The organism is Nocardiopsis xinjiangensis YIM 90004 (assembly GCF_000341145.1).
GTDB classification, from domain to species: Bacteria; Actinomycetota; Actinomycetes; order Streptosporangiales; family Streptosporangiaceae; genus Nocardiopsis; species Nocardiopsis xinjiangensis.
The window spans coordinates 1-89,495 of sequence record NZ_ANBE01000045.1; the positions used below are offsets into that span (position 1 = coordinate 1).

Genomic DNA, 89,495 nt, shown 5'->3' on the forward strand with positions numbered 1-89,495 from the left:
GGAGAGTAGGTTGCTGCCACGGTTTTTTGTTGGGGAGGGGTCGCTCTTGTGGGGGTGGCTCCTCCCTTTTTTTGCGCCCAGGCTTGTGAACATGTGAAAACTGAACATGGGCGTGGTGCGGGATCGAAGCAGGGCCGACGAACGGCAGGACGATCTTCGGTGGGAGAATCGTTCCATGACGAACACCATTCCCTCGGAGCTTCTCGCCGCGGCCGAATCGGCCCAGGGCTTCATGCCCACGGACGAAGGAACCGTCCTCTTCGAGGCCGTGTTGGATCACGCGCACCTCGGTCCGGTCGTGGAGATCGGAACCTATTGCGGTAAGTCCACCATCTTCCTGGGCGCCGCTGCACGTGAGGCCGGAACCAAGATCGTGACCGTCGATCATCACCGCGGTTCGGAAGAGCACCAGGAGGGCTGGGAGTTCCACGACGCCGGCCTGGTCGATCCCGAGACAGGACGTTTCGACACCCTCCCGCACTTCCGCAGAACCCTCACCCGGGCCGGCCTCGAGGGAGAGGTCATCGCCGTCGTCGGTGCTTCCGTCGACGTCGCGTCGGTCTGGGGCAAACCCTTGGGGATGTTGTTCATCGACGGCGGCCACAGCGAGGAAGCGGCTCAGAACGACTACACGCACTGGAGCCCCCACGTGGCCGACGGGGGTGTGCTCGTCATCCACGACGTCTTCCCCGACCCAGCGGACGGCGGGCGCCCCCCGTACAACATCTATTGCCGTGCGCTCGAATCAGGAGAGTTCGAGGAGGTCCGAGCGGTCGGTTCCATGAGGGTCCTGCGCCGCGGTACTCGTGTGTGAGGACCCTCTCCACGAACCGTGTGCGGAGGCCGGGCTCCGCACACGGTTTCCTTATGTGGCGGCGGCTATTCTTGGATGGTTATGTGAGTGCTGGGCCACGTCGACCAGTGAATGTGTCAACACTCGACCAAGAACACGCATGTTCTGGGTAAGCCTTCGGTAAGAAGGTCATGGGTGGTCAGGGATCCGGCCGCGTTGCGGTTACGGGCGGGTATCGTAGCGGTGAGGGTGCAGCGATGGCGGCGTTATTCCCCGAAATACCGCTTCGGTACTGATTCGAACTGAACCGATCAGGGGCACTCGCGCGTCGAACACCAAGACGGCATGGTGCCGTACATGACTTGATCATGGGGGCGGGGAGCTGAGCAAGAGCGAATACGGCGACGGCGGGGCGGATGGGCAGCGTCCCGACACGAACGCGCCGGAGACGGACGAAACCTCTGCTGAAGAGCTGCCCACGGAACCCACGACCGAGGGTGAGGCGCCCGAGACCGACAGCGGCCGGAGCGAGTCCGCCGAGGACGGGGGCCGAGAGGATCGCGGGCCCGGGGACGAGCTCTCCGGTGGGGACAGCGACGACGATGCCGATGACGGACCCGAACCCGAGTTCGTCCCCGGTGGGGCGGTCGCCTTCAAGACCAGCGGGACCTTCCTGAGGGAACGTGTGGCCCGCAACCTCGCCGAACAGGGGTACGGGGCCGACGGCGCATCCTCCGATGACGAGGAGGAGAGCCCCTCCGGGACCGGCGAGGAGCCGGGTGAGGGTGTCGCCCCAGGAGCCGCTGAGGACGACGGGGCCATCGTCTCGGAGGGCACCGAGGACACGCCCGACAAGGTTGCCGGCGGAGCCGGCCACACGGACGAGGCCGGGACCTCCTCCCTCCCCTCCGGCGAGGAGAAGGGCGCCGACGCTTCCGGCAGTGGGTCCCTGGGTGGCGGGACCGATGACGCGGACGCCACCATCGACACCTCCTCCGGAGGGGCCGGTGCCGCAGCTGCTGCGGCGGCCGGCGCGGGTACCGCGGCCTCGGCGGCGACCGGTGATGACGACACGTCCGCCGAGGACACCCCCGAGGGTGACCCCGCGGAGGAGAGCTCCGCCTCCGGCGGGTGGTCGGAGGAGCAGGAAGGGACGGCCCCCGGGAGTGTGTCCGAGGAGGAGACCGCCACCCCCGGCGCGTCCGATGACTCCCCGGCGACCGAGGCCATCCCGATCGCGCTCCCCGAGGACGGGACCACCTCCGAGGACAAGGGCGTTTCCGAGGCCGATTCCGGCGGTGAGGCCGAGAGCGGCACCGCGGACGAGGACACTTCGCCCGCCACGGAGGCCTTCGTGGTACCCGGGACGGGTGGGGAGACCGAGGCCCCTGCCGAGAGCGCCGGCACCGGAACCACGCCCGCCGAGGACGGCGAGAAGACCACCGCGCTCCAGGACCCCGCCGAGGACGACGAGCCCGGCGACCAGGACGACGAGAGCTTCGCGGCCGCCGAGCCGCCGTCCACCGCACCGTTCCCCGCCCCCGCCCCGGCAGGGACGGACGCGGCCGAGAGCGAGGGGATCGCCGATACCGGGGAGCCCGCCGGCGCCGACAGAGAGGACAGCTCCGAGGAGGAGACCGGTGGTGACAGTACCGCTGATGCCGAGACCTCGTTCTGGCCTGCCCCTCAGCGGTTCTCGGAGTACTCCGGGGAGACCGCCGGATCCGAGTCGGTCGGCGAGGCCGCCGGAAACAAGGACGAGGCTGAGGAGGAGCCGTCCGGTGCCGGTGCAGCAGTAGGTGCCGGTGCGGCAGCCGCGGGCACAGCTGCCGCCACCGGCGCTGCTCAGGCTTCCGAAGGGCAGGAAGCCGGCGCGGAGGCCGGGTCGGGTGGTTCCGGCGGCCCCGGGAAGCCCGGTGGCAAGGCCGCGAAGAAGAAGCGGCCGATGTGGTGGCGCATCCTGCGTCCCGTGCTCATCGTCATGGGTGTCTTCCTGGTCCTGGGCATCGCCGGGTTCGCCTACCTGTACACCACGGTCGAGGTGCCCGACGCCGCCAAGGCCGAGGCCACCGACCAGGGATCCACTTTCTACTTCGCCGACGGGGAGACCGAGTTCGCCGAGCGGGGCACCAATCGCGAGCCGATCTCCTACGACGGGATGACTGCGGGCGGCGACCACGTCGTCGATGCGATGACCTCCGCCGAGGACCGCGGATTCTGGGAAGAACCCGGCGTGTCCATCAGCGGTACGGCCCGCGCCGTGTGGTCCACGATCACCGGTGAACAGGTCCAGGGCGGGTCCACCATCACCCAGCAGATGGTCCGCAACTACTACGAGGGTGTCTCCCGCGAACAGACGGTCGCTCGGAAGATCCAGGAGATCATCATCTCCATCAAGGTCGACCAGAACGAGTCGAAGGAGTGGGTGATGGAGCAGTACCTCAACACCATCTACTTCGGGCGGCAGGCATACGGGATCCAGTCGGCTGCTGAGGTCTACTACCACAAGAGCGTCGACGAGCTCACGCCCGAGGAGGCCGCTTTGCTTTCCTGGCGGCCGCCATCCAGCAGCCGCACTACTACGGTGAGGCGGACGTGCTGGAGTCGACCGACTCCCTGGAACGCCGTTGGCAGTACGTCATCGACGGCATGGTCTCCACGGGTGCGATCACCGCGGACGAAGCCGCCGAGATGGAGTTCCCGGTGCCCGAGGCCGAGCGGCCCACCGACGGCACCGACGTCAGCGGCTACAGGGGGTACATGCTCCAGGAAGCCATGAACGAGCTCGATCGGCTCGGCTTCACGGAGGACATGATCCAGCGGCACGGCTACGAGATCGTCACGACCTTCGACGAGGACATGATGGAGGCCGCGCACGAGGCGGTCGAGGAGACCGTCCCGCACGAGAGCATCCCCGAGGGTGTCAACCTCGGGATGAGCACCGTGGATCCGGCCACAGGCGAGGTCGTGGCCTTCTACGGGGGCAACGACTACCTCGAGAACCAGTACGACACGAGTTTCCACGGGGCCGCGCAGGCCGGGTCGGCCTTCAAGCCGTACGTACTGGCGACCGCGTTGGAGGAGGGCTACAGCCTCCAGTCGACCGTGGACGGACGTGGGCCGCGCAATGTACAGGGCTCCCGGGTGCAGAACGCCGGTAACGACCCCGGCGGTGTGATGAGCCTGATCCAGGCCACGCAGGAGTCCAACAACCTCGGGTACGTCGAGCTGGCCGAGCAGCTCGGGTACGAGAACATCCGGGACACCGCCTACGCCACGGGCTTCCCCGAAGGCAGCATCGCCGACAACCAGCTCGTCCCGGTCATGCCGCTGGGAGCGGTCAGTGTGCGTCCGGTCGACCAGGCCAGCGGGTTCGGTACCTTCGCGAACGAAGGCGTGCACGTCGAGCCGCACGTGATCAGAGAGGTCAACAACACCGACGGCGAGAACGAACGCCCTGAGGTGGAGAGCAACCAGGCCCTGCAGGACACGACCGCCGCGGACGTCACGCACGCCCTGCAACAGGTCGTCAGCGGGGGCACGGGCACGGCTGCGCGGCTGGCCCATCACCCGACGGCGGGCAAGACCGGTACCACCGACGGCAGTGTGGCCGCATGGTTCGTGGGTTACACCCCGCAGTTGTCGACGTCGGTGGGTGTCTACAGCGGGGACAACGAGAGCTTCTCGATCCCCGGGCACAGCATTTCCGGTGGTGGTCTGCCCGCGACACTGTGGAACAACTACATGACGCGGGCCATGGAGGGTTACGAGCGGGAGTCGTTCCCGCAGCCGGCCAACGAGGGCACGACGGAGAACTGGGCGCCGGACACGGCCACCCAGGAACCGCAGGAACCCCAGGAGCCGCGGGAACCTCAGGAGCCGCAGGAACCCCAGGAGCCGCCGCAGGAGGAGCCCCCGCCGGAGGAACCGCCCTCGGAGGAGCCCCCGCCGGAGGAGCCGCCGGAACCGCCGGAGTCGCCGGAGGAACCGGGCACCCCCGAGGAGCCGCTCGATCCGGGTGACCAGATGGCACGCAGCAACGACGAGGACTGACTCCGAGCCGCCTACGAAGGAAGGGCGCCCCCGCCGTATGACGGGGGCGCCCTTCCTGTTTTCCGCGGGCCGTGGGCGGGGCTCAGGCGAGGGGGACCTGCTCCGAGGTGTGCAGGAAGACACGGGATCCCTCGGTGGTGCGCGTGAGGGCGTCCACGGCCAGGATCACGGCCGCCGACGTCCACGTACTGCGTTCCACGGGCCACCGGACCTGCTCGGCGAATTGGTATCCCGTCCAGTACACGCCGTCGTCGGGGTCGCGCAGGTGTTGGATCTCCCGCAGGATCCGGACCGCCGTGTCGGTCTCACCCATGGCGGCCAGAGCGATCACCAGTTCCGACGACTCGGCGGCGGTCACCCATGGCTGATCGCTCACACACCGCACACCCAGACCGGGCAGGACGAAGGTGTCCCAGCGCTCGTCGAGGCGCTCCTTCGCGGCGGGCCCGCGCACCGCTCCGCCCAGGACCGGGTAGAACCAGTCCATCGAGAACCGGCTGCGGTCGGCGAACAGGTCCTCGTGGTCGTTGATGAGCACGGCCAGCCGGTCGGCCGCCGCAGACCACGCGGGCCTGGGCTCGCCCAGATGTTCGGCCAGCGCGGCACCGCACCGCAGCGCGTGGTGCACGCTCGCGCACACCGTCAACAGCGAATGGTCGCCCGGGGAACCGTCCTCCGAACGTGCCCACAGGATCTCTCCGTGCTCCCCGCGCAGCGCCAGAACGAACTCCAAACCGTTCTCCACGGTCGGCCACAGGCGCCGGGCGAACGCGGTGTCGCCGGTGGTGAGCAGGTGGTGGAGGGCACCAACGGCCGGGTACGCGGCGTGATTGGCCTCCCGCAGCGCCGTGGCGGGTCTTCCTTGACGGAACTTGGCCGGCCACCCGCCCTCGGGGTGGCAGGCGGACTCCACCCACAGGTAGGCACGGCGGGCGGCCTCGGCGTGTTCGGGGACCTCCAGACCGGTCACCGTCAGTGCCATCGCGCACTCGATGTGGTCCCACACGTCGGTGTGGCCGCCGGGGAACCAGGGGATCGCGCCGTCGGGTTCCTGGCTGCGCACGAGGTAATGCGCCGACCGTTGGAGTTCGTGGGCGCTGAGCACGCCCGGCAGGCGCAGAGCGCGGGGGAGGGCCGGTTCCGGGTCGGGGGCGCTCATCTGCGGCCTCACGCGGTACCGAGCGGCTTGCGCACGTACACGATGACGCTCTTGCCGAGGAAGGGGTTGAGGAGCTTCTCGGCGACCCTGGTGACCTTGGGGGCCTGGAGCATGTCCCACACGAGCATCTCGTGGTAGGCCTTCGCGGCCGGATGGTCGTCGTTGTCGGTGCCCACGGCGCACTTGATCCACCAGTAAGGGGCGTGCAGGGCGTGCGCGTGGTGGTGCGGACCGATCTCGAACCCGGTGGCCTTGAGCTTGGACTCCAGCTCGGCGCGGGTGTAGATGCGGATGTGCCCGCCCTCGTTGGTGTGGTAGTCCTCCGACAGGGCCCAGCACACGCGCTCGGGCAGGAAACTGGGCACGGTCACGGCCGCGATACCGCCCGGACGCAGCACCCGGTACAGCTCCTTCATGGCGGCGGTGTCGTGGGGCAGGTGCTCGAAGATCTCCGAGGCCACGACCCGGTCGAAACCGCTGTCCTCGAAGGGCATGTCGAGGGCGTCACCCTTGACGGTCTCGGCCGTGGCGGCCCCGGGCGCCTCGCCCTCGGCCTTCATCGCACCGAACATGGTCTCGACCTCGGCGAGGTCGGCGACGTTCTGGTCGAAGGCGACCACGTCCGCGCCGCGACGGTAGACCTCGAAGGCGTGGCGGCCGCCGCCGCAGCCCATGTCGAGGACGCGGTTGCCCGGGCCGACAGGGAACAGGGAGAAGTCGACGGTGATCAGTTGAGGCTCCTAGAACGGTTCGGGTGGGTGCTGGTCGGACGCGGGGCGGACCCGTCAATGGTGGCGGCGTAGCGCCGGGCGGTCAGCTCCGCGACGGCACGCCAGGTGAAGCGTTCCTGGACCCGTTCCCAGGCGGCGTCGCCCATGCGGGCACGTTCGTCGGGGTCGTCCATGAGCGCGCCGATCTCCTTGGCGAGCAGTTCGTCGTCGCCGGGGGTGATGAGGCGGCCGGCGGCGCCGTCGGTGCCCACGACCTCGGGAAGGGCGCCGGCGTGGCTGGCGATGAGGGGGGTACCGCAGGCCATGGCTTCCACGGCGGGCAGGGAGAACCCTTCGTAGAAGGAGGGGACGACGGCCACTTCGGCGGAGGCGATGAGGTCGCCCAAGGCGGTGTCGTCGATGCCGCTGACGAAGTCGACGCGGTCGCGCAACCCGAGACGGTCCACGAGGAGGTCGGTGGGGCCGCCGGGTCTGGGCCTGCTCACGATGGTGAGGGAGACCTCGCGTTCCTCGGCCAGGCGGGCGGCGGCGCGCAGGAGCACGGCCACACCCTTGAGGGGGCTGTCGGCGCTGGCGGTGCACACGATGCGGCCGGGTTCGCGCGGGGTGTCGGAGCGGGGATGGAAGTGGCGGGTGTCCACACCCAGCGGGGTGACCTCCATGCGTTCGGGGAGCACACCGAATTCGCGGGCGATGTCGTCGGCGGAGGACTGGGAGGGAACCAGGATCGGGTCGAGTTCGCGGGCCACTCGCGCCTGCATCCGCACGAAGGAGTACCAGCGGCGTTTGGTGAGCTTCTGCAGCCCCTTGGCCTCTTGCAGTTCGATGCGGCGGTCGACGCTGATGGGGTGGTGGATGGTGGTGACCAGGGGCAGGCCGGCAGCACGGATGCCGAGCAGGCCCCGGCCGAGGGTCTGGTTGTCGTGGACCACGTCGAAGTCGGCCAGCCGTCGGCGCAGCTCGCGGTGGGCGCGCAGGGAGAAGGTGAGGGGTTCGGGGAAACCGGCCGTCCACATGGTGGCGACCTCGAGGACGTCGATCCAGTCGCGCCACTCGCGCAGGGGCGGTGCCACGAAGGGGCGGGCGTCGTTGTAGAGGTCGAGGGAGGGGATCTTTTCCAGGGCCACGCCCTCGTCGAGTTCGGGATAGGGCTGACCGGAGAGGACGGTGACTTCGTGGCCGAGCGCGGCGAGTTCGCGTGAGAGGTGCCGGACGTAGACACCTTGCCCGCCCACGTGCTGCTTGCTCCGGTAGGAGAGCAGGGCCACACGTAGGGAACGTGTGTGGGAGGGCCGCGGGCTCGGTCCCGTGTTGTTGCCCGGCAGGGTCAAGAGTCCACCTCTTCGTCGGTTCGCTGGCCCGTCCCGCCCGTCGCCCGTCGGCGACCTTCCGGGAGCCGCCGACGCTGTTCGTTCCCGACCTGCGCCACCGGGCCGCCCGGGCTGCGGTGGTCGACGGCATGGGGCGAGTCCGCCGCTGAACAGGCGTGGGCGCCCTTATGTTACTCGGCAGTTGGGGCCGGGGCTGTGGGAGGGCGGGGGTGTTGGACGGATCTTACGCGGGGGTGCGGGCGACGCTGGTGGCGGCCCAGAGGGGGAGGTCGGCGGTCCCGGTGCGGCTCGCTCGGCCGCGCTCCTCGAGCAGCCGCAGGTGGGCAACGGTCTCGGCAGCGGCCATGTGGCGGGCGCGTACACGCATCTCGGCCCAGGGACGGCGCCAGGAGAGGCCGGAGGTCACTTGCCACAGTGTCGCCCGGCCCTCTCGGTCCAGGAGCCGGACCATCTCGTGGAGGCGCTCCTCGTGGTGGGCGACGATCGCCTCGGTGCGTTCGGTGAGGCCGGTGAAGCGGTGCTCGTGTGAGGGAAGGCACAGCAGCCGGTCGGCTCCGGGGAGGCGGCCGACGTCGGCCTGCGCGGTGAGGAAGGCGCCGAGGGGGTCGTCGTCGGTCGACAGGAGGGGGAACTGGCCCACGTGCGGGGTGATGCGGGGCAGGACGTGGTCGCCGGTGAAGAACACGTCGGTGTCGTCCAGGTGGAGGCACAGGTGCCCGGGGCTGTGGCCCGGGGTCCACATCGCACGCATGCGGCGGCCGGGCAGGTCGACGGTGTCGCCGTCCGCGAGGGGCCGGTCGGGCGCGGCCGAGGGTGCGGAGAGGTCGGTCTGGTCGGCGAAGGCGGCGAGGTCCTCCTCGGGGAAACCGGCACGGCGGAGCTGCTCGGTCATGGCGGTCAGACGTTCCGGTGCGGAGCTCGCGGACAGGTGTTCGGTGACCGCGATGTCGGCCGGGTGCATGGCGATCCAGGCCCCGGAGGCCGCGCGCAGGCGCCCGGCCAGGCCGGCGTGGTCGGGGTGGAAATGGGTGAGGACGGCGCCGCGTATGTCCTCGATGCCGTGGCCGGTCCGTTCGACGGCGCGGGTGAGGGCCTCCCAGGACTCGTCGTGGTTCCAGCCGGTGTCGACCAGGACCGCGCCGTCGTCGCCGGAGACGAGATAGACGTAGGTGAAGCCGAGGGGGCTGCCGGGGATGGGCACGGGCAGACTCCAGACACCGTGGCCGAGCTCCTCGACGCGGGGCATCTCGCGCATCCTGACACCTCTCCAATCGAAACCGAATCGGATTCGATGTTACTGGGCTGGCCGGAAGGCAGATAGAACATATTCTATTAAGCTCGGACGGAAGGGGTGAAAACTGACTGCGGCTCCTCGGGAACCCGCCATCACGTCGGGCTATGAGGCCTGGATCATGGGTTCGATCAGCTGCGCCGGGGGGAAGGCCTCGGATAACGTGTTCTCATCGAGGCGTTCGCGCGGAGGGCGCGGCGCCGGTGAGCTGGCTTCCAGGGCCGCGGCGGAGGGGTAGCGCGCGGACCGACGAGGAATGGGAGAGATCCTGTGGCCGTGCAGGCGCCGACCGGAACGCTGTCGCGAAGTCAGACCCAGCGTCGCAAGCGCATCGTGCAGACCGCCGCGGCACTGGCCGTGCGCGGTGGCGTCGATGCCATGCAGATGCGCTCGGTCGCCGAACGGGCCGGGGTCGCCCTGGGCACCCTCTACCGCTATTTTCCGTCCAAGATGGACCTCGTGGTCGCCGTGGTCACCGAGGAGCTCGATCTGCTCGAGGGCGGGATCATGCGCCGCCCACCCACGGCCCAGAGCCCCGCGGGCCGCGCTGTCGACGTGTTGCTGCGCGCCACCCGCGGGCTCATGCGCGAACCCGAGCTGGCCGATGCGCTCGTCCGCTCGCTCATCATGGCCGAGGTCAAGATCGAACTGGACGTGCGGATCACCGAACTGGTCTGGCGTGTGGTCACCGGCACCCTGCACACCGACGAGGGCGGGGATCCGGACGGGCCGGCTGACCAGCGCGACCCCGATTACGTACTCGTGGGTTCCCTGACCAGCGTGTGGATCTTCGAGCTGGTGGAGATCCTCAAGGGCCGCCGCAGTGTCGACGAGGCCGAGGAGCGTCTGCACGTGACCGCCGAGCGCCTGCTCGCCGGCTTCTGACGGAGGGCTCGAAGGCGAACGGCTCGAGCACGCCCGGAGGCGGGGCGTGCCGTGCGCCCCGCTGCGCGGGAGGGCCCGCGCGTCTGCATGCGTGAGCACCCGCCCGCCGATCCGGTCTGCGGCGCGGGCCGATGACCCGTCCGCCCGGGGCGTGTGGCCACGCCCGTTGAAGACATCGGGGCCGTGGAACGGGGCCGCCCGGGCACGTGGGTCAGTCCGTGCGCAGGAAAAGGTCCAGCAGGCCGTCGAGGACCCTGTTGCGGCCCTGGTCCTCCTCGGGGATCTCCTCCTCGGGCCTCTCGGGTGTCTCGGGTTTCTCCGGCTCCGGTCCGGGGCTGATCGGGGCCCCCTCCTGCGGCGGCTCCGGTGCGTCCGTGCCCGGAGGCCGCTCCGGTGCCTCTTCACCTCCGTCCCCGCCCTGGGGCGGACGCGGGGGCCGCTGTTCGGTGTCGTCCCCGCCCCCGCCCCCTTCCCCGGTGTCCTCGGAGGGGGTCTCTTCCCCGCTGTTCGGGTCGGCGGAAGGGCCGGTCTCGGGTTCCTCCCGCAGCACCGGGCCCGGTGCGTCGTCCGACGCGTGCGTGGAGGCCCCTGAGGAGGGCGGCCCCGTGGGCGCGGCCGCCTCGGGGCCCACGACGGTGACGGGCCCGCCGAGAGCGCTCGCCCACAGCCACAGGGCGACCGCCGCGGCCACTGTGACCAGGCCGGACACGACCGGCAACACGCGGCGCGGCCGTTCCTGCTCGACGGGCGCGGGGGACTCCCCGGGTGCTGCCAGTGATGCGGTGTGCTCGTTGCGCACCGGATGGTCGGCCGTGGTCAGACGGTCCTCCGGCAGGGGACGCGGCAGGGGCGCGGCTGCCCCGGCGGCCCTGCCGCTCTCCGGCGGAGCCGGGGCGGCGCCGGCGCCCTCCTGGGGCGCGGCAGGGGCACGGACCCGGTGGGCCGGGTAGCCGTCCTCGTCGAGCGGGCGCATCGCGGCCACGATCCGGTCGCGGACGACGGTGAGCCCGGGGGCGGTGGCGGTCGCGAGGACCTCGCCCCGCAGCCCCGGGGGAGGGCCGGGCGGGCGCAGCAGGTCCAGGGCGGCTCCGACGCGCCGGGCCCGGTGGCGCCGCAGGGTCGCGGGGGCCTGTTCGTCGTTCTGGTCCTCTCCGCTCGGGTCGGGACCGTTCCGGAGCCCGTGCAGGTTGTCGGCGGCCCGGCGTGTCGCGGAGCGGGTGAGCTCGACGCACATACCGGGGGACAGGCCCAGGATCCGGGCCACCGCGGCGGGCGGGAGCCCGTGGCGCAGATCGAGTTCGACGAGTTCGCGGTGGCCGGAGGGCAGGTGCGCGAACATGCGCGCGACGGGTTCCTCGGCCGGGACGGTGGCCAGGTTGGTGTAGGGGCAGGTGGCGGCCAGGCCCCGCTGCTGGCAGGCGGTACGGGTGAGGGCGTAGAGCCAGGGTGCGCGTTCGGTGTGCGAGGCGCGTTCGCCGTCCAGCGCCACGCCGGCCACGAGTGCGTCATGGACCGCCTCCGTGGCCCGCTCTCCGTCCCCGCCCAGCAGTGACCAGGCGTAGCGGTAAAGCGGCGCGGCGAAGGTGTCGTGGAGTGCGCGTGCGTCGATGGCGACCGGTTCGCCGGATTCGGTGTCTCTGGTCACGATTCTCCCCCCGCTCTTTCCGTGACGCTAGTGACGCGTTCTCGGCAGCGTGGGGGAATCGATGAACTGTGTCCTGAAGGTAAGAATTCTGTTATCCCTGCCTGTAGGCAAGAATGGGGGCCGTCCCGGGCGGGACGGCCCCTGTGGCCCTCGTGGCCGTGTTCCTCGTGGGGGGTCACTCGCCGCCGCGTGAGGGCTGACCGATGGCCACCATGCGCTCCACCGAACGGCGGGCCCGCTCGGAGGTCGTGTCGTCCACGGTGATCTCGGCGGTGCCGTGCCGCAGCGAATTCAGCAGCTTCTCGGCGTCGATCATCTTCATGTAGTGGCACTCGGCCCGGCTGTTGACCGCCTCGAACTGCGTGGTGTCGTTGGTGTTGCGCAGCTGGTGCAGCATGCCGGTCTCGGTGGCGATGAGGACCTTCTTCGCGTCGGTCTTCTCCGCGGCGTCGAGCATGCCGCCGGTGGAGAGCACCTTGACGCGGTCCTCGGGCACCGCGCCACTGCCCACCAGGTACAGAGCCGACGTCGCGCAGCCGCACTCGGGATGCACGTAGACCTCGGCGTCGGGTTCGGAGGCCACCCGCTCGCGCAGGGTGTGCCCGTCGATGCCGGCGTGCACGTGGCACTCGCCCATCCACACGTGGATGTTCTCGCGGCCGGTGACCCGCTTGACGTGGGCGCCCAGGAACTGGTCGGGCAGGAACAGGATCTCCCGGTCCTCGGGGATCGACCGGATGACGTCGGCCGCGTTGGAGGAGGTGCAGCAGATGTCGGTCTCGGCCTTCACCGCAGCCGTGGTGTTGACGTAGGCGACCACGACCGCGCCGGGGTGTTCGGCCTTCCACGCGCGCACGTCCTCGGCGGTGATGGTGTCGGCCAGGGAGCACCCCGCGTTCGGGTCGGGCAGCAGGACCGTCTTCTGCGGGGCCAGGATCTTCGCGGTCTCGGCCATGAAGTGGACGCCGCAGAAGACGATGGTCTCGGCCTCGACCTGGGCGGCCAACCGGGACAGTGCCAGGGAATCGCCCGTGTGGTGGGCCACGTCCTGGATCTCGGGGCGCTGGTAGTTGTGCGCGAGGACGACGGCGTTGCGCTCCTCGGCCAGGCGGTGGACCTCCTCGGCCCATTCCTGACTGGTCATGCTGTCGGCGGTGGCGGTGACCGGTGCCATGTCGAACTACTTCCTCGAGGCTGGGGGTGTGCACGGCGCCGGACGCCGTGCGGGGGATGGTCCGTGTCCCGACCCGGGTTTTTGTCTGTCAGGCACAAACTCGACGAAGCTTAACATGGTGAAGAACGGAAGGGACAGGGTGGATATCCCGCACGCGAACGGACGAACCGTACCCATCGGTGAGGACGGCCTCCCGGATCCTCCGCACCCCCGGAGGTTCGGCCACGAGGCACTCGCCGTCGTACTCCAGATCCGCGGGGGCGAACTGTGCGTCCTGCTGTGGCGCAGGGCCCTGCCCCCATGGGAGGGGGCCTGGTCCCTGCCCGGGGGCAGGCTCGGCACCGGGGAGGATCTGGGCGCGTCCATCCGCGGACAGCTCGCCCAGAAGGTCGACGTACGGGACCTGGCCCACCTCGAGCAGCTCGAGACCCGCAGCGACCCCGAACGCGACCCCCGGCACCGAACCCTGGCCACCGCCTACCTCGGTCTCGTGCCCGCCGATGTCGACCCGATCGTGCCCGTGGACACCGGCTGGCACTCCACGGCCGCCCTGCCCGCAATGGCCTTCGACCACGCCTCCATCGTCCGGTCCGGGCGCCGGAGGCTGCGCGCCAAACTCGGTTACACCAACGTCGGTTTCGCCTTGGCTCCGCCGGAGTTCACCATGTCGCAGCTCTCCGGCTATTACCGTTCCGCTCTCGGCCACGATGTGGCCGCCACCAACCTGCGGCGGGTCCTGCTGCGCCGGGGACAGATCGAGGAGACCGGGCGTTCGGTGCCCTCGGGGCGCTCGGGCGGACGGCCCGCCGCGCTCTTCCGGTTCCGCGAGCGGAGCCTGCAGATCACCGACGAGTTCGCGGTCCTGCGCCCGCCGAACGTGCCCTGAGGCGGCGTGTACACTCCCAGACCGTGACCATTCGTACCGTGGTGTTCGACGTCGGCGAGACGCTGATCGACGAGACCGCAATCTTCGCCCGCTGGGCCGACCGCCTCGGCGTTCCGCACATGACCTTCTTCGGCACCATCGGCGGGGTCATCGCCTCCGGCGGCAGCCACCTGGAGGCCTTCCGCCTCTTCTCGCCCGGGTTCGACCTGGCGACCGAGAGCGCCCTCTGGCGGGACGAGGACCCCGACGGTCCCCGGGAGAACTTCGGCCCCGCGGACCTCTACCCCGACGTGCGCCCCGGCTTCGCCGCCCTACGCGCCCAGGGCCTCACCCTCCTCATCGCCGGCAACCAGCCCCCGGAGGCCGGGCCCTCACTGGAAGCGATGGACCTCGGCGTGGCCGGGATCGGGATCTCCGACGTCTGGGGCGCGGCCAAGCCCGACCCCGCCTTCTTCGACCACACCCTCGACCTCGTGCGTGGGGCCCGGCCCGGAACGGAGCCCCGCGAGATCCTCTACGTCGGCGACCGCACCGACAACGACGTGCTCCCCGCCCGTGCCGCCGGGATGCGCACCGCGCTGCTGCGCCGCGGGCTCTACGGATACCGCCATGCCGAGCGCCCCGAGGCCGCCCGCGCCGACGTCGTCGTGGACGACCTGTTCGGTCTCGACGCCTGGATCGCCGAGCACGGCCGCGCCTGAGCCCTTCCGCGTTCCCGGTCTCCCGGTGCTCGCGCTCGCCGGGCGGTCCTCGCAGGGCCTACGTCCCTCCCCTGGTGCATCGAAGGGTGCGCTGCCGCGTGCCCCGAGCCGCTGCGCGCGTGGCGTGGGCCCCATTGTGTCGGACTTGTGTGCACTGCGGCGTGTCACCCGTTTGATCCTCCAGGAGATGGGTACCGTGCGAACCTGCGTACGGGCCCGACCTCACGGGGCGCACCCCACCACCGTCCCCCGAATGGAGACCACCCAACGATGATCACGTTCGAGGGAGCCGCCAAGCACTATCCGGACGGCACCGTCGCCGTGGCGGGCCTCGACCTCACCGTCGAGAGCGGCCGCACCACCGTCTTCGTCGGGCCCTCCGGCAGCGGCAAGACCACCTCCCTGCGCATGGTCAACCGCATGGTCGAACCCACCTCCGGGGCGGTCCTGATCGACGGCGAGGACGTACGTTCCCAGGACCCCGCCCGGCTGCGGCGCTCCATCGGCTACGTCATCCAGCAGGCGGGCCTGTTCCCGCACCGCACGGTCCGCGACAACATCGCCACCGTCCCGCTCCTCCTCGGCTGGGGCCGCAGCAGGGCACGGTCCCGGGCCGCCGAACTCATGGAGCTGGTCGGGCTCGAACCCTCCCAAGGCAAGCGCTACCCCCACCAGCTCTCCGGCGGGCAACAACAACGTGTGGGCGTGGCACGCGCCCTGGCCGCCGACCCCCCGGTCCTGCTCATGGACGAACCCTTCAGCGCCGTCGACCCGGTGGTCCGCACCGGCCTGCAGGACGAACTCCTCCGCTTGCAGGCCGAACTGCACAAGACCGTCCTCTTCGTCACCCACGACATCGACGAGGCCATCCGGATCGGCGACCGGATCGCGGTTTTCCGGCCCGGTGGCGAACTCGCCCAGTACGACACCCCCGAACGCCTGCTCACACACCCCGTCGACGACTTCGTGGAGTCCTTCATCGGCTACGACCGCGGGGTGCGGCGTCTGGCCTTCTTCTCCGCGAGCGAGCTCGCCCTGCGCGAGGACGTGCTCCTGGAGGACCGGGACACCGTCGAACGCGCGCGCAACACCGTCGACACCGCCGGCCAACCGTGGGCGCTCGTGGTCGACGCCCGGCGCATGCCGCTCGGGTGGGTGGACGCCGACCGGCTCCGCCACGAACCCTCCGGCCTGGAACTGGGCCGGCTCGACCTGACCGCCTTCGGGCACACCTTCGACGTCGAACGCGATTCCCTGCGGGCCGCTCTGGACGCCGCGGTGCTCTCACCGGCCGGACGTGCCGTGGGTGTGGACCCCGACGGCAGGGTGCTCGGCGTCGTCTCCCAGGCCGACCTCGGCGGCGCCATCTGGTCGGTGTCCGGTTGAGCGCCGCGTGGGACTGGGCCTCCGGTGCCGTCGACTGGACGATCGCCAACTGGAGCCGGCCCGGTGACCACGACCGCGGTGTGGGGCCGCGGCTGGTCGAGCACGCACGCCTGGCCTACCTGTCGATCCTCATCGGGCTGGCGGCGGCGCTCCCGCTCGGGGTGGCCTGCGTGCGCTGGACCCGCCTCTACCCACCCGTGCTGACCGGCGTGAACGTGCTCTACGCGGTGCCCTCCATCGCGCTGTTCTTCCTCATGCTGCCCTACACCGGCTTCAGCGACTGGACGGCGATCGTGCCGCTGGCGCTGTACACCCTGGTCATCCTGCTGCCCAACGTGGTCGACGGACTGCGCCAGGTCCCCGACCACGTCCGGCAGGCCGCCGTCGCGATGGGCTTCAGCCCGTTGCGGCGGCTGTTGACCGTGGAGACACCGGTGGCCGTTCCGGTGATCATCGCGGGGCTACGGGTGGCCTCGGTCGCCACCATCAGCATGGTCAGCGTCGCCTCACTCGTGGGCCTCGGCGGGCTCGGACAGCTCATCCTCAGCGAGGGGTTCCGCCGCCAGTTCGACGCACCCATCGTCGTGGGCATCGTCCTGACCGTCCTGCTGGCCTTCGCCACCGACGCCCTGCTCGTCCTCGCCCAACGCCTGCTCACCCCCTGGGCCCGCCGCGACGGCCGTCGCGGCAAGCGCAAGCAGCGGGCCGCCGTGCCCGCGGGTGAGGCCGCCGCCGTCGACGCGGGGGCCGAGACGACCCAGACCGCCGACACCGGGAACGGGGCACATCCATGGACGTCCTGACCGACCTGGTGGCCTGGTTCGCCGACCCCGGCCAGTGGAGCGGGCCCGGCGGCATCCCCGCGCGCACCGCCGAGCACCTCCGGTACTCCCTGCTCGGGCTGCTGATCTCCGCAGCTCTCGCGGTTCCGATCGGTCTCGTCACCGGGCACACCGGCATCGGCGGGTTCGCGACCGCGAGCCTGGCCAACTTCGCCCGCGCCCTGCCCACCATCGGGGTGCTCTTCCTCATCGTGCTGCTGGCCGGTATCGGACTGGTGCCCGTGGTCATCGCGCTGGTCGCCCTCGCCGTGCCCCCGATCCTGGTCAACACCCATGAAGGGGTGCGCCAGGTCGAGCCCGCCCTCAAGGACGCCGCGCTCGGCATGGGCATGCGCGGGCACGAGGTGCTGATGCGCCTGGAGCTGCCCGTGGCCGTCCCGCTCGTCATCAACGGCATGCGCACAGCGGCCGTGCAGGTCGTGGCAACCGCCACCATCGCCGCCTACGTCGGTGTGGGCGGACTGGGCCGATACATCGTCGACGGCCAGGCCCGCCAGGACCTCACCATGATGCTCGGCGGATCCCTCCTGGTGGTGTTCCTGGCCGTGCTCACCACCCTGCTGTTCGCCGGTCTGAGCCGACTCCTGGTCGCCCCCGGACTGCGATCCCTCGCCGCCGCCGGACGGTAGGCGGCCCGACCCGGTTCCCACGAGTGTTAGGACCAACGACATGCGCAACAGGCTCACCCTGGCCGTACTGCCCCTCTCGGTACTCATGCTGAGCGCATGCGGTGCCGACGACCCCTACGAGGAGGAAGACGGTGGGGGCGGGGAGGGTTCCGGTGACGGGACGGTCGTCATCGGCTCCGCGGACTTTCCCGAGAGCACCGTGCTCGCCGAGGTCTACGGCCGGGCCATGGAGGCCCGGGGCGTGGACGTGGAGTACCAGCTCAACATCGGCAGCCGCGAGGTCTACTACTCCCAGGTGGAGGAAGGCAACCTCTCGGTCTTCCCCGAGTACAACGGCGCGATCCTGGCCTACCTGGACGACGACGCGCCCAGCGGCAGCCCCGAAGAGACGAACGCGGCCGTGGAGGAGGCCCTGCCCGAAGGGCTGGAGACCCTCGAGTCCTCCGAGGCCGAGAACAAGGACTCGGTCACCGTCACCGAGGAGGTCGCCCGGGAGCACGATCTGGAGACCCTCGCCGACCTGGAGGGCGTCGCGGAGGACCTCGTCCTCGGCGGCCCGCCCGAGTTCGAGACCCGCCACCAGGGCGTCGTGGGCCTGGAAGAGGTCTACGGCGTGGAGTTCGGCGAGTTCCGTTCCCTGGAGGTCGCGCTCCTGGCACAGGCGTTGCAGGACGGCGACATCCAGGCCGCGAACCTGTTCACCACCGACCCCCAGGTCGCGGTCGAGGGCTTCGTGGCCCTGGAGGACCCCGAGAACGTCTTCGGCGCCCAGAACATCACGCCTCTGGTCAACTCCGAACAGGTCGACGACACCGCCCGAGAGGCCCTGAACGCAGTCTCGGCGGAGCTGACCACCGAGGACGTCACCGCGCTCAACGAGCGGGTGGTCATCGACAACGAGAACGCCGCCGACGTCGCCCAGGACTGGCTCGCCGAGGCCGGTCTGGACTGACCCCGCACCCCCGGAACACGGATCGGGGCCCGGTACGAACGCTCGAACCCGCCGAGCGGACCGGGCCCCGACGCACGAGTGCGTCTAATCCATCGACTGGTACCGGCCCGCGCGGCGCACCAGCGCGGAGCCGTGGCCGTTGACCCCGGGCAGGCCGATCACGTCGGCGAAGAAGACCATGTGGTCGCCGACCTCCACCGTGTGCCGCACCCGGCACTCCAACGCCACCAGCGCCTCCTCCAGTACCAGCGCGCCCGTCCGCTCGCCGCGGGTGTGGGGCTGGTTGGCGACCAACAGGCGGGCGCTGGGGCGGCCCGCGGCCGCGAAACGCCCCGCCAGCGCTTTCTGCGACGAACCGAGCACGTTCACCGCGAAGGCCCCCACCTCCTCCAAGACCTCGGCCATGTAACCGGAGGAGTCCACGTTCACCGAGATCACCGCCGGCTCCGCGGAGACGGACCCGAAGGCGGTCACGGTCGCACCGATGTCGTCGCGTCCGTCGGCCACGGTCACGACGGTCACCCCCGTCGCGACCGCGGACAACGCGTCCAAGTACTGATTGCTCACTGTCGTGGTGTCCCCCGTGTCGAAGGTCGTGCGGTCCTGGTCAGCGCAGGTCCCAGTGGCCGGGCATGGTCAGCGGCCCCGTCTCGGGCAGCCCCAGGTGCGCAGCGGCGTCGGCCAGCGCACCCCACGGGCTGAGGGTGGTCTCCGGGTCGGCGGCCGACAGGTCCTCGCTCGACTCGTGCCGGCGCAGGCGGTCCAGCGGGTGTGCACGAGGGAACCCCCGCACGGGCAGCGCCCCCGCGCCGGCCCGGTCGCGCACCAGGCGGATCGCGGTCTCCAGACCGCCGAGCTCGTCCACCAGGCCGCGCTCACGGGCGTCGGCACCGGTCCAGATACGGCCCTTGGCGACCTCGTGGATCTCGTCCCGGGTGCGCCCGCGGGCACGTGCGACCTTGGCGACGAAGTCGTCGTAGATGCTGTCCAGGAGCGCGTTGATCCGCTCCCACTCCGACTCGGTGAAGCGCCGCTCGGGGGTGAACATCCCGGCGTGCTCGCCCCGGGTCACCGAGTCCGTGGTCACGCCCAGGCGCTCCAGGAGCCGGCTGTAGACGGCCTTGCCGGTGATCACGCCGATGGAGCCGGTGATGGTGCCGGGCTGGGCGACGATCGCGTCCGAACCCAGCGCCACGTAGTAACCGCCGGAGCCGGCCACACCTCCCATCGTGGTGACGACAGGCTTGCCCGCCTGCCTGGTCAGTTCGCTCTCACGCCGGATGAGGTCCGAGGCCACGGCCGAACCGCCCCCGCTGTCGACCCGGAAGACCACACCCTTGACCTGCGGGTCCTGGCGGGCGGCACGGAAGGCCGCCCCGACGGTGTCCGAGCCCATGACGGTGCCGCCCGACAGTGCGGACCTGCGGGACTTGCCCAACATGATGGCGCCGCCGGCCGAGATCATCGCGATGTAGCCGGTGCTCCCGGCGGTACGCAGGCGGGGCTGCGGGGCGTGCCGGCGGTGGTAGCGGGTGACGAACTGCAGGTGCGGTTCGGCGCCGTGCTCGCGCTCGACCTCGCCCAGCAGGTCGGCGTAGACCTGGTCGCGGTAGCCGAGGCGGTCCACGAGCCCGGACTCCAGAGCTTCCTCGGCCAGGATCGGGCCGCGGTCGACGAGCTCGCGCACCCGTTCCTCGGTCAGCCCGCGCGTCTGCGAGATCGCCCCCACCAGCTGGTCGTTCACCGACTCCAGGATCGTGTCCACGGCCTCGCGGTGCGCGTCGGTGAACCCGGTCTCGGTGTAGGTGTCCATCGCGCTCTTGTACTCGTGGCGCCGACCGACCTCGAACTCCACGTCGAGCTTGTCGACGGCGCCCTTGACGAAGACCTGTTGCCATTGCAACCCGGTGAGCCCGAGGATCCCGGTGGGTGCCATGATCACCCGGGAGAAGGCGGTGGCGATGTAGTAGGGCAGGTTGCCGTTGCCCGCTTCACCGAAGGTGTCGGCCCAGGCCACGGCGGTTTTTCCTGTGGACCGGAAGTCGGCGATGCAGTCCCGCAGCTCCTGGGCGCGTGCCGTGTGGAAGGAGCGCGCGTCCACCCGCACCACGAGCGCGGCCACGTTCGGGTCGCGCGCGCCGCGGCGTACGCCTTCGACCACCTCGAGGTAGTGCTGTTTGCGCCGGTTGAGCAGCTGCCCGAGAGGATCTCCGGGGTTCTCGTCCACCACCCCTTCGGTCAGGTCGAGTTCGAGCACCACGGGGGCCTTGGGGCCGGGCACGAATCGCTTCAGGGGCAGGGGTTCCGTGATCTTCGCGAGGTCCACCATGGGGTCAGCCTAATCCCCGTTGTCCAGGGTGGGACGGGTTCCGTGCACAACCGGACGGCCGGCAGCCGGCCGGTCCCCGTCCGGGCTCCGTCGCGGATCCGCCCTCCTGGCCCTGACCGGGGCGGGGCGGCCGTGCCGGCCTCCTCCGTTCCGTTCCGGTGCGCGTGGTGTGCCGGATCGGCGCTAGGGTCTGGTCTGCACCTGGGACACGAGGCTTGAGAGGGACGACATGGCGGGCACGACGGGTGGGGCTGCCCACGGCAGGTTGCGCGGGCGCCTCGGCTGGGGAGCGGGGGCCGCGGCCGTGGTGCTCGCGCTCAGCGCCTGTGGCGGGGACGGCGGTGGATCCCTGGAGGACGTCGAGCTCCAGGCGGGTGAGGGCGGGATGATGCCGCCGGTCGCCCCCGCCGACGAGGAAGGGACCACCACCGTCGACGCCGACGGTGTGAGCATGGAGGTCCCCGAGGAGTGGGAGGTCCAGAACGAGGGCGGGAACCTGTGCCTGACCCCTCCCGGCCAGCCCGCCTGCGCCTACGGGTCGCTCCAGCTCCTCACCGGTGCCGCCGACCAGCACCCGCAGGACTGGCCGCTGGAGGGGGAGGCCTACGCCGCGGACGACGGGTGGGCCGACAACACCGACAGCTGCCGCAGCCTCAACACCGCCGCTTCCGGCAACATCGACGTGGAAGGTGCGGAGCTGACCAACCCGGCCGAGTTCTTCGTGCACGCCGACGACCTGAAGTCGCATCACGCCGTGTGGGACGTCTCCTGCGTCAACGGTGACAGCTTCGAGGTGCGCATGTGGTTCCTGCCGGTCTCGGACGTGCTCCTGTACGTGTGGTCGGCCGACCCGCAGCACGACCAGGTCTACGAGCGGGCCGCCGAGTCCATGGACACCACCGCCCACGGGGACTGATCGGCCCTGCGGATTCTGCGATCGGGTGTCGGTGCGGTCCTCGGAGGCCATAGGGTCGTAGGCATCACGAACAGCTCAGCTACGGCGCAGATGCGGGGTGCAGCCTGGTGACCACCATGGGATCGGCGGAACGGATCGGACAGTTCACACTGGACAACGGGCTCCGGCTGGTGACGGCGCCCGCCTCCACCGGCCAGGTCGCCGCCGTGAACCTCTGGTACGGGGTCGGATCCCGCCACGAGGTCCCCGGCCGCACCGGGTTCGCCCACCTGTTCGAGCACTTGATGTTCCAGGGCAGCGGAAACGTGGCCAAGGCCGAGCACTTCGACGTGGTGGAGCGCCTGGGCGGTGACATCAACGCCTCGACCTCCACCGACCGCACCAACTACTTCGAGACGGTGCCCACCCATTCCCTGGACCTCATCCTGTGGCTGGAGGCCGACCGTCTGGCGAGTCTGCGCGAGGGCATGACCCAGGAGGTGCTGGACAACCAGCGCGACGTGGTCAAGAACGAGCGCCGCCAGCGCTACGACAACCAGCCCTACGGCACGGCCCTGGAACGCATCCTGGGCCTGGCCTACCCGGAGGGCCACCCCTACCACCACCCCACGATCGGTTCGATGGCCGACCTGGACGCCGCGGACCTGGACTACGTCAAGTCCTTCCACAAGGCCCACTACGGTCCCGACAACTGTGTCCTGACGGTCGTCAGCGACCTGGACCCCGAGGACGTCCTGGCGCGGGTGGAGGAGTTCTTCGGCCCCGTCCCGGCCCGGGAGAAGCTGCCGGAGACCCCCGACGCCGCACTGAGTTCGTCCCTGGGCGGGCCCGTGCGCGACGCGGTCGTGGAGACCGTGCCCGCCCCCGGCGTCTTCATCGGGTTCCGGGCCCCCTCCTACGGTGAGCGCGAGTTCGACGTGCTGCACCTGGCCTCGGCCGTGCTGGGCCAGGGGCAGGGCAGCCGGCTGTACCGCGACCTGGTCGTGGACCACCCCATCGCCGCCGACGACGGCGGCGGGGCCGCCGACATCCTGCCCTTCCGCTACACCGACAGTCTGCTGCTGGTGAACATGCTCGCCCGTGAGGGTGTGAGCGGTGACGTGCTGGAGCAGGCCGTGCGCGAGACCGTCGCCACGCTGGCCGAGGGCGTGACCGAGGAGGAACTGGACCGCGCCCGCGCGGTCCTGGAGCTCGACCACCTCCAGAACATTTCCGGCCCCTCCGGTCTCGCCGACAACCTCAGCTCCTGCACCCAGCTGTTCGACGACCCGACGCTGGCCTACACCTGGCCCAGCCGCTGGAGCGACATCACCGCCGAAGAGGTGCGTGCCGCCGCTGAGCGCCTGCTCGTCGACGACAACATGCTCGTGGTCCGCTTCGACCCCGAGCATACGGAGGCCCCCGCTTCCTGACCGCGCGGCGGTGCGGCCCCGGTCCACACCGGAAGGGCCGCCCGCCCGGGTTCCCACCGCCAAGCCGTTCGCAGCAGAAAGAGCCGCACAGCATGTCGCAGACCCGCCCGGAACTCGGGGCCCCGGCTTCGTTCACCTTCCCCCGGCCCCAGCGCGTCGACGTGGGGGCCGGCGTGGTCGTCGCCATCGACGTCCCCGGCCAGCTCTTGGTCTCTCTCCGCCTCGTCCACCAGCACGGCGCCGCGCTCGAGCCGCTGGACGCCATGGGTGTGGGCCTCCTGACCAGCGAGGTCCTGGAGGACGGCCCCGACGGCAACAGCTCCCTGGCCCCGGCCCTGGAGCGCCACGGTGCCGAGTGGACCTCCCGTGTCTCTTGGGACGCCTTCGTCACCGGGCTCGACGCGCCGGCCAACCGCCTCGACCAGGCGGTGGGCCTGTTCGCCGACGCCGTGCGCCGCCCCGCCCTGAACCCCGACGACGTCCTGCGCCGCCGTGAGCAGCTCGTGGAACGCTTCTGGCTGGAGACCGCTTCCGCCGGGACCCTGGCGATGCGCAGCGTCGGCAGGCAGCTGTTCACGGGCCGTTACGGCACTCCGCTGGCCGGCGGTCCCGGTAACCTCGGCACGGTCACCCCCGAGCAGGTCGCGGCCTTCCACGGCGACTCCCTGGCCTCCACGGCCGGCACGCTCGTGGTCGTGGGCGACCTGACCGGTGTGGACCTGACCGAGCTCGGCAAGACCGTCTTCGGCGACACCGCCGCCGCCCGTGAGCGCGACCTGAGCACGCCCGCGGCTCCGCCCGGTGAGCTGCCGCGCGTGGTCGTCATGGACCGTCCCGGCTCGGTGCAGTCGGCACTGGTCCTCGCGCACCGCGTGCCCTCCCGCAAGGAGGTCGACCTGCCGCGCGCGGAGGGGGTCAGCGAGGTCCTCGGGGGCATGTTCACCTCCCGCCTCAACATGGAGCTGCGCGAGCGCCTGGGTTACACCTACGGCGCCGGTTCCGGCTTCGATCTGCGCCGCGACGCCGGTGTGTTCCTCATGAGCACCCAGGTGGAGGCCGACACCACTGCGCATTCGATCACTTCCTCGATGGAGCAGGTGAACAAGCTGCGCGAGGAGGGCGTCACCGAGCAGGAGCTGGACACGGTGCGCGAGTCCAACACCGTGGGGCTCCCGGTTTCCTACTCCACGGCCCGCTCGATGGCGGGCGCGCTCGTGGACATGGTCGTGCACGACCTTCCGGACGACCACGTCGACCGTCAGCGGGCCGGGTACGAGAAGCTCACCCGCGAGAGCCTGGACTCGGCGGCCCGGGAGTACCTGCACCCCGAGCAGGCGGTCGTGGTCGTGGCCGGTGACGCCGAGCGCCTGCGTGAACCCCTGGCCGAGACCGGTATCGGCCCGGTCGAGGTCCTGGACCCCGAGGCCCTCTGGGCGTGATCCCCGGCCGCCGGGCCTGATCCTTCCGGCGGAGCGGATCCGAGTTGTGACCAGGGACATGTGTAGGTGCATGGACGCCTGCACATGCCCCTGACACGGGTGTTGCGGCTCTTTGCCCGGCGAAGACGCACATCAGGGTGGCACAGGTCACAGCATGTCGGCGCCCAGCTCGGACATAACGAAAGCGAACCTTTGTACCGGTCTTCCGGTAACCGTCGGCATGATCCCCGTGCCAGGCTGGTATAACGATGGATCCGACCACCTGAGCGGTGGCGGCGACAGTAACGCTCCGCAGGAGGCCACCATGGCCGGTGAATGGACCCGTGGATAACCGTGTCCTCCCTAGACAACCCTCACACCCAGAGGTCAGAGGCGTCAGCCGCCCCCGAAGAGCCGGAGGCGGCCATCAGCGCTGACGAGACCGCGGGCGGGCCCCAGGCCCCCGAACCCCGCCTGCTCAAGGGCCGCTACCAGCTCGTCTCCGAGATCGCCCGCGGCGGCGTCGGTACCGTTTGGCGCGCCATCGATCTGATCATCGACCGCGAGGTAGCGGTCAAAGAGCTGCGTATCCCCGCAGACATGGGGCGCAACGAGCGCGAGTCCCTGCTGCGGCGCACCACGCGCGAGGCCCGTGTGGCCGGGCGGCTCACCCACCCCAGCCTCGTGACCGTCCTCGACGTCGTCGACGAGGACGAGCGCCCGTGGATCGTCATGGAGCTCGTCGAGGCCTCCACCTTGGAGGAGCTGATCACGCTCGGCGGACCGCTGCCCTACCAGCGGGTGGCCGAGATCGGCCTGCAGCTCATCGACGCGCTCAAGGTCGCCCACAACGAGGGCATCGTCCACCGCGACGTCAAGCCCGAGAACGTCATGATCAGCGCCGAGGGGCGCGTCGTGCTCACCGACTTCGGCCTGGCCGCCTGGAACGGTGAGTCCGCGCTCAGCTCCTCGGGCCGCATCATCGGTTCGCCGGCCTACATCTCGCCGGAGCGGGCCAAGGCCGGTCCCCTGGGACCCGAGACCGACCTGTGGTCCCTGGGCGCGACCCTCTACACCGCGGTGCAGGGCCAGCCGCCCTACGACCGCAAGGGCTACATCAAGATCCTGCGCCAGGCCGAACTGGACGAGCCCGCGGAAGCCACCAACGCGGGTCCCCTGGCCCCGGTGCTGGCCGGCCTGCTCAAGGTCGAGCCGTCCGAGCGCCTGACTGCGGAGAACGCCACGAAGATGCTGCGGATCGCCGCGCTGGCCCCGTGGGCGCCCCAGACCGACGAGAAGAGCGCCGAGCACGCCCCGGCCCCGGCCGAGCCGCGTCCGGCCGGGCCCCAGGCCGAGGAGCACGAGTCCGCCCGTGAGCAGGCCAAGGAACACTTCCGGGCCGGTGCGCACGTGCTCGCGGAGTCCATCAACGAACGGTTGCGGCACAGCCCCGAGGCGATGAACTCGATCATGACCTCGATCCGGGAGTCCACCGACACCCTGGGATTGACCAGCTCGGGACGGCACGCCGACCATCGGAGCAAACTCCCGGTCGTGCTCGCCGTCGCCCTCGGGGTGGTCGTGTTGCTCGCGATCGTGCTGTGGGCGTTGCTGGGGCGCTGACCGGGTCCGAGAGCACAGGTCCCGGAAACGGGTCAGGCGCGCGAGGTGCTCGCGCGCCTGTGCGGCCGTGGTGGGGCCGGCGGGATTCGAACCCGCACTGTACAGCACCTAAAGCTGCCGTCTCCTGCCGGTTGGACTACGGCCCCGTCGGCACAACTGTACCCCTCCGCAGGGCCTCGGGGAGCGCCCCGTCCCACCGTTGAGCGGGTCCAGGACAGTGGGTCCGAGGCCCCGCGGGGACCGGATCACAGACCCAGGTCGCGCTTGAGGCGGTCGACGTGGCCGGTGGCCTTCACGTTGTAGAAGGCCTTCTCGACCTTGCCGTCGGTGCCGACGACGACCGTGGAGCGGATGACGCCCTGGACGAGGCGGCCGTAGTTCTTCTTCTCCCCGAAGGCCCCGTAGGCGCTCAGCGTCTCCTTGCCGGGGTCGCCCAGGAGGGTGAAGGTCAGCCCTTCCTTGTCGCGGAACTCCTCGAGCTTGCCCGTCTTGTCGGGGGAGATGCCGAGGACGGTCGTCCCCGCGGACTCGAACTCACGCAGGTTGTCGCGGAAGTCGCAGGCCTGTGTGGTGCACCCGGGGGTCATGGCGGCCGGGTAGAAGTAGAGCACGACGCGTTTGCCGGTCTCGGCCAGGACCTGGCTGAGGGTGACGGGCTTGCCGTCGGCGTCGTTCAGCGTGAAGTCCGGGGCCTGGTCGCCGGGCTGGAGGCGGATCGGACCGCTCATGTGTGTTCCCCTCTGCTCTGGTCGGGTGGCCCCCGCCACCCGCGTGTCACGGGGCCAAGCCTAGGAGGTCGGCCGCGGCCCGGTGCGCGGGGGCGGGGAGAGAACGGCCGCGCCCCCGGGAGGGCCGGTCCGGGTTGCGATTGCGGTTCGGTTCCCTGACCGGGGAGATGACCGTTCGCGGGATCACCTATCGTTGACCGGACCCGTACTTTCGGTCGACCCGTTCCTGACCCGACGCGGTGCGGGTGCGGGGTCCGGCCGGGCGGCAGCTCTCTTCCGGCGGCGTGCGGCCGCCGGACCGAACACATCCGCTTCGCATTGGGAGTAGTTGGCGACGATGCCTGGACACACACTCGACGAGGTGAGGGAACGTACCCTCAAGGAGCGCGACTCCTGGTGGACGGTGCACCTCGCGGACCCGATCGCGGTGCGGACCGTGCGCCTGCTCGCCAACCGGACCTCGGTCACACCGAACCAGGTGACGGTGGCCGCGCTCTTCCTGGGGCTCGGTGCGGCGGTGTGCTTCGCACTCGGTTACTGGTACTTCCTGGTGCTGGGTGCCCTCCTGTACTACCTGTGTTTCCTCCTGGACTGCGTCGACGGCAAACTCGCCCGTATCACCGGCACCGAGACACTGTTCGGCTCCTGGATGGACTACGTCTCCGACCGGTTCCGGGTCCTGGTCTGCGCGGTCGCGCTCATGGGCGGACAGTACGTCGTCGCTTCCCAGCAGGAACCGGGTGCTCCACCCGTGTGGTTCGTGTGGTTGGCGCTGGCGGTGGTCTTCCTCGACATGCTGCGCTACCTCAACGCGCTGCAGGTCTACAAGGTGCGCCGGGAGATGCGTTCACACCTGGCCGCCGCTCTGGAGCGGGCGCGCGCCACCCTGTCGATGCTGGAGCCGCCCGAGAGCGAGAGCGGGCGCGAGGCCGAGCAGGAGACCGCCGAGGCCACCGGGAGCGGCGACCGCACGATGAGCGACGGTGGCGAGCAGGCGGTCCTGCGGCACGGCATCGCGGTTCTGGAGCAGATCCTGCGCAGCCACAGCGAGCGCGAGACCCGCAACAGCCGCCGGGCCGGCAAGCAGCCCGACATGACGCTGCCCAAGGTCGACCTGCATCAGGAGTTCCGCGACCGTTTCCCCTGGTACCAGCGGTTCTGGGCCGCCCTCAACGCCCGCCGGGTGCGCACCCACCTCTTCGGGGGCATCGAGTTCCAGATGGCGGTCTTCGTGTTCGCGCCCTTGGCCGCGGGTCTGTTCGGTCCGTCCTCCATCGTGTGGATCACTGCTGTATCGGGCGTTTTGCTCCTCGCGTTCGAGATCGCCATCATCTATAAACTGTGGTTGTCCACGCGGGACTTCTTCCGTGTGGTCGACGGAATCGACGGCGCGCTGAGATTCTCCGGTCCGTCCGACGGCGCGGAGGAGGAAGGCCGGGAGACCGGCTCGGACTCGGACTCTCAGGCATCCCTGCGCTAGAGGAAGTAGAGGGAAACCCCATGTCGTCAAGCGAGACCATCGAGCCGCGCCAGACCCCTGCCGAGATCCAGGCGGAGATCGACCGCGAACAACGCCAGTTCGCCGAGACCCTGGACGCGTTGGAGGAAGCGGCCCGTCCGGGCAACATCGCCCGCCGCCAGCTCGGCAAGGCACGGGAGCGCGGTGCTCGGCTGGTCGACGAGGCCCGGGCCCTGGTCCTGGGCGGCGGGGCGGTCCGGTTGGAGAGCCGCCTGGTCGAGCCGGAGGAGGGCTCCATCGTCGTCAAGGGCGACGAGGAGGTCATCACCACCTACCAGTCGCGTGGCCGGCTTCCCCCCGAGGCGGTCATCCTCGCGGCCGGCGTCGGTACGGTCGTCGCCGTCGGCGTAGTGGCCTGGGCCGTGCGCCGCAAGCGCAAGTGATCCGTTCCGGGCCGGTCGCAGGCGGGCCCGCCCGGTCACGGCCACGAGGGCGCCGGATCCCGTGCGGATCCGGCGCCCTCGTGGTGTGCGGACCTCAGAGGAACGTTTGGCCCTCGCCCCGGTAGGTGGGGGCCGAGCGCACGTAGGTCCCGGTGTCGGCGTCGATGAGGTGCAGGCGGTCGAAGCGCTCGCACAGTTCACCGGCCTTGGCGTGGCGCAGCCACACCCGGTCGCCGACGGCCAGGTCCCGGGCTGCCGCCCCCTTCAGCGGGGTCTGGACCTCGCCGGCGCCCTCGTCGGCGGAGAGGGACAGCCCGGCGGGCAGGTGCGGTACGGGCGCGCGGTGCCGGTCCGAGGGGCCGGAGGCGGGGTAACCGCCCCCCAGCGCGGTGGCCACACCCGGTGCGGGGCGGCGGACCACGGGCAGTGCGAAGAGCGCGGCGGGGCGACCGTTGAAGGCCCGGTAGTGGTCGAACAGGTGGGGCTGGTACAGGCCGGAGCCGGCGGCGAGCTCGGTGACGGCCTTCTCGCGGCCGGTCGAGTGCAGGCTTCCGGTCCCACCTCCGTTGACGAAGCGCACGTCGGCGACCCGGCGGACGGCGTCCACGACGGCCGCGCGGCGCTTGGCCAGCTCCACCGCGGATCTTCGCTGCACGGCTCTGAGCAGGCGCGCGTACAGGGGGCGGCCCGGGGGAGCGTCGCCCACACCCGCGATCTGGGCCTCGTAGGCCATGATGCCGTCGAGCTCGAGCTCGGGGCGGGCCACGACGGCGCGGGCGAGCGCGGCGGCCTGGGCGGGGGTGCGTACGGGGGAGCGGTAGCTGCCGATGCGCAGGGCCGGTCCGAGGGGCTGCCAGCTGGTGTCGATGTCCAGGCACACACGAAGGGGTGGGACCTCGACGCCCTCGCCACGGGCCTCGGCGGCTGCTGCGGAGATCAGATCGAGGTGGGCGGTGTCGTCGACCATGAGGGTGACGGAGCGGGCCGCCTCGGGACAGCGGGCGAGCTCGGCCAGGGCGCGGCGGTCGGCCGTGGGGTAGGCGATCAGGACGTCGTCGCTGACGGGGCCGCGGCCGCTGTCGTCGTCGGTGGCCAACCACAGGGCCTCGGGCAGGGTGAAGGCCATGACGCCCTGGTAGCCGGGCAGGCCGAGGACGGTACGCAGCAGGTCACGGCAGCGCACGGACTTGCTGGCCACGCGGATGGGACGTCCGTGGGAGCGGCGGGTCAGGTCGGCGGCGTTGGCGCGGAAGGCGGCCAGGTCCACCGCGGCGAAGGGAGGGTCGAGGTCGCGCGTGGCGCTCTCGTAGCTCTGACGCGGACTTGTCATGACTCGAGCATGCCAGAACATGAATTGCCTTCACATTTCCCGGAGTTCCGGTTCCGGGGCCGGGGGTGCGGTGTGGCCGGTCGAACGCTGCTGACCACCCCGGTGGGGCCTTGCAGGCCGATACCCTGGGAAGTCTTGGCTGTTCGGCCGTCCCTTACCTGGAGTGGTGCTTTCCGTTGAGTGAGTGTGAATACGTCCTGACCCTCGCTTGCCCCGACAGCCGGGGCATCGTGGCCGCCGTGGCCAATCTGCTCTCCGATCACGGGTGCAACATCACCGAGAGCCAGCAGTACGGCGACCACTACACCGGCCGGTTCTTCCTGCGGATGCAGTTCGTCGCCGAGGCGCGCGAGGGGGAAGCCACCGACGGGGACACCCTGCGCGGTGCCTTCGCGGGCCTGGCCGGAGACTTCGGGGGCCGGAACGGTTCGGTCGTCGAGTGGGCCCTGAGCCCGCGCGAGACCCGCCCGAAGGTGATCGTCATGGTCTCCAGGTTCGGGCACTGCCTCAACGACCTGCTCTACCGGCACCGCAGCGGCCTGCTGGACGTGGACATCGTCGCGGTGGTCTCCAACCACCCGGACCTGGAGTTCCTCGCCGAGTCCTACGGGGTGGACTTCCACCACCTGCCGATCTCACCTGAGAACAAGCGCGAGCAGGAGACACGCCTGCTGGAGCTGGTCGAGAGCTACGACGTGGACCTGGTGGTCCTGGCCCGGTACATGCAGGTCCTGTCCGAGCAGCTGTGCACGAAGATGTCGGGCCGCATCATCAACATCCACCACTCCTTCCTCCCGAGCTTCAAGGGCGCCCGTCCGTACCATCAGGCGCACACGCGCGGGGTCAAGCTCATCGGTGCCACGGCCCACTACGTCACCGCCGACCTGGACGAGGGGCCCATCATCGAGCAGGAGGTCTCCCGGGTCGACCACACCCACAGCCCCGAGCAGCTCACTGCCATCGGACGCGACCTGGAGTCGGTCGCACTGGCACGGGCGGTGAATTGGCATGCGCAGCGCCGCGTGCTCTTGAACGGGGAGAAGACGGTCGTGTTCGACTGAGCCGCGCCGAACCGGGTTGATCGGGTTTCGGACACGTTGAGGGGCACCCATGGGTGCCCCTTTCGTTTTCGGGGCCAACGGGGGTTCCCGGCGCACTTTTGGGGCAAGGATGGTACTGCCGTTACCTGCTTTGACCAGGAAAACCTCTCTCGAAGTGCCTTGTCGGCTACATAGAGTATGTATATGGTGTGATCTGACCGTTGTTTTCGACCTGCTCCAAAGGTCGGGATACCGGTTTTCGGTCCACACCCACGGACATAGGTCCGGGAGGGGGAACTCATGGGCAAGGACTTCGACGAGGCCGCCGGCAAGGGCAAGGAAGCTCTCGGGAAGGTCTCCGGGGATCACGGCAAGGAGGCCGAGGGCAAGGCCGACCAGGCCAAGTCCGGGGCCAAGGAGAAGGCGGAACAGGCCAAGGAGAAGGTCGAGGAAGCCGCCGACAACGTTGCCGAGAAGGCCCGCGACGCCTTCAAGAAGCGCTGAATGTTCGGATCCGTGTGAGAGGGGGTGGCGGGGCCCCGGTCCCGTCACCACACACTGTCGAGGGGGAGCCAGTGTCGGACGTCAAGAGCGAAGGCAAGGTGCCCACTGCCCGTGAGGGCACACGCGGAGGCGGCCGCGAGGAGGGCGGCCAGACCAACATCGCCGACGGGGTGGTCGCCAAGATCACCGGGATGGCCGCCCGTGAGATCGGCGGGGTCCACGCCATGGGCGGCGGTACTGCGCGTGCGGTCGGAGCCGTGCGTGACGCCGTCACCCGCAGCAGCGACGCCGGAGCCGTCTCCAGAGGTGTCTCCGTGGAGGTCGGCGAACGCCAAGCCGCCGTCGACATCGACCTCGTCGTCGAGTACGGCGCCGCCATCCAGGACCTGGCCTCGGCCGTGCGCCGCAACGTCAGCCAGGCGGTCGAGCGCATGACGGGCCTGGAGGTCACCGAGATCAACATCAACGTCGACGACATCCACCTTCCCGACGACGACGAAGAACCCGAGTCCGAGCCGAGGGTCCAGTAGTCGTGCGCGACGACGAGACCCCGGAGAACATCGCCCGGCGCGTCGCCGACGCCGTCGCGGGCCATCCCGACGTCGTGGAACTGTCCGTCGGCGGCTTCTCGACCCTGGCCACACCCGTCCCGGGCGGGATCGTGGGGGGCGTGGCCGTCCGGCCGACGGAGATCGAGGTCGGGGTGGTCGTCCGCTACGGCAGGGCATTGCTGGAGATCTCCGCCGAACTCCGCAGGCGACTCGCCCCGCTCGCCGGCGACCGCATCGTCCACGTGTCGGTGGAGGACGTGGTCGTCGGCCCCGGCGGCGCCCGGTCCGGCGGCTGAGGAGCCGGACACCAACACTGCAAGAGGGGGAGCCATGTGGCCCATCGTCGGACTGGCCTTCGGGACGGTGCTCGGGCTGGCCGGGGCGTTCGGGGGATTCGTCGCCTTCGCCCTGGTCCTTGTGCTCGGGGTGATCGGCTTCGTTGCCGGGCGCGCCATGGAGGGCGAGGTCGACCTCGCCGAACTCTTCAGCCGGCGCTCGGCCTAGGTGGGTGTGGCCGTGGCGCACGTACAGACCGAGACCGTGCCCCTGCAGCGGCGGGGGGAGGAACGGGAACTGACCCAGGGTCGGCACGCACGCCCGCCGGAGGGACGCGACCCCGGCGGGCGTGTGGACATCGTGCCGACCGTCATCGAGAAGGCGGCGGCCTGCGCGGCGCGCGAGGTCGCAGGGGTCACCACACCCCGGCACCGCGCGTCCCGTGTCCGCGTCAGCGGTCAGGCCGTCCTCCTACGACTGCGGATCGGCGTCCGCTATCCCGAACCGGTCCGCGAGACCGCGGCACGGGTGCGCGAGCGCGTCCGTGACCGTGTCGAGCATCTGACCGGTTCGCGGGTCCACCACATCGACATCGAGATCGTGGAGATGGTGCGCTGACATGACCACCGTTGAAGAGGCCCTGGGCCGCCCCGATCAGAGCGCCGACGCACGCCGTGCGCGGCGCGTCGCAGTGCACACCTTCCGGCCGCGCCGCTCCTGGCCGGCCGTCATCACCGGGACCGTCGTCCTGGTGCTCGCCGTGGTGTCGGCGGCCGAGGTCATCGCGGCCCTGGCCGGCACCCCACTGCGCCTGATCCCGGTGGGCGGCGCCACGGGGTACGCCGGGACCACGACCTGGTCCGAGCCCTCGGTGCAGATCGCCTCGGCGGTCCTGTCGCTGATCGGGCTCATGCTCATCGTGCTCGCCCTCGCTCCGGGAAGCGGGCACTGGACCGCGCTGCGGACCGACGATCCCGCCCTGGTGGTCGGCCTGACCCGGCCGGCCCTGCGCCGTGCCGTCGCCGCGGCCGCCCAGGGCGTGAGCGGGGTCGACGGTGCGGACGTGACCGTGCGCGGCAACCGGCTGCGTGTCCACGTCCGGACCGGGCTGCGAGACTCCGCGGACCTGCCCGCCCGGGTGACCGAGGCCGTGGAACACCGGCTGGCCGAACTCGCTCCTTTGCGCAACATGCGGATCAACACCGACGTCCGTTACACGGAGGGGTGACCATGGCCAGGGACAGATACCGCCGCTCGGCACGCGGCAACCGGTGGGGGCTGGCCGTGGTCGGCGCCGTGCTCCTGGTGGCCGGCCTGGCTGCTCTGGCTGCCGGCCAGGGGTTCTTCGGGGCCGGACCGGCGGGGCAGGCCCTGCTCGGCGAGACGGCGCAGGAGGTGCTCACGCAGCAGTGGGTTCCCTACGTGGCCGTGGCGGTCGCCTTCGTGGCGGCCTTCCTCGCACTGCGCTGGCTCATGTCGCAGGGCATCCACGACACGGTACGGCGCCTGTCCCTGGAAGGCGGGGGCCAGGGCCGGGTCCTGGTCGACGAGGGCGTGGTCAGCGACGTGGTCGAGAGCGAGGTCGCAGACTATCCGGGGGTGCGCCGGGCCCGTGCCCATCTGACCGAGTCGGCGCACCATCCGCACCTGCGCCTGGCCCTGACGCTGGACGAGGACGCCGACGTCGCCCAGGTCTGGCACCGGGTGCGCGGCAACGCGCTGGCGGACCTGCGCCGGTCCCTGGGGCTGGAGGAGGTCCCGGCCGTGGTGCGGATGTCGATGACGGCCCCGACCCGCCACACACGGCGCAGTCTGGCCTGAGGCGTCCGGACCGGTACCGGCCCCGGGGCTCTCGCCTCGGGGCTTTTCCCGTCCCGGGCGCGCTCAGCACTCGATGACGTTCACGGCCAGGCCCCCGCGCGAGGTCTCCTTGTACTTGTCGTGCATGTCCCGGCCGGTGTCGCGCATCACCCTGATGACCTTGTCCAGTGACACGAAATGGCTCCCGTCGCCGCGCAATGCGATCCGGGCGGCGCTGATCGCCTTCACCGACGCCAGCGCGTTGCGTTCGATGCACGGCACCTGCACCAGACCGCCGATGGGGTCGCAGGTCAGCCCGAGGTTGTGCTCCATGGCGATCTCCGCCGCGTTCTCCACCTGCGCGGGGGTGCCGCCCAGGACCTCGGCGAGGCCGGCCGCTGCCATGGAGGAGGCCGAACCCACCTCGCCCTGGCAACCGACCTCCGCGCCGGAGATCGAGGCGTTCTGCTTGAACAGGATGCCGATCGCCGCCGCGGTCAACAGGAACCGGACCGCGCCCTCGTCGTCCCCACCGGGGCTGAAGTGCAGGTAGTAGTGGAGCACCGCCGGGACGATCCCGGCCGCTCCGTTGGTCGGCGCGGTCACCACACGGCCCCCGGCGGCGTTCTCCTCGTTGACCGCCAGCGCGTACAGGGTGATCCAGTCGCTGCCGCGCATCGGGTCGGGGTCGGGGGCCGTGGGCGCCAGCAGTCCGTCCTTGTCGCACTGGCCGCCCAGTTGCCGGTAGAGGCGGTGGGCGCGCCGTGCAACCTTGAGCCCGCCCGGCAGGCTGCCCTCGGTGGTGACCCCGCGCCGCACGCACAGGCGCATGGCGGTCCAGATCTCCAGGAGTTCGGTACGGATCTGCTCGGGGGTGCGCCCGAAGGCCTGCTCGTTGGCGAGCATGATCGAGCTGATGGACATGCCCGTCGCCGAGCAGAGCTCCAGCAGCTGTGCCGCCGTGTCGAAGGGGTACGGCACCACCGTGTCGTCGGGTTTGATGCGGTCGGCGCCGGCCTCGCGCTGGTCCACGACGAACCCGCCGCCCACGGAGTAGTAGACCTTCGCGGTGACCTCGGTGCCGTGCTCGTCCCATGCCACGAACCGCATCCCGTTGGGATGCTCGGGCAGGCTCTCCTTGCGGCGGAATTCCACGTCCACGGCCGGGTCGAAGCCGGCCTCCGGTCCCTGCGGGCCGCCCAGACGCACCCGGCGTTCCTCACGGGCGCGTGCCACCAGGTCGGGGACGGCGTCCACGTCGACCTGTTCGGGGGTGTGCCCCATCAGACCCAGTACGACGGCGGTGTCGCTGCCGTGGCCCTTGCCGGTCTGGGCCAGGGAACCGTACAGCTCGGCCCGCACGTGCCGCACCCGACCGGCCTGCTCACTCTCGGCGAGTGCGGCGGCGAAGGTGCGGGCGGCCCGCATGGGGCCGACCGTGTGCGAACTCGAGGGGCCGATCCCGATCGTGAACAGGTCGAACGCGCTGATCGCCATGGCCGTCCTCCTCATTGAGCACAGTGGCGTCGGGCCGTGCGGGATCGGCGGACCCCGCACGGCGGGAGAGTGTTCGGCGGACGCCTTCGGCCGGTGTCCGCCGAACACACCCGGAGCTCTACAGGTTGGGGTAGAGCGGGCGCTTGATGGTGAGCGCCTCGACGCGGGCCCGCAGCCCCTTGGCGTCGAACTCGGGCTTGAGGGCTTCGGCGATGACGTCGGAGACCTCGGCGAAGTCCTCGTCGTCGAAGCCGCGGGTGGCCAACGCCGGGGTACCGATACGCAGCCCGGAGGTGACCATGGGCGGGCGCGGGTCGTTGGGCACCGCGTTGCGGTTGACCGTCACGCCGACCTCGTGCAGGCGGTCCTCGGCTTCCTGGCCGTTGATCTCGGAGCCGACCAGGTCGACCAGCGCCAAGTGGACGTCGGTTCCTCCGGTCAGGACCTTGACGCCCACCTCGGCCATGTCCGGGCGCGTCAGGCGCTCGGACAGGATGCGGGCACCCGAGACGGTACGGCGCTGGCGCTCGGCGAAGGCCTCGCTCGCAGCGACCTTGAAGGAGACGGCCTTGGCGGCGATGACGTGCTCCAGCGGTCCGCCCTGCATCCCCGGGAAGACAGCGGAGTTGAGCTTCTTGCCCAGGTCGGCCTTGGCCAGGATCATGCCGCCGCGCGGGCCGCCGAGCGTCTTGTGCGTGGTGGTGGTGACCACGTCGGCGTAGGGCACCGGGTTGGGGTGCAGCCCTGCGGCGACCAGGCCGGCGAAGTGGGCCATGTCGACCATGAGCAGCGCACCGACGCTGTCGGCGATCTCCCGGAACCGCGCGAAGTCCAGCTGGCGGGGATAGGCGGACCAACCGGCCACGATCATCTTCGGCCGGTGCTCCTCGGCCAGGCGGGCGACCTCGTCGTAGTCGACGGTGCCGTCCTCCTCGCGCACGTGGTAGGCCACGGGGTCGAGGATCTTACCGGAGTAGTTGATCTTCATCCCGTGGGTCAGGTGACCGCCGTGCGCCAGGTCCAGCCCCAGGATGGTGTCGCCGGGGGAGAGCAGCTTGAAGTAGACGGCCGTGTTGGCCTGTGCTCCCGAGTGGGGCTGCACGTTGGCGTACTCGGCGCCGAACAGCTCCTTGGCGCGGTCGATCGCGAGCTGCTCGACGACGTCGACGTTCTCGCAGCCGCCGTAGTAGCGCTTGCCGGGGTAACCCTCGGCGTACTTGTTGGTCAGGACGGTGCCCTGTGCCTCCAGGACCGCCTGGGGAGCGAAGTTCTCCGACGCGATCATCTCCAGGGTGTCGCGCTGGCGCGCCAGCTCGGCGTCCACCGCTGCGGAGATCTCGGGGTCGAGCTCGCTCAACGACTGATCGAGTGTGTTGTCGCTAGCCATACTCGGCTTATTCCTCACCTTCGGTCAGCTTCGTGTACTCCTCGGCGGAGAGCAGTCCGGTGGGGTCCTCCGAAATGCGGACCCGGAACAGCCACCCGTCCCCGAAGGGGGCGGAGTTGATCGTCTCGGGGGAGTCCTCCAGGGTCTCGTTGATCTCCACGACCTCACCCTTGACGGGCGAATAGATGTCGCTGACGGATTTGGTGGACTCCACCTCGCCCGCGGGGTCGTCGAGCGTGACCTCGGTGCCGACCTCGGGCACCTCGACGAAGACGATGTCCCCGAGGGACTCGGTGGCGAACGAGGTGATGCCGACGGTGGCGACCCCGTCCTGCACGAGGACCCACTCGTGTTTGGCGGTGTAACCCAGCTCCGTGGGAACGCTCACTTCAACTCTCCTTGGAGTGCTTTCTGACTTCTGCCGTGCTCCGTGTGCCGCGATCCCGGTCAGGTATCGCGACGGTAGAACGGCAGCTCGACCACGTCGACGGCCTCACCGCGGCCGCGTACGTCCACGGTGAACGTGCCGGTCGCCGTGTCGAGTTCACTGTCCACGTAGGCCATGGCGATGGGACGGCCCAGGGTGGGGGAGGGCGCGCCGCTGGTGAGGGCGCCCACGGGTTCGCCGTCGCGCAGGACCTGCTGGTCCCTGCGCAGGGGACGGCGTCCGCGGGAGACCAGACCGATGAGGCGGCGGGGACGGGTGTTGCGGGAGGCCTCCTCCAGAGCGGACCGTCCCACGAACTCGTCCTTCTCCAGCTTCACGAGCCGGCCGAGACCGGCGTCGTAGGGGGTCAGTTCCGGGGAGAGTTCCTGCCCGTACAGAGGCATGCCGGCTTCCAGCCGCAGGGTGTCGCGGGCCGAGAGCCCGGCGGGCACCAGGCCCTGGTCGGCACCCTGCTCCACGAGCGCGGCCCAGATGCCGGTGGCGTGCTCGGCGGGCTTCACGAAGATCTCGAACCCGTCCTCACCGGTGTAGCCGGTGCGGGCGAGCAGGACCGGCACACCCGCGACGGTGTGCTCGTACCCGGCGTAGTAGCGGATCTGCTCGAGGTCTGCGTCGGTGAGGGGCGCCAGGATCTCGGCGGCGCGCGGACCCTGGACCGCGATGAGGGAGTACTGGGAGGACTCGTCCTCGACCAGGGCGTCGAAACCCTCGGCACGTTCGGCGAGGGCGGAGGCGACCACGTCTGCGTTGACGGCGTTGGCCACGGCGAGGTACTCCTCCTCGCCGAGGCGGTAGACGATGAGGTCGTCCAGGACCCCGCCGTCGGTGCCGGTGAGCATCGTGTACCGGGCCCGGCCGATCTTGGTCTTGGACAGGAAACCGACGAACGCGTGGTCCATCACCGCGGCCGCCTGCGGTCCGCTCACACGGATCTCACCCATGTGGGAGAGGTCGAACAGGCCGGCGGCCTCGCGTACGGCCTTGTGCTCGGCGGTCTCGCTCCCGTAGCGCAGGGGCATCAGCCAGCCTGCGAAGTCGACGAGGGTGGCGCCCGCGCTCTCGTGCACGTCGTGCAGGACCGTGGTGCGCGGTTCGTCCGGAGACTCTGACATGGGCACTCCCGAGAGGATGGGCGTCTGGCGTGTGTGGCGTTGCCATCCTCCCCCTCTGTCATCGGTGCCTGAGAGCTTCGCCCGCGCGCGGCGTGGACTTGCACCTTCGGCGAGGGCCCGATCTCGGCCCCTGCTTTCCAGAGTGGTCTCGCCCGCACGGTCCGGTGTGCCTGAGAGGTTGTCAGTCGGGGAGGATTGCTCCTTCGGCGGCCCGAGCTGGGTGCTCGGACACTCTCCCGTACGGGGTCAGCAACGTGGTTCAGCGTAGCAGCGGCGCCTTGGCGGCCCAAGGCCGACCACCGCTGATCGAGGCACCTCGGGAACACGCCCGGGAGGAACGGTTCCGGTCGTGGGTGACACGCAGATAGCGACAGGAATCCACCCCTGCGGGAGGGGGAGAGCGGTTAGCGTGTCCCGAGGACAGAGCCCATCGATTCGAAGGGGTGGCCTGTGCGTACCGAGACCGGGAGCCGGGGACCGACGGTTGTCCGCCGACCGATCGCCCGCATGCGCGGGGGACTGGCCGCGGCCGGTGCCCTCACCGTCATGGCCGCGATGGCATGCTCCGCGGACGGGTCGGAGCCCGACGAGAGGGAGAACTCCGCCGACGTGAGCCAGACGGGCCGCGGCGACGTACCCACCGAGAAGCGCGACGATCTGGAGACGGTCTTCGACGAGGCCGGTGTGGAGGGCACTTTCGTCCTGCACGACGCCCACAACGGGACGTCCACGGTCGTGGGTTCGGACCTGGCCCGCGAACGTTCGGTTCCCGGCCCGACCTTCGAGCTGGTCAACAGTCTCGTGGCTCTGGAGACAGGTGAGGTCGCCGACGTCGACGAGGAGGTCGAGCACGGCGGCTCCGGCGGTGCCACGAGCCTGCGCGAGGCCCTGCCCGGCTCCGAGGTGGCCGTGCAGCGCGAGCTCGCCGAACGGATGGGCTCCCAGGACCTGCACACGTGGGTGGACCGGTTCGACTACGGCAACCGTGCCATGGACGACGAGAACGGGGACGGCCAGGACTGGTTGGAGGGCCCGCTGGAGATCTCGCCGCTGGAACAGACGGTGTTCCTCGCCGGGTTGGCGCGCGCCGAACTGCCGGTGCAGGCCGAGCACCAGCAGGCCCTGCACGAGGTCGTGCTGCGCGAACAGGACCAGGGCCGCTCCCTGTACGCCACCGAGGGCTGGAACGCCGAGACCGACCGGTCCCCGGGCTGGTGGGTCGGTTGGATCGAGGGCCAGGAGAGCCTGCACACCTTCGCGCTGCGCCTGGAGGACGGCGGGCAGGAACAGATGGAGCTGCGCGAACCCCTCGGGCGTGAACTCCTCGCCGAACTGGACGTGCTCCCGGCCTGACGGTCGCGCGGCCCGACCCGACATGGAGCCATGGCCAAATACGCGTGGATGTACCGTCTCGGCCTCACCCCGTGGGAGCGCCCCGGTGCCACGAGCGGGGCGCAACTCGACGCCTTGCTCGCCCGCGAGGTGCGAGAGCTCTCGGCCGGTCCCGGGCGGGCGTTGGACCTCGGCTGCGGACGCGGGCAGTTCACCCCCGAACTGGTCCGGAACGGGTGGGAAGCGGTGGGCGTCGACATCGTTCCGGAGGCCGTCGAGGCCGCTCGGCGCAAGGGCCCGGCAGAGATCACCTACGTCGTGGGGGACGTGACCGACCTCGAGTCGGCCGGCCTGGGCACATTCGATTTCTTTCTCGACATCGGCTGTTTCCAGGGGCTCGGCCGCGAACAACGGGCCGCGGAGGGGCGGGGGGTGAGGGCGCTGGCCGAGCGGGGCGCCGGCCTGTTGATGCTCGCCTTCGGGCCGTCGCGGTACCAGTGGATGGTCGAGGGCGCCTCCCGGGCGGAGATCGAGGCCGCGCTCCCGGGATGGGAGCTCCTCTCGGCCGAGGACGCGGAAACCTCCGGCATGGGATGGCCGATGAACAGGACCTCGCCGAAGTGGTACCGGTTCCGCCGCATCGCTGATTGATGCATGGTGGTCCCCGGCCCGCTCCGGGTCCGGCCGCCGACACCCACCCGAAGGAGGAGCTGTCCATGACCGCCACCAGGACCCTCTACCGCGACCTCACCCTCATCGACGGGACCGGGGCCGCGCCCGTGGCCGACGCGGTGATCGTGGTCGAGGGCGGCACCATCGTCCACGCGGGACCGCGCGCGCAGGGCCCGCAGGCCCGACCCGGCGACCTCGAGATCCCCCTCGGCGGGCGCACCGTGCTGCCCGGGTTCGTGGACACCCACGTGCACATCGGGTTCGAGAGCGGTAAGGACCTGGCGGCCAACAACGCGTCGGTCCCACGCAGCCTGCACGCGTTCGAGTCGGGCGACCGCATGCGCCGCACCCTGGAGGCCGGGGTGACCTCGGTGCGCGACCTCGGCGGTGCCGACGCCGGGTTCAGGACGGCCCAGGAACACGGCCTCGTGCGGGGGCCGCGCATGAACATGGCGCTGCGCCTGATGAGCCACACCGGCGGGCACGCCGACTTCACCCTGCCCTCCGGCCAGAACCCGCACGACTGCGACCACACCTGCGTGGAGATCGCCGACTCCCCGCAGGAAGCCGTGGTCGCCACCCGCAGACTGGTGCGCGAGGGTGCCGACGTCATCAAGGTCTGCGCCACCGGTGGCCTGACCAGCCCCTCCGACGGTCCCACCGACGAAGGCCTCACGGAGGAGGAGATCGCCGCGATCGTCGCCGAGACCGCCGGACACGGCGGGGGGCGCGGGNTCCGCAACGCCGTGCGCGGCGGGGCGGCCAGCATCGAGCACGGTTACCTCATCGATGACGAGGGCATCGACCTGATGTTGGAGCGCGGGACGTTCCTCGTGCCCACCCTCAGCACGTTCTACTTCGAGGACCGTCTCCACCTCATGTCGCAGAAGGCCGTCGACACCAAGCGCGCGCTGACCGAGGAGACCTACCGCCGTGTCTCCCATGCCGTCGAGCGCGGTGTGCGCGTGGCCCTGGGTACGGACGCGGGGATCTCCGAGCACGGCCGCAACCTGCGCGAACTCACCCAGCTCGTCTCGGTCGGGCTCTCCCCGATGGCCGCGATCGTGGCGGGCACCCGAGACGCAGCGGAACTGGTCGGTGCCGCCGACCGTGTCGGAACCGTGGAGGCCGGAAAACTCGCAGACCTGGTCGTGTGCGACGGCGACCCGTTGGCCGACGTCTCGCTCCTGGGCGACCCGGACCGTGTGAAGCTCGTGCTGCAGGGCGGGGAGACCGTCAAGGACACCCGTTGACCGTTCGTCCGCACCGTGGGCCCGGACCCGCACGTGAGGGCGCTCCGGGCGGCCCCGGGTTCTGATGGTGGCCGCAACACCCCGGGTTCCGGGAGGTTGCGGCCACCGTGTCGGCCGGTCAGGCCTTGCGGCGCCGGCGCACCGACTCGGCCAGGTCCGAGAGCACGCTCTCGGTGGTGTCCCAACCCATGCACTTGTCGGTAATGGACTGGCCGTAGGCCAGCTCAGCGGGGTCGCCGAGCTTCTGGCTGCCCTCCTCGATGAAGCTCTCCAGCATCACACCGACGATGCCGTTCTCACCCCCGGCGAGCTGCTCACCGATGGTGGCCGCCACACCCGGCTGGCGCTTGTGGTCCTTGCCGCTGTTGGCGTGGCTGGCGTCGATCATCAGACGGCGGGCCAGTCCGGCGCCCTCGATGACGTCCAGGGCCTGGCCCACGGACTCGGGACCGTAGTTGGGGCCGCCGCGGCCGCCGCGCAGGATCACGTGGCCGTCCGGGTTCCCGTCGGTGACCACGACCGAACCGGCGCCGCGCGGGTCCACACCGAAGAACGTGTGCGAGGCCGCAGCCGCACCCACGGCGTCCACGGCCACCTGCACGTCGCCGTCGGTGCCGTTCTTGAACCCGACCGGGGTGCTCAGGCCGCTGCTCAGCTGGCGGTGCACCTGGCTCTCCGTGGTGCGCGCACCGATCGCGCCCCAGGAGACGACGTCGGCGATGTACTGCGGGGTGATCGGGTCGAGGAACTCGGTGCCCGCGGGCAGGCCCAGCTCGTTGATGTCCAGCAGCAACTTGCGGGCGGTGCGCAGGCCGCGGTGCACGTCGTAGGTGTCGTCCAGGGCCGGGTCGTTGATCAGGCCCTTCCACCCCACGGTCGTGCGGGGCTTCTCGAAGTAGACCCGCATGACCACGCACAGCTCGTCGCGCACCGACGACACGAAGGCCTTCAGCCGCCGGGCGTAGTCCATCGCCGAGGCGGGGTCGTGCACCGAGCACGGGCCCACCACCACCAGGAGACGGTCGTCCTCGCCGTCCAGCACCCGCTTGATCTCGGTGCGGGAATCGGCCACCAGGGCACTGCTCTCGGCGCCCAGGGGGAGCTCGGCCAGCAGGTCCTTGGGGGCGATGAGCGGCTGGTAGCTGGCCACCCTGGTGTCGTTCGTGCTCGGCATGCTGCCTTCCCCTCGGTACGCGTGTCACGGGGGGTCCGTACCGGGCCACGGCGCACCGGCAGGACCTCCCGCACTCATTGGAATGACGCTGTCTGGAGTGGACGCTGTGAAGGCGCTGCCGATTCCGGCCGGGCGACCGGGACCCCGCGTTTCACAGAGTGAGACGTTCGGGGCGTCCGTTCATCGGGGGGAGCCGATCGGTCAGTCCGCGAGATCCTCTTCCCAGAACTCGTGGCGGTTGCGGGACCCGTCGACGACGTGCCCGCGGTCGGCCTCCGCGCGCCGTAGTTCCACCCGCCGGATCTTACCCGAGACCGTCTTGGGCAGTTCGGTGAACTCCAGACGTCGTACCCGCTTGTACGGGGACAACCGCTCCCACGAGTACTCCAGGACGGAGCGTGCGGTCGCCTCGTCCGCGGCCACACCGTCGGCCGGGACCACGAAAGCCTTGACCACCGACAAACGCAGCGGATCGGGGGAAGGAACCACCGCCACCTCCGCCACGGCCGGGTGCTCCGACAGCGCACGCTCCAGCTCAGATGGTGAGATTCGGTAGTCGGAGGCCTTGAACATGTCGTCCGTGCGACCCACGTATGTGAGGTACCCCTCCTCGCCCCGGACCGCGATGTCGCCCGTGCGGAAGATCCCGCCCCGGGTGGCCCGGTGCGAGAGCACCATGTCGTCGACGTAGCTCTGCATCACCCCGGTCGGTCCCCGTTCGAGGTCGATGCACAGTTCACCCGGTTCCCCGTCCCCGGCCGGTTCCCCGGTCTCCTGGTCCAGGAGCACCACGTCGTAACCGGGCAGGGCGTGACCCATCGAACCCGGCACCACGACCTGGCCGGGAGCGTTGCCGACCAGCATCGTCGTCTCCGTCTGGCCGAGCCCGTCGCGCACCGTCAGATGCCATGCCGCGCGCACCTTCTCCACGACCTCTGCGGTCAGCGGCTCGCCCGCGGAGAGGACCTCGCGCAGCTGCACGTCGCGGGAGGCCATGTCCTGGTCCGCGAGCATGCGCCACACCGTCGGGGGTGCGCACAGGGTGTCCACCCCGCGGTCGACGAGCTCGTCCAGCAGGCGCACGGGGTCGAACCTGAGGTGGTTGAGGACCATCACCGTCGCCTCTGCGTTCCAGGGCGCGAACACACTGCTGTAGGCGTGCTTGGACCACCCGGGTACCGAGATGTTCAGGTGCACGTCACCGGGCCGAACCCCCAGCCAGTACATCGTCGACAGGTGCCCGACCGGGTACGAGACGCGGCTGTGCATGACCAGCTTCGGCAGCGCCGTGGTCCCCGAGGTGAAGTAGATGAGGAACGGGTCGTCGGGTTCCACGCGCTCGGGGGGATGGAACTCCAGCCCCGCGTACTCGGAGTCGGCGTAACTGAGCCAGCCCTCCATGTAACCCACGCAGATGCGGGTCCAGTGGCCGTTCAGCCCGGCGAACTTCTCCGTCTCGGGCGGACCGCAGATCACGTGGGAGATCTCCCCGCGGTCGAGGCGGTCCACGAGGTCGGTTTCGGTGAGGGCGACCGGTGTCGGGCACAGGACCGCGCCGAGCTTGAGGGCGGCGAGCACACACTCCCACAGCTCCACCTGGTTGCCGAGCATGAGCATGATCCGGTCGCCTGCGTGCACCCCCTGCGAGTGCAGCCAGTTCGCGACCTGGTTGGAACGCTCCGACATGTGCCTGTACGTGTAGCGCTCGTGGGAGCCGTCCTCCTCGAGGATCCACAGCGCGGTGCGGTCGGGGCGGCGTTCGGCGACCTCGTCGAAATGGTCGATCGCCCAGTTGAACTCGTCGGTCCGGGGCCAGGTGAATCGGTGGTGCGCGGTGGCCTGCTCCAGACGCAGTTCCAGGAGCAGGTCACGCGCGGCGCGGAACTCCGCCGCACTCGCGGAGGTTTCGTTCGACATCGCTTCGCCCTCCGGATCACTGGGACGGGGCGCCGTGGACGTGCATGACCGTGCCCCGCCCGGACGGACCGTGCGGGTGTTCCTACCCGGGAACGGAACCGGTGACGCTTGCCGCAGGAGGCGACGGCCGGGGCGCCGGGCCCGGGGATGTGGGGTCCGCCCGCTCGCCGTAGGATGTCGCCCATGGAGGAGCTGCGCGGACGACACGGAACCTGGCGGCTGGGCCCGGAGGAGGTCCGGTTGACCTTTTCCGGTGGACGCCGCGTGCCCGCCCTCCTCAAGGCCCTGGGCTCGTGCACGGTGCCCCTGGCGGCGGTCGCGGACGTCGACTTCGACCGCGGCGACCGCAAGCAGGGCTGGCGTATGCGTCTGCGCCTCGCCGACGGCGCCGACCCCTACGCGGCTCTGGGCGCCCCCGAGAGCGAAGACCTCACCCCGCTGCTGCTCACCGGCGCCCACGACAAGGAACTGATCGCGGAGTACTTCGCCGATCAGATCTCCGCCTCCGCACGGATGGAACGGGAGACGGCGGAGCGCCCCGACACCGCTGCGGTCTCCCGAGGGCTGGTCGCGCGTTTGCCGTTCCACGCCCGCGCGGGGGAGGGGCGCGCGGTCTTCGACGGTTCCCGTGTGCGCCTGACCTGGGACGGTTTCTTCGCCAGTACCGCCAAACAGACCGAGGAGTACCGCGAGTACCCGCTGTCGGAGATCGAGCGGGCCGCCTGGTATCCGCCCGTGGACCTCAGCGAGGGGTGGCTGCGGATCGTGCTGCGCGGGGTCACCATCCCCGAGGCCACCGACATCAGCCACGACTTCTTCACCCTCGCGACCCACGGCGCCAAGGGCAACGAGGAGGCCCTCCTCATGGCCGCCACCGTCAACGCCCACCTGGCCGGGGACGGGGCCGCGGAGGGCCACGTGCCCGAACTGCCCGAGGCCGCCGAGACCGCCGGCGGTGACAACGGGGAGGCGGTCTTCGCCAAGATCCGCGAGCTCGGACGGCTGCGCGACGAGGGGCTGGTCACCGACGAGGAGTTCGCCGCCAAGAAGGCCGAGCTCCTCGCCCGCATCTGAGCATCCGGGGCCGCACGGCCGAACCGGCGCGGGCCCGCGCCCGCACATCCTGCGCCGCCGGCGGCGCACCACAACGAACAGTCACGGAAAGGCCCGCACCTTGCGCACCTTGTACCCGCACATCGAGCCCTACGACTCCGGCATGCTCGACGTCGGCGACGGCAACAGCCTCTACTGGGAACTGAGCGGCAACCCCGACGGCAAGCCCGTCGTGTTCCTGCACGGCGGCCCCGGCGGCGGAACGAACCCGAACCAGCGGCGCCTGTTCGATCCGGAGAAGTACCGCATCCTCCTGTTCGACCAGCGCAACTGCGGCCGCTCCGTCCCGCACGCGAGCGGTATGGACACCGACCTGGCACGCAACACCACCTGGACCATGGTCGAGGACATCGAACGCCTGCGCGCGATGGTCGGGGTGGAGGCCTGGCAGGTCTTCGGCGGTTCCTGGGGCAGCTGCCTGGCGCTGGCCTACGCGCAGACCCACCCCGAACGGGTCACCGAGCTGGTGCTGCGCGGCATCTTCACCCTGCGCGAGGAGGAGATCGCCTGGTTCTACCAGCACGGTGCCTCCATGCTCTTCCCCGACCTGTGGGAGGACTACCTCGCTCCCATCCCCGAGGAGGAGCGCGGCGACCTCGTGGCCGCCTACGCGAGCCGCCTCGAGGCCCCCGACCGGGAGACCCGCCTGGCGGCCGCACGGGCCTGGAGCGTGTGGGAGGGGTCCACGGTCAAGCTGCGGCTCGACCCCGATCTGCGAGAGCACCACGCCGACGCCGATTACGCCCTCGCGTTCGCGCGGATCGAGAACCACTACTTCCGCAACCTCGGATTCTTCACCCCCGGTCAGCTCATCGCCGGGGCCGATCGGATCCGCCACATCCCCGGCGTGATCGTGCAGGGCCGCTACGACGTGTGCACCCCGATGCGCACCGCTTGGGACCTGCACAAGGCGTGGCCCGAGGCGGAGTTCCACGTCGCCGACGTCGCCGGGCACGCCTTCACCGAGCCGGAGATCCTGGACCGGCTGCTGGAGGCCACCGACCGTTTCGCGCAGGAGTGACGGCGACGGGAACCCCCGCTCCGAGGGGTTTCCGTTGGATCTCCTGTGGTGCCCGCCGACCGCGTCACCAACCTCACCGAACAACACAGCTAGTGGCCGCCCCCGTCGAGGAGCGGAAGGGGACAGCCGTCGCGGTATCCGGCGGACCCGGTTCCGGCCTCCGAGGTGTCGACCTCGAAGGGGCCGTGCTCCTGGAGCAGGGTGTGGGCGCGGTGCCGGGACAGGTTCCAGGACGCCCAGCCGTCCGGCTCCTCGAATCGGTTCTGCATGCTCTGGACCGCGCAGGAGCGGTCGACCCCCTCGAGCTCCAGGAGCGCCGGCAGGGCGTCGGCGGACAGGTTGCGCAGGTAGCCGGTGTCGACCGTGTCCAGCTCGAGGTCCTGATGGCTCTCGGCGATCCGTGCGTCGGGGTCACTGGCGGCGAAGGCGAGCAGTCCCGCCGCCGCGAGGGCGACGGTGACGCGCGGCAGCCACTGGGCGCGGCGGCCGAGCGTGTTGAGCGCGCCCGCGGCCAGGATCAGGGCGAACACGGCCGCACTCAGCAGGATCCAGGCCTCCGCGCTCGCCCGCATCGGCGTCAGCCCGAACGTGTCGGTGTAGAGGCGCAGCCGGGCCATGGCCGAGGCGAGGATGACCAGGGTCAGTAGGCACAGCGCCCCGAGCAGAGCGTTGCGGAGCATACGTCCCCGGCCCGGCCGTTTCGGGACCAGGCGTACGGACGCGGCGACCACACCCATGACCAGGAAACTGACCGCCACGAGCTGGAAGAAGCCCTGGCGTGCGTACTCGGCGTAGGTGACCCCGGCGACCCGTTGGACGTAGGCGTCGCCGCCGAAGAGTGTCACCGCCTGCACCGCGAGGAACATCGCGAACAGCAGCACCACCGCGCCCAGGGGGACCGTCCACGTCCATGTGGGGCGGGCGGGCTCCGCGCGTTCCTTCCTCTGCACCCTGCCGGGCGACGGCAGGCGCCTGCGGGCGGCCAGGACGGCGCCCGCGGTGGCCAGCATCGACAAGAGCCCGCCGATGATCGAGCTCATCGAGCCGCCGCCCCAGCTCACGGACCGGAACGGGCGGGACGCGAACTCGGCGAAGACCGGATCGGCCAATACCAGCAGTGTTCCGAACCCGAGCAGGAGTAGCGCCGTGATCACGATGGTGGCCAGGACCGGTGCCGCCTTCGTGTTCGCGGAGGCCCGGCGGACGGGGCGCGCCAGGAACCCGGGGACCGCCCCCACGTTGCGCACGACCGCGAACCCACCGGCGCGGAGCCCCGCGGCGCTCTCCCGGGCGGCGGGGTTGCGGGTGGCGAACGCCAACGACGCCAGGAGGAAGGACGCCGGAAGGGTCCACGCCAGGACCCAGGAGGCGTCCAGGAACAGCGCAGTGCTCAGCAGCAGTACCGACATCACCCCGTACACCGCCGCCCACGCGCGTGAGCGTGCGAGGTCGGTACGGCCGTTGCCGACGGCGGGGCCGGTTTCCCGGATCCGGTCGGTGCTCTCGGAGGAGCCGGCAGCGCTGTGGACAGCGGACCTGTCCGGCGTCCCGGCGGGAGCCCCGGCGCGGGCGGGGACCGAGGGCGCCTCGCCGCCCTCGGGAACACCGGGCCGCACCAGGAGAACCACGAACGCGGCCAGCCCGCACACCGTGCCGGCCGCGACCAGGCCCAGGCCCGGCGGGTCCAGTGTCGCGGCCGAGGCGGTGAACACACCGGCGCCGAGCACGACCGCTGCCAGCCAGGGCGGTGCTTCGGGGACCGGTGGCGACGGGACCGGTGGCGGCCGATGGCCGTAGGGCGGCATCGGGCTCCCGGGCACCGGACTCCCCGGTTCCGCATTCCCGGACCACGTGTGCGCCGGCTCCGCACTCCCGGGGGCCGCCTGCCCGTACGTCTGTGGAGCGCTCTGCCCGTCCTGGCCCGAGTCCATGGCTCTGCCCTTCGATCTACATTCCGACGAAGGATGGGACCCCCGCCTCTCGGCGCGGGTTCTCCCGTGGCCGGGAGCGGCCACCATGGGAACCCGGAGGCCGCGCGGGCGGTGCGCGGTCGGGCCAGGGCCGCCGGAGGACGCCACAGAACCCCGATGTGTGTGGAACGTGGGCGTTCTCTAGGCTCGTGGAACATCCGCGCGAAGGAGAGGAACACGAACGTGCGAGTCGAGGTCGACTACGACCAGTGCGAGAGCAACGCCCTGTGCATGGGTCAGGCCCCCGAGGTGTTCGAGGTCCGTGACGACGACTTCCTGTACCTGCTCACGGAGGAGCCCTCACCCGAACTGCACGAGAAGGTCCGCCAGGCCGAGCGGCTCTGCCCGAAGCGGGCCGTCACCGTCCACGACTGAAATGCCCCGGGGAGGGGCCGTGGTCCCTTCCCGCCACGGAACCTCTCCCGCCACGGACACGGCGGCACGTGCGGTCGCGCTCCCGGTCAGCGGGCGCCGACGGCGGCCAGCGCCTGCTCCCACGTGGTGGGCTCCTCCAGGAGCCGGCGGTAGCGCATGGTCCGGGGCGTCGAACGCAGACCGACCACGCCCGTGAGCATCCCGTCGCGTCCGAGGAAGGCCACGAACTTTCGGTCGTCGGGTGAACCGTGTACGAAGGAGACCCGATCAGCCGGGGCGCCCTGGCCCAGCAGCTGGATCTTCATCTTGTATTGGTCCGACCAGAAGTAGGGCACCGGTGTGAAGGGTGTGGGCTCCTCGTCCGCGGCCCAGGCGAGCAGATTGCGGGCGGCGATCTCACCCTGTTCACCGGCGTTGGTCCAGTGCTCCAGGCGGATGCGGCCGCCGAAACGCGGGTGCGGCCAGTTCGCCAGGTCCCCCACGGCGTAGACCCCCGGGGCCGAGGCCGCCGAGTACTCGTCGCAGGCCACGGAACCGTCCTCCAGCAGTTCCACGCCCGAGTCCCGGAGCCACTCGGTGTTGAGGTGCACCCCGATCCCTGCGACCACCAGCGTGGCCGGGACCGTGGTGCCGTCGGACAGGCGTACCCGTTCCACACGGTCCCCGCCCTCGTACCCGGTCACGCTCACCCCGAGGCGCACGTCCACGCCGTTCTCGCGGTGCAGGTCGGTGAGGACCTCACCCACGTCCGGGTGCACGACCCGGGTCAGCGGGGTCCGCTCGGCCTCCACCAGGGTCACGTCCATGCCCACGGCCCGGGCGCTCGCGGTCACCTCGGCGCCGACGAACCCGCCGCCCACGACCACCAGTCGGCCCCCGGAATCGAATTCCGAACGCACCGCCTCGGCGTCGTCGAGGGTGCGCAGTACGTGCACACCCGCCAGATCGGTCTCCGGTCTCCGGGCGCGGGCCCCCGTGGCGATGACCAGACCGTCGTAGGTCAGCGATTCCTCACCGTCGGGACCCTGGACCCGCACGCGCCGGGCGTCGGTGTCCAGGCCCACGGCACGCCGCCCGAGCCGGAAATCGGCCCCGATAGCCTCCACCACGGTCTCGTCACGCAGCTGCAGCGCCCGGTGCCCGGCCAACCAACCCGGGTCCCCGCCCGAGGGGGCCAGCCCCGCTCCGGTCAGGACCTCCTTGGACAGCGGAGGGCGGGAGTAGGGGCGGTGCTCCTCCTCACCCACGATCGTCAGGCCCCCCAGGTACCCCTGGGCCCGCAGTGCCTCGGCCGTGTGCAGCCCGGCCATCCCCGCGCCGACGACGACGATCCGGTCCATGCTCTCCTGCACCGTGTGCCACTTCCCTTCGTGTCCATTGGTCTGCCGTGGGCCGGTCGCCGAGGATCCGTTCGGTCGATGCCTTCGACGGGGCTCTGCCGAGCGGGACCTAGAGCGGCCGGACCTCGCCCACGGGCTCCCCGCCGCCCGGGACGGCCACACGCAGCCGATCTGCCACGGCGGACACGTCCACCCCGAGTGCACGCAGGGCGTCGAGCCCGACCAGCGTACGGGCCCTGAGCTGCGCATCGCCGTCGCTGATCTTGACCGCGACCGTCTCTCCGGCGGGTGCACCGAGCACCAGGACACCGTCCGCGCCGATCTTGGAGACCAGACCCGGCATCCGCCGCATGAGGTCGGTGTCGATCCGGTCGGTGCCCGAGACGTACTCGGGGTGCTCGGTCATCGCGTCGAGCACGGCACGTTCCCGGCTCCCGGCGGGGGCGGTACGCATCGAGTGCAGGCCCCGCGCGAGCCCGGCCGTGGTGACGGCCAGTTGCGGGGCCCCGCAGCCGTCCACGGCGGTGTGGGCGACCGGTTCACCGCACAACTCCTCGATCACCTCACGTACCAGTACCTGCAGGGGGTGGCCGTTGCCGAGGTAGTCGTGGGTGCTCCATCCGCTGCGCACACACGCGGTCAGGAACCCGGCGTGTTTGCCCGAACAGTTCATCAGCACCGGGTCGGGTCCGTGGCCCGCCCGGATGTGGTCGGCCCGCGCCTCGGCTGCCCCGGGGATGTCGGCCGGGCACTGGAGCGCCTCGGGGGCCAGCCCCGCCTTGGCCAGCATCCGCCCGACCTCGGCGGCATGGAACTCCTCCCCGCCGTGGCTGCCCGCGGCGATCGCCAGGGACTCGCCCTCCAGGTCCGCCCCGGCTCGCAGCATCGCAACGGCCTGGAACGGTTTGGCCGAGGAACGCGGGAACATCGGCTGGTGCACGGGGCCGCGGGCGTACCCGATGCTCCCGTCGGCCTGCAGACCGATCACGGCCCCGTAGTGGACGCTCTCCCGCATCCCTGATCGGACGGCCTCCGCGAGCGGTACGTACTCGGGGATCGGGTTCTGGGACATGGGAGGTGCTCTCCTGCTCGTTGCGGCCCCGGCGGCGCGGACGGCGCAGCGCGGGGGATCCGGGGCGTGCCACCGGACACACCCTTGGGCTCGTGCACCCGGGGGGATGCACCGGCACAGAACGCTGCACAGGGGCATTTTCTTCCAGGAACGCCGCTTTCCGGGGACGGTGCTCTCCGGGGACGGCGCTCCTCGCGCATCGGCCGGAAAAGCCTGTCCGAGGCGGGCAGTAGGCTCGGATGCCGTACCCGGGCGCTGACCGGGGCGAACGACGGCCAGGAGGGTGGACACGACGATGGGAACGCTGCGAACGGGTGCGCTGACCCGCCGAAGGGCCGGTGTACGGGCGGCGGACCTGGAGTATGCGGTGCTCGACATGGAGACCACGGGCCTGGACCCGGGCGCGGGTGCCCGCGTGGTCGAGGTCGCGGTGGTGCGCGTGCGCGGAGACGGCAAGGTCGTGGAGGAGTTCAACAGCCTGGTCGACCCGCGCGCCGAGGTCTCCGGGCAGGAGTTCCACGGCATCGGTGACAGCGACGTGGTGGGCGCGCCCACGGTCGCCGACCTCGTACCGCATCTGACCCGCTTGTTCTCGGGCGCGGTCGTGGTCAGCCACAACCTCGACTTCGAGCAGCGTTTCCTCAGCTCGGAACTGGTCCCCGCCGGCCTCCCCGAAGGGCAGGCGGGCCTGTGCACGCTGCGTGCGCTGCGCTCCCAGATCGAGCTGGAACGCTACTCCCTGCCCCGGGCCTCACACGCGCTCAGCGGCCACTGGCCCACGGGCCAGCACACGGCGCTGGGTGATGCCCGTGCCTGCGCGATGCTTCTGGTGGAGCTCATCGCCAACGCACCGGGCGCCCTGCGTTACCGGGGCGCGCCGCCGCGTGTGCTCTCCGCCCCGCGTGCGAACGGTTCCGAGCCGGCCCGTCGGAAGCCGCGCACCGTCCCGCTTCCGGGCGGTCCGGAGGCACCGCGCTCCTGGGAGAGGCCGTGGCGTTCGGTCGAGCTGGACCCGCTGCTGTGCGGGGGCGTCTTCGGGGAGGACGAGCGGATGATCGCCGAGCGCGCCGCCTACCACGGCACCAGGTCCCGCCGCCGCATGGCGGCCGCCGCCGCGGTGGCCGGGGGTGTGGCCGCGACCGCCGCGGGCGGCATGTTGGTGCGCCTGGCCGGCCTCAGAAACCGGACAGGGTGAGGAAGAAGGCGATGATCAGGGCGCTGCCGCCGATCGTGGTGAGCAGTGCCCGGGCCTGCTCGGTCAGGTGGGCCGAAGCGAGCCGCACACGCGGGTACTCGACCCGTTCGGAGGCGGCCACGGCCCCCTGCCGGGACGGTGCGCGCGAAGGTACGACCCGTCCGGGGACGAACTGCGGCACCTTGTTGAACATGGCGGCCGCGACCATCGCGGCGCCGAGGAGGATCAGAACCAGGGGCACGTCAGGGGGTCCTCACGACTCGATTGTTCGGTCTGGGACCCCTGATTCTCACGGACGTCTCTGTCCGGTAGCGACTCGGTTTCCGACCGGTCAACGCGACAGGGCGGGTTACGGGCCCGCCCTTATCGCGCTCGGTCAGCCCTGACCACGCTCCGCTGCCGGTTTCGGTACGACGGTGTCCACCGTTTCGGTGGGAACCCCCAGGCCGCGCAGGGTGAACCGGGTGATGAGTGCGTGGGCGAGGTCGGGGTCGGCCTCGCCCCGCACGAGCGGGATGCGCTGGGACCCGACCATGGACAGCGTGAGCCCGGCGGTGGCGTGTGCCGGCAGGGGATCGAACTCCCCGGAGGCCGTGCCCTGTTCCAGGATCTCGGCGAGCAACCGTTGCATCGGGGCCACGTGGTCGGCCAGGCGTTGGTAGGCGTCCGGCCCCAGGCTCGCACCGAGCTCGGCAGCCGGCGGGTGCGGGTGCTTGACGATGCCTTCCAGTTGCAGCCGTACGAAGGCCGCCAGGCGACGCGCGCACGAGACCCCCGAGGGCAGTTCCCGGCGGTAGCGCTCCACGAAGGCGTTGTTGATCTGTTCGGTGAAGGCCAGCAGCAGTGCGGGTTTGTCGGGGAAATAGTTGTACAGGGCCGTGCGGGTGATGCCGGCGGTGTTGGCCACGTCGGTCATGGAGATCCGGTCGATGCCCTGGGCCTGGATGAGTGCGTCGACCGCCTCCATGATGCGCTCGCGTGTGCGGGCACGGTGCGCGGCGATGGTGGGGGCGGTGATCTTGGGCATGTCCCCATGGTGGCACGGCCCGCGCCCCGGGTGGTCAGGGTGTGTACACGCGTCCCAGGTCGGCCAGGACCTCGGTGTTGAGTTGGTAGGCCAGACGTGTCTCCCGCAACAGGGAGTGCTCCTCGGCCTCCGACAGGCCCAGGGCGTCCAGGCGCTCCCGGTAACGCGCACGGAACTTCGGCAGGCTCCCCAGCGCGCGGAAATCGTAGAAACGCACCCCCGCGCCGTCGTCCAACCCGTAGGTGCGGCGGGCGGTCTCGGAGATGAACTGCCCTCCGGACACGTCACCGAGATAGCGCGTGTAGTGGTGTGCGACGAACCCCGCGGGGTGGTCGGCCATCTGGTGCAGTCGGGCCACATAGGTGCGCGTGGGGGCGCTGGGGCAGATGCGATTCTGCCACCCGCCACCGAGCAGGTGGGCCAGGTCCTGTTCCAGGGCCGGGACCCTTTCGAGCTCGGGCTGGAGGAAGGGTGCGGCGACGGGGTGGTCGCTCAGCGCACGGCCGACCTCTTCCAGGGCGAGGTAGGCGAAGTAGTGCTGGGCGACCATGGCGGTGTATCCGTCCAGGTGCAGGCTGCCGTCGAGCAGGGCTCGGGTGAACCCGTGCTGTTCGGCGGCCTCGTGTTCGCCCCAGGTGGCGGACTTGAGTCGCTCGGAGAAGGGGGAGGGGCCCTGCTGGGTCGGGGGTGCCGCGGTCGTGGCGTTCAACGTGGTCTTCCGCTCTTTCCGTCGGCGTTTTCGTGACATGATGTCACTTCCCGGGGGAGCGCTGTCAAGAGGTATACGACAAACTGTCACCAAAAATCGGAGCCCACGGCCGTGCTGCTCCGCGCGCCCGTGGCCTGCCCGGCCACGGGCGCAATGACCCGTCAGGGGCGTGATCACGTGCACAATGGGAAACGGTTCCAGCCGCCGGCGTCGGATGTCTCTCGCGGCACTCGCTGGTCAAGCGACCGAAATGGCGATTATCGTTTGGGTGTCGTGCGGTCGGAACCGACCGGAGGAACCCGAGCTGTCCGGCTCGGCCCGGTCTGTGTGATCAGCGTCGACACATCCGGCCCGACCGGAGGCGATGAGTGGAAATCAGGAGCCCGGGACACGACCCCGTGTCCGTGAACGGCCAGGGAGCGGCGGGTGCCGCCCCCGGCGTCAGCGCTGCTCACAACGGCGGGTCGCACCGACCCGTCTCCCCGGGTGGTGACGACGTCCTGAACAAGCGGGTGGAGGCTACCGTCGAATCGGTTGACGTACTGCTGGTCGAGGACGACCCCGGTGATGCCATGCTGGCCGAGGAGTTGCTCACCGACACGGTCCTGACCACCCGCATCACCTGGGTCGAGACGCTCACGGACGCCAGGCCGAAACTCCGCAACTTCCGCGGCTGTGTCCTGTTGGACCTCAATCTGCCCGACGCGCACGGCCTGGACCTGCTGCGACAGATCCTGGACGCGGCACCCTCGGCGGCGGTCGTGGTCCTGACCGGGCTCGACGACGAACACGAGGGCCTGGCCGCGGTCGCCGCCGGCGCTCAGGACTACCTCGTCAAGGGCCAGGTCGACGGCTCCCTGCTGGCGCGCAGCCTGCGCTACTCGGTCGAACGCAAACGCGCCGACGAGAACGTGCGCAAGCTCCGCGAGGCCCGTATGCGCGCCCGGGAGAACATGCGTCTGGAACGGGGCCTGCTGCCGCAGGTGCTGTTGGAGCGTTCACCCCTCAGCCACCGTGCCTACTACCGTCCCGGCCGCAAACGCGCGCTCGTGGGCGGCGACTTCTACGACGCCGTCGAGAAGGACGGCACCACCCACGTGATCATCGGCGACGTGAGCGGCCACGGCCCCGACGAGGCCGCCCTCGGCGTCAGCCTGCGCATCGCCTGGCGGGCCCTCATCATGGGCGGGGTCGCCGAGCACGAGGTGCTGTTCCATCTCGAGGACATCCTGGTCAGCGAACGTGCCCAGGAAGAGATGTACGCGACGCTGTGCATGTCCAGTATGGACACCGGCGCCGACCGGATGCGGGTGCGCGTGCTCGGCCACCCGCCGCCCATGATCCTGCGCAACGGCGTGGTCGAGGAGATCCCGGCCTCGCCCCAGCCCCCGCTCGGGGTCTTTCCCGTGGAGACCGAGGCCGAGCCCGACGTCTTCTCCCTGCCGGAGGGCTCCAGTGTGCTCTTCTACACCGACGGGCTCGTCGACGCCTACGACGACGGACCGCCCGAGCGCCTCGAGGTCGGGGGCCTGCGCAACCTCGTGGCCCGCGTCCTGGACCAGGGCGTGTCCCTGAACCATCTGCCCGAGTACGTGGTCGACGAGGCCGAGCGCAGCAACGGCGGCCCCCTCCAGGACGACGTGGCCATGCTCCTGGTCAAGCACGGTGATCCGCAGTGAGCGTCGGAGGCGGCACCGACTCCGACGATCCCGAGAGCACACGAGGACACCGAGGAGCGGAGGACGGCGTTCCCGCCGGCCCGGGGGAGGGCACCCCCGCGGACAGCGGCGCCGACCCGGGCGAGGACCCCGGGGGCGCGGCGAGCCGGCAGGGGCGGCCCGACGCCGGGACCCGTTTCGTGTACGCCGCCCCCCGCCCGCGTGTGCGCTCCACCCACGAGTCCTGGAGCCTGCGGCGCCGTGTCACCAGCCTGCTCACCGTCGTGGCGGTCGTCCTGACCGTGGCGGTCTCGGTGATCACCCTGGCCGCGTTCCAGGCCCGCGACTCCCTGACCATGCAGGTCGACTCCCTCACGCCCGCCTTGAGCGCCGTCGAACAGACCCGTGCCTCTTACCTGAGCCAGGACCACGCCCTGCGCGGCTACATCCTGACCCAGGACCGCGACTTCCTCCAGCCCTACGTCGAGGCCCGTGTCAACCTGTTGGAGCACCAGGCCGAGCTCACCCAGCTCGCCGAGGAGAACCCCGAGGTCGCAGACAACGTCAACGAACTCCTGGAGGCCGGCGAGGTCTGGTCCGACGAGTTCGCCGCACCCGCCCTCGAGCAGGTCGGCAACGGTGAGACCCCCTCCCAGGCCGACCTGCAGCACGGCCGGGTCCTGTTCCTGGAACTCAACCGGGTCAGCGACGCCACGAGTCAGCAGCTCGAGGAGGAGATCGAGGAGGCCCGCACCGGGCTGACCCTGGCCACCCAGCAGGTCGTCGCCCTGCTCGTCCTGGTCGGGCTGGTCGTGGTGTTCCTGTCGGTGTTCCTGTGGGTCATGCTCCAGCAGTGGGTCCTGCGGCCCCTGGAGGAACTGGCCGGGCACATGCGCCAGGTCTCGGAGGGCTACTACGCCCACCGGATCGCCCTGCACGGGCCGCCCGAGATCGTGCGTCTGGGCAAGGACGTGGACTCCATGCGCGAACGCATCGTCCAGGACCTCGACGAAGTCGCCTTCGCCCGGCGCAAACTCCAGGAACAGTCCACGCTTCTGGAGACCCAGACCGAGGAACTGCGCCGCTCCAACCTCGAGCTCGAACAATTCGCCTACGTGGCCTCCCACGACCTGCAGGAGCCCCTGCGCAAGATCGCCAGCTTCGTGCAGCTCCTGCAACGGCGCTACCAGGGGCAACTCGACGACCGCGCCGACTCCTACATCGACTTCGCGGTCGAGGGCGCCAAACGCATGCAGACCCTCATCAACGACCTGCTGGCCTTCTCCCGGGTCGGGCGTACCAAGAACTTCGCGCCCGTGGACCTGGACAGGGCCTTCACCGACGCCCTCACCAGCCTCTCCGCCCGTCTGGAGGACGCGGAGGCCGAGGTCACCGGGGAGATCATGCCCACCATCGAGGGGGACCGGACCCTGCTCACCCAGGTCTTCTTCAACCTCGTGGGCAACGCAGTGAAGTTCCGCGGTGAGGAACCGCCCCGCGTGCACGTCGACGTGCGCAAGGAGGGCGACGAGTGGATCTTCTGCTGCACCGACAACGGGATCGGGATCGAACCGCAGTACGCGGACCGCATCTTCGTGATCTTCCAGCGGTTGCATACCAGGGACAAGTACTCCGGTACCGGTATCGGCCTGTCCATGTGCAAGAAGATCGTGGAGTTCCACGGCGGCCGGATCTGGCTGGACACCACGGAACGTGAACCCGGCTCGAGCGGAACCCGCATATGCTGGTCATTGCCCGTGGCATCCGAGGAGGAGGGCAACGAGCACGCCGAGGACGGCCGGGGCTCCGAACCCACCGGCACCAGCACGGGTCCCTCCAGGGGATCCGACAGCGGTACGGTTTCCTCCGGCGATTAGGGGTCCTCTCCCGGCCACCGGGGGTCTGCAAGCGTGAGCGAGGTCATGTTGGTGCATCCGATCGAGGTGCTGCTGGTCGAGGACGACCCCGGTGACGTCCTGATGACCAAGGAAGCGTTCGAGGAACACAAGGTGGGCAACCGCCTCCACGTGGTCTCCGACGGTGTCGAAGCCCTGCGGTTCCTCCGCCGCGAGGAGGAGTACGCCGAGGCACCCCGGCCCCATCTGATCCTGCTCGACCTCAATCTTCCCCGGAAGGACGGGCGCGAGGTCCTGGAGGAGGTCAAGGGCGATGAGGCCCTCGCGCACATCCCCGTGGTCGTGCTCACCACCTCCGAGGCCGAGGAGGACGTGTTGCGCAGCTACCGCCTGCATGCCAACGCCTACGTGCCCAAGCCCGTGGACTTCGACCAGTTCATCCAGGTCGTCCGCAAGATCGACGACTTCTTCGTCACCATCGTGCGCCTGCCCCAGTCCTAGAGGCCGTGCTCGCCGGTCCCCGCTCCGTTTCGACCCGGTTCCTGCCCGGGGCGGGGAGGCCTTGCGCGACCTGCCCCCGGACCCGCGGCCCAGAGACAGGCCGCCCGGGCCGTTCTCCGTTACGGTGAGGGCATGAGCTTGCCGAAGCAGCGGAACCTCGAGGGCCCTTATCGCATCGTCGTGGTGTGTCTGGGCAACATCTGTCGCTCACCCATGGCCGAGCAGGTGTTGCGCGCCGACCTCGAACGCGCCGGCCTCGGCGACCGGGTCGAGGTCACCAGTTCCGGAACCGGCGACTGGCACGTCGGCGGCACCATGGACGTCCGTGCCGCCTCCACCCTGCGAGTGCACGGGTACCCCGTCGACCACACCGCCCGCCAGTTCCGGCCCGCCGACCTGGCCGACGCCGACCTCGTACTGGTGATGGACCTCGACAACCACGACGAGGTCTCCACCGCGGTCACAGGCCACGGGGCCGAGCACGGGTTCGACCCTTCCCGTCTGCGCCTGTTCCGTTCCTTCGCGCCGGGGGCCGGCCCCAACCCCGAGGTGCCCGACCCCTACTACGGCGGAGACGACGGGTTCACCGCGGTACTCAACATGGTCGAGGCCGCCGCCAAGGGGCTCACCGACCAGCTCGACGAGCACCTGAACCCCGGGGGCTGACGGTGGAGGGCGACCCGATCGCGCGCGGCATCCAGGGACGGGGAGGGGACCAGGCCGTCCCCGAACGGGGAGAGCACCCCCGCGACCCCGTCACCGGCACCATGGCCGAACGCTTGAGTGTGATCATGGACCGGCCCGTGCGTCGCGCCGCCCTGGCCGGCAGCAGCCACGGCTGGGAGATCACCTACGCCGAACTCGACGACGGCACCCGCTTGTTCGTCAAGGCCCTGCCCCGGCGGGCACCCGCAAGCGGGGTGCTCAACGCCGAGGCCCGCGGGCTCACGTGGCTCGGGCAGGCGTTCGGTTCACCCGCTCTGCGTCCCCTGGCCTGGGACGAACGCATCGTCGTGCTTCCGTGGGTGGTCGAGGACGAACCCACCCCGGCCGCCGCCGAACGCTTCGGCCGCCAGTTGGCCGGACTCCACCTGAGCGGCGCCGCGCACTACGGCGCCCCGTGGGACGGCTACATCGGTCCGTTGCCCATGGACAACACCCCCTCCGGCCACTGGCCCGCCTTCTTCGCCGAGCAGCGGCTGCGCCCCTACCTGCGTCGCGCCCTCGACCAGGGATCCCTCACACCCGCCGACGGCCGTCTCGTCGAACGCGCCGTCGACTCGGTCGCCGAGCTCGCCGGCCCCACCGAACCACCGGCCCGGGTCCACGGAGACCTGTGGAGCGGCAACGTGCTCTGGCGCGGCTCGGACGCCGTCCTCATCGATCCGGCCGCCCACGGGGGGCACCGGGAGAGCGACCTGGCGATGCTCTCCCTGTTCGGTCTGCCCTACCTCGACCGGGCCCGTGACGCCTACAACGAGGTCGCGCCCCTGGCCGAGGGCTGGCGCACCCGCGTCGCCCTGCACCAGCTCCACCCGCTACTGGTGCACGTGTGCCTGTTCGGCGCCGCCTACCGCACCACCGTCCTGGACGCCGCGCGGACCGCGCTGCGCGGCGGGTGAACCCCCGGAGCCGCACAGGACGGAAGAGCCGGAAGCGACCACCCGGGCGGAGGTGAGGGTGATCACGCTCTGGCCCCACGCGCGTCCACAGGTGGTTGGATTGACGGTATGGAGCACGAACACGACGGTCCCGACCTGCACGTGGCCCTCATCGGTTACGGCAAGGGCGGAGAGGTCTTCCACGCACCACTGATCGACGCCGTCCCCGGGCTGCGCCTGTCGGCCGTGGTCACCGCGGACCCCGAACGGCAGCGGGCGGTGCACGAGCGCTACCCCGGCACCACCGTGTACGCGAGCGTCGCCGACCTGTGGGCCCGCGCCGACCGGTACGAGATCGCCGTCGTCTCCACCCCCAACGACACCCACGCGCCCCTCGCCCGGGCCGCGATGGAGGCCGGGATGGCCGTGGTCGTGGACAAACCGTTCGCGCTCACCCCGGTGCACGCGCGTGAACTCACCGCGATGGCCGAGGAACTCGACCAGGTGCTGACCGTGTACCACAACCGTCGGTGGGACTCCGACTTCCTGACTTTGTGGAACCTCATCGAGGAGGGCACCCTCGGACAGGTGCACCGGTTCGAGTCGAGGTTCGAGCGCTGGCGTCCGAAGGCCAAGAACACCTGGCGCGAGACCGGCGGTGTGGAGAACGGCGCCGGGATCCTCTACGACCTGGGACCGCACCTGATCGACCAGGCCGTGAACCTGTTCGGGCCCGTGGCTACGGTGTACGCGGAGACCTCGGCGCTGCGCGAGGGCGTGTCCGCCGAGGACGACGTGTTCCTCGCCCTGCAGCACGCCCGCGGGGCCCGGTCCCACCTGTGGGCGAGCGCGCTCGCGGCCGCGCCCGGGCCCCGGTTCCGAGTTCTGGGCAACTCCGGGGCGTTCGTGGTCCAGGACCTCGACGGCCAGGAGGAGCGCCTCGCCGCGGGGGAGGACCCGCGCTCCGACGACTGGGGTGTGGTCCCCGAGGAACGGTGGGGCCGTCTGGCCGTCGGTGGCCAGAGCCGCCCCGTGCCCAGCCTCCGGGGCGCCTACCCCGAGTTCTGGGCCGGGGTTCGCGATGCGGTGGGCGAGGGCGAACCGCTGCCGGTGGACCTGCACGAGGTCGTACACGGACTGGAGGTCGTCGAGGCCGCCCGCCGCAGTTTCCGCACCGGGGCGGTCGTGGAGCTGTGACCCACGAGAAACGGACGTGCCCGGCCACGCAGAGGGCCAAGCCTTGGCGCAGGTGCACCGTGCGCGTGCTCTGGGACCAGGCCTCTTGTGCGGCCGGGGAAGCCGGTTCTCGGGGCGGACGGCGTCCCCACCTCTCCTTCTTGCGCTTATGTTGGAAGGGGCCCTTTCCTTGGTCCCCGAACATCGAGAAGGAGACGCACCGTGGCTCAGGTACTCGTGGTCGCAGACGACCTCACCGGTGCCAACGCCACCGGTGCCAGGTTCGCCCGCACCGGTATGCGGGTGACCACGGTGACCCCCGAACACGTCAGCAGGGTCTCCGGCGACCACGACGTCGTCGTGGCCAACCTCGACAGCCGCCACGTGCCCGCCGAACAGGCCTCCGACCTGGTCACCGACGTGGTCGAGGCGGTGTGGCCGGTCGGGCTCGTGGTCAAGCGCACCGACACCACCCTGCGCGGCAACATCGGGGCCGAGCTGGAGGCCGCCTACGACGCCGTACGTGAGCGCGTGCCCTCGGGCACACGTGTGCGGGTGCTGTTCACACCCGCTTTCCCCGGCAGCGGGCGCATCACCGAGGACGGCGTGCAGCTGCTCAACGGAGTCCCCCTGGAGAGCACCGACCTCGCGCAGGACCCCCTGTGGCCCATGGGCACCAGCGTCGTGCGCGACATCCTCGCCGAACAGACTCCGTTGGCCGTACGGCACGTGCCGGTCCGCCAGGTCACCCGTGCCATGCTCACCGCGGACCTGCTGTCCGGGGACGAGCCGATCGTGCTGTGCGACGCCGATTCCGAGCAGCACCTGTCCGACATCGCCGAGGCCGCTGCCGCCGCCCACCACGACGACGGGACCGTGTGGGTCGCCGTCGACCCGGGCCCCACCGGGGCCCTGCTCGCGTACGCGCTGCGTCTGCGCGGACAGGCCGGCACACGCGGACCGCTGCTCGGGGTCTCCGCCAGCAGCACCGCGCTGACCGCGCGCCAGCTCACCACGGTGGCCCGCACCGGCGCCGTGCGGTTCGTGGACCTGGACGCGACCGCGTTGAGCGACCCCGACGACGACCACGCCGGCACCGTGGCGAAGGCGCTCACCGACCAGCTGACCTCCTCCGGTTTCCCCGACCTGTGTGTGCTGCGGTCGACCAGCAGCGCCGAGCAGGTGCGCGCGCTCACAGCACATGACCGCGCCGAGCTGCCCGTGCGCATCGCACGGCTGGTCTCGGAGGTCATCCACGAACTCGCCGACACCGAAGGGCCCCAGGCGTTGCCCAGCGGCCTGTACCTGACCGGCGGCGACCTGGTGGCGAGCCTGCTCGACGAGCTCGGGGTGCACGCCTTCGACGTGGGCGGAGAGGTCGTGCCGCTGGCCGTGCACGGTCACCTCAGCGGAGGGCCGCTCGACGGCACACCCGTGGTGACCAAGGGCGGGCTCGTGGGGGACGAGATCACGTTGGTGGAGTGTCTGGCCAAGCTCAGACGGGCGGTGCAGAGCCGACTGCGCCAGGTGCACTCGGAGGTCTCGGAGCACGTGGTCCCGGTGTTGGGCAAGGACCCCGCCTGAGCCGGGTCCCGCGCCCGTGCTCCGCGCCCGGGACCGTGCGGTGCGCTCCCACGATCCGTGCGGTTCCGGGCGCGCGGACCCCGTGCCGTGGGATCATGCGGTGGCGTGCTCGTTGGCGAGCTTGCCGACCTGCTCGGACAGGACCCCCGGCATCTCCAACGGCCCCATGTGACCCGCCCCGTCGATCTCCATGGACAGGATCGCCCCGGGGATCACCGAGGCCATGTGGTTCGCGTGCCACGGCGGGGTCATCTTGTCATCGGTCCCCGCCACGACCACGGTCGGCGCGGTGATCCGCGAGGCGCCGCGGTCCACGTCCAGCTCGTTCATCACCGCACCCCAACGGCCGCGCACGATGCTGTTGCACTCGTGCACCATGCGCACGCACAGCTGCACCATGCGCGGGTCGGCCTTCTTGCCCATGGTGATGTACTTCAGCGCGGCGGTGGTGGCCGGGTTGCGCGGGCCCAGAGGCAGTGGGGCCCGCAGGAAACCCCGGGCCGCCAGGCTTCCGGCCGGTCCGGGCAGGGGGAAGACGGTGGAGCGCTGGGGCAGCTCGACCGCCCCGGTGTTGGTCAGCAGCACTGCTCCGGCCTTGTCGCGGAAGATGTCCCGCTCACCGGAGGCCATGATCGTCATGCCGCCCATGCTGTGCCCGGCCACGACCGCCTTCCGGCCCTCGGGCACGGTCGCCTCCAGCACCGCGCACAGGTCGTCGGCGAGCTTGTGCGGCCCGTAACCGGCCCTGGTCAGCGGCGGCTGGGAACGGCCGTGTCCGCGCTGGTCGTACAGCACCACGCGCAGGTTCGGCTCGAGCTCGCGTACGACCGGGCCCCACGATGCCAGGGAGGTCGCCCAGCAGTGGGAGAGGACCACGGTCGGCCCGTCCTCGGGGCCGCGCACCTCCACGTGCAGGAGAGTGCCGTCGTCGGAACGGACCTGTAGTTCGCGGGCCGGGCCCACGTGTCGGATCGCCATCGGGGGTACCTCTCGCTCGGGGTGAAGAGAAGGGATCCCCCAGGCCGGCGCGTGGCCCGGGGGACGTTCGAGGGGCCTGGTCAGTCGTCGAGTTCGACCTCGGGGACCGCGAAGGGCGGTGTGCCGGCGCCGCTCACGGGGTGGCCGCCCCACAGGTTGGGCGCGTCGAGGGTTCCCGCGCCCTCGTGTCCACCCGGGGTACGGACCAGGACCTCGCGCACCCCGTTCTCGTAGGCCGCGGTGACCTCGTCGCTGGCGGACAGCCGTCCCTTCCAGCGGTAGTCCCCGGTGAGGGGCGAGAAGTGGCCCGCGATGTGGGCGCGGACGTCGGCGGTCCCGGCCGTCCCGTCCTGTTCTCCCTGGGACAGGACGACCGTGGCGACGCCCCGGTACTCCTCTTCACCGTCGTCGAAGCCGCTCAAGCTGTGTCCTTTCTCAGGCCGCGGCGCGTGCGCGGCGGGTACGGGAACGGTCCACCCTGAGGTCGTAGTTGTGGGGATCGAACCACCGGGTGCGCAGCGCGAAGCTCCAGGTGAAGGTGGGCCACAGGGTGGTGTTGCGGCCCTGCTCGTTCAGGTACCAGCTGTCGCAGCCACCGGAGACCCAGACCGTGCCCTCCGTGTTCCTGGCGAGCATGTCGTTGTAGCGGCGCTGGGCCTCGGGGCGCACGTCGAGCCGGTCCAGACCGTTGCGGCACAGGTACTTGAGGGCCTGCATCGTGTAGCGGATCTGCGCTTCGATCATGAAGACCTGGGACGTGTGCCCCAGGCCGGTGTTGGGGCCGGCGAGCACGAAGGCGTTGGGGAATCCGGCGACCGTGGTCCCGCGGTAGGCCTGCACGTCGTCGCCCCAGTGCTCGGACAGCGAGCGCCCGTCGTCGTTGAACATCCGCTCGGCCACGGGCGGGTCGGTGACGTGGAACCCGGTGCCGAGGATGATCGTGTCGACCTCGTGCTCGGTCTCCTCACCCGAGGGGTCCCGGGTGACCACGGAGTTGGCGCGCACTTCGACGATGCCGTCGGTGACCACGTCCACGTTGGGCCGGGCCAGCGCGGGATAGTAGTCGTTGGACATCAGGATGCGCTTGCAGCCGGCGCGGAAGCTGGGGGTGAGCTTGGCCCGCAGCTCGGGGTCGTCGACGCTGCGGTTGAGATTGGAGCGCCCGAGCGCCTCCACGATCTTGAGGAGCTTGGGGTTCTTGGCGAAACCGAAGATGTAGCTCTCGCGGCCCCAGTAGATGCTCTTGCGCGCGACCTGCTGGGCGCCGGGGATGTTCTGGTAGAGCCAGCGTTCGAGCCCGGTGATGTCGCGGTCGTGGCGGTACATCACCCAGGGGGCCGTGCGCTGGAAGAGCTTGAGCTCGCCGACCCTCGGCTGGATCTCGGGCACGAACTGGATCGCGGAGGCGCCCGTGCCGATGACGGCGACCTTGCGCCCGGTCAGGTCGTGGTCGTGGTCCCACCGGGCGGAGTGGAACATGGTGCCCTCGAAGGTGTCGATGCCCTTGATGTCGGGGATCGAGGGGTCGGCGAGGGGACCCGCGCCGGTGACGAGGAACTGCGCGGTGAGGGTGCCGTGCTCGGTCTCGATGCGCCAGCGGTTGTGCTCGGGTTCCCAGTGCGCCGATTTCACGTCGTGGTCGAAGTACACGTGCTTCGGGATCTCGTACTCGCCGGCCACGCGTTTCATGTAGTCCCAGATCTCGGACCGGCGGGAGAAGGTGCGGCTCCAGGTCGGGTTGAGGGCGAAGGACCAGGAGTACAGGTGCGAGGGAACGTCGCAGGCCGCACCCGGATAGTCGTTGTCGCGCCAGGTGCCGCCGAGCTCGTTCGCGCGTTCCAGGACGACGAAGTCGTCGAGGCCGGCCTGTTTGAGCCGGACCGCCATCCCGATCCCGGCGAAACCGGAGCCGATGACGGCCACCCGGTGATGAGGGGGTGCTTCGGTCATGTTCAGGTCCCTTCGTGCGAACCGGCCCGGTGCTGCCTCGGGTCGGCAGGTGTGTGGCCCCGGGGACGTGGCGCGTTTCGCCCCCGGGGGGAGGGTCCCCGGACGAAAGGCGTGGCGCGTTTCGCCTCCGTCCGGGGGCGTGCCCCCGGGAACGTGGCGCGTACGTCCCCGGGGAGCGGGCCCACCCCCGGAAGGTGCGGCGCGGTCACTTTCCGGAGGTGGAGTCTGTGGGTGCGGCCCAGGGCCTGTTCGGCGGACACCGGTTACCTGCCGCGACGGAAGGCATCCACCGGACAGGTCCTAGCCGAGGAGGCCGGCCTTCTTCCAGAAGTACTTGCCGAGGCCGGTGATGGCGTCGGCGGTGTTGAGGGTGGCCACGACCTTGCGGGCCGCCCAGGTCTTGGTCCCGATCCAGTGCGGGTTCTTCTTGGCGGCCTCGTAGGCCTCCTTGGGGTCGAGCCCGACCTGCTCGTAGACCTTGGGGTTGATGAGCCGCGTGGCGGAGTAGTAGGTGATCAGGCCGAGCACGATCTTGCTGTAGGCCTTGTCGATCGGGCCGCGCGCCTGCCAGTCGCGGTGGAACTCCTCGCGGGCGTAGCGCATGTGGCGGGCTTCTTCGATCACGTGGATGCGGGCGACCGAGCGCACCAGGGGCAGGATCTGTTCGTCCGGCATCGCCTCGCGCTGGAACTGGTCCAGGACCTCCTCGACGAACAGGGCGCCGGCGAAGATGAGCGGACCGTGCGCGATCGTCTTGAAGAGGCGGCCCAGCTGGAAGGCGACCGGGTCGATCCGGTGGGTGTGCCAGCCGAGCTTGTCGACCATCTTCGCGAACATCACCGTGTGGCGGCACTCGTCGGCGATCTCGGTGTACGCGTACTGGACGTGCTGGGTCGAGGGGTCGTTGTGGTAGGCGTGCCGCACCAGCATCTGCATGAGGATGGTCTCGAACCAGATGCCGATGGTGGCGATGGAGGCCACTTCCAGGCGGGAGAGTTCCTTGCGCTGCTCCTCGGTGAGCCGGTCCCACAGGTGGGTTCCGTACAGCGAGACGCGCTCGGGGCGGATGCCCCACATGTCGGGGTCGACGGGTGCGTCCCAGTCGATCTCGATCAGCGGATCGTAGGAGGCCTTGGCTGAGCCGCGCAAGAGGCGTTTGGCGATGTCCTCGCGGTCGGTGGTCTTGGGTCTGGCCGTGATCTCTGCGGTCATTTCCGTCCCTCCTCAGGAGGCGTTCTGCTGGGCGGCCGGGGTGCCGTGGCGTGTGTGGAGGCCCTGTGCGATCTCCGCGTCGGAGAAGGTTCCGTCGTTGAGGAGCAGGTGCATCTGCAGGGCGACGATGTTCTCGGTGGTGACGGGGAAATGCCGAGTCAGGTGCAGGGCCGCGGTTCCCAGAGCGGTCGAGGCCACGTCGCGGGGGGCGCGTGCGGCGCCCGCGGCACGGACGACGGCCATGACGGTGTCGCGTTTCTGTTCGGCGGGGACGAGGCCGTCCAGGGAGGCCCCGGTGGCTCGGGAGCTGTCGTGGATGGGCGTGTCGACGTAGCCGGGGAAGACGGTGGTGACGCCGATGTGGGTGCCGTACTCGGCGCGGAGCATGTCGGAGTAGGCGGTGACCGCCCGCTTGGAGACGACGTAGGCGCCGGCGAGGGGGAGCTGGAGGTTGGCCAGCAGCGACGCGGTGACCACGACCCGGCCCCGGCTCTGCAGCAGCGCGGGCAGGGCGGCGGCGGTGACGCGCCAGGTGCCGAGCAGGTTGACCTCGATGGCCTGGCGGGCGTGCGCGTCGGGCATGTGGCCGATGTCCACGGAGGGGCCGACCCCGGCGTAGTTGATCAGCAGGTCGAGCCGGCCGCCGAGCTGTTCGACGGCCTCGGTGACGGCTTCGCCCACCTGGGTCTGGTCGGTGACGTCGCACCCGATGACGCCTGGACCGGGCTTGTGGTCGATGCCGACCACGTTCACGCCGAGGTGCCGGAGGACGTCCACGGTGGCGCTGCCGAAGGCGCCGGAGGCACCGGTGACGATGGCGTTGAGGCCCGGCAGACGGCGCAGGTGGGGCGGCAAGGGGGTCGTCATGTGATCTCCTCCACAGTCATTGCCGGAACATTACAACGAGCATTGTCACGTTGCAATGGGACGTCGTCGGATTTTTACCGGCGAGTAGGTTCTGTGCGGATCACGCGTGTGTGCCAGGCGTTTCGACGCAGCCGCCTCGGGCGGCCGGCTTCGGTCGGGGTGCTGTGCTCTGTGCGTGCCGGGCGGCCGCGCGGGGTCTCACGGGGGATGTGGGGACGCGGGCCGCGTGGCCTGCGCCTCGTGGGGGTGTGGCCCCGTGCACGAGTCGTTCTCCGAACGTTACAACGGCTGTTGCGTCGGTGCGGTGGGCTGCGGGGCCGGTCACTTACCGAGGAGTAACCTCGGCGGAGGTCCCTAGTCTTGACCCATGGCCGAATACCGCATTGACGAACTCGCCCGGCTCGCCGACACCACCGTGCGCAACGTCCGGGTCTACCAGGACCGTGGCCTCCTCGCCCCACCCCGGCGGGAAGGACGCGTGGGGCTCTACTCCGAGGCGCATCTGGCCCGACTGCGCCTCATCGGCCAGCTCCTGCGACGCGGCTACACCTTCGCCAACATCGGGGAGATGTTCGAGGTCTGGGAGCGCGGCGGCGACCTCTCCGACATCCTCGGGTTCGAGTCCGCGGTCGGCGACGCCTGGAGCGACGAGATCGCCGACTACCTCACCCTCAACGACCTCAGAGGCCTCTTCGGCAAGGGCGTCACTCCGCGGACGGTGAAGCGGGCCCTGGACCTCAGGGTGATCGAACGCGACGGCCTGCGGTTCCGTGTGCCCAGCCCCCGCTTGCTGAACGCCGGCAGCGAGCTCGTCAAGCACGGCATGACCGTGGACTCGGTCCTCGACATCGCGGAGAACCTGCGCGAGAAGATCGGCGACGTCGCCGAACACATGGTTCGCCGCGTCGCCGACCACATCGTCTCCGAGCACCCCTCCATCACGGGTATGGAGAGCGAAGAGATCGCCGAGGTCAGCGGGCTCATCCGCCACGTGCGTCCCCTCGCCCAGCAGGCCGTCGACGCCGTCCTGGCCCAGGCCATGGCCGAACACCTCAACGATGTCCTGGGCGAACAGTTCGCCCAGGACATGGAGGAACTGTACGACGGCTCGGCCGGCAGCCGCGGCGGGGAGAGCGCCGTGGGTACTTCTTGAGTCCGCCGCGCTGTTGCCGGTCCCTCCGAGGCCCGGCCGAGACGCCCCGGCCGGGCCCGGCCGCGCCGGTGGGTCGGGACCCTCAACCCGTGCCGGAACCCTCGTCCCGGTCCCCGGTCCTGCCGTCCTCCTCCGGCCCGACCACCGTCAACGGCAGCGACGGCGTGTGGCGCAGTTCGGCGAACGCACCCCGCGGCACGGACGGGTCGTGCGGATGGATCGGTTTCAGACGCTCGTACCCCTCGCCCTGCTGCGGCCGGAGGTCCTCCTCGCCCTTGTTGGGCCACAGCGACATCGCGCGTTCGGCCTGGGCGGTGATCGTCAGCGACGGGTTCACCCCCAGGTTCGCGGTCACCGCCGAACCGTCGACCACGTGCACGCCCGGGTGCCCGTAGAGCCGGTGGTAGGGATCGATGACCCCGCTCTCGGCGCTGTCGCCGATGGGGCATCCGCCCAGGAAGTGTGCCGTCATCGGGATGTTGAAGACGTCGCCGATGGTGCCGCCGGCGTGCCCGTCGATACGGTCGGCCAGCTTGGAGGCGGCCTCCTGCCCCTCGGGGATCCACGTGGGGTTGGGCTCGCCGTGTCCTTGGCGGGAGGTGAGCTTCTTGCGGCCGCCGAAGAGACCGCGCCGGACCGAGGTGGTCAGTGAGTTGTCCAGCGACTGCATCACCAGGCCGATGATGGTGCGCTCCGACCACCGTCGATTGGAGAAGCTGCGCACGAAGACGTGGGGCCGGCGCAACGCGTGGCCCACGAAACGCAGCCAGCGCGGGACCACTCCGCCGCCGGGTACCTGCATAGCGGTCAGGAGGCCCATGGCGTTGGAGCCCTTGCCGTAGCGCACCGGCTCGATGTGGGTGCTCTCGTCGGGGTGGATCGAGGACGTGATCGCCACACCGTGGGTGAGGTCCTCGTGCCAGGGTACGTGGCGGCTCATGGCCCCCACGAGCGCCTCGGAGTTGGTGCGGGTGAGGGTGCCCAGTTTCTGGGAGAGCCGCGGCAGCAGCTTCTGGTCGCGCATGCGGTGCAGCAGCGCCTGGGTGTTGTAGGTTCCCGCGGCCACGACGACCTGGCGGGCGGTGAAGGTACCCGCGTGCTTGCGGCGGCGGGGTTTGTCGGTCCGGAGGGTGTCGACCGCGTAGCCGCCGTCCTGGGCCTCGGGGCGCTCGCGGATGCGCTCGACGCTGGTCAGCGGGTGGATGCGGGCGCCGTCGCGCTCGGCGAAGTAGAGGTAGTTCTCGGTGAGGGTGTTCTTGGCGCCGTGGCGGCAGCCGGTCATGCACTCCCCGCACTCGGTGCAGGCCTTGCGGTCGGGGCCCGCGCCGCCGAAGTAGGGGTCGCCCACGGACTCGCCGGGTGCCGCGCTGTGGCCCTCGCCGTCCTCGCCGTCACCGAAACACACGCCCACGGGGGTCAGCCGGAAGGTGTCGCCCACGCCCATCTCGTCGGCGACGGCGCGCAGGTGCTTGTCGGAGGGGGTGACGGTGGGGTTGGTGCGCACGCCCAGCATGCGGCGGGCCTGGTCGTAGAAGGGCGCCAGTTCTGATTTCCAGTCGGTGATGTGGCTCCACTGGGAGTCCTCGAAGAACGCGTCCATGGGGTGGTAGAGCGTGTTCGCGTAGTTGAGGGAGCCGCCGCCGACCCCGGCCCCGGCCAGGATCATCACGTCGCGCAGCAGATGGATGCGTTGGATGCCGTACATGCCGGCCTGGGGCGCCCACAGGAAGTTCTTCACGTCCCAGGACGAGGACGGCAGAGTCTCTGGGGTGAACCGGCGGCCGGCCTCCAGAACTCCGACGCGGTAGCCCTTCTCGGTGAGGCGCAGGGCGCTGACCGAACCCCCGAAACCCGAACCCACGACGAGCACGTCGTAGTCGAAGCGGTCGTCGGCCTCTGTGTGCTGAGCGGATGGAGTGTGCTGGGCGTCTGAGGACACGAGCTCTTCTCTCCTGATCAGTTGCGGTCGGCTCGTGGTGCGCCGGACACGAGTCCGCAACATTGAATATGCCATCTGGAAATGTGACAATTCATATTGTAATCTCCCTCACTACTGCCGAGTAAGGCGTGTTCCACGTAACACGCGAGGCGTGCTTCGGCGCAAGTTTCGCTCCCCCCCACCGTCCGCCCTCCGGGCGGTGGATTTCTGGAGGTACTCCATGGCCAAGGCTTCCGACGAGACGCCCGGGGCGTCTCAGGACGTGCCTGAGCAGTCCGAGAGCGGTGGCGGCACCCGGTGGCGCCGGTTCGCGCTCGTGGCTGTTCCCGGGTTCGTGGCGGCCGCCGTCCTCGGTGGTATGACCACCCAGGGGCTGCTCGCGTCCTCATTCGCGGTCTCCGGCGACAGCTTCAAGATGTCCGCCGACCAGCTCCGCGGTGAAGGCTTCTCCCAGTACGGGGATGTGGCCGAATCGGTCGACGGCACCTCCCGCCCCATCGGCCTCTCCACGGTCAACAGCACCGAGCTCGACAACCTGTGCATGTCCTCGCTGTGGGACCTGCCCATCGGTGAGGCCACACTGGTCATCACCGCTGGTGAGAACAGCCCCGTCGAGGGCTCCTCGATGGTCATCGACATCGAGCAGCTCCGGGGTGACGCCGAGTTCAGCGAGATCGAGATCGGCCGCGACGCCAGCACCCTGGACAAGGCCGACGGATCCCAAGGGCCGGCCGGAGGTTTCGGGCTGCAGTCCGACACGATCACCGTGTCCGATATGGAACTGACCTCGTGGGCCGTCACAGCTGGAACCCTGCGCTTGTCCGGTCTCGGGCTCTCCATCCAGCCCGGAAACAACGAATGCTTCTGACGCCATGTCCCAAGCAATGACCAAGCTGCGCGCGGGCCGCGCCCGGTTCCGGCACTGGCGGCGCCGCCGTCCGTTCTGGGGCGGAGCGCTCCTCGCGGCGGCCGGTATCGAGCTCCTGGCGGCCCCGGCCGCGCAGAGCCTGATCCTGCCCATCGACCTGATCATCTACGCCGGTGTCGCCGGGATCTCCGGCCACCTCATCGGAGTGCTCCTGATCGGGATCGGGGCCTTGAGCTGGTTCCAACCGGCCCAGAACTCCTTCTTCGGGATGGTCGGCATCATGCTTGCGCTGGTGTCCTTCGTGACCTCCAACTTCGGCGGTTTCGTCATCGGGATGCTGCTCGGGATCGTGGGCGGGGGACTCGTCTTCGCCTGGGGCCCCGAGGCCCGGAAACAGCGCACCGAGAGGCGCCACCGGGGCAAGAGGGCGGACGGCAGCGACGGAGCCGGCCCCGGCGAGGAGGCGCGGCCGGGTGAGGGCACCGGGCCCGACGGCGATGACCTCTCCGGCGGTGACGAGAACCCCGGAACCCGCACCGGGAAAGCCCCGCCCGCCGACGAGGGCGAGCGCTCACCGAAGCGCGCTCGCCCGGCCGGCACCCGGAGGCGAACGTGAGACGCCCCATCACACGGACCCGCCCTCTCGCGGCGGCGGCACTGCCCTTGGCGCTGGTGGTCACCCTGGCCTCCGCGCCCGGGCCCAGCTCCTTCTGGGACTGGCTCCTGCCCGATGACGAGGAGGAGCAGAGCGAGGAGGAACAACCCTCGGAGGAGCCCTCGGACGGCGCCGAGGACCCCTCCGAGGAGGAGTCCGAACCCGAAACCGACCCCGGCGACGACGGGGAAGAGGAGGAGGACCCCGACGAGGGTGAGGAAGAAGAGGAGGACGGGGAGGAGGACGGCCAGGATGAGGAGGTCGGCGAGGACGGCGCCGCCGAGTGCGAGTACCGCGTGGGCGAGCAGGGCCTCGTCGAGGACGAGGAGGAGTTCCTGGAGGCGGTCGAGGCCTGCCAGGACGCGGAGGAGGAAGGCACCCTGCCCGACGTCCCGGTCGACGAACAGGACGACTGCTTCACCGGTTCGACCAGGACCTCGGGGCTGACCGCCGACCGGCTCACCATGACCGGTGCCAGTTACGACGGTGTGGTGGAGTGCCCCACCGGTGAAGGTCCCCAGCGCTACATCAGACTCACCATGGACACGGCCGACCTCGTCAACGGCGAGCTCTGGTTCGAGGACTCCGGGACCCGGATGTCCCTGGACCTTCCGGAACTGTCCATGGACGGCGAAGTGATCCTGCACGTCACCGAGATGAACGTGTCTCTCCTGGGGATCCCGCTCACCTTCACCCCGGACTTCCCGCCGCCCCTGCTCCTGCCGATCATGATCGTCACCGACGTCGATGTCAGGGAGCCCCTCACCGCGACCGACACCATGACCATCCCGGGCCTCAACGCCCGGTTCGACCCGGACCGGTAGGGGAGGCCCCCGACACGGCCTGAACCGGAAGAACGCAGGGGGCGCCACCGCACGCGGTGGCGCCCCCTCGTGTGCCGGGACGGAGGGTCCTCGGCAGATCAGTCGGCCTGCGGTTCCACCAACCGGCTCGGGTTGCCCACATGGGAGACGTACAGGGCATCACGGGCCCGGGTGCAGGCCACGAACAGCAGCATCCGCTCCTGCTGCACCACCTGCTCCAGGGCCACCTGGTCGCCCTCGGCCGCTTCGATGGCGGCCTTGGGCGGCAGCAGGTGATCGCTGATGCCCACCAGCGCCACACACCGGAACTCCAGGCCCTTGAGCCCGTGCATGGTGCCCACTCGCACCGCATCGGCCCGGTCGGAGGTCTCCAGGGACACGGTCGGCATCCCGCGGGCCTCCAGTTCCTTGGCGATCTTGCGCACCACCCACTGGTTGCGGCCGGCGACCGCGATCGCGTCGGGGCTCACCCCCGCCGCCAGCCACGCACGCACCCGGTTGCCCAGGGCCCGCACCTCCTCGCGCGGATCGGCGCACTCGCGCGTCACCGGCGAGGGGCCGTGCAGCACCGACCGGTGACCGTCCGGGGCCTCGCCCTCCGTGCCGGGGACGGAGCGGTGGCCCAGGATCGGCATCGCCCAGTCGAGGATCTCCTGGGTGAGCCGGTGGCCGACGCGCAGCCGGTGCCCGCGTCCGCGCACGTTGATGCCCAGCGAGGCGAGGGAGACCCGGTTGTCGGACATCCGCTGGTGCGGGTCACCGACCACGAACAGGTCATCGGGGCCCTCGGGCACGGCCGCGCGCAGCATCCGCCACTGGGCCGGGTGCAGGTCCTGGGACTCCTGGACCACCACGTGGCGGAAGAGCGGCTCTCCGCGGTCCAGGACGTGTGCGGCATCCGCTGCCAGCTGCGGGGACGTCCACACGTCCTCGACCTTCAGGGCGCCCACGTAGCGGCGCACCGTTTCCCACACCTGACGGCGGTGCTCGGGCGCCAGGTGCTGCACCCGGCCGCTGCGCTCGCACCGGATGTAGTCGGGCAGGGAACGCAGGTCCTGTGCGAGCAGGACCTGTTCCCACTCGTCGACGAGGAAACGCCCGGAGAAGGGCAGGCCGTCGGCCAGGGCCGCCGACCGCCAGCGCTGGGCGAGCTCGTCGCGGTCGGCCATCTGCGGAGCGGTCGGTGTGTGCGATCGCACCACCGAGTGCGCCACCGCGTCGATGGTGGACACCCGCACGCGGGCGCGGGTGCCGGGGTCGGGCAGGAGCTGGTCGAGGCGGTCGGACATGGTCTGGGCCAGCGTGCGGGTGTAGGTGGTGAGCAGCACCGACTCGCGCACCCGTTCGGGGTGTGCGGCCGCATCGCGCGAGGCCAGATGGGCGGCGCGGTGCAGGGCGATGACGCTCTTCCCGGTGCCGGGGCCCCCGGTGACCTGTGCGGAACCCTTGTAGTGGGCCTCGGTGAGACGGCGCTGGTCAGGGTGGAGCGTGATCCGCCACTGGTCGAAAGGGGCCGACAAGGCGTCGGAGAGCTCGGGCGGGCCGGTGGGGACGAGGCCGGCCGGCTCGGGGTCGAGGGGTTCGGTGCGCACGCCGCGGGCGAACTCGAGCGCCTGCGCGTGCGGGAGCACGGTGAGCAGCCGGTAGTGGTCGTCGTGGTCGGGCACGACGACACCGGACCAGTCGGGGGCGATGCCGACGACCCGCACACCGGGGTCGGCGGCGCCGGGGACGGGTTCCGTCTCCGGGGTCTGCCCGGAGCTGTAGGCGCGCATCACGGACAGAGTGCCGAGCTGGACGCTCGGGTCCAGGTGGTTGAAGTCGCTGAGGAACGCCGGGGCGATCGCGAGGGCGGACACGTGTGTTTTCCTCCGGTCGTCGACCTGGGAGCGAGGTGTGTGACCTCGCGTCTTCACTGCTCATCGTGCTCGTGGCCGATTTCCGGCAAACGCTGCGAGAAAGGACTTCGGCGGCATCTTCCGGAAGGCTCGTCCCTCCATTGTATTTGCAGGTCAAGAGGGGTCTTCCGTAGCTGTGTTCGAGGGTCTCGCCGGGGTCTGTGAAGGGGGCTCGCGCGACCTGCGGTTTTGCGATGAGAGGCAGGGGCCGAATCCGGTGTTATGGCGTATCCGAAACCAGGCGATGCAGGGGGTTCATGCGCCGGTGGCGTGCGAAGCAAGGGAAGAAGGGGGCGTGGCGGAGGGGCGCTGATACGGGATGACCGAAAAGGGTGTACGGGATCGGCGCGAAGTTCTCACCCCGTGGCCACAACCGGACACGCACTGTGCTGGAAGGGGGTCGCTGCGCGATCGTTGGCCCGAGGGTTCATGTGCCCGACCCGCCAGGCTCAGGGCCCTGCCGGGGTCCGTCCTACCCCGGCAGAGTCCTCAGCCGCGCTCTCTCGGCCGGTAAAGCACTGCAGAGAAGCGGTACCCGCGGTGCAGTCGGCCCAAAGCGGCGGTACGGGCAGAGTTTCCGGCTTTGGCCCCGCGTGTTCTAGGCTGAAGGGGACAGAACGCGGGACCGAGAGGACAGCCGAGCACAGTGGCCCCCCAGGACAACAGTCGCATGCGAGTCTCCGACGCCGACCGTGACCAGGTTGCCGAGGCCCTGCGCGAAGCTGCGGCCGAGGGCCGTATCACCCTCGACGAGCTCGACGACCGCCTGGAGCGCACCTACTCCTCCCAGGTCTACGCCGACCTGGAACCCGTCGTCGCCGACCTGCCGTCCGCCCACGGCTCCGACCTCGCCCAGAACCCCGCCGCGGGTGCAGCCTCCGTCTCCGAGCAGTCCGGTGACGCACTGGTCATCAACGCCAAGGGCGAGACCACCGTGCGCAAGGGCACTTGGGAGGTCCCCGCCCGCGTCGAGGCCCATGCCCGGTGGGGTGCCTGCAAACTCGATCTGCGCGAGGCCCGCCTGACCTCCCCGGTCACCGAGATCTGGATCGACGTCACCGGTGGCAGCGGCAGCATCATCCTGCCCGAGGGGGCCACCGCCCACATCGACGTCGACTCCTCCTGGTTCGGCTCCCTCAAGAGCCAGGTCGACACCATCCGCAAACAGGGTGTTCCCCACTTCGTCGTCACCGGCGAGGCCAAGGGCGGAAGCCTCACGGTGCGCTACAAGCGCTCCTCCGGATTCCTCGGCATCTTCGGCGGCTGACCCCGCCCCCTCTCCTCACGGCACGCCCCGCGTGCCCCGAACCGAAAGGCGGCCCCGTGGGAGCCTGGATCGCGGTCGGCGCTGCAGTGGTCTGCGCCCTCCTCCCCCTGGCGTGGATCCGATCGGCCGCCCTGGGCCGTATCCATCCCGTCGACGGTGTTCCGGGCCGCCCCGCCGCCGTCGTCCTCGGCGCCGCTGCCTGGCCCGAGGGCCCCTCACCGCTCCTGGCCCGGCGCCTCGATCTGGCCGTGGCCCTGTACAGGGCCGGGCAGGTCGAACGCATCATCGTCTCCGGGGACAACCGCGAGACCTCGCTCCGGGAGACCGACACCATGACCGCCTACCTCGTCGACCACGGGATCCCCGCCGACCGCGTCGAGGCCGACCGGTACGGCTACCGCACCTGGGACACGTGCGTGCGCGTACGCGACCTCTACGGGGTGCGCGAGGCGGTCATGGTCACCCAGGCCTTCCACCTGCCGCGCACCCTCGCTCTGGCCCGTGCCGCAGGCATCGACGCCGTCGGGGTCGGGGACCGGAGCATGGGCGCCCGGCGCCGCTCCACCGTGATCGGCTACGCACGCGAGGCCGGCGCCTCGGTCAAGGCCCTGCGTGACGCCCTGCTGCGGCCCGCGCCCGCCCGCACCGAGGTCTGAGGACCGGGTCCGGAACGGCAACATCGCGCACGCGTCTGAGAAGACTCCTCACCCGGTACACGCCTCCTCCCCGAAGCCCGAGGGGCCGCCGCCCGGCGGCCGGACCCGAGAGGAGCCCGCGCCCGGTTCGCAGCCTGCGCCCGAGACGGGATAATCGGGACCATGAACGCCACCACCGGAAACGACGCCAACGACCTCCCCAGCGGGGCACACGACGTGGACTGGGTCTCCCTGGCACCCGAGGGCGGAGCACGCATCCCCGAGCTGATCGACCAGCTCGCGGGCAGCGACACAGCCGTCTCCGAGCTCCACGACATCATCCACTTCCCCGCGCCAGGGCACTTGGCCGCGCCCAAGGCCGTCGATTTCCTCGTCGACCTCGCCTGCGCCGAAACCACCCCGGCCACCGACCGCTACCGTCCCCTGAGCCTGCTGCTCGAACTGGTCAGCGCGCACGCCGAGGACCGCTTCCCCGCGACCCGCGACCTCGACCAGTGGCGTGACGAGGTCGCCTGGGCCACCGCCAACGACGCCGACAAGGTCCGCGAGCAGTACCGCGAATGGGCCCAGGAGGCACCCGACGAGCAGCACCACCAGCGCATGCGCAACCGGCTCGCCGTCATGGAGAGCGACGACGGCGCCGCACTGCTCCAGGCCGAGCTCGACACCTACCTCGCCGTGTGCGCCCGCGTGCCCGACCTCGTCGAACTGCTCAAGAACGGCGCCAACCGCGGCGGCATGGACCGCGCCGGCGAATGGGTGAGCTACGTACTGGGCTTCCTGCCCTCGGAGTCCGAGCGCATCGTCTCCGAGATCACCGGCGCCTCCCACATGCTCCTGGCCAAGGACCTGCGTCCGGCCCCGCAGCAGCCCACCAGCTTCCGCGAAGCCATGAACCAGGCCATGGACAGCGGCGAGCCCCTGCCCGCAGAACTGTTCGCCCTGGGTCTTCTCGCCGACCCCGCCGACATCGACACCGGCATCGGCCTCACCCATCAGATGGCCGGCGGCAACCTGTACAACTCCTACGCCGCCTCGGTCGCCATGGTGCTCACGCACGGAGAGAACACCCCGCGCGAGGCGCTGCGCCGTATCGGCCGCGGCGGAGGCACCAACATGGGCTACGAAGGGCTCTTCAACGAGTCGTGGCCGCATTGCGGGAACCGTTCCCCGCAGGTGCTGGGCTTCCTCGCCCTGGGCCGGGCCGGAGAACGCGCCCGCCGTCTGCGGCTGGACATCCTCCCCGGGCTCATCAAGGGCGAGGAGGAGTCGCGCGCGCTCGTCACCGGGGTGGGCCTGGAGCTCGTCCTGGGCCCGCGCTCCAAGGAGCACACGACCGAGGAGCACGCGAGCGCCGAGTACGACGAGGAGACCCTCAAGGTCCTGTGGAGCATCGCCGAGCTGCCCGCCTCCGCCTGGCAGGACGAGGAGTTGCGCGCGACCCTGCGGGCCTGGGCGCTGCCTGACGACGCCGAGGACTACTGCGCCCTGGTGGGAGTGGAACCCGAGCCGGAGGAGCCGGCCGAGGAGCCCGACCCCGCCCCGCAGGCCCGGCCCGCCGCGTCCGAGCGGCCCCAGGGGCTGCTCGGACGACTGTTCGGCGGGGGCCGCTGAGCCGGTTCCGGTGGACAGCGGCGCTGTGCGGCAGCCGGCCCCCGGCCCCGCGGCCGGTAGTGCTCCTTGCGGCACCAACACCCGCTGTTGGCGCTCGTGAGAGCATTACCGGCCGCCACGAGGCTCCACAGCACCCCTGGTGAGCGTCGGCGCCCGGGCCGCCGCCGGGGGAGGGGTCAGCGGTCGGCGAGGGCGTCGTCCACGCCGGTCTCCCGCTCGCCGAGCAACGTCGGATCCGGGGCGGACCAGGTCGTCACCGCCGCGTCCAGGGCGGCGGGGACCTCCCGCACCCAGCCGTGGACCGTGGCGGTGCCGCGCTCGTCGAACAGGGACTCACCCACACCCACCGCGTCGATCCCGGCGGCCCGGCACAGCTCCACCGCGCGCGGCACGTGGAAGTCCTGCGAGACGACTGCGGCCTCCTGCACCCCGAAGACCTCCGCCGCCCGCGCGCAGGTGTCCCACGTGGAGAAACCCGCGTGGTCGCCGACCACGTGCTCCTCGGGCACACCCGCGTCGACCAGGTACGCGGCCATGGTGTCGGTCTCGTTGTAGTGCTCCTCCCCGTTGTCGCCGCTGACCAGCACGACCTCGACGCTCCCCTCCCCGTAGAGTTCCACGGCCATGTCGAGGCGGTGGGAGAGCATCCGGCTGGGGAGGCCGTCCGAACGCACCCCCGCGCCCAGAACCACAGCGACGGAGCGGTCCGGCACGTCCGCGACGGTGTGGCGGTACTCGGCCGTGGTGTACAACTGCCGGGTGAACGCGAGGACGCACAGCACGGCGACGGCGGCACACACGGCCGCGGCGGTGCACAGCAGCAGGCGGGCGCGGGCAGGACGGCGGGCAGAAGGCTCCGGATCGGTCACACCCGGGTGGACGAGCGGGGCGGGGGAGAGGTTCCTGGCCGGAACCGGCAATCATGCTGCGAGCGCGTTCCACGCACGGCTAGTCTCGCCCGCATGCCTCACAAGTCACCGAGATCCCCCGCGCCCCGGCAGACCGATGCCCTTCCGCCACGGCTGCGCGCCCTGACCGACCTCGTCCCCGGAACCATGCGGGAGATGGCCGGGATGCACGAGTACGACGGGACCGTCGCCGACCTCTCGCCCGAGGGGATCGCAGCCGGGATGGGCCGCCTCGACACCGAGACCGCCCGCACCTACGACGACACCTACGACGAGGCCCACGCCACCGCTTTCGAGAACGGGCTGCGCCTGAGCAACCTCGAGCTGGAGGAGTACCGGTCCAACCCGCTCCCGCACGTGTCGGAGATGGACCTGTCCGGCTACGACCGCGAGTACGCCCCGCGTGAGCAACGCGACCGTGCCCGGGCCCAGCACGTGCGCCAGTGGCCGCGGCTGGTCGACAACGCGCTCCGGTCCCTGGACCGGGTGCCCGCCCCCGTCGCGCGTTCCCTCATGGGTGCGGTCGAGGGTGTGGGCGCCGACGTCCCCGCGTACCTGCCCGCCCGCGAACGGGAGACCGCCCTGGCCGCGCACGCACGGCTGGTCGCCCACGTGCGCAAGGCCGCCGAGGAAGGACCTGTGGAGGCCGCCCTGGGAGCGGACCGGCTCTCCCGGCTCATGGGGGTCCCGGAGGCCGCCCACGTGGACCTGTCGGTGCTCGCCCGCCGCGCCGACGAGGAACGCGACCGCCTGCTCGAAGGCCTGGCCGCGGCGACCGCACGCCTGGCGCCGGGGCGCGATCCCATGGAGGTCACCCGCGAACTCACCGCACGCGCTCCCTCCGCCGACCGGGTACTGGAGGCCGCCCGCCACTGGACCCGCCTGGCCCGCGACTTCACCGCCGAACGCGGCCTGGTGCCCGACGACACCGGGGAGTGCCGGGTCGAGGCGTCCCCCGAGTCCCAGCGCTGGGCCACCGCGATGATGGCCGGGGGCGGGCCCTGGGAGGGCGACACCCCGTCGTACTACTACATCACCCCGCCGCAGCCCTCCTGGTCGCCGCAGGAGAGCGCCGACTGGCTCGAAATGTTCAGCCACACGACCCTTCCCGCGGTCAGCGTGCACGAGGTCGCGCCGGGGCACTTCTCGCACTGGCGGTCCATGGGGGCCCTGAAGAGCCCTGTGCGTGCCGCGCTGCACTCGATGACCTTCGCCGAGGGGTGGGCGCACTACGCCGAGGAGATGCTCCTGGAGGAGGGCTTCGGTGCCTACGCCGCCGAGCGCGTGGCCGGGGCCGATTTCCTCCACGGGCACGACTGGACCCCGACCCACTACGAGATCGGCGTCTACGTGGAGGCTCTGATCCGGGTCACCCGCCTGTCGGTGGCCATCGCCATGCACACCGGCGGCGCGAACGTCGCCGAGGGTGCCGTGCGCTTCGAGGCGGACACCCCGTTGCGCGGGCCCGCGGCCCTCTCCGAGGCCCGCCGTGCCACCTTCGACCCCACCTACGGCCGGTACACATGGGGCAAGCTCGAGATCCTCGCCGCGCGCGAGCGCGCCCGCCGTGCATGGGGGGAGGGGTTTTCCCTCGCGCGCTTCCACCGGGCCCTGCTCGCCCTGGGGTCGCCCCCCATCGGCCTGCTCGACACCGCCGTCCAGCGCGGCTGACCCAGGCACCCGCAACTCCGCACCGGGGTCCTCCCCGGCCACAGGAAACGGGGTACTCAGCCATGTGGGGGCTGGGACCCGGGGCCGTGCACGGCGCTGGATCTCCTCGGCCACAAGAGCCCCGGCCGCTCGGCCCCTCACGTGGCGCCGACCCCTCCGATGCGGCGTGGGGCGCACGGCGCGGCGTGCGCCGCGCCGTGCGCAACGGGGGTACGGGTCAGGCGTGTGGCTCCTGCCCCGAAACACCGAGCGACGACAGGGCCGCGCGCACGCGCCCCTGCGCGCGGTCCAGCTCCTGCGCGGCGCGGACCGCGTCCACCTCGGCCAACAGCGACACCAGGGCGGTACGGGTGTCACCGTCCGCGGCGGTCAGGGCGCGGGCACACTCGTCCTCTCCGAGCCCCGTGGCCTGGGTCAGGATCGTCACGACGCGGCCGCGCAGCTTGCCGTTCGTGGCGTCCACACCGACCATCAGGTTCGAGAACGTACGCCCCATCCGCACCATGACCGCGGTGGAGAACGAGTTCAGCGCCAGCTTCTGCGCGCTCCCGGCCTTCATACGTGTGGAACCGGCGATGACCTCCGCGCCCGTCGACATTCCCACGTGCACGTCCACCCCCTCGGCCAGGGGCGCGTCCGGGTTGGCGCTGATGAGTACCGTCCGGGCAGAACGCTCCCGCGCCGCCTCGAAGGCCCCGCCCACGTATGGTGTGCGCCCGCTTGCGGCCAGTCCGACCACCAAGGCCCCGGCCTCGACCCCGGCGGCGTCCACGCGCCCGCTCTCCCAGTCGTCCTCCACACCCTCCACGGCACGCTGGACGGCGTCGTTCCCGCCGGCGTGGTGGGCCACCACCCACTCGGGAGGCACCCCGTAGGTCGGTGGCAGCTCCGCCGCGTCCTGGGTCGCGATCCGGCCCGAGGTCCCGGCGCCGAAGTAGTGGATGGCGGCACCGCTCTCCAGAGCCGCCACCCCCAGTTCCACGGCCTGCGCCAGCTCCGGCAGGACCGCGCCCACCGCAGGCGGGACGGTCGTGTCCTCGGCGTTGATCTCGCGCAGGATCCCCGACGCCGGGAGCAGGTCGATGTCGTAGGTGCCCGAGTTGCGCTCCTCGGTGGGCGCGCGCACGATGACGGCCTCGCTCTCGGCCGCTGTTTCGTCCCCGTTCCGTGACGGGATGTAGCCCTCGTCCACAGCCCTCTCCTGTTCGGTCCGCACCCGGGTTCTCCCTTACTCTGCCGTGCCGCCGCGGCGGCGTCTGCGGTCGTCGTTCATCCGGAGTCCGCGGACCGCCTCATAGGTCGTCTCCAGGGCGGTGCGGCTGTCTGCGTAGCGGATCTGGGCGAGCCCGACGAACAGGCAGTCCACCACCGTCAGCTGCGCCAGCCGACTCGCGGTGGCCCCCGAACGGAACGTGGTCTCGCGGGCCGCAGTGGTCAGGACGTGGTCGGCGGCCCCGATGGGCGAGCGCGGAAAATTGGTGATCGCCACGGTTCTCGCGCCGCGCCGCCCCGCTTCTGTCAACGCCTGCACGGTGTCGAGGGTCACGCCGCTGTGGGAGATGCCGATCGCCACGTCGTCCCCGCCCAGCACCGCGGCGCTCGTGAGCATCACGTGCGCGTCCGACCACGCGAACGAGGCCAATCCGATCCGGTGCAGCTTCTGCTGCAGGTCGGCCCCCACGAACGCGCTCGCTCCCACCCCGTACACGTCCACGCGCCGCGCGCCCGCCATGGCGTCGATGACCGCACGTAGTTCCTCGACGTCGAGGGCGGCACCGGTCTCCTCCACGGCCTTGGCGTCGGTGTAGGCGATCTTGTGCACGACCGAGGCGAGGGTGTCGTCGGGGTTGATGTCGCTGGAGGGCTCCGCCGTGGAGGACCGTGCCCCGCGCACCTGCCCGGCCTCGGTGGCCAGAGCCAGGCGCAGCTCGCGGTATCCGCTGAAGTCGATCGTGCGGCAGAAGCGGATGACGGTGGCCTCGGAGGTGGCGCAGTCCTTGGCGAGTTGGGTGATGGATGAGGCTGCGGCCCGTTCGGGGTCGTCGACGATGCGCTGCGCGACACGGCGCTCGGCGGGCGCCAGCGACGGAAGCAGGGAACGGATCCGCAGGACCGTCGTGGGCACCGGGGACGAGGAGACCTGCGAGGCCTCCTCGTGCTCGCCGGTCGGTTTCGGAATTTGCGCCATGGAGGAAAGTTTCTTTCGGTCGTGGTGCAGAGTCAACGCGGTGGGGGGAAAAATCGGGAGAATCCAGGATTCCAAGTGCGGACCCGTGCGGCAAGTGCCCCGATGCGTTGCGTGGCCCCAGCTCACCGGGCACGCTGGTCCCGGAAGGCGCCGAGAGGCGGTGCGGATGCGTCCGCGAGCGCCGTGCAGGGGGGATGCGGAGTGTCGCTGGGCGGCCGGGCCGAGCCGCAGGTACGCGTGGGGCTGCTGGGCCGTCTCACCGTCGAGGCAGGGGGACGACCCCTGTTGCTGCGCGGGAACAAACGCCGTGCATTGCTCGCTACCCTGCTGTTGCACGCGGGCCGCACCGTGTCTGCCGAGGTTCTCGCCGACCGTATGTGGGGCCGGGCCACCGAGGGCAAGGACCGGCGGGGCGCCCTCCAGGTGCACGTGGCACGCTTGCGTGCGCTCTTCACCGAGAACCTCGGTTCACCGTTCGTGCTGGGCGAGGACGGCGGCTACCGGGTCGAGCTCCGGGAAGAGGAATGCGACCTGTTGCGGCTGCGTGCCCTGGTGAGCGCCGCCCGCGACGCCGGACGGGAAGGCGATCACCGCGCATGTATCGATCTCTACGCCCGTTCCCTGGAGCTGTGGCGCGGGCCGGTCCTGGTGGACGTGCCCGGGCGCACGCTGCAGGAGGAGGAGGTCGCCCCGCTCACCGAGGAACTCCTGGACGCGGCCGAGGAAGGATGCGCTGCCGCCCTGGCCCGTGGTGAGAACGAACAGGTGGCCGTACGGACCCGCGACATCACCGCCGACCATCCCGAACGTGAACCCCTGGCCCGGATGCGGATGGCGGCGCTCCACCGCTGCGGACGGCGGAGCGAGGCCCTGCGTGTGTACGAGCGGACCCGCGCGGCGCTCGCCGAGCGGCGGGGTGCCGAGCCCGGGGACGATCTGTGTTCGCTCTACCGGGCGGTGCTGCTGGACGACCACGGACACGGGGGAGCCCGGATCGGGCGGAGGGCCGTGGACGCCGGTCCCGAGGACCCCGCCCCCGCGGGAGCGGGCTCCGGGGCACCTGCCTCCCACACGCATCGGAGGTCCGCCGTCCCCCACCCGCGGGACCCTGAAGTCTGCTTGCCTCTCGTGTCCACACCGGCCCCCGCGCCCAGGTGCGGGTGTGGAGCCGCGCCGTGGCCGGCTGCTGAGACCGAGTGCTCGCAGGTGTGCGCGCGAGCCCACACGCACGGGCCCACGCCCGGGCGGACCACGCCGCACCTCCCGGAGCCGCGGTCCACGACACGGGCCCTGTCCGTGCTCCCCGCGGCCCCCGGGCCGGTGGTCGGACGCAATGCCACCCTGATCGAACTCGAACGGCTCGCCGACCCCTACGGCGACCGTCCCCGCCCCGTCCTCCTGCGCGGTCCCGTGGGAAGCGACGCGAGCGCGCTCGCCCTGCACTGGGCGCACTCGGTCCTCGACGCCTTCCCTGACGGCCAGCTCTACGTCGACCTGTGCGATGCCGAGGGTGCCCCGCGCCGGCCGGCCGATGTGCAGCGCCGACTCCTGAGTGTCATCGATCCCGGGACCGCCGACCGTCCGCCCCGCGACACGGAGGAGGGCGCGGCCCGGATCCGTGGGGCACTCGCCGGCCGGCGGGTCCTGGTGCTGCTGGACCACGCACGCTCCGGGGACCAGGTCCGTCCGCTGCTGCCCGGCTCCGGCTGCGCGACCGTGGTGGTCAGCCGGTCCTGGCTCACCGACCTCCTGGTGCGCGACGGGGTCCGGGCCGTGGAGGTCGGCCCCCTCGGCACCGGTGATGCAGCACGCCTGCTCGCGACCCTCCTGGGCCGCGAGCCCGGGCCGGAGCTGCACACTCTGGCGCGGGTCTGCGGCGGTCTCCCTCTGGTTCTGCGCATGGCGGCGGCATGGCTGCGGACCCACCCCGGACACACGGTCTCCGATCTGGTGCGTGTGGTGGAGGGGGTGGACCCGGCGCGGGCTCGTACCCCGGTGGCCCGAATGGCCTCCGTCATGAACGCCGGGCCCGTGGCGGGCCGTCGCGACCGCGGGGAAGTACCGGCCGCCCCCGGCTCGCCTGGCCAGAGTGTGGGGGATACGTCTTACGTCCGGCTTTCACCTGGATGACGTGGGTACCGAGGAAGGGGCTCCGGGGCGAGCGCGGGCCCCGGAGCCGGGGCCGTGGGCCAAAGGGTGTTGTCAAATCGGTCAGATCTTCTTGGAGGGGTCCTCATCGCTCATGTGAGTCGCTAGTCTCAGGTCCATGGCACAGAACAACGAACCCAACCCTGACCCGGCGGGCACCACCCAGCACTTCCGCCGGTTCGTCGACGAGAACCCGGAGCCGGAGGAGTCCGCCCGCCGCCCGATCCTGCCGCTGGTCCTGGCCGGTGTGGGAGGCGTGCTCGTCATCGGCATCGTCGTCGCGCTGGTCCTGGCCTTCGCCTAGGACCGCCAAGCATCGATTCGCGGCAGTCCCGCGCTCCTGCTAGAGTTGACGACGTCGCCAGGGAGACCGACCGAAAAGGCCGGTCCGACCGAAGAAGCGGCGGGCGTCATTAGCTCAGTTGGCAGAGCAGCTGACTCTTAATCAGCGGGTCCAAGGTTCGAGTCCTTGATGACGCACGGGCAGAGTGGCCCCGGCCGAGGAGCCGGGGTCACGCTTGCGCCGAAGCCGGTGAAGTCTCTCACATCGGTTCGTACACGATTCGGAGCGCGTCGAGGTTCCGGTACAGTGAGAGACAGAAGGCAGGGGCGAGAGCCCGGCCTTACGACAACACGCGTCATTAGCTCAGTTGGCAGAGCAGCTGACTCTTAATCAGCGGGTCCAAGGTTCGAGTCCTTGATGACGCACAGGACTGAACGAAGGCCCTGGTCTGCGGACCAGGGCCTTCGTCGTGTGTGTACCGCCGTGCGGCCGTCTACTTCCGGTTCGGCCCGGGGCGTGCGTATTCGTGGGAACCGGAACGCCTGCCCCCGCATCTCACCTCGGAGAGGGCGTCACCGAACGGATGCCTCCCCGGCGGCGTGGAACGGGAAAACAACGTGGCTCCGATGAAACCGCTGTCACCGTTCTTGCGTCCTTTCCCTGTGGCGGGCGAGAGATACTCGCTGTGGGAACCGCGCAGCTGTGGCCAGGCACGAAGAGTGAGCCTCCGAGCGTTCCCGGCGCACGGGGCGCGGTTCGGGAAAACGGAATCGACACGCAGGGTCCGGTGAGTGAATCCTGCCTTCTCCCGCTCATGCGGGATCCCCCTCGAAAACCCCTGGAGTGCATTCATGGCCTCGGTCCCCAACGCCCCCGTACCGTCGGGCCGTCAACGAGCGGGCAGCCGAGGTCCGTGCGGTCCTCTGTTGACCGGAGACCGCCGGGACGGTCGGCGGCAGCCGGCAGGGCGCGGGGGTCCGACCGGGTGTGAGCAGCCGTTCCCGTTTCCGCCCTGCGCGGTCGTGGTGCCGGGTCCGGACCGGAGCCGTCCGTGCCCGTATCTCACGGCCTCGGCTCGAAACCGGCGTCGAGGTGTGCGCATCTGTAATGTCACCGGTCGAGAGGCCGGTATGTGAACAACGAATCACTGGAGTGCCCATGTTGTCCGAAACGCGCCGTTCGTTGGCCGGCCGCATCGCTCTCGGGACCCTCGCAGCCGGTGCCGCGCTGTCCCTCTCGGCATGCGGCCAGCTGCCCCTGTTGCCCCCGGCCCTGAGCGGTGACAACACGGAGGAGACCGGTTCCCCCGAACCGACCGAGGAAGAATCGGCCGAGGAGGAGACCACCGAACCGATCGAGACCGAGGAAACGCCGGAGCAGGTGGACCCCGAGGACACGAACGTGGTCTCCCTCCGCGTCGGCGATTGCCTCAACGAGATGGACTCGAACGCCGACGAGACCATCTCCGAGGTGCCCAAGGTCGACTGCGGGGAGCCGCACGACTTCGAGGTCTTCCACGCCACCGACCTCAGCGGCGGTGACACCTTCCCGGGCGAGGAAGAGGCCGCCGGGTTGGCCGATGAGGCCTGCATCGACGCTTTCGAGGACTTCGTGGGTGTCGAGTGGGAGAGCTCCACGCTGGAGTACACCACGCTCTTCCCGACTGCCGAGGGCTGGGAGGACCACGACGACCGCGAGGCGCTGTGCCTGGTGCTCGACCCGGCGGGCCAGACCGAGGGGACCCTGGAGAACGCCCGCTTCTAGGATTTCCTGGCCGCGGATGCCCCCGGAGCCCTGGGTGAATTCGAGGGGTCGTCGCAACACAAGCTGATCAACTGGCCACGGCCAGGAGCTTAGACAAACGCTCGGCTGGCGTCTGCCAGTCGAGCGTTTTGCGTGGGCGGGAGTTCAGCTCGGCGGCGACCTCCTCCAGGTGCCCGTGGCCGTGAACGGCCAGGTTGGTGCCCTTGGGGAAGTACTGCCTGAGTAGGCCGTTCGTGTTCTCGTTGGAGCCCCTCTGCCAGGGGCTGGCGGGATCGCAGAAGTAGACCGGCATGCCGGTGGCCGTCGAGAACTGGTGATGGAGTCCCATCTCCGCTCCTTGGTCCCAGGCCAATGACCTGCGCAGGTGCTCGGGAAGAGTGGTGACGGTCCTGATCAGGGCGTCGCGAACGGTGGTGGTGTCGCGGTTGCCGGGCAGGTGGACGAGCATCACGTAGCGGCTGGCGCGTTCGACCAGCGTGCCGATCGCGGACGCACCGTCCTTGCCGATGATGAGGTCGCCTTCCCAGTGGCCGGGAACGGCTCGGTCGGCGGCCTCGGGCGGACGCTCGCTGATCATCGCCATGGGGTGGGGGAAACGCGGTATGCGCTGGTCCGGCCTGCGGTGTGGCTTGCGCAGGCCTCGGCCGGTGCGCAGTGCCCGGGTGAGTTCACGGCGCAGCTCGCCGCGGCCCTGGACGTAGAGCGCCTGGTAGATCGTCTCGTGGCTCACGTGCATCTCCGCGGAGTCGGGGAAGCGCAGACGTAGTTGGTGGCTGATCTGCTCCGGACTCCACTTCCTGGCCAACCAGCCCTGGACCACCTCGCGCAGGAGCGGGTTGGCTCCGATTTTTCCACTCTTCGGGCGGAGCCGGCGGGCTCGTGCCCGGGCCTGGGCGGCGTGTGGGCGGTACTGGTGGTTGCCGGGATGGCGGTTGCGGCGGATCTCTCGGCTGATGGTGGAGGGAACGCGGCCCAGCTCGGCAGCGATGGTGTGTAGGGAGGCGTTCTCACGCAGCCGGTCGGCGATGTGGACGCGCTCGTCCTCGCCGAGGTAGCGACCGGCCCCTCGGGCCTCGATGCTGCGCTGGTAAGGCGTGCCGGCCGAGGTTGCGGGCGCGTCTTCGGCCCGCAACCTCGGCCGTTTCGTTCGGCCCTCGGGACGCCCGTGGCGCCATTCCCGTCCGGTACGTGGGTTGACGCCCACCATCCAGCTCGCCTGCTTGTTGCTGTAGCCCTGTTCCACCAGGGCAAGGTAGCGCTCACGCTCGGCGAGGAGCTTCCTGCGCCCCTGTGGTTTCCGGTTCTCGCGGATCTCGAAGTCGTCCACCGCACCCCTTCAGAAGTGGGGTGTTGCAACGACCACTAGAACCCAAGC

Annotated in this window: 80 protein-coding genes, 3 tRNA genes, 1 pseudogene and 1 riboswitch; of the genes and pseudogenes, 50 read left to right on the forward strand and 34 right to left on the reverse strand. The window is 70.7% G+C overall.

Features of this window, described 5'->3' with window-relative positions; genetic code table 11:
• Positions 1-175: 175 nt before the first annotated feature.
• Together D473_RS0119735 and D473_RS28735 are read left to right on the forward strand one after the other, a co-directional pair.
• A complete protein-coding gene (locus D473_RS0119735; RefSeq protein ID WP_017610775.1) occupies positions 176-814 on the forward strand; it encodes a class I SAM-dependent methyltransferase in 639 nt (212 codons plus the stop codon).
• Positions 815-1,478: 664 nt separating this feature from the next.
• Positions 1,479-4,846 (forward strand): annotated as a pseudogene (locus D473_RS28735) (transglycosylase domain-containing protein).
• Positions 4,847-4,928: 82 nt separating this feature from the next.
• On the opposite strand, the gene D473_RS0119745 reads toward D473_RS28735, so the two are convergent.
• From D473_RS0119745 to D473_RS0119760, 4 genes are all read right to left on the reverse strand, one after another.
• Complete coding sequence (locus D473_RS0119745) at positions 4,929-6,005, reverse strand: glucosidase family protein (protein ID WP_017610776.1); 1,077 nt, start codon at positions 6,003-6,005, stop codon at positions 4,929-4,931.
• 8 nt (positions 6,006-6,013) lie between these two features.
• A complete protein-coding gene (locus D473_RS0119750) occupies positions 6,014-6,736 on the reverse strand; it encodes a class I SAM-dependent methyltransferase (RefSeq protein WP_026127130.1) in 723 nt (240 codons plus the stop codon).
• Positions 6,733-8,067: a glycosyltransferase family 4 protein gene (locus tag D473_RS0119755; protein ID WP_017610778.1), complete on the reverse strand. Its 1,335-nt coding sequence runs from the start codon at positions 8,065-8,067 to the stop codon at positions 6,733-6,735. The genes D473_RS0119750 and D473_RS0119755 overlap by 4 nt, the downstream gene beginning before the upstream one ends.
• 223 nt (positions 8,068-8,290) lie before the next feature.
• Positions 8,291-9,322 carry an MBL fold metallo-hydrolase gene (locus tag D473_RS0119760; protein WP_017610779.1) on the reverse strand — a complete coding sequence of 344 codons (1,032 nt, stop codon included), beginning with the start codon at positions 9,320-9,322 and terminating at the stop codon, positions 8,291-8,293.
• A 306-nt stretch (positions 9,323-9,628) separates the two neighbouring features.
• On the opposite strand from D473_RS0119760, the gene D473_RS0119765 reads away from it, so the two are divergent.
• Positions 9,629-10,243: a TetR family transcriptional regulator gene (locus D473_RS0119765; RefSeq protein ID WP_017610780.1), complete on the forward strand. Its 615-nt coding sequence runs from the start codon at positions 9,629-9,631 to the stop codon at positions 10,241-10,243.
• A gap of 211 nt (positions 10,244-10,454) precedes the next feature.
• On the opposite strand, the gene D473_RS0119770 is transcribed toward D473_RS0119765, so the two are convergent.
• Positions 10,455-11,888 carry an RNA polymerase sigma factor gene (locus D473_RS0119770; protein ID WP_026127131.1) on the reverse strand — a complete coding sequence of 478 codons (1,434 nt, stop codon included), beginning with the start codon at positions 11,886-11,888 and terminating at the stop codon, positions 10,455-10,457.
• Between the two features lie 175 nt (positions 11,889-12,063).
• Positions 12,064-13,062, reverse strand: a complete 999-nt coding sequence (gene nadA / locus D473_RS0119775; protein ID WP_017610781.1) for a quinolinate synthase NadA — start codon at positions 13,060-13,062, stop codon at positions 12,064-12,066.
• A 139-nt stretch (positions 13,063-13,201) separates the two neighbouring features.
• Between nadA and D473_RS0119780 the strand changes: the two genes are divergently transcribed.
• The 6 genes from D473_RS0119780 to D473_RS0119805 all read left to right on the forward strand — a co-directional run bounded on the left by D473_RS0119780 (position 13,202) and on the right by D473_RS0119805 (position 18,458).
• Positions 13,202-13,948, forward strand: coding sequence for an NUDIX hydrolase (locus D473_RS0119780; RefSeq protein ID WP_017610782.1), 747 nt, complete (start codon positions 13,202-13,204; stop codon positions 13,946-13,948).
• A gap of 23 nt (positions 13,949-13,971) precedes the next feature.
• A complete protein-coding gene (locus D473_RS0119785) occupies positions 13,972-14,649 on the forward strand; it encodes an HAD family hydrolase (RefSeq protein ID WP_017610783.1) in 678 nt (225 codons plus the stop codon).
• Between the two features lie 270 nt (positions 14,650-14,919).
• Complete coding sequence (locus tag D473_RS0119790; RefSeq protein WP_017610784.1) at positions 14,920-16,035, forward strand: ATP-binding cassette domain-containing protein; 1,116 nt, start codon at positions 14,920-14,922, stop codon at positions 16,033-16,035.
• Positions 16,032-16,838, forward strand: coding sequence for an ABC transporter permease (locus D473_RS0119795; protein ID WP_017610785.1), 807 nt, complete (start codon positions 16,032-16,034; stop codon positions 16,836-16,838). Before D473_RS0119790 ends, D473_RS0119795 begins: the two co-directional genes overlap by 4 nt.
• Complete coding sequence (locus tag D473_RS0119800) at positions 16,826-17,506, forward strand: ABC transporter permease (RefSeq protein ID WP_017610786.1); 681 nt, start codon at positions 16,826-16,828, stop codon at positions 17,504-17,506. The genes D473_RS0119795 and D473_RS0119800 overlap by 13 nt, the downstream gene beginning before the upstream one ends.
• Before the next feature lie 40 nt (positions 17,507-17,546).
• Complete coding sequence (locus D473_RS0119805) at positions 17,547-18,458, forward strand: ABC transporter substrate-binding protein (protein ID WP_017610787.1); 912 nt, start codon at positions 17,547-17,549, stop codon at positions 18,456-18,458.
• A gap of 84 nt (positions 18,459-18,542) precedes the next feature.
• Here the strand turns inward: D473_RS0119805 and D473_RS0119810 are convergent, their stop codons facing one another.
• Both D473_RS0119810 and sppA read right to left on the reverse strand, forming a co-directional pair.
• Complete coding sequence (locus D473_RS0119810; protein WP_026127133.1) at positions 18,543-19,025, reverse strand: flavin reductase family protein; 483 nt, start codon at positions 19,023-19,025, stop codon at positions 18,543-18,545.
• 40 nt (positions 19,026-19,065) lie between these two features.
• Complete coding sequence (gene sppA / locus D473_RS0119815) at positions 19,066-20,787, reverse strand: signal peptide peptidase SppA (protein ID WP_017610789.1); 1,722 nt, start codon at positions 20,785-20,787, stop codon at positions 19,066-19,068.
• 229 nt (positions 20,788-21,016) lie between these two features.
• Here sppA and D473_RS0119820 point away from each other — a divergent pair, with 229 nt between their 5' ends.
• From D473_RS0119820 to D473_RS0119835, 4 genes are all read left to right on the forward strand, one after another.
• Positions 21,017-21,703, forward strand: coding sequence for a hypothetical protein (locus D473_RS0119820; protein ID WP_026127134.1), 687 nt, complete (start codon positions 21,017-21,019; stop codon positions 21,701-21,703).
• A gap of 116 nt (positions 21,704-21,819) precedes the next feature.
• Positions 21,820-23,115, forward strand: coding sequence for a M16 family metallopeptidase (locus D473_RS0119825; RefSeq protein WP_033353715.1), 1,296 nt, complete (start codon positions 21,820-21,822; stop codon positions 23,113-23,115).
• Positions 23,116-23,207: 92 nt separating this feature from the next.
• Positions 23,208-24,554: a M16 family metallopeptidase gene (locus tag D473_RS0119830; RefSeq protein WP_017610792.1), complete on the forward strand. Its 1,347-nt coding sequence runs from the start codon at positions 23,208-23,210 to the stop codon at positions 24,552-24,554.
• Between the two features lie 315 nt (positions 24,555-24,869).
• Positions 24,870-26,156 carry a serine/threonine-protein kinase gene (locus D473_RS0119835; RefSeq protein ID WP_083918049.1) on the forward strand — a complete coding sequence of 429 codons (1,287 nt, stop codon included), beginning with the start codon at positions 24,870-24,872 and terminating at the stop codon, positions 26,154-26,156.
• A 68-nt stretch (positions 26,157-26,224) separates the two neighbouring features.
• Here D473_RS0119835 and D473_RS0119840 read toward each other — a convergent pair.
• Together D473_RS0119840 and bcp are read right to left on the reverse strand one after the other, a co-directional pair.
• Positions 26,225-26,302, reverse strand: a tRNA-Leu gene (locus tag D473_RS0119840).
• Between the two features lie 99 nt (positions 26,303-26,401).
• Entirely contained in the window at positions 26,402-26,884 is a 483-nt protein-coding gene (gene bcp, locus D473_RS0119845; RefSeq protein ID WP_017610793.1) for a thioredoxin-dependent thiol peroxidase, read from the reverse strand.
• A gap of 337 nt (positions 26,885-27,221) precedes the next feature.
• Between bcp and D473_RS0119850 the strand changes: the two genes are divergently transcribed.
• Positions 27,222-28,364 (forward strand): CDP-alcohol phosphatidyltransferase family protein, encoded by a 1,143-nt coding sequence (locus D473_RS0119850; protein WP_017610794.1) that lies wholly within the window; start codon positions 27,222-27,224, stop codon positions 28,362-28,364.
• Between the two features lie 20 nt (positions 28,365-28,384).
• Positions 28,385-28,786, forward strand: a complete 402-nt coding sequence (locus D473_RS0119855) for a DUF3618 domain-containing protein (RefSeq protein ID WP_017610795.1) — start codon at positions 28,385-28,387, stop codon at positions 28,784-28,786.
• A 94-nt stretch (positions 28,787-28,880) separates the two neighbouring features.
• Here the strand turns inward: D473_RS0119855 and D473_RS0119860 are convergent, their stop codons facing one another.
• Complete coding sequence (locus D473_RS0119860; protein WP_017610796.1) at positions 28,881-30,116, reverse strand: amino acid deaminase/aldolase; 1,236 nt, start codon at positions 30,114-30,116, stop codon at positions 28,881-28,883.
• A gap of 176 nt (positions 30,117-30,292) precedes the next feature.
• Between D473_RS0119860 and purU the strand changes: the two genes are divergently transcribed.
• The 8 genes from purU (at position 30,293) to amaP (ending at position 34,308) form a co-directional block, all read left to right on the forward strand.
• The gene (gene purU / locus D473_RS0119865; RefSeq protein WP_017610797.1) at positions 30,293-31,177 is read left to right on the forward strand and encodes a formyltetrahydrofolate deformylase; all 885 of its coding nucleotides are present in this window, start codon (positions 30,293-30,295) and stop codon (positions 31,175-31,177) included.
• Positions 31,178-31,456: 279 nt separating this feature from the next.
• Positions 31,457-31,660, forward strand: a complete 204-nt coding sequence (locus D473_RS0119870; RefSeq protein ID WP_017610798.1) for a CsbD family protein — start codon at positions 31,457-31,459, stop codon at positions 31,658-31,660.
• Positions 31,661-31,731: 71 nt separating this feature from the next.
• A complete protein-coding gene (locus tag D473_RS0119875) occupies positions 31,732-32,190 on the forward strand; it encodes an Asp23/Gls24 family envelope stress response protein (RefSeq protein WP_017610799.1) in 459 nt (152 codons plus the stop codon).
• A 2-nt stretch (positions 32,191-32,192) separates the two neighbouring features.
• A complete protein-coding gene (locus D473_RS0119880) occupies positions 32,193-32,507 on the forward strand; it encodes a hypothetical protein (protein WP_017610800.1) in 315 nt (104 codons plus the stop codon).
• A gap of 34 nt (positions 32,508-32,541) precedes the next feature.
• On the forward strand, positions 32,542-32,715 hold the full coding sequence (locus D473_RS27755) for a hypothetical protein (protein ID WP_017610801.1): 174 nt from the start codon (positions 32,542-32,544) through the stop codon (positions 32,713-32,715).
• The gene (locus tag D473_RS0119890) at positions 32,716-33,105 is read left to right on the forward strand and encodes an Asp23/Gls24 family envelope stress response protein (RefSeq protein ID WP_017610802.1); all 390 of its coding nucleotides are present in this window, start codon (positions 32,716-32,718) and stop codon (positions 33,103-33,105) included.
• Position 33,106: 1 nt separating this feature from the next.
• On the forward strand, positions 33,107-33,715 hold the full coding sequence (locus D473_RS0119895) for a DUF6286 domain-containing protein (RefSeq protein WP_017610803.1): 609 nt from the start codon (positions 33,107-33,109) through the stop codon (positions 33,713-33,715).
• A gap of 2 nt (positions 33,716-33,717) precedes the next feature.
• Positions 33,718-34,308, forward strand: coding sequence for an alkaline shock response membrane anchor protein AmaP (amaP, locus tag D473_RS0119900; RefSeq protein ID WP_193373300.1), 591 nt, complete (start codon positions 33,718-33,720; stop codon positions 34,306-34,308).
• 63 nt (positions 34,309-34,371) lie between these two features.
• Here the strand turns inward: amaP and D473_RS0119905 are convergent, their stop codons facing one another.
• The 4 genes from D473_RS0119905 to gcvT form a co-directional block, all read right to left on the reverse strand.
• Positions 34,372-35,784 carry an L-serine ammonia-lyase gene (locus tag D473_RS0119905; RefSeq protein WP_017610805.1) on the reverse strand — a complete coding sequence of 471 codons (1,413 nt, stop codon included), beginning with the start codon at positions 35,782-35,784 and terminating at the stop codon, positions 34,372-34,374.
• A 118-nt stretch (positions 35,785-35,902) separates the two neighbouring features.
• A complete protein-coding gene (locus D473_RS0119910) occupies positions 35,903-37,171 on the reverse strand; it encodes a serine hydroxymethyltransferase (protein WP_017610806.1) in 1,269 nt (422 codons plus the stop codon).
• Positions 37,172-37,178: 7 nt separating this feature from the next.
• Complete coding sequence (gene gcvH, locus D473_RS0119915; protein ID WP_017610807.1) at positions 37,179-37,559, reverse strand: glycine cleavage system protein GcvH; 381 nt, start codon at positions 37,557-37,559, stop codon at positions 37,179-37,181.
• Between the two features lie 59 nt (positions 37,560-37,618).
• Positions 37,619-38,731, reverse strand: a complete 1,113-nt coding sequence (gene gcvT / locus D473_RS0119920) for a glycine cleavage system aminomethyltransferase GcvT (RefSeq protein ID WP_017610808.1) — start codon at positions 38,729-38,731, stop codon at positions 37,619-37,621.
• A gap of 147 nt (positions 38,732-38,878) precedes the next feature.
• Positions 38,879-38,980: riboswitch (glycine riboswitch) on the reverse strand.
• Positions 38,981-39,181: 201 nt separating this feature from the next.
• Here gcvT and D473_RS0119925 point away from each other — a divergent pair.
• The 3 genes from D473_RS0119925 to D473_RS0119935 all read left to right on the forward strand — a co-directional run bounded on the left by D473_RS0119925 (position 39,182) and on the right by D473_RS0119935 (position 41,988).
• On the forward strand, positions 39,182-40,084 hold the full coding sequence (locus D473_RS0119925; RefSeq protein WP_017610809.1) for a penicillin-binding transpeptidase domain-containing protein: 903 nt from the start codon (positions 39,182-39,184) through the stop codon (positions 40,082-40,084).
• A gap of 30 nt (positions 40,085-40,114) precedes the next feature.
• Positions 40,115-40,714 (forward strand): class I SAM-dependent methyltransferase, encoded by a 600-nt coding sequence (locus D473_RS0119930; RefSeq protein ID WP_017610810.1) that lies wholly within the window; start codon positions 40,115-40,117, stop codon positions 40,712-40,714.
• Between the two features lie 65 nt (positions 40,715-40,779).
• Complete coding sequence (locus D473_RS0119935; protein WP_017610811.1) at positions 40,780-41,988, forward strand: metal-dependent hydrolase family protein; 1,209 nt, start codon at positions 40,780-40,782, stop codon at positions 41,986-41,988.
• Between the two features lie 118 nt (positions 41,989-42,106).
• Here D473_RS0119935 and D473_RS0119940 read toward each other — a convergent pair whose 3' ends face one another.
• Positions 42,107-43,162, reverse strand: a complete 1,056-nt coding sequence (locus D473_RS0119940; RefSeq protein ID WP_017610812.1) for a 3-deoxy-7-phosphoheptulonate synthase — start codon at positions 43,160-43,162, stop codon at positions 42,107-42,109.
• A gap of 201 nt (positions 43,163-43,363) precedes the next feature.
• Positions 43,364-45,079, reverse strand: coding sequence for an AMP-binding protein (locus D473_RS0119945; protein ID WP_017610813.1), 1,716 nt, complete (start codon positions 45,077-45,079; stop codon positions 43,364-43,366).
• A gap of 183 nt (positions 45,080-45,262) precedes the next feature.
• On the opposite strand from D473_RS0119945, the gene D473_RS0119950 reads away from it, so the two are divergent.
• Together D473_RS0119950 and pip are read left to right on the forward strand one after the other, a co-directional pair.
• Positions 45,263-46,153: a DUF4429 domain-containing protein gene (locus D473_RS0119950; RefSeq protein WP_017610814.1), complete on the forward strand. Its 891-nt coding sequence runs from the start codon at positions 45,263-45,265 to the stop codon at positions 46,151-46,153.
• A gap of 100 nt (positions 46,154-46,253) precedes the next feature.
• Complete coding sequence (gene pip / locus D473_RS0119955; protein ID WP_017610815.1) at positions 46,254-47,213, forward strand: prolyl aminopeptidase; 960 nt, start codon at positions 46,254-46,256, stop codon at positions 47,211-47,213.
• Between the two features lie 89 nt (positions 47,214-47,302).
• Here the strand turns inward: pip and D473_RS0119960 are convergent, their stop codons facing one another.
• Entirely contained in the window at positions 47,303-49,033 is a 1,731-nt protein-coding gene (locus D473_RS0119960) for a DUF4153 domain-containing protein (protein ID WP_241474835.1), read from the reverse strand.
• Between the two features lie 333 nt (positions 49,034-49,366).
• Here D473_RS0119960 and D473_RS0119965 point away from each other — a divergent pair, with 333 nt between their 5' ends.
• Entirely contained in the window at positions 49,367-49,558 is a 192-nt protein-coding gene (locus tag D473_RS0119965; protein WP_017610817.1) for a ferredoxin, read from the forward strand.
• Between the two features lie 86 nt (positions 49,559-49,644).
• On the opposite strand, the gene D473_RS0119970 is transcribed toward D473_RS0119965, so the two are convergent.
• Positions 49,645-50,898, reverse strand: a complete 1,254-nt coding sequence (locus D473_RS0119970; RefSeq protein WP_394296775.1) for an NAD(P)/FAD-dependent oxidoreductase — start codon at positions 50,896-50,898, stop codon at positions 49,645-49,647.
• 109 nt (positions 50,899-51,007) lie between these two features.
• Complete coding sequence (locus D473_RS0119975; protein WP_017610819.1) at positions 51,008-51,970, reverse strand: asparaginase; 963 nt, start codon at positions 51,968-51,970, stop codon at positions 51,008-51,010.
• Positions 51,971-52,265: 295 nt separating this feature from the next.
• On the opposite strand from D473_RS0119975, the gene D473_RS0119980 reads away from it, so the two are divergent.
• On the forward strand, positions 52,266-53,165 hold the full coding sequence (locus D473_RS0119980) for a 3'-5' exonuclease (RefSeq protein ID WP_017610820.1): 900 nt from the start codon (positions 52,266-52,268) through the stop codon (positions 53,163-53,165).
• Here D473_RS0119980 and D473_RS0119985 read toward each other — a convergent pair.
• From D473_RS0119985 to D473_RS0119995, 3 genes are all read right to left on the reverse strand, one after another.
• Positions 53,146-53,406, reverse strand: coding sequence for a hypothetical protein (locus D473_RS0119985; protein ID WP_017610821.1), 261 nt, complete (start codon positions 53,404-53,406; stop codon positions 53,146-53,148). The two genes, D473_RS0119980 and D473_RS0119985, sit on opposite strands and share 20 nt — an antisense overlap.
• 135 nt (positions 53,407-53,541) lie before the next feature.
• The gene (locus tag D473_RS0119990) at positions 53,542-54,192 is read right to left on the reverse strand and encodes a TetR/AcrR family transcriptional regulator (RefSeq protein WP_017610822.1); all 651 of its coding nucleotides are present in this window, start codon (positions 54,190-54,192) and stop codon (positions 53,542-53,544) included.
• A 34-nt stretch (positions 54,193-54,226) separates the two neighbouring features.
• On the reverse strand, positions 54,227-54,901 hold the full coding sequence (locus D473_RS0119995; protein WP_017610823.1) for a biliverdin-producing heme oxygenase: 675 nt from the start codon (positions 54,899-54,901) through the stop codon (positions 54,227-54,229).
• Between the two features lie 398 nt (positions 54,902-55,299).
• On the opposite strand from D473_RS0119995, the gene D473_RS0120000 reads away from it, so the two are divergent.
• The 7 genes from D473_RS0120000 (at position 55,300) to D473_RS0120030 (ending at position 63,277) form a co-directional block, all read left to right on the forward strand.
• Entirely contained in the window at positions 55,300-56,580 is a 1,281-nt protein-coding gene (locus D473_RS0120000; RefSeq protein ID WP_017610824.1) for a PP2C family protein-serine/threonine phosphatase, read from the forward strand.
• On the forward strand, positions 56,577-58,436 hold the full coding sequence (locus D473_RS25150; protein WP_017610825.1) for a HAMP domain-containing histidine kinase: 1,860 nt from the start codon (positions 56,577-56,579) through the stop codon (positions 58,434-58,436). The genes D473_RS0120000 and D473_RS25150 overlap by 4 nt, the downstream gene beginning before the upstream one ends.
• 45 nt (positions 58,437-58,481) lie before the next feature.
• Positions 58,482-58,916, forward strand: a complete 435-nt coding sequence (locus tag D473_RS0120010; RefSeq protein ID WP_017610826.1) for a response regulator — start codon at positions 58,482-58,484, stop codon at positions 58,914-58,916.
• A 132-nt stretch (positions 58,917-59,048) separates the two neighbouring features.
• A complete protein-coding gene (locus D473_RS0120015) occupies positions 59,049-59,582 on the forward strand; it encodes a low molecular weight protein-tyrosine-phosphatase (protein WP_017610827.1) in 534 nt (177 codons plus the stop codon).
• 2 nt (positions 59,583-59,584) lie between these two features.
• Positions 59,585-60,538: a fructosamine kinase family protein gene (locus D473_RS0120020; RefSeq protein WP_017610828.1), complete on the forward strand. Its 954-nt coding sequence runs from the start codon at positions 59,585-59,587 to the stop codon at positions 60,536-60,538.
• A gap of 108 nt (positions 60,539-60,646) precedes the next feature.
• Positions 60,647-61,714 carry a Gfo/Idh/MocA family oxidoreductase gene (locus D473_RS0120025; RefSeq protein WP_017610829.1) on the forward strand — a complete coding sequence of 356 codons (1,068 nt, stop codon included), beginning with the start codon at positions 60,647-60,649 and terminating at the stop codon, positions 61,712-61,714.
• A 201-nt stretch (positions 61,715-61,915) separates the two neighbouring features.
• On the forward strand, positions 61,916-63,277 hold the full coding sequence (locus D473_RS0120030; protein ID WP_017610830.1) for a four-carbon acid sugar kinase family protein: 1,362 nt from the start codon (positions 61,916-61,918) through the stop codon (positions 63,275-63,277).
• 93 nt (positions 63,278-63,370) lie between these two features.
• Here the strand turns inward: D473_RS0120030 and D473_RS0120035 are convergent, their stop codons facing one another.
• The 5 genes from D473_RS0120035 to D473_RS0120055 form a co-directional block, all read right to left on the reverse strand.
• The gene (locus tag D473_RS0120035; protein ID WP_017610831.1) at positions 63,371-64,255 is read right to left on the reverse strand and encodes an alpha/beta fold hydrolase; all 885 of its coding nucleotides are present in this window, start codon (positions 64,253-64,255) and stop codon (positions 63,371-63,373) included.
• Between the two features lie 80 nt (positions 64,256-64,335).
• Entirely contained in the window at positions 64,336-64,677 is a 342-nt protein-coding gene (locus tag D473_RS0120040) for a DUF4873 domain-containing protein (protein WP_017610832.1), read from the reverse strand.
• Positions 64,678-64,690: 13 nt separating this feature from the next.
• Entirely contained in the window at positions 64,691-66,205 is a 1,515-nt protein-coding gene (locus tag D473_RS0120045; RefSeq protein ID WP_017610833.1) for a flavin-containing monooxygenase, read from the reverse strand.
• Positions 66,206-66,505: 300 nt separating this feature from the next.
• Positions 66,506-67,417, reverse strand: coding sequence for an AurF N-oxygenase family protein (locus D473_RS0120050; RefSeq protein ID WP_017610834.1), 912 nt, complete (start codon positions 67,415-67,417; stop codon positions 66,506-66,508).
• A gap of 12 nt (positions 67,418-67,429) precedes the next feature.
• Positions 67,430-68,284 (reverse strand): SDR family NAD(P)-dependent oxidoreductase, encoded by an 855-nt coding sequence (locus D473_RS0120055; RefSeq protein ID WP_017610835.1) that lies wholly within the window; start codon positions 68,282-68,284, stop codon positions 67,430-67,432.
• A 367-nt stretch (positions 68,285-68,651) separates the two neighbouring features.
• Between D473_RS0120055 and D473_RS0120060 the strand changes: the two genes are divergently transcribed.
• Positions 68,652-69,437, forward strand: a complete 786-nt coding sequence (locus D473_RS0120060) for a MerR family transcriptional regulator (protein ID WP_017610836.1) — start codon at positions 68,652-68,654, stop codon at positions 69,435-69,437.
• Positions 69,438-69,519: 82 nt separating this feature from the next.
• Here D473_RS0120060 and D473_RS0120065 read toward each other — a convergent pair whose 3' ends face one another.
• Positions 69,520-71,376: a GMC oxidoreductase gene (locus D473_RS0120065; protein ID WP_017610837.1), complete on the reverse strand. Its 1,857-nt coding sequence runs from the start codon at positions 71,374-71,376 to the stop codon at positions 69,520-69,522.
• Between the two features lie 220 nt (positions 71,377-71,596).
• On the opposite strand from D473_RS0120065, the gene D473_RS0120070 reads away from it, so the two are divergent.
• From D473_RS0120070 to D473_RS27505, 3 genes are read left to right on the forward strand one after another with little or no spacing between them, the layout of a single operon-like run.
• Entirely contained in the window at positions 71,597-72,244 is a 648-nt protein-coding gene (locus tag D473_RS0120070; RefSeq protein WP_017610838.1) for a DUF6230 family protein, read from the forward strand.
• A gap of 4 nt (positions 72,245-72,248) precedes the next feature.
• Positions 72,249-72,860, forward strand: coding sequence for a DUF6114 domain-containing protein (locus tag D473_RS0120075; RefSeq protein ID WP_241474836.1), 612 nt, complete (start codon positions 72,249-72,251; stop codon positions 72,858-72,860).
• Positions 72,857-73,723 (forward strand): hypothetical protein, encoded by an 867-nt coding sequence (locus D473_RS27505; RefSeq protein WP_017610840.1) that lies wholly within the window; start codon positions 72,857-72,859, stop codon positions 73,721-73,723. The genes D473_RS0120075 and D473_RS27505 overlap by 4 nt, the downstream gene beginning before the upstream one ends.
• A 98-nt stretch (positions 73,724-73,821) precedes the next feature.
• Here the strand turns inward: D473_RS27505 and D473_RS0120085 are convergent, their stop codons facing one another.
• Complete coding sequence (locus D473_RS0120085; protein WP_017610841.1) at positions 73,822-75,582, reverse strand: UvrD-helicase domain-containing protein; 1,761 nt, start codon at positions 75,580-75,582, stop codon at positions 73,822-73,824.
• Between the two features lie 709 nt (positions 75,583-76,291).
• On the opposite strand from D473_RS0120085, the gene D473_RS0120090 reads away from it, so the two are divergent.
• From D473_RS0120090 to D473_RS0120100, 3 genes are all read left to right on the forward strand, one after another.
• On the forward strand, positions 76,292-76,888 hold the full coding sequence (locus D473_RS0120090; protein ID WP_017610842.1) for a DUF1707 SHOCT-like domain-containing protein: 597 nt from the start codon (positions 76,292-76,294) through the stop codon (positions 76,886-76,888).
• A gap of 56 nt (positions 76,889-76,944) precedes the next feature.
• Positions 76,945-77,544, forward strand: coding sequence for a SanA/YdcF family protein (locus D473_RS0120095; protein ID WP_017610843.1), 600 nt, complete (start codon positions 76,945-76,947; stop codon positions 77,542-77,544).
• 162 nt (positions 77,545-77,706) lie between these two features.
• On the forward strand, positions 77,707-79,158 hold the full coding sequence (locus D473_RS0120100; protein WP_017610844.1) for a hypothetical protein: 1,452 nt from the start codon (positions 77,707-77,709) through the stop codon (positions 79,156-79,158).
• A gap of 176 nt (positions 79,159-79,334) precedes the next feature.
• On the opposite strand, the gene D473_RS0120105 is transcribed toward D473_RS0120100, so the two are convergent.
• The gene (locus D473_RS0120105; RefSeq protein ID WP_033353710.1) at positions 79,335-80,027 is read right to left on the reverse strand and encodes a SanA/YdcF family protein; all 693 of its coding nucleotides are present in this window, start codon (positions 80,025-80,027) and stop codon (positions 79,335-79,337) included.
• 93 nt (positions 80,028-80,120) lie between these two features.
• Here D473_RS0120105 and D473_RS0120110 point away from each other — a divergent pair, with 93 nt between their 5' ends.
• Positions 80,121-81,737, forward strand: coding sequence for a DUF885 family protein (locus tag D473_RS0120110; protein ID WP_017610846.1), 1,617 nt, complete (start codon positions 80,121-80,123; stop codon positions 81,735-81,737).
• Positions 81,738-81,954: 217 nt separating this feature from the next.
• Here the strand turns inward: D473_RS0120110 and D473_RS0120115 are convergent, their stop codons facing one another.
• Positions 81,955-82,953: an N-acetylmuramic acid 6-phosphate etherase gene (locus D473_RS0120115; protein WP_017610847.1), complete on the reverse strand. Its 999-nt coding sequence runs from the start codon at positions 82,951-82,953 to the stop codon at positions 81,955-81,957.
• 12 nt (positions 82,954-82,965) lie between these two features.
• On the reverse strand, positions 82,966-83,925 hold the full coding sequence (locus tag D473_RS0120120; protein WP_017610848.1) for a MurR/RpiR family transcriptional regulator: 960 nt from the start codon (positions 83,923-83,925) through the stop codon (positions 82,966-82,968).
• A 201-nt stretch (positions 83,926-84,126) separates the two neighbouring features.
• Between D473_RS0120120 and D473_RS0120125 the strand changes: the two genes are divergently transcribed.
• The 5 genes from D473_RS0120125 (at position 84,127) to D473_RS0120145 (ending at position 88,120) form a co-directional block, all read left to right on the forward strand.
• The gene (locus tag D473_RS0120125; protein WP_017610849.1) at positions 84,127-86,055 is read left to right on the forward strand and encodes an AfsR/SARP family transcriptional regulator; all 1,929 of its coding nucleotides are present in this window, start codon (positions 84,127-84,129) and stop codon (positions 86,053-86,055) included.
• A 136-nt stretch (positions 86,056-86,191) separates the two neighbouring features.
• Positions 86,192-86,377, forward strand: coding sequence for a hypothetical protein (locus D473_RS0120130; RefSeq protein WP_017610850.1), 186 nt, complete (start codon positions 86,192-86,194; stop codon positions 86,375-86,377).
• Between the two features lie 103 nt (positions 86,378-86,480).
• Positions 86,481-86,553, forward strand: a tRNA-Lys gene (locus tag D473_RS0120135).
• A 155-nt stretch (positions 86,554-86,708) separates the two neighbouring features.
• A tRNA-Lys gene (locus tag D473_RS0120140) sits at positions 86,709-86,781 on the forward strand.
• 733 nt (positions 86,782-87,514) lie between these two features.
• On the forward strand, positions 87,515-88,120 hold the full coding sequence (locus D473_RS0120145) for a septum formation family protein (protein WP_017610851.1): 606 nt from the start codon (positions 87,515-87,517) through the stop codon (positions 88,118-88,120).
• Positions 88,121-88,187: 67 nt separating this feature from the next.
• On the opposite strand, the gene D473_RS0120150 is transcribed toward D473_RS0120145, so the two are convergent.
• Positions 88,188-89,327 (reverse strand): IS30 family transposase, encoded by a 1,140-nt coding sequence (locus D473_RS0120150; RefSeq protein ID WP_193373303.1) that lies wholly within the window; start codon positions 89,325-89,327, stop codon positions 88,188-88,190.
• Positions 89,328-89,495: the final 168 nt, after the last annotated feature.

What these genes read in the sequence shown, in the direction of transcription:
- D473_RS0119805 (WP_017610787.1), top strand. Translation starts at nt 17,547, where the DNA reads ATGCGCAACAGGCTCACCCTGGCCGTACTGCCCCTCTCGGTACTCATG.
- D473_RS0119760 (WP_017610779.1), bottom strand. Translation starts at nt 9,322, where the DNA reads ATGCGCGAGATGCCCCGCGTCGAGGAGCTCGGCCACGGTGTCTGGAGT.
- D473_RS0120025 (WP_017610829.1), top strand. Translation starts at nt 60,647, where the DNA reads ATGGAGCACGAACACGACGGTCCCGACCTGCACGTGGCCCTCATCGGT.
- D473_RS0119950 (WP_017610814.1), top strand. Translation starts at nt 45,263, where the DNA reads ATGGAGGAGCTGCGCGGACGACACGGAACCTGGCGGCTGGGCCCGGAG.
- D473_RS0119940 (WP_017610812.1), bottom strand. Translation starts at nt 43,162, where the DNA reads ATGCCGAGCACGAACGACACCAGGGTGGCCAGCTACCAGCCGCTCATC.
- nadA (WP_017610781.1), bottom strand. Translation starts at nt 13,062, where the DNA reads ATGGCACCGGTCACCGCCACCGCCGACAGCATGACCAGTCAGGAATGG.
- D473_RS0119790 (WP_017610784.1), top strand. Translation starts at nt 14,920, where the DNA reads ATGATCACGTTCGAGGGAGCCGCCAAGCACTATCCGGACGGCACCGTC.
- D473_RS0120050 (WP_017610834.1), bottom strand. Translation starts at nt 67,417, where the DNA reads ATGACCGCAGAGATCACGGCCAGACCCAAGACCACCGACCGCGAGGAC.
- D473_RS0119825 (WP_033353715.1), top strand. Translation starts at nt 21,820, where the DNA reads ATGGGATCGGCGGAACGGATCGGACAGTTCACACTGGACAACGGGCTC.
- D473_RS0119850 (WP_017610794.1), top strand. Translation starts at nt 27,222, where the DNA reads ATGCCTGGACACACACTCGACGAGGTGAGGGAACGTACCCTCAAGGAG.
- D473_RS0120035 (WP_017610831.1), bottom strand. Translation starts at nt 64,255, where the DNA reads ATGGCGATCCGACACGTGGGCCCGGCCCGCGAACTACAGGTCCGTTCC.
- D473_RS0120070 (WP_017610838.1), top strand. Translation starts at nt 71,597, where the DNA reads ATGGCCAAGGCTTCCGACGAGACGCCCGGGGCGTCTCAGGACGTGCCT.
- D473_RS0120145 (WP_017610851.1), top strand. Translation starts at nt 87,515, where the DNA reads ATGTTGTCCGAAACGCGCCGTTCGTTGGCCGGCCGCATCGCTCTCGGG.
- D473_RS0119870 (WP_017610798.1), top strand. Translation starts at nt 31,457, where the DNA reads ATGGGCAAGGACTTCGACGAGGCCGCCGGCAAGGGCAAGGAAGCTCTC.
- D473_RS0119745 (WP_017610776.1), bottom strand. Translation starts at nt 6,005, where the DNA reads ATGAGCGCCCCCGACCCGGAACCGGCCCTCCCCCGCGCTCTGCGCCTG.
- D473_RS0120075 (WP_241474836.1), top strand. Translation starts at nt 72,249, where the DNA reads ATGTCCCAAGCAATGACCAAGCTGCGCGCGGGCCGCGCCCGGTTCCGG.
- D473_RS0120045 (WP_017610833.1), bottom strand. Translation starts at nt 66,205, where the DNA reads ATGACCGAAGCACCCCCTCATCACCGGGTGGCCGTCATCGGCTCCGGT.
- D473_RS27755 (WP_017610801.1), top strand. Translation starts at nt 32,542, where the DNA reads ATGTGGCCCATCGTCGGACTGGCCTTCGGGACGGTGCTCGGGCTGGCC.
- D473_RS0119980 (WP_017610820.1), top strand. Translation starts at nt 52,266, where the DNA reads ATGGGAACGCTGCGAACGGGTGCGCTGACCCGCCGAAGGGCCGGTGTA.
- D473_RS0120090 (WP_017610842.1), top strand. Translation starts at nt 76,292, where the DNA reads ATGCGAGTCTCCGACGCCGACCGTGACCAGGTTGCCGAGGCCCTGCGC.
- amaP (WP_193373300.1), top strand. Translation starts at nt 33,718, where the DNA reads ATGGCCAGGGACAGATACCGCCGCTCGGCACGCGGCAACCGGTGGGGG.
- D473_RS0119820 (WP_026127134.1), top strand. Translation starts at nt 21,017, where the DNA reads ATGGCGGGCACGACGGGTGGGGCTGCCCACGGCAGGTTGCGCGGGCGC.
- D473_RS0120150 (WP_193373303.1), bottom strand. Translation starts at nt 89,327, where the DNA reads ATGGTGGGCGTCAACCCACGTACCGGACGGGAATGGCGCCACGGGCGT.
- D473_RS0120110 (WP_017610846.1), top strand. Translation starts at nt 80,121, where the DNA reads ATGCCTCACAAGTCACCGAGATCCCCCGCGCCCCGGCAGACCGATGCC.
- D473_RS0119735 (WP_017610775.1), top strand. Translation starts at nt 176, where the DNA reads ATGACGAACACCATTCCCTCGGAGCTTCTCGCCGCGGCCGAATCGGCC.
- D473_RS0119905 (WP_017610805.1), bottom strand. Translation starts at nt 35,784, where the DNA reads ATGGCGATCAGCGCGTTCGACCTGTTCACGATCGGGATCGGCCCCTCG.
- bcp (WP_017610793.1), bottom strand. Translation starts at nt 26,884, where the DNA reads ATGAGCGGTCCGATCCGCCTCCAGCCCGGCGACCAGGCCCCGGACTTC.
- D473_RS0119910 (WP_017610806.1), bottom strand. Translation starts at nt 37,171, where the DNA reads ATGGCTAGCGACAACACACTCGATCAGTCGTTGAGCGAGCTCGACCCC.
- D473_RS0120010 (WP_017610826.1), top strand. Translation starts at nt 58,482, where the DNA reads ATGTTGGTGCATCCGATCGAGGTGCTGCTGGTCGAGGACGACCCCGGT.
- D473_RS0120100 (WP_017610844.1), top strand. Translation starts at nt 77,707, where the DNA reads ATGAACGCCACCACCGGAAACGACGCCAACGACCTCCCCAGCGGGGCA.
- D473_RS0119895 (WP_017610803.1), top strand. Translation starts at nt 33,107, where the DNA reads ATGACCACCGTTGAAGAGGCCCTGGGCCGCCCCGATCAGAGCGCCGAC.
- D473_RS0119975 (WP_017610819.1), bottom strand. Translation starts at nt 51,970, where the DNA reads ATGTCCCAGAACCCGATCCCCGAGTACGTACCGCTCGCGGAGGCCGTC.
- D473_RS0120055 (WP_017610835.1), bottom strand. Translation starts at nt 68,284, where the DNA reads ATGACGACCCCCTTGCCGCCCCACCTGCGCCGTCTGCCGGGCCTCAAC.
- D473_RS0120120 (WP_017610848.1), bottom strand. Translation starts at nt 83,925, where the DNA reads ATGGCGCAAATTCCGAAACCGACCGGCGAGCACGAGGAGGCCTCGCAG.
- D473_RS0119860 (WP_017610796.1), bottom strand. Translation starts at nt 30,116, where the DNA reads ATGACAAGTCCGCGTCAGAGCTACGAGAGCGCCACGCGCGACCTCGAC.
- D473_RS0119970 (WP_394296775.1), bottom strand. Translation starts at nt 50,898, where the DNA reads ATGGACCGGATCGTCGTCGTCGGCGCGGGGATGGCCGGGCTGCACACG.
- D473_RS0119855 (WP_017610795.1), top strand. Translation starts at nt 28,385, where the DNA reads ATGTCGTCAAGCGAGACCATCGAGCCGCGCCAGACCCCTGCCGAGATC.
- D473_RS0119835 (WP_083918049.1), top strand. Translation starts at nt 24,870, where the DNA reads ATGGACCCGTGGATAACCGTGTCCTCCCTAGACAACCCTCACACCCAG.
- D473_RS0120130 (WP_017610850.1), top strand. Translation starts at nt 86,192, where the DNA reads ATGGCACAGAACAACGAACCCAACCCTGACCCGGCGGGCACCACCCAG.
- D473_RS0119830 (WP_017610792.1), top strand. Translation starts at nt 23,208, where the DNA reads ATGTCGCAGACCCGCCCGGAACTCGGGGCCCCGGCTTCGTTCACCTTC.
- sppA (WP_017610789.1), bottom strand. Translation starts at nt 20,787, where the DNA reads ATGGTGGACCTCGCGAAGATCACGGAACCCCTGCCCCTGAAGCGATTC.
- D473_RS0120060 (WP_017610836.1), top strand. Translation starts at nt 68,652, where the DNA reads ATGGCCGAATACCGCATTGACGAACTCGCCCGGCTCGCCGACACCACC.
- gcvT (WP_017610808.1), bottom strand. Translation starts at nt 38,731, where the DNA reads ATGTCAGAGTCTCCGGACGAACCGCGCACCACGGTCCTGCACGACGTG.
- D473_RS0119930 (WP_017610810.1), top strand. Translation starts at nt 40,115, where the DNA reads ATGGCCAAATACGCGTGGATGTACCGTCTCGGCCTCACCCCGTGGGAG.
- D473_RS0119945 (WP_017610813.1), bottom strand. Translation starts at nt 45,079, where the DNA reads ATGTCGAACGAAACCTCCGCGAGTGCGGCGGAGTTCCGCGCCGCGCGT.
- D473_RS0119800 (WP_017610786.1), top strand. Translation starts at nt 16,826, where the DNA reads ATGGACGTCCTGACCGACCTGGTGGCCTGGTTCGCCGACCCCGGCCAG.
- D473_RS0120015 (WP_017610827.1), top strand. Translation starts at nt 59,049, where the DNA reads ATGAGCTTGCCGAAGCAGCGGAACCTCGAGGGCCCTTATCGCATCGTC.
- D473_RS0119990 (WP_017610822.1), bottom strand. Translation starts at nt 54,192, where the DNA reads ATGCCCAAGATCACCGCCCCCACCATCGCCGCGCACCGTGCCCGCACA.